The organism is Nitrospirillum amazonense, assembly GCF_007828045.1.
Classification (GTDB): domain Bacteria; phylum Pseudomonadota; class Alphaproteobacteria; order Azospirillales; family Azospirillaceae; genus Nitrospirillum; species Nitrospirillum amazonense_C.
Window position 1 is genome coordinate 1 of sequence record NZ_VITN01000004.1, and the last position, 110421, is coordinate 110421.

The 110421-nt window shown below is 68.1% G+C and carries 110 protein-coding genes and 1 pseudogene (1 of these 111 only partly in view); 72 read left to right on the forward strand and 39 right to left on the reverse strand.

Annotated elements, in window-relative coordinates; translation table 11 throughout:
* Positions 1–533: 533 nt before the first annotated feature.
* Positions 534–743 (reverse strand): cold-shock protein, encoded by a 210-nt coding sequence (locus FBZ89_RS07610; protein ID WP_145749419.1) that lies wholly within the window; start codon positions 741–743, stop codon positions 534–536.
* Positions 744–1080: 337 nt separating this feature from the next.
* On the opposite strand from FBZ89_RS07610, the gene FBZ89_RS07615 reads away from it, so the two are divergent.
* Both FBZ89_RS07615 and FBZ89_RS07620 read left to right on the forward strand, forming a co-directional pair.
* Positions 1081–2580, forward strand: a complete 1500-nt coding sequence (locus FBZ89_RS07615) for an ATPase domain-containing protein (protein WP_145749420.1) — start codon at positions 1081–1083, stop codon at positions 2578–2580.
* The gene (locus FBZ89_RS07620; RefSeq protein ID WP_145749421.1) at positions 2573–4666 is read left to right on the forward strand and encodes a PAS domain-containing sensor histidine kinase; all 2094 of its coding nucleotides are present in this window, start codon (positions 2573–2575) and stop codon (positions 4664–4666) included. The genes FBZ89_RS07615 and FBZ89_RS07620 overlap by 8 nt, the downstream gene beginning before the upstream one ends.
* Before the next feature lie 53 nt (positions 4667–4719).
* On the opposite strand, the gene FBZ89_RS07625 is transcribed toward FBZ89_RS07620, so the two are convergent.
* The 12 genes from FBZ89_RS07625 to FBZ89_RS07680 form a co-directional block, all read right to left on the reverse strand.
* Entirely contained in the window at positions 4720–5109 is a 390-nt protein-coding gene (locus tag FBZ89_RS07625) for a nuclear transport factor 2 family protein (protein WP_145749422.1), read from the reverse strand.
* Between the two features lie 140 nt (positions 5110–5249).
* Complete coding sequence (locus tag FBZ89_RS07630; protein WP_145749423.1) at positions 5250–6200, reverse strand: carbohydrate kinase family protein; 951 nt, start codon at positions 6198–6200, stop codon at positions 5250–5252.
* Positions 6197–7225 carry an SIS domain-containing protein gene (locus FBZ89_RS07635; protein ID WP_145749424.1) on the reverse strand — a complete coding sequence of 343 codons (1029 nt, stop codon included), beginning with the start codon at positions 7223–7225 and terminating at the stop codon, positions 6197–6199. Before FBZ89_RS07635 ends, FBZ89_RS07630 begins: the two co-directional genes overlap by 4 nt.
* Before the next feature lie 17 nt (positions 7226–7242).
* Positions 7243–8304 carry an ADP-ribosylglycohydrolase family protein gene (locus FBZ89_RS07640; RefSeq protein WP_145749425.1) on the reverse strand — a complete coding sequence of 354 codons (1062 nt, stop codon included), beginning with the start codon at positions 8302–8304 and terminating at the stop codon, positions 7243–7245.
* Positions 8305–8318: 14 nt separating this feature from the next.
* Entirely contained in the window at positions 8319–9320 is a 1002-nt protein-coding gene (locus FBZ89_RS07645; protein WP_145749426.1) for an ABC transporter permease, read from the reverse strand.
* Complete coding sequence (locus FBZ89_RS07650) at positions 9317–10423, reverse strand: ABC transporter permease (protein ID WP_145749427.1); 1107 nt, start codon at positions 10421–10423, stop codon at positions 9317–9319. Before FBZ89_RS07650 ends, FBZ89_RS07645 begins: the two co-directional genes overlap by 4 nt.
* On the reverse strand, positions 10407–12011 hold the full coding sequence (locus FBZ89_RS07655; protein ID WP_145749428.1) for an ABC transporter ATP-binding protein: 1605 nt from the start codon (positions 12009–12011) through the stop codon (positions 10407–10409). Before FBZ89_RS07655 ends, FBZ89_RS07650 begins: the two co-directional genes overlap by 17 nt.
* Positions 12008–13078, reverse strand: coding sequence for a BMP family ABC transporter substrate-binding protein (locus FBZ89_RS07660; protein ID WP_145749429.1), 1071 nt, complete (start codon positions 13076–13078; stop codon positions 12008–12010). Before FBZ89_RS07660 ends, FBZ89_RS07655 begins: the two co-directional genes overlap by 4 nt.
* Positions 13075–13986: a nucleoside hydrolase gene (locus FBZ89_RS07665; protein WP_145749430.1), complete on the reverse strand. Its 912-nt coding sequence runs from the start codon at positions 13984–13986 to the stop codon at positions 13075–13077. The genes FBZ89_RS07660 and FBZ89_RS07665 overlap by 4 nt, the downstream gene beginning before the upstream one ends.
* A gap of 34 nt (positions 13987–14020) precedes the next feature.
* On the reverse strand, positions 14021–15106 hold the full coding sequence (locus FBZ89_RS07670; protein ID WP_145749431.1) for an alkaline phosphatase D family protein: 1086 nt from the start codon (positions 15104–15106) through the stop codon (positions 14021–14023).
* A 67-nt stretch (positions 15107–15173) separates the two neighbouring features.
* Complete coding sequence (locus tag FBZ89_RS07675; RefSeq protein WP_145749432.1) at positions 15174–17687, reverse strand: TonB-dependent receptor domain-containing protein; 2514 nt, start codon at positions 17685–17687, stop codon at positions 15174–15176.
* A 194-nt stretch (positions 17688–17881) separates the two neighbouring features.
* Complete coding sequence (locus FBZ89_RS07680) at positions 17882–18889, reverse strand: LacI family DNA-binding transcriptional regulator (protein WP_145749433.1); 1008 nt, start codon at positions 18887–18889, stop codon at positions 17882–17884.
* A gap of 78 nt (positions 18890–18967) precedes the next feature.
* Between FBZ89_RS07680 and FBZ89_RS07685 the strand changes: the two genes are divergently transcribed.
* The 4 genes and pseudogenes from FBZ89_RS07685 to FBZ89_RS07700 all read left to right on the forward strand — a co-directional run bounded on the left by FBZ89_RS07685 (position 18968) and on the right by FBZ89_RS07700 (position 23797).
* Positions 18968–19213 carry a hypothetical protein gene (locus FBZ89_RS07685; protein WP_145749434.1) on the forward strand — a complete coding sequence of 82 codons (246 nt, stop codon included), beginning with the start codon at positions 18968–18970 and terminating at the stop codon, positions 19211–19213.
* 15 nt (positions 19214–19228) lie between these two features.
* Entirely contained in the window at positions 19229–21481 is a 2253-nt protein-coding gene (locus FBZ89_RS07690; RefSeq protein WP_145749435.1) for a TonB-dependent receptor, read from the forward strand.
* A 42-nt stretch (positions 21482–21523) separates the two neighbouring features.
* Positions 21524–22567: pseudogene (locus tag FBZ89_RS07695) on the forward strand (adenosine deaminase).
* Between the two features lie 411 nt (positions 22568–22978).
* A complete protein-coding gene (locus tag FBZ89_RS07700) occupies positions 22979–23797 on the forward strand; it encodes an alpha/beta fold hydrolase (protein ID WP_145749436.1) in 819 nt (272 codons plus the stop codon).
* Positions 23798–23896: 99 nt separating this feature from the next.
* On the opposite strand, the gene FBZ89_RS07705 is transcribed toward FBZ89_RS07700, so the two are convergent.
* The 3 genes from FBZ89_RS07705 to FBZ89_RS07715 are packed head-to-tail and all read right to left on the reverse strand — an operon-like array spanning position 23897 to position 25574.
* Positions 23897–24727 carry a xanthine dehydrogenase gene (locus FBZ89_RS07705; protein ID WP_145749437.1) on the reverse strand — a complete coding sequence of 277 codons (831 nt, stop codon included), beginning with the start codon at positions 24725–24727 and terminating at the stop codon, positions 23897–23899.
* Positions 24727–25152, reverse strand: coding sequence for a thioredoxin domain-containing protein (locus FBZ89_RS07710; protein ID WP_145749438.1), 426 nt, complete (start codon positions 25150–25152; stop codon positions 24727–24729). The genes FBZ89_RS07705 and FBZ89_RS07710 overlap by 1 nt, the downstream gene beginning before the upstream one ends.
* Entirely contained in the window at positions 25149–25574 is a 426-nt protein-coding gene (locus tag FBZ89_RS07715; protein WP_145749439.1) for a response regulator, read from the reverse strand. Before FBZ89_RS07715 ends, FBZ89_RS07710 begins: the two co-directional genes overlap by 4 nt.
* A 427-nt stretch (positions 25575–26001) precedes the next feature.
* Between FBZ89_RS07715 and nifH the strand changes: the two genes are divergently transcribed.
* From nifH to FBZ89_RS07770, 11 genes are all read left to right on the forward strand, one after another.
* Positions 26002–26886 carry a nitrogenase iron protein gene (nifH, locus tag FBZ89_RS07720; protein ID WP_145749440.1) on the forward strand — a complete coding sequence of 295 codons (885 nt, stop codon included), beginning with the start codon at positions 26002–26004 and terminating at the stop codon, positions 26884–26886.
* Between the two features lie 110 nt (positions 26887–26996).
* Positions 26997–28496 carry a nitrogenase molybdenum-iron protein alpha chain gene (nifD, locus tag FBZ89_RS07725; protein ID WP_145749441.1) on the forward strand — a complete coding sequence of 500 codons (1500 nt, stop codon included), beginning with the start codon at positions 26997–26999 and terminating at the stop codon, positions 28494–28496.
* Positions 28497–28534: 38 nt separating this feature from the next.
* Positions 28535–30094, forward strand: coding sequence for a nitrogenase molybdenum-iron protein subunit beta (gene nifK / locus FBZ89_RS07730; protein ID WP_145749442.1), 1560 nt, complete (start codon positions 28535–28537; stop codon positions 30092–30094).
* A gap of 135 nt (positions 30095–30229) precedes the next feature.
* Positions 30230–31876, forward strand: coding sequence for a nitrogenase iron-molybdenum cofactor biosynthesis protein NifE (gene nifE / locus FBZ89_RS07735; RefSeq protein ID WP_145749443.1), 1647 nt, complete (start codon positions 30230–30232; stop codon positions 31874–31876).
* Positions 31877–31881: 5 nt separating this feature from the next.
* Positions 31882–33264, forward strand: a complete 1383-nt coding sequence (nifN, locus tag FBZ89_RS07740; RefSeq protein ID WP_145749444.1) for a nitrogenase iron-molybdenum cofactor biosynthesis protein NifN — start codon at positions 31882–31884, stop codon at positions 33262–33264.
* Positions 33261–33656 (forward strand): nitrogen fixation protein NifX, encoded by a 396-nt coding sequence (gene nifX, locus FBZ89_RS07745; RefSeq protein ID WP_145749445.1) that lies wholly within the window; start codon positions 33261–33263, stop codon positions 33654–33656. Before nifN ends, nifX begins: the two co-directional genes overlap by 4 nt.
* Before the next feature lie 5 nt (positions 33657–33661).
* Positions 33662–34132, forward strand: coding sequence for a NifX-associated nitrogen fixation protein (locus FBZ89_RS07750; protein WP_088871192.1), 471 nt, complete (start codon positions 33662–33664; stop codon positions 34130–34132).
* 18 nt (positions 34133–34150) lie between these two features.
* Positions 34151–34384: a CCE_0567 family metalloprotein gene (locus FBZ89_RS07755; protein ID WP_088871193.1), complete on the forward strand. Its 234-nt coding sequence runs from the start codon at positions 34151–34153 to the stop codon at positions 34382–34384.
* Positions 34385–34400: 16 nt separating this feature from the next.
* Positions 34401–34703: a ferredoxin III, nif-specific gene (gene fdxB / locus FBZ89_RS07760; protein ID WP_145749446.1), complete on the forward strand. Its 303-nt coding sequence runs from the start codon at positions 34401–34403 to the stop codon at positions 34701–34703.
* 7 nt (positions 34704–34710) lie between these two features.
* Positions 34711–35388 (forward strand): nitrogen fixation protein NifQ, encoded by a 678-nt coding sequence (locus tag FBZ89_RS07765; protein WP_145749447.1) that lies wholly within the window; start codon positions 34711–34713, stop codon positions 35386–35388.
* Positions 35354–35731: a Rieske (2Fe-2S) protein gene (locus tag FBZ89_RS07770; RefSeq protein WP_145749448.1), complete on the forward strand. Its 378-nt coding sequence runs from the start codon at positions 35354–35356 to the stop codon at positions 35729–35731. The genes FBZ89_RS07765 and FBZ89_RS07770 overlap by 35 nt, the downstream gene beginning before the upstream one ends.
* Before the next feature lie 15 nt (positions 35732–35746).
* On the opposite strand, the gene FBZ89_RS07775 is transcribed toward FBZ89_RS07770, so the two are convergent.
* Entirely contained in the window at positions 35747–36349 is a 603-nt protein-coding gene (locus FBZ89_RS07775) for a hypothetical protein (protein WP_145749449.1), read from the reverse strand.
* A 285-nt stretch (positions 36350–36634) separates the two neighbouring features.
* Here FBZ89_RS07775 and FBZ89_RS07780 point away from each other — a divergent pair, with 285 nt between their 5' ends.
* The 13 genes from FBZ89_RS07780 to FBZ89_RS07840 all read left to right on the forward strand — a co-directional run bounded on the left by FBZ89_RS07780 (position 36635) and on the right by FBZ89_RS07840 (position 47630).
* Complete coding sequence (locus FBZ89_RS07780; protein WP_145749450.1) at positions 36635–36955, forward strand: HesB/IscA family protein; 321 nt, start codon at positions 36635–36637, stop codon at positions 36953–36955.
* A gap of 11 nt (positions 36956–36966) precedes the next feature.
* Positions 36967–37272 (forward strand): NifU family protein, encoded by a 306-nt coding sequence (locus FBZ89_RS07785; protein WP_145749451.1) that lies wholly within the window; start codon positions 36967–36969, stop codon positions 37270–37272.
* A gap of 22 nt (positions 37273–37294) precedes the next feature.
* Positions 37295–38476, forward strand: a complete 1182-nt coding sequence (gene nifS / locus FBZ89_RS07790; RefSeq protein ID WP_145749452.1) for a cysteine desulfurase NifS — start codon at positions 37295–37297, stop codon at positions 38474–38476.
* A gap of 23 nt (positions 38477–38499) precedes the next feature.
* A complete protein-coding gene (gene nifV / locus FBZ89_RS07795; protein ID WP_145749453.1) occupies positions 38500–39627 on the forward strand; it encodes a homocitrate synthase in 1128 nt (375 codons plus the stop codon).
* Positions 39628–39660: 33 nt separating this feature from the next.
* Positions 39661–40386 carry a serine O-acetyltransferase gene (cysE, locus tag FBZ89_RS07800; RefSeq protein ID WP_145749454.1) on the forward strand — a complete coding sequence of 242 codons (726 nt, stop codon included), beginning with the start codon at positions 39661–39663 and terminating at the stop codon, positions 40384–40386.
* Entirely contained in the window at positions 40370–40720 is a 351-nt protein-coding gene (nifW, locus tag FBZ89_RS07805; protein WP_145749455.1) for a nitrogenase stabilizing/protective protein NifW, read from the forward strand. The genes cysE and nifW overlap by 17 nt, the downstream gene beginning before the upstream one ends.
* 165 nt (positions 40721–40885) lie before the next feature.
* Positions 40886–41740, forward strand: coding sequence for an electron transfer flavoprotein subunit beta/FixA family protein (locus tag FBZ89_RS07810; RefSeq protein WP_145749456.1), 855 nt, complete (start codon positions 40886–40888; stop codon positions 41738–41740).
* 23 nt (positions 41741–41763) lie between these two features.
* Positions 41764–42867, forward strand: coding sequence for an electron transfer flavoprotein subunit alpha/FixB family protein (locus tag FBZ89_RS07815; RefSeq protein ID WP_145749457.1), 1104 nt, complete (start codon positions 41764–41766; stop codon positions 42865–42867).
* 14 nt (positions 42868–42881) lie between these two features.
* Complete coding sequence (locus FBZ89_RS07820; RefSeq protein WP_145749458.1) at positions 42882–44186, forward strand: FAD-dependent oxidoreductase; 1305 nt, start codon at positions 42882–42884, stop codon at positions 44184–44186.
* Positions 44183–44509 carry a ferredoxin family protein gene (locus tag FBZ89_RS07825; RefSeq protein ID WP_425465953.1) on the forward strand — a complete coding sequence of 109 codons (327 nt, stop codon included), beginning with the start codon at positions 44183–44185 and terminating at the stop codon, positions 44507–44509. The genes FBZ89_RS07820 and FBZ89_RS07825 overlap by 4 nt, the downstream gene beginning before the upstream one ends.
* Positions 44509–45384 carry a ModD protein gene (gene modD / locus FBZ89_RS07830; protein ID WP_145749459.1) on the forward strand — a complete coding sequence of 292 codons (876 nt, stop codon included), beginning with the start codon at positions 44509–44511 and terminating at the stop codon, positions 45382–45384. Before FBZ89_RS07825 ends, modD begins: the two co-directional genes overlap by 1 nt.
* Positions 45385–45570: 186 nt before the next feature.
* Positions 45571–47340 (forward strand): nif-specific transcriptional activator NifA, encoded by a 1770-nt coding sequence (gene nifA / locus FBZ89_RS07835; protein ID WP_145749460.1) that lies wholly within the window; start codon positions 45571–45573, stop codon positions 47338–47340.
* Between the two features lie 80 nt (positions 47341–47420).
* Complete coding sequence (locus FBZ89_RS07840; protein WP_040844951.1) at positions 47421–47630, forward strand: TOBE domain-containing protein; 210 nt, start codon at positions 47421–47423, stop codon at positions 47628–47630.
* A 99-nt stretch (positions 47631–47729) separates the two neighbouring features.
* On the opposite strand, the gene FBZ89_RS07845 is transcribed toward FBZ89_RS07840, so the two are convergent.
* Positions 47730–48290, reverse strand: a complete 561-nt coding sequence (locus FBZ89_RS07845) for a DUF2478 domain-containing protein (protein ID WP_145749461.1) — start codon at positions 48288–48290, stop codon at positions 47730–47732.
* Between the two features lie 259 nt (positions 48291–48549).
* Between FBZ89_RS07845 and nifT the strand changes: the two genes are divergently transcribed.
* The 14 genes from nifT to FBZ89_RS07915 all read left to right on the forward strand — a co-directional run bounded on the left by nifT (position 48550) and on the right by FBZ89_RS07915 (position 56458).
* Positions 48550–48765, forward strand: coding sequence for a putative nitrogen fixation protein NifT (nifT, locus tag FBZ89_RS07850; protein ID WP_145749462.1), 216 nt, complete (start codon positions 48550–48552; stop codon positions 48763–48765).
* Between the two features lies 1 nt (position 48766).
* Entirely contained in the window at positions 48767–49645 is an 879-nt protein-coding gene (locus FBZ89_RS07855) for an SIR2 family NAD-dependent protein deacylase (protein ID WP_145749463.1), read from the forward strand.
* A gap of 220 nt (positions 49646–49865) precedes the next feature.
* Entirely contained in the window at positions 49866–51440 is a 1575-nt protein-coding gene (gene nifB, locus FBZ89_RS07860) for a nitrogenase cofactor biosynthesis protein NifB (RefSeq protein WP_211115140.1), read from the forward strand.
* Between the two features lie 69 nt (positions 51441–51509).
* Positions 51510–51734, forward strand: a complete 225-nt coding sequence (locus FBZ89_RS07865; protein WP_145749464.1) for a 4Fe-4S dicluster domain-containing protein — start codon at positions 51510–51512, stop codon at positions 51732–51734.
* Between the two features lie 11 nt (positions 51735–51745).
* Positions 51746–52081 (forward strand): HesB/IscA family protein, encoded by a 336-nt coding sequence (locus FBZ89_RS07870; RefSeq protein ID WP_145749465.1) that lies wholly within the window; start codon positions 51746–51748, stop codon positions 52079–52081.
* 28 nt (positions 52082–52109) lie between these two features.
* The gene (locus FBZ89_RS07875) at positions 52110–52670 is read left to right on the forward strand and encodes a hypothetical protein (RefSeq protein WP_211115141.1); all 561 of its coding nucleotides are present in this window, start codon (positions 52110–52112) and stop codon (positions 52668–52670) included.
* On the forward strand, positions 52663–53466 hold the full coding sequence (locus FBZ89_RS07880) for a 4Fe4S-binding leucine-rich repeat protein (protein ID WP_211115142.1): 804 nt from the start codon (positions 52663–52665) through the stop codon (positions 53464–53466). The genes FBZ89_RS07875 and FBZ89_RS07880 overlap by 8 nt, the downstream gene beginning before the upstream one ends.
* Entirely contained in the window at positions 53463–53810 is a 348-nt protein-coding gene (locus FBZ89_RS07885; RefSeq protein ID WP_145749466.1) for a nitrogen fixation protein NifZ, read from the forward strand. Before FBZ89_RS07880 ends, FBZ89_RS07885 begins: the two co-directional genes overlap by 4 nt.
* Entirely contained in the window at positions 53807–54046 is a 240-nt protein-coding gene (locus FBZ89_RS07890) for a nitrogen fixation protein NifZ (protein ID WP_145749467.1), read from the forward strand. The genes FBZ89_RS07885 and FBZ89_RS07890 overlap by 4 nt, the downstream gene beginning before the upstream one ends.
* A 54-nt stretch (positions 54047–54100) precedes the next feature.
* Positions 54101–54445 carry a DUF3024 domain-containing protein gene (locus FBZ89_RS07895; RefSeq protein ID WP_211115143.1) on the forward strand — a complete coding sequence of 115 codons (345 nt, stop codon included), beginning with the start codon at positions 54101–54103 and terminating at the stop codon, positions 54443–54445.
* Positions 54442–54717: a hypothetical protein gene (locus FBZ89_RS07900; RefSeq protein ID WP_211115144.1), complete on the forward strand. Its 276-nt coding sequence runs from the start codon at positions 54442–54444 to the stop codon at positions 54715–54717. Before FBZ89_RS07895 ends, FBZ89_RS07900 begins: the two co-directional genes overlap by 4 nt.
* Complete coding sequence (locus tag FBZ89_RS07905) at positions 54714–55886, forward strand: DegT/DnrJ/EryC1/StrS family aminotransferase (protein WP_145749469.1); 1173 nt, start codon at positions 54714–54716, stop codon at positions 55884–55886. Before FBZ89_RS07900 ends, FBZ89_RS07905 begins: the two co-directional genes overlap by 4 nt.
* 33 nt (positions 55887–55919) lie before the next feature.
* On the forward strand, positions 55920–56228 hold the full coding sequence (locus FBZ89_RS07910; protein WP_145749470.1) for a 2Fe-2S iron-sulfur cluster-binding protein: 309 nt from the start codon (positions 55920–55922) through the stop codon (positions 56226–56228).
* 14 nt (positions 56229–56242) lie between these two features.
* Complete coding sequence (locus FBZ89_RS07915; RefSeq protein WP_145749471.1) at positions 56243–56458, forward strand: hypothetical protein; 216 nt, start codon at positions 56243–56245, stop codon at positions 56456–56458.
* 203 nt (positions 56459–56661) lie between these two features.
* Here FBZ89_RS07915 and FBZ89_RS07920 read toward each other — a convergent pair whose 3' ends face one another.
* Entirely contained in the window at positions 56662–57066 is a 405-nt protein-coding gene (locus FBZ89_RS07920) for a group II truncated hemoglobin (RefSeq protein WP_145749472.1), read from the reverse strand.
* On the opposite strand from FBZ89_RS07920, the gene FBZ89_RS07925 reads away from it, so the two are divergent.
* The 7 genes from FBZ89_RS07925 to FBZ89_RS07955 all read left to right on the forward strand — a co-directional run bounded on the left by FBZ89_RS07925 (position 57059) and on the right by FBZ89_RS07955 (position 63006).
* Positions 57059–57250: a hypothetical protein gene (locus FBZ89_RS07925; protein ID WP_145749473.1), complete on the forward strand. Its 192-nt coding sequence runs from the start codon at positions 57059–57061 to the stop codon at positions 57248–57250. The genes FBZ89_RS07920 and FBZ89_RS07925 overlap by 8 nt on opposite strands.
* Before the next feature lie 66 nt (positions 57251–57316).
* Positions 57317–58801, forward strand: coding sequence for a Fe-S cluster assembly protein SufB (gene sufB / locus FBZ89_RS07930; RefSeq protein ID WP_145749474.1), 1485 nt, complete (start codon positions 57317–57319; stop codon positions 58799–58801).
* Between the two features lie 17 nt (positions 58802–58818).
* On the forward strand, positions 58819–59577 hold the full coding sequence (gene sufC / locus FBZ89_RS07935) for a Fe-S cluster assembly ATPase SufC (RefSeq protein ID WP_145749475.1): 759 nt from the start codon (positions 58819–58821) through the stop codon (positions 59575–59577).
* A gap of 14 nt (positions 59578–59591) precedes the next feature.
* Positions 59592–60878: a Fe-S cluster assembly protein SufD gene (sufD, locus tag FBZ89_RS07940; RefSeq protein ID WP_145749476.1), complete on the forward strand. Its 1287-nt coding sequence runs from the start codon at positions 59592–59594 to the stop codon at positions 60876–60878.
* Entirely contained in the window at positions 60875–62143 is a 1269-nt protein-coding gene (locus tag FBZ89_RS07945) for an aminotransferase class V-fold PLP-dependent enzyme (protein ID WP_145749477.1), read from the forward strand. Before sufD ends, FBZ89_RS07945 begins: the two co-directional genes overlap by 4 nt.
* Before the next feature lie 14 nt (positions 62144–62157).
* Positions 62158–62634, forward strand: a complete 477-nt coding sequence (sufU, locus tag FBZ89_RS07950; RefSeq protein ID WP_145749478.1) for a Fe-S cluster assembly sulfur transfer protein SufU — start codon at positions 62158–62160, stop codon at positions 62632–62634.
* 12 nt (positions 62635–62646) lie between these two features.
* Positions 62647–63006 carry an iron-sulfur cluster assembly protein gene (locus FBZ89_RS07955; RefSeq protein ID WP_145749479.1) on the forward strand — a complete coding sequence of 120 codons (360 nt, stop codon included), beginning with the start codon at positions 62647–62649 and terminating at the stop codon, positions 63004–63006.
* Between the two features lie 180 nt (positions 63007–63186).
* Here FBZ89_RS07955 and FBZ89_RS07960 read toward each other — a convergent pair whose 3' ends face one another.
* Complete coding sequence (locus FBZ89_RS07960; protein WP_145749480.1) at positions 63187–63597, reverse strand: nuclear transport factor 2 family protein; 411 nt, start codon at positions 63595–63597, stop codon at positions 63187–63189.
* 274 nt (positions 63598–63871) lie between these two features.
* Positions 63872–64252, reverse strand: coding sequence for a winged helix-turn-helix transcriptional regulator (locus FBZ89_RS07965; RefSeq protein ID WP_145749481.1), 381 nt, complete (start codon positions 64250–64252; stop codon positions 63872–63874).
* Between the two features lie 74 nt (positions 64253–64326).
* Between FBZ89_RS07965 and FBZ89_RS07970 the strand changes: the two genes are divergently transcribed.
* Positions 64327–65307, forward strand: coding sequence for an NAD-dependent epimerase/dehydratase family protein (locus FBZ89_RS07970; RefSeq protein ID WP_145749482.1), 981 nt, complete (start codon positions 64327–64329; stop codon positions 65305–65307).
* 85 nt (positions 65308–65392) lie between these two features.
* Here FBZ89_RS07970 and FBZ89_RS07975 read toward each other — a convergent pair whose 3' ends face one another.
* From FBZ89_RS07975 to FBZ89_RS30760, 3 genes are read right to left on the reverse strand one after another with little or no spacing between them, the layout of a single operon-like run.
* On the reverse strand, positions 65393–66061 hold the full coding sequence (locus FBZ89_RS07975) for a peroxiredoxin-like family protein (protein WP_145749483.1): 669 nt from the start codon (positions 66059–66061) through the stop codon (positions 65393–65395).
* 51 nt (positions 66062–66112) lie between these two features.
* Positions 66113–66733 carry a glutathione S-transferase family protein gene (locus FBZ89_RS07980; RefSeq protein ID WP_145749484.1) on the reverse strand — a complete coding sequence of 207 codons (621 nt, stop codon included), beginning with the start codon at positions 66731–66733 and terminating at the stop codon, positions 66113–66115.
* Positions 66726–66881, reverse strand: coding sequence for a hypothetical protein (locus FBZ89_RS30760; RefSeq protein ID WP_186457249.1), 156 nt, complete (start codon positions 66879–66881; stop codon positions 66726–66728). The genes FBZ89_RS07980 and FBZ89_RS30760 overlap by 8 nt, the downstream gene beginning before the upstream one ends.
* A 116-nt stretch (positions 66882–66997) precedes the next feature.
* Between FBZ89_RS30760 and FBZ89_RS07985 the strand changes: the two genes are divergently transcribed.
* Positions 66998–67894, forward strand: a complete 897-nt coding sequence (locus tag FBZ89_RS07985; RefSeq protein WP_145749485.1) for a LysR family transcriptional regulator — start codon at positions 66998–67000, stop codon at positions 67892–67894.
* A 99-nt stretch (positions 67895–67993) separates the two neighbouring features.
* Entirely contained in the window at positions 67994–68764 is a 771-nt protein-coding gene (locus tag FBZ89_RS07990) for an enoyl-CoA hydratase/isomerase family protein (RefSeq protein WP_145749486.1), read from the forward strand.
* Between the two features lie 47 nt (positions 68765–68811).
* Here FBZ89_RS07990 and FBZ89_RS07995 read toward each other — a convergent pair whose 3' ends face one another.
* The 3 genes from FBZ89_RS07995 to FBZ89_RS08005 are packed head-to-tail and all read right to left on the reverse strand — an operon-like array spanning position 68812 to position 73584.
* Positions 68812–70890: a beta-galactosidase gene (locus tag FBZ89_RS07995; protein ID WP_145749487.1), complete on the reverse strand. Its 2079-nt coding sequence runs from the start codon at positions 70888–70890 to the stop codon at positions 68812–68814.
* Positions 70891–70938: 48 nt separating this feature from the next.
* Positions 70939–72552 carry an alpha-L-fucosidase gene (locus FBZ89_RS08000; protein WP_186457250.1) on the reverse strand — a complete coding sequence of 538 codons (1614 nt, stop codon included), beginning with the start codon at positions 72550–72552 and terminating at the stop codon, positions 70939–70941.
* A gap of 6 nt (positions 72553–72558) precedes the next feature.
* Positions 72559–73584 carry a LacI family DNA-binding transcriptional regulator gene (locus tag FBZ89_RS08005; RefSeq protein ID WP_145749488.1) on the reverse strand — a complete coding sequence of 342 codons (1026 nt, stop codon included), beginning with the start codon at positions 73582–73584 and terminating at the stop codon, positions 72559–72561.
* Between the two features lie 189 nt (positions 73585–73773).
* On the opposite strand from FBZ89_RS08005, the gene FBZ89_RS08010 reads away from it, so the two are divergent.
* A complete protein-coding gene (locus FBZ89_RS08010) occupies positions 73774–74118 on the forward strand; it encodes an L-rhamnose mutarotase (protein ID WP_145749489.1) in 345 nt (114 codons plus the stop codon).
* Positions 74119–74178: 60 nt separating this feature from the next.
* On the opposite strand, the gene FBZ89_RS08015 is transcribed toward FBZ89_RS08010, so the two are convergent.
* On the reverse strand, positions 74179–74985 hold the full coding sequence (locus FBZ89_RS08015; RefSeq protein WP_145749490.1) for an IclR family transcriptional regulator: 807 nt from the start codon (positions 74983–74985) through the stop codon (positions 74179–74181).
* Positions 74986–75198: 213 nt separating this feature from the next.
* Between FBZ89_RS08015 and FBZ89_RS08020 the strand changes: the two genes are divergently transcribed.
* Positions 75199–78009, forward strand: a complete 2811-nt coding sequence (locus tag FBZ89_RS08020) for a TonB-dependent receptor (protein ID WP_145749491.1) — start codon at positions 75199–75201, stop codon at positions 78007–78009.
* A 79-nt stretch (positions 78010–78088) separates the two neighbouring features.
* Here the strand turns inward: FBZ89_RS08020 and FBZ89_RS08025 are convergent, their stop codons facing one another.
* Positions 78089–78391: a putative quinol monooxygenase gene (locus FBZ89_RS08025; RefSeq protein WP_145749492.1), complete on the reverse strand. Its 303-nt coding sequence runs from the start codon at positions 78389–78391 to the stop codon at positions 78089–78091.
* A 28-nt stretch (positions 78392–78419) separates the two neighbouring features.
* Positions 78420–79436, reverse strand: coding sequence for an NADP-dependent oxidoreductase (locus FBZ89_RS08030; RefSeq protein WP_186457251.1), 1017 nt, complete (start codon positions 79434–79436; stop codon positions 78420–78422).
* A gap of 91 nt (positions 79437–79527) precedes the next feature.
* On the opposite strand from FBZ89_RS08030, the gene FBZ89_RS08035 reads away from it, so the two are divergent.
* The 6 genes from FBZ89_RS08035 to FBZ89_RS08060 all read left to right on the forward strand — a co-directional run bounded on the left by FBZ89_RS08035 (position 79528) and on the right by FBZ89_RS08060 (position 84119).
* Entirely contained in the window at positions 79528–80469 is a 942-nt protein-coding gene (locus FBZ89_RS08035) for a LysR family transcriptional regulator (protein ID WP_145749493.1), read from the forward strand.
* Positions 80470–80529: 60 nt separating this feature from the next.
* Positions 80530–80661, forward strand: coding sequence for a hypothetical protein (locus tag FBZ89_RS31880; protein ID WP_281292009.1), 132 nt, complete (start codon positions 80530–80532; stop codon positions 80659–80661).
* A 53-nt stretch (positions 80662–80714) separates the two neighbouring features.
* Positions 80715–81308 (forward strand): TetR/AcrR family transcriptional regulator, encoded by a 594-nt coding sequence (locus tag FBZ89_RS08045; RefSeq protein ID WP_145749494.1) that lies wholly within the window; start codon positions 80715–80717, stop codon positions 81306–81308.
* Positions 81309–81320: 12 nt separating this feature from the next.
* Entirely contained in the window at positions 81321–81908 is a 588-nt protein-coding gene (locus FBZ89_RS08050; RefSeq protein WP_211115145.1) for a hypothetical protein, read from the forward strand.
* 154 nt (positions 81909–82062) lie between these two features.
* Positions 82063–82986 (forward strand): alpha/beta fold hydrolase, encoded by a 924-nt coding sequence (locus FBZ89_RS08055; RefSeq protein ID WP_145749495.1) that lies wholly within the window; start codon positions 82063–82065, stop codon positions 82984–82986.
* A gap of 254 nt (positions 82987–83240) precedes the next feature.
* A complete protein-coding gene (locus tag FBZ89_RS08060) occupies positions 83241–84119 on the forward strand; it encodes an oxidoreductase (RefSeq protein ID WP_145749496.1) in 879 nt (292 codons plus the stop codon).
* A gap of 9 nt (positions 84120–84128) precedes the next feature.
* On the opposite strand, the gene FBZ89_RS08065 is transcribed toward FBZ89_RS08060, so the two are convergent.
* Positions 84129–85823, reverse strand: coding sequence for a carboxylesterase/lipase family protein (locus FBZ89_RS08065; RefSeq protein WP_186457252.1), 1695 nt, complete (start codon positions 85821–85823; stop codon positions 84129–84131).
* 190 nt (positions 85824–86013) lie between these two features.
* On the opposite strand from FBZ89_RS08065, the gene FBZ89_RS08070 reads away from it, so the two are divergent.
* The 5 genes from FBZ89_RS08070 to FBZ89_RS08090 all read left to right on the forward strand — a co-directional run bounded on the left by FBZ89_RS08070 (position 86014) and on the right by FBZ89_RS08090 (position 92565).
* Entirely contained in the window at positions 86014–87273 is a 1260-nt protein-coding gene (locus FBZ89_RS08070; RefSeq protein ID WP_211115146.1) for a Gfo/Idh/MocA family protein, read from the forward strand.
* 95 nt (positions 87274–87368) lie between these two features.
* The gene (locus tag FBZ89_RS08075; protein ID WP_145749500.1) at positions 87369–90002 is read left to right on the forward strand and encodes a glycoside hydrolase family 3 C-terminal domain-containing protein; all 2634 of its coding nucleotides are present in this window, start codon (positions 87369–87371) and stop codon (positions 90000–90002) included.
* Between the two features lie 93 nt (positions 90003–90095).
* Positions 90096–91025: a VOC family protein gene (locus tag FBZ89_RS08080; RefSeq protein ID WP_211115147.1), complete on the forward strand. Its 930-nt coding sequence runs from the start codon at positions 90096–90098 to the stop codon at positions 91023–91025.
* A 29-nt stretch (positions 91026–91054) separates the two neighbouring features.
* The gene (locus FBZ89_RS08085; protein WP_211115148.1) at positions 91055–91984 is read left to right on the forward strand and encodes a hypothetical protein; all 930 of its coding nucleotides are present in this window, start codon (positions 91055–91057) and stop codon (positions 91982–91984) included.
* The gene (locus FBZ89_RS08090; protein ID WP_145749502.1) at positions 91981–92565 is read left to right on the forward strand and encodes a hypothetical protein; all 585 of its coding nucleotides are present in this window, start codon (positions 91981–91983) and stop codon (positions 92563–92565) included. The genes FBZ89_RS08085 and FBZ89_RS08090 overlap by 4 nt, the downstream gene beginning before the upstream one ends.
* Before the next feature lie 38 nt (positions 92566–92603).
* Here the strand turns inward: FBZ89_RS08090 and FBZ89_RS08095 are convergent, their stop codons facing one another.
* Positions 92604–95699 carry a ligand-binding sensor domain-containing diguanylate cyclase gene (locus FBZ89_RS08095; protein WP_145749503.1) on the reverse strand — a complete coding sequence of 1032 codons (3096 nt, stop codon included), beginning with the start codon at positions 95697–95699 and terminating at the stop codon, positions 92604–92606.
* A gap of 353 nt (positions 95700–96052) precedes the next feature.
* Here FBZ89_RS08095 and FBZ89_RS08100 point away from each other — a divergent pair, with 353 nt between their 5' ends.
* Complete coding sequence (locus tag FBZ89_RS08100; RefSeq protein ID WP_145749504.1) at positions 96053–98404, forward strand: zinc-dependent metalloprotease; 2352 nt, start codon at positions 96053–96055, stop codon at positions 98402–98404.
* A gap of 91 nt (positions 98405–98495) precedes the next feature.
* Positions 98496–99203 carry a cupin domain-containing protein gene (locus FBZ89_RS08105; protein WP_246172087.1) on the forward strand — a complete coding sequence of 236 codons (708 nt, stop codon included), beginning with the start codon at positions 98496–98498 and terminating at the stop codon, positions 99201–99203.
* Here FBZ89_RS08105 and FBZ89_RS08110 read toward each other — a convergent pair whose 3' ends face one another.
* The 4 genes from FBZ89_RS08110 to FBZ89_RS08125 all read right to left on the reverse strand — a co-directional run bounded on the left by FBZ89_RS08110 (position 99204) and on the right by FBZ89_RS08125 (position 102439).
* Complete coding sequence (locus tag FBZ89_RS08110) at positions 99204–99752, reverse strand: DUF4199 domain-containing protein (protein WP_145749506.1); 549 nt, start codon at positions 99750–99752, stop codon at positions 99204–99206. It abuts the gene before it with no gap.
* A gap of 105 nt (positions 99753–99857) precedes the next feature.
* Complete coding sequence (locus FBZ89_RS31885; RefSeq protein ID WP_211115149.1) at positions 99858–100337, reverse strand: helix-turn-helix transcriptional regulator; 480 nt, start codon at positions 100335–100337, stop codon at positions 99858–99860.
* Between the two features lie 72 nt (positions 100338–100409).
* The gene (locus FBZ89_RS08120) at positions 100410–101324 is read right to left on the reverse strand and encodes a pseudouridine-5'-phosphate glycosidase (RefSeq protein ID WP_145749508.1); all 915 of its coding nucleotides are present in this window, start codon (positions 101322–101324) and stop codon (positions 100410–100412) included.
* 8 nt (positions 101325–101332) lie between these two features.
* The gene (locus tag FBZ89_RS08125; protein ID WP_145749511.1) at positions 101333–102439 is read right to left on the reverse strand and encodes a carbohydrate kinase; all 1107 of its coding nucleotides are present in this window, start codon (positions 102437–102439) and stop codon (positions 101333–101335) included.
* Between the two features lie 332 nt (positions 102440–102771).
* Here FBZ89_RS08125 and FBZ89_RS08130 point away from each other — a divergent pair, with 332 nt between their 5' ends.
* The 3 genes from FBZ89_RS08130 (at position 102772) to FBZ89_RS08140 (ending at position 107639) form a co-directional block, all read left to right on the forward strand.
* Complete coding sequence (locus FBZ89_RS08130) at positions 102772–105408, forward strand: tyrosinase family protein (protein WP_145749513.1); 2637 nt, start codon at positions 102772–102774, stop codon at positions 105406–105408.
* Between the two features lie 75 nt (positions 105409–105483).
* On the forward strand, positions 105484–105894 hold the full coding sequence (locus FBZ89_RS08135) for a hypothetical protein (RefSeq protein WP_145749514.1): 411 nt from the start codon (positions 105484–105486) through the stop codon (positions 105892–105894).
* Between the two features lie 239 nt (positions 105895–106133).
* Entirely contained in the window at positions 106134–107639 is a 1506-nt protein-coding gene (locus FBZ89_RS08140) for a S10 family peptidase (protein WP_145749515.1), read from the forward strand.
* Positions 107640–107726: 87 nt separating this feature from the next.
* On the opposite strand, the gene FBZ89_RS08145 is transcribed toward FBZ89_RS08140, so the two are convergent.
* The 3 genes in view from FBZ89_RS08145 to FBZ89_RS08155 are tightly spaced (at most 9 nt apart) and all read right to left on the reverse strand, a layout consistent with a single transcriptional unit that may run on beyond the window.
* On the reverse strand, positions 107727–108791 hold the full coding sequence (locus FBZ89_RS08145) for an ABC transporter ATP-binding protein (RefSeq protein WP_145749517.1): 1065 nt from the start codon (positions 108789–108791) through the stop codon (positions 107727–107729).
* Between the two features lie 9 nt (positions 108792–108800).
* Complete coding sequence (locus tag FBZ89_RS08150; RefSeq protein WP_145749518.1) at positions 108801–109628, reverse strand: carbohydrate ABC transporter permease; 828 nt, start codon at positions 109626–109628, stop codon at positions 108801–108803.
* Positions 109625–110421 carry the 3' portion of a carbohydrate ABC transporter permease gene (locus tag FBZ89_RS08155; RefSeq protein WP_186457253.1) on the reverse strand. It continues 91 nt past the right edge of the window, so 797 of the gene's 888 nt are visible here — the last part of the coding sequence; its start codon lies beyond the right edge, outside the window — the gene reads right to left on this strand; its stop codon occupies positions 109625–109627. The genes FBZ89_RS08150 and FBZ89_RS08155 overlap by 4 nt, the downstream gene beginning before the upstream one ends.

Here is a 110421-nt window from a genome sequence, read left to right on the forward strand (position 1 = left end):
GAACTGCTGCCCTGGCGCTGGGCACCCAAGGCCCCGGCAACGCCCGCCGCGGCGGCCTGATCGCCGCCAAACTGCGGCCTACGCCGCATGCTTACTCATCGTGTGTATTTCCAATCGGTTAGAACGCAACGGCGGTGCCCGTCAGGGTGGCGGCGGTGCTCATCGCTCGCTCCTCTCCGGTCAGGGCCCGTGTCACGGTGCTTGAAGTTGGGTTTCGCGCGCCATCCGTTCCTGTCCGCTGCTGGTGCTGCGGATCCGGTACAGAAACTCCCGCCCCTCCAATGGCATGAGGCAAACCACCTCGTAATGGCCCTCGGCGGGCATCTCTCCCAACCGGTGAGGAATGAAGTCTAGGGTCTGGCCAACCGTGAATTTGTGACGACGCAAAGCGTTTGTTTCCCTCTGTCCATTTCCGGCGCGCCATGTGTGACACGGTGCGGCTCTTACGCATCCGGTTCGCGGTGCGGGCGATGATCGAACGGCTTCCTTCGCCAGGGCGCCCCCGGCGGAGCGAAATCAGGGCGCCAGAAGGGTCAGGTCGCGCGCAGGTTCTCGGCCGAGGATTTGCCCCGGCGCGGATCGTGGACGGTATCGAAGCTGATCTTCTGGCCTTCCGCCAAGTTGCCGATGCCGGAGCGCTCGACCGCGGAGATATGGACGAACACGTCACCGGACCCGTCGTCCGCCTGAATGAAACCGAAGCCCTTGGTGCTGTTGAACCACTTAACGACACCGGTGGCCATGGCAGACTCCTGGGGTTTTCGCGGTCGGAATTGCCCTGCGCGAGCGCAGCGGGGCATCAAACATCACGACGGGGAAAAGGGCCGGCTGTGCCGGTCGATAGCCCAGAAGCAAGATCGACTTGCCGACAGTGGGCGCCTTGCGCTGACATTGCAAGCACCGCCTTCCATAACCGTGATGCCCGCGACACGGAACCTTCGGCCGGTCGGACTAGTTCACCGCTCGGGCGGGGATACGCATGACCTAACCCAATCGGCCAAGCCCATTGAGAAGCTTGGCTTAAGAAAACGAGCCACCACCTCATGTTACGGTGGAAAGGTGATCGAAAAGAGGTTTCCCATGCCTGATGTGACGGAAAGAATCTCGACCGGCAATACTGGGCTGGATGAAATTTTACGCGGCGGCCTGCCGCCCCGGCGGCTTTATTTGATCGAGGGGGCGCCCGGTTCGGGCAAGACCACGTTGGCGCTGGAATTTCTTCGCGCGGGCGCGCGAGCAGGCGAGAGGGCCCTGTACATCACCCTGTCGGAAACGCGGGAGGAGTTGGCGGTGGTGGCCGCCTCCCACGGCTGGAGCATCGAGGACTTCGATGTCTTTGAACTGAGCGCCGTCGATGCGGTGATGGGCGAGGGGCGCCAGCAATCCATTCTTCACCCCTGGGAGATGGAACTGGGCGAGACCGTCCGGTTGATCCAGCAGGAGGTCGAGCGTGTACAACCCCATCGTGTGGTGTTCGACAGCCTGTCTGAGATGCGCCTGCTGGCTCAGGATCCGTTGCGCTACCGTCGGCAGGTGTTGGCGCTCAAGCAGTTCTTTGCCGGCCGCAATTCGACCGTCATCCTTGTGGACGACATGACCGGTATCGCCGATGGGCAGGATTCCCATCTGCACAGCATCTGCCACGGTGTCGTGACGCTGGAGCGGCTGACTCTGGAGTTTGGTCCCGCCCGGCGGCGCTTGCAGGTGCAGAAGCTGCGCGGCGTGGATTTCGTCGCCGGCTTCCACGACTTCACCATCCGCGCCGGCGGGCTGGAAATCTATCCCCGGCTGATCGCCGCGCAGCACCATGCGCCGCATGACGGCGAGCCGGTGGAAAGCGGTGTGGCAGAGCTTGATTCCCTCCTCAACGGGGGGCCCTTGCGGGGGACCAGCACCCTTATCACCGGTCCGGCCGGCACCGGGAAAACGACAATCACCCTGCAATACCTCCACGCCGCCTGCGAGCGCGGGGAGCCCGCCACGCTTTACGAGTTCGACGAACGGATCGGCACGTTGCAGACCAGGGCCGCGGCCTTCAACCTGGACATCCAACGGCATGTTGAAAGCGGGCGCTTGCTCATCGAACAGGTGGATCCGGCCGCGCTGTCCCCCGGGGAGTTCACCGCCCGCGTCCGGCATGAGGTCGAGGCGCGCGGCATCAGGATGCTGGTGATCGACAGCCTGAACGGCTACATGGCGGCGATGCCGCAGGAGAAGCAACTGATCCTGCAGATGCATGAGCTGCTGTCCTATCTCAGCCAGAAGGGGGTCGTCACCTTCCTGGTCAATCCCCAGCAGGGACTGCTGGGGACGATGGTGACGAACCTGAACATTTCCTATATCGCCGATGTGGTTTTGCTGCTCCGGTTCTTCGAGGCGGAAGGCCGCATGCGCAAGGCCATCTCGGTATTGAAGAACCGGGCGGGGCACCACGAGGACGCGATACGGGAATTCAAGATCGACGCGTCCGGCCTCCGTGTGGGTCAGTCGTTGACGGACTTCCGTGGCGTCATGACGGGCACGCCCGAATACACGGGCGATCCCGGTCCGCTGATGGAAGACCGTGGCGTCAATGCATAGGACCGCCGCCGAAGGCCACCGCGTGCTCATCTGTGCGCCGTACGGGCGTGACGCTGAAAGCGTCGCGGGCCTATTGGCCGGGGGCGGGTATCATGCCGTCGTCCATGCGGATATCGATGCCTTGGCATCGGGGATCGACGATGAAACCGGCGTCGTCCTGCTGACGGAAGAGGCGTTGGGCCGCAGCATCGCGACGCTGCGCGCGGCGCTCACCGTCCAGCCGGATTGGTCCGACATTCCCGTCGTCCTGCTGGCGGCGCAACGCACGGCGCAGACGCGGGCTCTGGAGGCGGCGCGGGCCCAACTGTGGACCTTGTTCGGCAATGCGCTGGTCCTGGAGCGTCCGCTGAGCGTGCAATCCCTGCTGAGCGCCGTGGACACCGCGATGCGGTCGCGGCAAAAGCAATTCGAAATGCGCGACCGGCTGCAGGAGCGCGACCGGGCTCGCCGCGCTCTGGCGGAAAACGAGGCGCAGCTCCGCTTGGCCACCGATGCCGCCGAGATCGGCTTCTGGGATGTCGATCCCGTGAACGGCACGTTGTTCTGGCCGCCGCGGGTCAAGGCCATGTTCGGGATATCGCCGGAGGCCGAGGTGTCGATGGCGGATTTTTATGCCGGCCTCCACCCGGAAGACGCGCAGGCCACATCCCAGGCGTTCGCGGCGGCATGCGATCCCCAGCGGCGATCCCTGTATGACGTGGAGTACCGGACCATCGGCAAGGAGGATGGAGTGGTCCGCTGGATCGCCGCCAAAGGAAGGGCCATCTTCGATGACGACGATCGTTGCGTCCGGGTAATCGGCACCGCGATCGACGTGACGCGCCGGAAGGTCGCGGAGCTGGAGTTGAAATCGCTCAACGAGACCCTGGAAGAACGGGTGACGGAGCGTACCGGCCGGCTCATGCGGGCGGAGGCCGCCCTCCGGCAAAGTCAGAAGATGGAGGCGGTCGGCCAGCTCACGGGCGGCATCGCGCATGACTTCAATAACATGCTGACCGGGATCATCGGCTCGCTGGACATCATGCGCCGCCGCATCGCCGTCGGCCAAATCGACAAGCTGGATCGCTACATGGACGCGGCGACCACCTCCGCCCAGCGCGCCGCGACGCTGACGGCACGGTTGCTGGCGTTTTCGCGCCGGCAGTCGTTGGATGCCAAGCCGCTCGACATATGCCGGCTCGTGCGGTCGCTGGAGGAGCTTCTGCGCCGGACGATCCTGGAGACCATAGAGTTGCGGATCATCGACGGGACGGATCTGCCCCATGCGGTGGCCGACGCGAACCAGTTGGAAAACGCCATCCTCAACCTGGTGATCAATGCGCGCGACGCCATGCCCGATGGCGGCCAACTGACGGTGGAGACCAAGGTGGTCGATCTCGACGCCGCCTATGTCGCGACACGCCCTGAGATCACCGTCGGCAAATATGTGGTGGTCACCGTTTCCGACACGGGGGTGGGCATGTCGGCGGATGTGATCGAAAAGGCGTTCGAGCCATTCTTCACGACCAAGCCTGTGGGGCAGGGCACCGGTCTCGGCCTGTCCATGGTCTACGGCTTCGCGCGGCAGTCGGGGGGCCAAGTTCGCATCCACAGCCAGCCGGGCGTGGGGACGACGGTATCGATTTACCTGCATGCGGCCGATGCGCCGCAGCAGCAGGAGGCTGCGGCCCAGGCCCCAGCCCCATCCGAGGGGAAAGGCCAGCGCGTGCTGGTCGTCGAGGACGACACGTCCGTCCGCCTGCTGATCCGGGATGTCCTGGAGGAACTTTCCTATGAGGTGGAAGAGGCGGGCGAGGCCAACGCCGCCATCACGGTGCTGAAGTCGGACCGGCCGATCAGCCTGATGGTCTCCGACGTCGGCTTGCCCGGAATCAATGGTCGGCAATTGGCCGAGATCGCGCGCGAGCACCGCCCCGACCTGCCCGTCATCTTCGTCACCGGCTATGCCGAAAACGCGGCGATCCGTGCGGGCTTCCTTGGAACCAACATGACCATGATCACCAAGCCCTTCACCCTGGAGGTGCTCGCGGCCAAGGTGTCGGAAATGATGGAGGGCGGCAAAGATGCCGCGCCCCACGCGAACTAGAGGCACAGTGCTTGCGCTGTGGGTTGTGCAAGCTCAAGCGGGCTGATCCTGGCTCAGGACGGTGCGTCCTGTGGGTCGAGAAGAACCCAAAGCCGGGCTATTCTGGTGCCCTCGAATTCGGCGGCATCAGCGCCCGTGACGATCACCGGTCCTCCGATCGGGCCAGCGTGCCAGCCCAAGACGGCCAAGCCGTGATGTCCCACGGCTTTCCTGTCGGGAACGAAGGAAAAGGTCGGCCCGAACTGCTCGAGCAACCGGCCTGCGGTGGCGCTGATCGCAGCGCGGCCCCGTACCACGCCGTCCGGCTCGAACATGACTGGATCATCCACATAGAGGTCAGCCATTGCGAGCGCACGCCGGTCCGGGTCGCGTTCATTGAACACCCGCTCGAGATTGGCGCGGAGCAGGGCGTCGTAGTCATGGGGCGTTTCTGCGTCTGACATCGATAGTCCTTTCGTGGCGAACTGGTGCCCGTGCTGGAAGACCATGCGGTGGAGCGAACTGCGGTGGCCGCGCTTTGGCCGGAAAGCCGGCGAGGCAGCCCCAATGTCAGGGCGTTCCTTTTCTTCCTCGCCGAAGTCTATCATCGACCAGAGGACGAGGGCGGCAGCCCCTGATCCGCGGCGCCCAATACCGAGGCCACCGCGTCATAGTAGGGAAAGCCCGCGCGGGCGCCGATGGCGGTGATGGCCAGGCTGGCGGCGGCGGCGGCGAAGCGCAGGGCGTCGGCCAGGTGGTCGCCGCTCAGCAGGCGGGCCAGCACGGCGGCGTTGAAGCAATCGCCGGCCCCGGTCGCGTCGACCATACGGGCGGGGAATGCGCGCTGAGTCACGCTTTCGTCGCCCCGCACGGCGATGGCTCCCCGGGCGCCCAAGGTCACCACCACCAGCCCCGGCCCCTGTTTCAGCAGCGGCCGTGCATGGTCCGGGGCGGGGGGCAGGCCGGTCGCGGCGCGGAATCCGCCCTCATTGAAGAACACGATGTCGGCCAAGGGCAGCAGTGCCGCCAGCCGCTCCGGGCCGGGAGCCACCGCCGCCTCCACGTCGATGGCGACCAGGGTGCCGGCGGCGCGGGCCAGGCGGCTCACGGCCTCGAACTCCGCCAGATCGTATGGCATGGCGTAGACGACGCGGGACTGTTCCAGGGCCGGGGCCAGGGTGGCCGTATCCAACGGCCAGCCGGGCAGCGGCGCGTAGACCAGCGCTTTCTCCCCATTCCCCTGCACCAGGATCAGGGCTGTGGCGCAGGGCCCGGCCACCGGCCGCACCCACTTTGGGTCGACACCGAAGCGTTGGAACTCCGCCACCAGGAAATTGCCGTCGTCGCGGCCGACCCGGCCGTACGCCGCGCTTGGCAGGCCCAGGCGGGCGGCGGCGCAGGCCACGTTGGCCGCCGTGCCGCCGGCGTGTCGGCCCATGTGCCGGCCCAGCACCTTTTCATCCGCCGCCGGCGCGCGGTCGACGGCGAAGACCAGATCGACATTGGGGTCGCCATAGGCCAGCAGGCCAAAGCGGCGGGGCACGGGCGGGATCATGGGGCCGCTCCCGTGCCGGCGATCGTCCGGAAGCGGCCGGCCCGGGCGGCGGCGTCGCCGGCGGCCAGCGCCAGGGTTTGACCCTGCGTCAGCAACGGCAGGGGCGTCATGGGCTCAGCCAGGTCAGGCACGGGGAAGTCCGTCCCACCCAGCACCGCCACCGCCGCACCGCGCGCGCGGGCGGCGGTGGCGGTATCGGCCAGGTGGTCCGCGGCGCGCGCGCCGGGGGGCGCCAGGACCAGCACCAGGTCGGCGGGTGTCAGGGCCTGCAGGCGCAGGGCGTGGTGGAACTCCTCCACCGCATGGGACAGGGCCGCCAGTCCCGCCGCCGCCGTCAGCAGGTCGGCGATGCAGCGCGCGGCACCGGTGTTGGGGCCGGCACCGACGATGTGCAGATGGCGCCGGGTGGCCAGCGTGGCGCCCAGGGCGTGGATTGCGGCGTCCGATCGCAGGATGCTCTCCAGGACGGCCGGCATGGCGGCCATTTGGCGGCGAACCTCCGTCGCGATGGGGCGTCGCCGCGCTTCACCCCATTCCAGCGCCAGCAGGATGAGAACGGCCAGGGCGGCGGTGGTCGATTGCGTGGGCATGCCGTCCTTGCTGGCGCCGGGGCACAGGCCCCACACCGGCGGGGCCAGGAAGGGTGTGCACGCCCGATCGCAGATGCCGATGACCAAGGCGCCGCTGTCCTGGGCGCGGGCCAGGGCGTCATGGGCGGGCGACGGCCGCCCGCTGGAACTGATCACCGCCACGGCGGTGCGGGCTCCCAGGTCGGGGTGGCCGTACCGCGCCAGTTCGAAGGCCTGAACCGCCTGGCAGGGAATGCCGGCATAGGCGGCGAAGGCCGGCGTGGCCATCAGCCCGACGGATAGGCTGTCGCCGGACCCGGCCAGCAGCAGGCGGCCGATCCCCCGGGCAGTCAGCACCGCCGCCAAGTCCCGCACCGGCGCCGCCAGGTGGCTTAGCGCCCGGCTCACGGCGGCGGGGGTGTCTGCCCATTCCCGCGCCGTGGCGGGCAGGGGCATCAGAGTATCAGCCTCCGTCATGCCGCCAGCCGCCGCTGGGCGATGGCGGCCAGGTCGACCGCCAGGGCATCCAGACCGTAGTCCGCCGCGTTCACCGCCCTGAATTCGGCGGTGAGGCCGGCGGGCAGGGCGGAGACGCCGCACAGGGCGCCAGCCAGCGCCCCGGCCATGGTGGCGATGGAATCGGTGTCGTTGCCGATGGTGGCCGACAGGGCGATGGTGCGCAGCGGGTCGCCCTTGGCATAGGCCAGGATGGCGATGGCAGCCGGTACGGATTCCGCCGCCAGGACGGAGGCGCCGACCCGCGCGTCCAGGGCGTCGAGGAAGGCCAGATCGTCCGTCGCCCGCGCGGCGATCTCCAACGCCAGGTCCAGGCGCGCCTGGAAGCGGGGGCCGGGGCCCACGCGGGCATGCCGGGCGGCCAGGGTGGCGCCCTGGCGTCCGCCCTCGATGCAGGCGGTGATGACGGCGGCGATGTCGTCCGTCACCAGGGCCCGGGCCGTGCCGGCGGCGATGGCGCAGGCGGCAGCGATGGCGACATCGGTGTCGTGCGAGGGCAGGCAGGTCACCAGCGCCTGGGCGCAGGCGGCGTCGAGGTCGCCAGGGTGGACCAAGCCGGCGGGCGCCACCCGCATGGCGGCGCCGTTGGTGGTGCCGATGGTCGTCATCTTGCGCCGAGACTGACCGATCACCCCCACCAGGGCCGGGTCGGTGCCGGCACGCAGGGCCGCCACGATGCCCACCGTGCTGGGCCCCATGAAGCCGGCCTTGGGCGAGGTGTCGGCCCAGTCCAGCAGGCAGGCGACCCAGCCGGCCGCGTCCAGGCTGCCGCCGCCGCGCACCAGGGCGCGAGCCAGGTAGTACATCTGGCTGGCGTCGTCCGTCACCTCCGCCCTCTTGCCGGCGTTGGCGCCGGCGAAGGTGTCGACCGTTGGCGTCACGAAGCCGGTAACCAGGCCGCCGTGGGCGGCCAGTATCTCGGCCATGGACCATTGCTCGGTGGGGGCGCCCAGCGCGTCGCCCATGCCGGCCAGCAACAGCGAACCGGCGATCCGGTCATGCAGGGAGGATGTGGTCATGGATGTCATGTCCGTCAGGAGGAAAGAAGGGTGGCGCGACCGGCCGCGGCGCGGCGCCGGGCGGCCAGGCGTTGGTGCTGCTTGACCAGGACCAGGGCGGCGATGGTGACCAGGGGCGGGATCATGAAAACCACCTCGGCCGGCACCGCCAGCAGGCCCAGGCGGGCGGCTATGACGGTGGCGCCGCCGAACACCAGCGCCGCCACCACCGTACCCAAGGGCCGGCGGCCCCCCAGGAACACGGCGGCCAGCGCCAGATATCCCCGTCCCGCCGCCATGTCGGCTTGAAACAGCGTCAGGTAGCCCATGCCGAGAAAGACGCCGCCGCCGCTGGCCAGCAGGCCGCTCAGCAGCAGGCCGGCATAGCGCAGCCGCTTCACCGCCAGTCCGGCGGCCAGGGCTGCCTCCGCGTTTTCCCCCGCCGCCCTGAGGCGCAGGCCGAAGACGGTGTGGCGCAACGTCCACGCGATCAGGCCGGTGGCGGCCAGGGCGCCGTAGACCAGCACGTTGTGCCCGGCGCCCCCGTCGCCGTTCAGCAGGGCGCCCAGCACCGGCACGTCGCCCAGTTCCGGCCAGCGCAGGTTGGGCAGGGCGAAGCTGGTCAGGCTGGCGGTCGAACCCTTGTCACCCGTCAGGTGGGCCATCAGCAGCACCGTCAATCCCTGGGCCAGGATGTTCAGCCCGATGCCGGCGACGATCAGGTCGGCCCCCAGTTCCAGATGGAACACGGCCAGCAGGCCCGCCAGCGCCGTGCCGGCCAGCAAGCCGGCGGCACAGCCCAGCCAGGGGTGCAGCCACAGGGGGGCGTCCGGGAACCACAGGCCGGAATAGGCGGAGGTGATGACGCCGGCGAAGGCGGCCACCAGCATCACGCCCTCCAGTGCCACGTTGATGCAGCCGGCCAGTTCAGAGATCAGGCCGCCCAGGCTGGCGAAGACGATGGGGGTGGCGGCGCGCAGGGTGGCGACCGCCACCATGGCGGCGACGGTGCCGGCCGCGACAAGGTCCAGGCTCATGCCGCCCTCCCCCCGATGCGCGCCCGGACGCGTGCGCCCGTCCGGCGGGCCAAGCCCAGGGCCAGGGGCGCCAGGCGGTCCGACACCACGAACAGGATGATCAGCGCCTGGATGACCAGAACCACCTCGCGGGGGACATCGGTGGCGCGCTCCATCGCCTGGGCGCCCACGCGCAGGTAGGCGTAGCCCAGCGCCGCCAGGGGCAGGGCGCCTACCCGTCCGCGCGCCAGCAGCGCCACCACGATGCCCTCCAGCCCGATGCCGGGGGTGAGGTCGATGGGCAGACGCTTCAGCAGGGCGTTCGACACGTGGAAACCCGCCAGCCCGGCGAACGCGCCGCCCAGCGCGAACGCCAATACCGTGGCCCGGGCCACCGGCACCCCGGCCCGGACCGCGAACCAGGGGTTGGCGCCGGCGAGGTCGATCTCATACCCCAGGGTTGTCCGGCGCAGCAGGAACAGAGCCGCCGCCACGGCCGCCGGCGCCACCAGCACCATGGCCGTCACGGTGGTGCGCGCGATCAGCGGCGCCAGGGTCGCCGCGTCGGGCAGCGGCGGCGTGGTGATGAAGCCGGCGGTGGGGTCGTTCAGCACCCGGCCCACCACCAGACGGTAAACCTGCACCGCCACCACGTTCAGCATCAGGGTGGTCACGATCTCATTGGCCTCGAACCGGGTTTTCAGCAACCCCGCCACCAGGCCCCAGGCGGCGCCGGCCGCCGCCGCCGCCAGGAAGGCGAGCGGCAGCGCGATGGCCGCAGGCACGTCCCCCACGCCCAGGCTGACGACCGCCGCCGCCAGCGCGCCCATGAACAGCTGGCCGTCCGCCCCCAAGGAGAACTGCCGCGCGCGGAAGGGAATGGCGATGGCCAGCCCCACCAGGGTCAGGGTGGTGGCGTCCTGCAGCCAGGCGCCGAAGCGCACCAGCCGATGCACGACCACGCGGCCGTCCACGGCGCGCTCGATCGAGGGCAGGGGACCGGTCAGCAGCGCGCGGAGGGCGGCCCAGGGCTGGTCGCTGACACAGGCCATGATAGCGAAGCCCAAGGCCAGGGCAGCACCCACGGCCAGGGCGATGCGGGCCCCTTCACGCGACGGCGTCATGGTCACCCCTTTCACGGCGGGGACCCAGCCCCGTCATGTGCAGGCCCAGGGTCTGGGCATCGACCGCCCCAGCCTCGAACCGGGCGACAATCCGCCCCCGGTACAGCACGCCGATGCGGTCCGATAGGGCCAGCAGTTCATCGAGGTCAGCCGAAATCAGCAGGATGGCGGCGCCCTGGTCGCGCAACGCGGCCAGGCGGGTGTGCAGGGCGGCGGCAGCCGCGATGTCCACGCCCCGGGTCGGCTGGCTGGCGACCAGGAAGGCGGGGGCGTCGGCGATCTCACGCGCCAGGATCAGCTTCTGCATATTGCCGCCGGACAGGGCGCCCATGGGCTGGTACGGTCCGGCCGCGCGGACGCCGAACCCGTCGATCACCGCCTGCGCCCAGCGCCGCGCGGTCCGGCGATCAATCAGGCCCCGGCGCGACAGGGGCGGGTGGGCGTAGCGGGTGGCCAGCAGGTTGTCGAGAATGCTGAGCGTCGGGGCGGCGCCGTCGTGCAGCCGGTCCTCCGTCACCACCGCCACGCCCAGGGCGCGGGCGGCGCGGGGGGACAGGCCGGTGAAGACCCGGCCATCCAGGCGGGCGTCGCCGGCGCTGGGGATGGCGGCGCCTGACAGCAGGCGCGCCAGCACGTCCTGGCCGTTACCTTCCACCCCGGCGATGCCCAGGATCTCGCCGGGCGCCACGTCGAAGCCGACATCGCGCAGCCGGATGGCCCCGTCATCATCGACATAACCCAGGCCGCGGGCGACGATACGCGGCGCCGGGCGGGCGCCTGCAACCCGGCGGGGGGCCGGGGGCGACAGTTCCCGGCCCACCATCAGGTGGGACAGCGCCCCCTCGTCCAACTCCGCCATGCGGGCGCTGCCGGTGACCCGGCCCTGGCACAGGACGGTCACGCCGCCGGCCAGGGCCTTCACCTCATCCAGCTTGTGGGTGATGACCAGGACGGTGCGGCCGGCGGCGGCCAGTTGGCGCAGGGTGGCGAACAGGGTTGCCGTCTCCGGCGGGGTCAGGACGGCCGTGGGCTCATCCAGCAACAGGATGCGGGCGCCCCGGTGCAGTACCTTCAGGATTTCCACCCGCTGGCGTACTCCCACCGGCAGGCTGGCCACCGTTGCCGTCGGGTCCACGGCCAGCCCGGATTGCTCCACCAACTCCCGGACCCGGGCCGCCGCCGCTACCCGGTCCAGCCGGCCGCCGGGCCGGCGCGGCTCATGTCCCAGCACCACGTTTTCCGCCACCGTCAGCGACGCCACCAGGTTCAGGTGCTGCGCGACCAAGCCGATCCCGGCGGCGATGGCGTCGCCGGGGTGGCGAAAGTCCACCGGCCGGCCATGGACGCGCAGGATGCCGGCCGTCGGCCGCTCCAGCCCGTACAGCATCTTCATCACCGTGGACTTGCCGGCGCCGTTCTCGCCCACCAGGGCGTGGGTCTCTCCGGCCGCCACGGCGAAGCTGACACCGCTGTTGGCCAAGGTGCCGTCGGGGTAGCGCTTCTCCACCTTTTCCAGGGCTATAGCCGAGGATGGGGCCAAGGGCGGGGCGGCGGGCGGGGCGGCGGGCGGGGCGGCGGCGGGGGTCATGGCCGCCCCCCTGGGAAGGCGGTGGGTACGGTCAGGGTGCCGTCGATGATACCCTGGCGCGCGGCCGCCACTGCGGCGCGGACGGCGGGCGGCACGGTCAGGGCGGCGGCCGGGTTGTCCGCCAGGCCGATGGCGCCTTCTTTCAGGCCCAGGGACTCCGTCCGGCCCAGCGGCAGGCGGCCTTGTTGCCACAGCCGCAGGGCGCGCAGGATGGCGGCGTCCACATTCTTCATGACGGAGGTCAGGATGCGGGCGGCGCGGCGGGGGCTGGACGCGCGGTAGAGGGCCGCCTGATCGGAATCGACACCAATGACGTAGCGGCCGGTTTCCTCGGCCGCCTCGATGACACCCTGGCCGGTGGCCCCTGCCACCTGGAAGATGACGCTGGCCCCCTGGCCATACTGGGCCTTGGCGATCTCCTTGCCCGTCGCGGGGTCGGAGAAGGAATTGGCGAACTGGCGCAGGACGGTGATGCCGGGTGCCGCATCCTGCGCCCCGGCCCCGTAGCCGGCGGCGAAATCGTTGATGACGGGGATGGGCATGGCGCCCACCAGTCCCACCACCCCCGGCCCCCCGCTTGGTGCGGTTCCGGGTATCGCACCGGCCCGCACCAGGCCGGCCGCCAGCACGCCGGCCAGATAGCCGCCCTCGTTCTGGCGAAAGCGCATGGAATAGACATTGCCGCAGGCGCAGTGGGCGTAATCGACCACGCCGTCGAACAGGATGAAGGTGACGTCCGGATAGTCGGGGGCCACCTTCTGCACCAGCGGCCCCATGGTGTAGGTGCCGGTGACGATGATGGGGAAGTCGCCGCTGTCGGCCAGGTCCACCAGGCCGCTTTCCCACCGGGTGGGGTCATAGCCGCCCTCGATGGTGCGGGTGGCCAGGTGCAGGTCGGCCTCCGCCTGGCGCAGGCCCCGGGCCGCGGAATCGAAAAAGGACTTGTCGCCCAGCGCCCCGTTGACGAAGAAGGCCACGCGCGCGGGCTGGCCGTCGGCCGCACGCGCACCGGCTAGCGCCAGCATCGCCATCACCATCAGCATCAGGGCGCGCGCCGCTCCCCTCATGGCAGACGGGCCAGGCGCTCGGCCATCAGGGACAGCAGGCCATCCGTGTCCAGGCCGGTGTACAGCGCGGCGTTGACCTCGCCATCCTGGTGCAGGCGGCAGCACCCCTCATCGGGACCCGGTCGCCAGTCCACCTCCAACCGGCCGGTTCGCCCGCTGAACAGTTGGGGCCGCAGCAGGGCCGCCACCGGGCAGGCATCGTGCAGCAGGGGATCCTGTTCGCCATACACCGCCAGCATGGCGGCCAGGGCCTGGGCGGATCGCGTGGGTTGGGCTGCCAGAGCCGCCAGCCAGGCGGGCGTCATGGCCGCCTGGCTGGTTACGTCCAGCGGGAAGACCTCCAGCTTGGCGCCTGCGGTCAGGACCACATGGGCGGCGGCCGGGTCCGCCCAGAAATTGAACTCCGCCGCCGGGGTGACATTGCCGGGGCAATGGGCCGCCCCGCCCATGATGTGGAGGGAGCGGGCCCGTGCCAGCAGGCCGGGGTGCCGTATCTCCGCCAAGGCCAGGTTGGTCAGCGGCCCCATGGCCACGACCGTCAGATCCGTCCCCAGCGGCGACAGCAACAGATGGGCCAGGGCGTCGGCGGCATGGGCAGCCAATCCCGGGGTCGCCACCGGCCGCGCATCCCCGCCCAGGCTCACCCCGCCCAGCCCGTCCTCGCCATGCACCAGATTGGTCCGGGCCTGGGGATACAGCAGCGGCCGGGCGGCGCCGGCATGAACGGGAATGTCCGGCCGGCCGAACAGGTCCAGCAGGCGCCGGGCGTTGGCGGCGGTGATGGCCACCGGCCGGTTGCCGGCCACGCAGGTCACCGCGCGCACGTCCAGTTCGGGGGAGGCTACCGCCAAGGCCAGGGCCAGGGCGTCGTCGATGCCGGGATCACAGTCAATCAGAACCGCAGTCATGAACGTCTTTCTTGGGAAATAGCAAAAGCGTGTTTCAGGTGTGCAGGCTGTCCAGGGCCACCGTGTGCTGGATGCCAAGGCTGCCATCGGCCGTCCGCACCTCCATCACCACCTGGGGTTCCTGCGCCTCCCACAGGATGTGGATCATGCCGAAGTTGCGCTGGGTCACGGTGCCGATGGGCAGGCGGTTTAGATTGGGGCCGGGTAGGGGCCAGAAGTGGGTCAGGCCGCTGCTGGTGACGTCATAGAGGGGATAGGGTGTGCCCCGCGTCAGGACGCTGATCTCGCCGTAATGAACTTCGCCGCTGAGGAACAGGACGCCGCCGGCGCCCGTGCGGGCGATCAGGTCGGCCAGGCGCTGGCGCTCCAGGGGGAAGTTGGTCCAGGCCTCATAGCCCCGGTGGCCGGCGGCATAGGGGATGCTGGATCCGATCAGGCGGACGCGGGCCGGTCGCCGCAATTGCGTCTCCAGCCAGCGCCACTGCGCGGCCCCCAGCATGGTGGCCGCCGGGTCCAGGTTGGGCAGATAGGGGCCGAAGCCGCTCTTGGCCGTGCGTTCCGGCTCGTCATGGCGCAGCAAGGGGCTGCGGTTGTAGCGCAGGTCCAGCAACAGGATCTGGACACGCCGCTCCGGCGGGCCCAGCTCCAGCGCGTGGTAGACGCCATCGGGGCGCGTTCGGCGGGGATCGTTCGCGGGCACCTGGAAGAAATCCAGGAACAGGGCGCGTGCGGCCTCCTTCCCGGGAAAATCGGCGCCGCCATCATGGACGCCATAATCATGGTCGTCCCAGGTGGCCTCGATGGGCACCTGGGCGCGGAAGGCCCGGAATTCGGGGGAGGCGTCCAGCCGCTGGTACATCTCGGCCAGCGCCGGGATGATCCCCACCTTGGCCGTCACGGCGTCGTCGGCGTAGACGGTGTCGCCCAGGAACAGGAACAGATCGGGGTCGGTCGCGGCGATGGCCGGCCAGATGTCCTGCGCCATTTCCGGATGGTCGCAGCAGCCGAAGGCGATGCGCGTCAGGCGTTCCCCAGCGACACGCGGCACCGGGGCCGCCCGCCCCAGGCGGGTCAGCAGCGTGGCGCCTGTGGCGGCCAGCAGGGAACGGCGGTTGAACATCGGGCACCCTCGGGCTGGAGGGCCCCGCCGGTGGCGGCGGGGCCCGGTCAGGCTTTACGTGTCGGGCTCAGTATTTGGTGCGCAGGGTCACGACGAAGGTGCGCGGGCTGCCCAGGAAATAGCGGCCGGATGTCAGCGGATTGCTGGTGGTCAGTTCCATGCCGATGCCGGCCAGGTAGTGCTGGTCGAACAGGTTATCGACGTTCACCGCGATCTCGGTGTCGTGCAGGGGGCCCGTCCACCCGTCCTCCAGGCGATAGGTCGCCGACAGGCCCATCAGGGTATAGGCCGGCATGTATTCCCGCGGGTAATAGGCCGGGCCCCCGGCCACCACCGTGTTCTGCACCGCGCCATAGGTTCCGGCCTGGCGGCCGACATAGCGGGCGTTGACCATCAGGCGCAGCGGGTCGATGGGACGCCAGCCCACCTCGCCATACAGGCTGTGGCGCGGCTGGCCCAGCACCGGGTCGCCCTTGGCGATGCCCTCCGCCGGGGTCGCGACTTTGTAGAAGGCGTCGTTGAAGGCGTAGTTGCCGTAGAGGTCGATGGCGCCGAACTGGGCGGTGGCGGTCAGTTCCACACCGCGTGAGGTGATGCCGCCCTGGTTCAGGAAGGTGGTGGTGGCGTCGCGGCTGAAGATGTCCCCGTCCGGGTTGCCGTTCTGGATGGAGATGCGGTTGTCGTAATCGATCCAGTACCCCTGGACGGAGAAGCCGAAATTGCCCAGGGCCCAGCGGGCGCCCACGTCGTAGTTGGTGGAGGTCTCGGGCTGGATGCCCTTCTTGCTGTCGATGGCGGCCGTGCCCTCGAACACGCTGTCGGGCAGGGCGCTGAAGTTTTGCGAGCCGCTGGCGAACAGTTCCAGGCTGTCGGTCAGGTGGTACAGCAGGCCCACCTTGGGCAGCACGTCGGAATGAACGCTCAGTTCGCGGGTGCCGGCGAATTCCACGGGCGACCGGTAGGTCTCATCGAAGTCCTGGTAGGTCAGGCCGGCCGACACCTCCACCTTGCTGTCCAGGAAGCGCAGCTTGTACTGCCCGTAATACATGTGCGTGTCGGACGCGTAGTGGCGATCCTGGGTGATGGAGTACAGGCCACTGTCGCTGTAATCGTCGCTGAGCTTGGGATCGGTGACCTTGTACCAATTGCGGGTCTTGGCGCGGTCGATATGCTCGACCCAGATGCCGGCGCGCAGTTCCTGGTTGTCGCCGATGGTGCCCTTCAGCTCGCTCAGGCCGCCCTCGCGGTCCATCTCATAGCCGCCCTTGCGGCGGGAGGCTTCGCGGGCGCCCCACTGGCTGGTGGGGTTCATCTGATATTTGGCGGCGGCCGGGCAGCCGGCGGCCTTCAAGGCCGCGGCGCTGGTGCCGCCGGGGTAGGTGACGGCCGCCACCGGGATCAGGGCGCCGCTGGCGGTGTGGGCGTACTGGTTGCCGTAGCATTCCTGCACCGTGCCGGTGGCCTTGCCGCCCGGCGCCACCGCGCTGTACAGCTGGCCGTTGGCCGGCAGTTGGACGTAAGGTACGTAGAACCAGCCCGCCCCCTCCTCATGATGGTAGTAGGGCTTGACGGAGAAGGAGATGTTGTCCGTCAGGGGTGTCGAAATATCGATGTGGCTGAAGTATTCACGGCTGTCGATGCCGCGTGTCTTGCGGTTGTTCTGGTCGATGTTGGGATCGCCGGTCCAGGCGTCGGTCAGGCCATCGGTATTGGGATTGGTCTCGAAATTGGCCTTGTAGAAGGGCGCGCTGACGGCGCGCAGGGCCACGGCGTCGTAATCGTTATCCGACAGGTCGTTGTAGCTGAAGCTGGCCTTCACCCTGGCGCCGTTGTCGAATTCCTTCACCATTTTGAAATCGACATGATCGCGCTTGCTCTCGCCCGACTGGGCGCCCGGCCAGGTGTTCAGTTGCTCATGCGAATAGCTGACATAGGCCGTCAGGCCGCGCGCGATCTCACCCGTGTCCAGCCGGGCGAAGGCGCGGCGGTAACCGACATCGCCGCCCGACAGCTCCGCCGCGCCGCCGGCGGTGGCGGCGGGGTCGCGGCTCTGGAAATCGATGTAGCCGCCCAGGGCCTGGTTCGACGGCGTGCCGATCTCACCCGCCGATTGGGAGACGGAGATGCGCTCCAGATTGCCGCCGTCGATCAGGCGCGACGGCATGGTGCCGCCGTTGGACAGGGTGGAGCCATTGGGGATGCCATCGACGGAAACCCCGATCTGCTCCTTGTTCAGCCCGCGCATGCTGAGGCGCATGGAAAAGCTGCCGGTCATGGCGTCGCTGGACCCCACCAGCACGCCGGGTACCCGGTTGATCATCTTCAGGGGATCCAGGCCGGGCGGCAGTTCCTTTATGGCTTCCGCGTCCACGACGCTGTTGGCCCGCGTCTCGCCGATGCCCAGCTTATGGGCGGTGATGACGATCTCATCCAATTGGGCGTCATCGGTCCCTGTCCCCTCCGCCGCCTTGGCCGTTCCCGCGACCAGCCCGGCCAATATCCACAGCGAGGCCCCAGCCAAGGCCGCCCCCGTCAATCCGTTCCCCCGCTCCGCCATCCGGCGCCCCATCATCCGCTTCATGCCCCAATACCCCTTCTTGGTTTCGGCCCGCGCTTGATCCCCGCGGCGCCCGCCGAGGTGTCATGATCTGTCGCGGGCCCTTGATGAAACGTTTCATATTTAAGGGGCGACTGTTCCGCAATGTCAACTTATACGTTTCACTTAAATGTCACGAAAAGCGGCGTCCTTCCTGATCCGTCGCCGAAGGGGTGGTGTCAGGGGGCGGGTGGGGGTGCCACGGTCCCGCGTTCGACGTAGGTCACGTCGAACACCAGGCGGCGCCGGGATTCGGCTGGCTTGGCGATGCGGCGCAGCAGGGTGTTCACCGCCTCGATCCCCATCTCCTCCACCGGGATATTGATGGTGGACAGGCCGGGGAAGGCCAGCGCGCCGTAGGGGATATTGTCGAATCCGATGATGGAAACATCCTCCGGCACGCGCAGGCCCCGCTGGCGCAGGGTGTTGATGGCGCCCAGCGCGATCAGGTCGGCACCCACGCACAGTGCTGTGGCCGAGCCCTCCGCAACGGCGGCGGCCACCGCCGGCTCCAAGTCGAAGGAATAGGCGTTGTGCAGGTGCCAGGCCAGGGCGTCGTGCCGGCGCAGCACCTCGACGCTGCTTTCCGATCGCTGGCGGGAGCTGCGCACGTCTGTCGGTCCGGAAATGACCCCGATACGGCGATGCCCCGCCCGGATCAGCCGTTCCGCCGCCATGCGCCCGCCGGAATCCACGTCGATCTGGATCAGGTCGTGGCGAGGGTTGTCGCGGTCCAGCACCAGCACGGGCAGGCCGCCGGTAAGGTCGGCCAGCGTGTCCTCGTCATTGATGGGGAACCAGATCAGGCCGTCCACGCCGCGCTGGATCAGGGCCTGCGCGGCGGCGCGCTCCGCCTCGTGCGATCCTTGCGTGTCGGTGACGAAGACGCTGTAGGCGCTTTCCCGCGCCGCGTGGACGACGTTCTGCGCCAGGGCTGGGAAGAAGGGGTTGGTCAGGTCGGGCAGGATCAGGCCGATGGCGCTGGTCTTGCCCGTGCGCATGGCCTTGGCGCTCAGGTTGGGGCGATAGCCCAGGCGCGCCGCGACCTCCAGCACGTGGCGGCGTGTATCCCCGCCCACGGAGCCGACGTCGTTCAGCGCGTATGACGCCGTGGCCACCGACACCCCCGCCGCCAGCGCCACGTCCTTCAGGGTGGGCCGTTTGCCGCCGCTTTCATCCTTAGTCATCAGGGGGCTCTAGCTTAAGGGCCTTGGTTAAACGTTTGTGATCATTTCAGCCGCATCCCGCCGGAAATGGGAAGGGCCATGGTCGCACTTCAGTTGACTGGGCTGATGGTGGCCCGTCAAGCACAGTCGCTGGATGAATCGTTTAAAATAAACCAATCTCGCCTTGACGGCCGAAAAATGCCAAGCAAGCATAGGAAACACAGGGAAATAGAGCGGTGGACTTGGGCTGCCGAGCATGCCCTTTTGCGCCTAAAAAATGAAACGTTTAATCAAAATGGACTGCCCCGCCGTGGCAACGGCGGGGCGGCAACGGACAGGGCATGAACGATGGGAGTTACCATGATGAGACTCATGCGGGTGACGACGGCGGCGGCACTGGTGGCGCTGGTGGCGGGGGAAGGGGCGGTGGTTGCCGGGGCGGCGGAAACGGCGGACGGCCCGCCCGCCTTGGAGGAGATCGTGGTCACGGCGCAGAAACGGACGGAAGATCTGCAGCAGGTGCCGCTATCCGTCAGCGTCATGAACGGCGACGACATGCGCGGTCTGGCGGTGTCGGGGGACGACATCCGGGTGCTGTCTGGCCGCGTGGCCAACCTGAATGCCGAGTCCACCTTTGGCCGCGTCTATCCGCGCTTCTACATCCGGGGCCTGGGCAACGAGGACTTCACCCTGAACGCCTCGCAGCCGGTGGCGCTGTACTATGACGACGTCGTGCTGGAGAACCCGGTGCTGAAGGGCATGCCCGCTTTCGACCTGGAACGGGTCGAGGTGCTGCGCGGCCCCCAAGGCACGCTGTGGGGCAAGAACACCACGGCGGGCGCCGTCCATCTGGTGTCCCGCAAGCCCACGGACGCGACCGAGGGATACGCCGATGTCACCTATGGCAATTTCAGCAGCTACACTGCGGAATCGGCGGTGGGTGGCAGCCTGGGCGACGGCCTCGCCGCCCGCGCATCCGTCCTGTACCAGCACCGCGACCCCTGGGTGCGCAACGAGGTGACGGGGAACAAGCTGGACGGCTATGACGACGTGGCGGCGCGGGTGCAGGTGCAGTGGAAACCCGGCGAGCGCTTCACCGCCCTGGTCCAGGCCTTCGGCCGCTCATTGGACGGCACCTCCACGCTGTTCCACGGCGCCGGCAGCGATGCGACCGTCGGCGTCCTGCCCTTCGACAAGTACGACATCGCGGAGGAGAGCGATAACAACAACCGGCAGAAGGTGACCACGCGCGGTGTCACCCTGAACGCCGCCTATGAATTCGACGACGTCACCCTGACCTCCATCACCGCCTGGCTGACCGGCAGCATGTTCAGCGTCGGCGACGTTGATGGCTCCCCCCGGCCGGCTTTGGTCAACGCCTCCGATGTCGATGGGCTGACCCAGGTGACGCAGGAACTGCGTCTCGCCTCCAACCCCGGCGGGCCCTTTGGTTGGCAGGGCGGCCTCTATTATTTCTCCGAGGACTTGGACTACTGGAACACCACCGCCAACAATACCTTCCAGACGGCGGATGGCATGCCCGGCTTCGGCGCCTATCAGCGGGCGCGGCAGCGCAGCCACAGCGGTGCGGCCTTTGGCCAGGCCAACTATGCCCTCACCGAGCGCCTGACCCTGGCGGCCGGCCTGCGCTACACCGTCGATGCGGTGGACTTCTGGCAGGACTCCTCCTCCTTCACGCCCAAGCCCACTGACCTCGCCGCCTTCCCCAACTTCGCCACCGATCCGTTTTACAAGGTGGCGGGCCGGGGGCCCGGCCCCTGGTTTCTGCCCCGGTTTTCCAGCACCGACGGCCGCTGGGGCAAATTCACCTACGATGGCAGCGTGGCCTACCGCCTGGATGAACAGGTCAACCTCTACGCCCGCGTAGCGGAGGGGTACCACGCCGGCGTGATCACGGGGCAGGCCATGTTCGACCCGCTGCAGAAGGCCGATCCCGAGACGGTGACGTCGTACGAGGCCGGGGTGAAAGGCGACTTTTTCGGTCGGCGATTGCGCACCGACCTGTCGGTCTTCCACTACGTCTACCGTAACCAGCAGCTGGTGGCGTACAGCACCCTGGCGGCGGGGCAGGAGATCATCCGCCTGATCAATGCCAAGGGCGGCATCGGCACCGGCTTAGAGCTGGAGACCAAGCTGCAGGTGACCGACGGCCTGTTGCTGGGCGCCAATCTCGGCTTTGTGAAGACCGAGATCCAGGGCCCGACGGAGGTGGACGACCCCCGCAACCCCGGCCACCCCCTGGACATCGCCGGCCAGCCCTTTCCTTTCGCCCCGCGATGGACCGCCTCGCTGACGGCCAACTACACCTATCCGCTGGGTGGTGGGCGGGAGCTGTTTCTGGGTACCGACTGGACCTATCGCGGCGACGAGAATTTCCAGCTGACCAGCTTCGTCCAGCCGCAATTCCAGGGGCAGGGATATTGGGAAGGCGGGGCCCGGGCGGGCTATCGCTTCGGCCGCACCCAGGTCGCGGCCTGGGTGCGCAACATCACCGACGCCTCCGTCCTGACCAGCGCCGTGAACGTCAACGGCTATGCCGGCGTGTTCACCAACCCGCGCACCTATGGCGTGGAACTGTCCACCCATTTCTGAAGACCAGCGATCCCCGGGGCAGCCCGGGGACCAGGAGCGACCATGACCGATACCCTTGCCCCGCCCTTGGCCCCATCCTTGGCCGATTTCATCCGTGGCCTGCCCAAGGCGGAGCTGCACCTGCACATCGAAGGCAGCCTGGAACCGGAGCAGATGTTCGCGTTCGCCCGCCGCAACCGCGTGGCGCTGCCCTTCCGCACGGTGGAGGAGGTGAGGGCGGCCTACGCCTTCACCAACCTTCAGGACTTCCTGGACATCTATTACTAGGGCGCCCAGGTGCTGCGCACGGAGGAGGATTTCCACGACCTGGCGCTGGCCTATTTCCGCCGGCTGGCGGCCGACGGCGGCGTGCATGCCGAGATCTTCTTCGACCCCCAGACCCATACCGACCGTGGCATCCCCTTCCGGGTCGTGGCCGATGGCCTGCTGGCCGGCATGGCGGCGGCGGAACGGGAGCTGGGCGTCACCTCCCACCTCATCCTTTGCTATCTGCGCCATCTGGATGAAGAGGCGGCCTTCGCCACCCTGAAGGCGGCGGAGCCTTATCTGGACCGCATCAAGGGCGTCGGCCTGGATTCATCCGAGGTGGGCAACCCCCCGTCGAAGTTCGCCCGGGTGTTCCAGGCGTCGCGGGAGCGGGGGCTGAAGCTGGTGGCCCACGCGGGGGAGGAGGGGCCGCCCGACTATGTCTGGCAGGCGCTGGACATTCTGGGCGTGGATCGCCTGGACCATGGCAACCGCGCGCTGGAGGATGCGGACCTCACCCGCCGCCTGGTGGACCAGGGCACGACGCTGACGGTGTGCCCGCTGTCCAACCTCAAGCTCTGCGTCGTGCCCAGTCTGGAGGCGCATCCCCTGCGGCGCATGCTGGAGCTGGGCCTGAGGGCGACGGTCAACGCCGACGACCCGGCGTATTTCGGCGGCTATCTGCTGGACAACTACGTCCGCGTGGCGGCGGCCTTGGGACTGGACCGGGCGCAACTGGCGCGGTTGGCCCGCAACAGCATCACCGGCTCCTTCCTAGACGTAACCGCCCAGGCGCCGCATCTGGCGAGGTTGCGGCAGATTGAACCGGATCGGGATTGATGGAGGCAACTGGCTTTGAGTCCGGCGGCCGCCCAATGTCTCCTTGCTGGCCCCGAGGTCGATTTTAAAGAGGCGGGCCATGTCTGGAATGTCCCGCCGTGATTTTTGCGGCACCCAATCCTCCAGAGCGGCCATGACGGCATCGGCGGAGCCATCGCGCAGCGCTTCGAAGGGCCGTGTCGGCGAGCGGCCCTTCGCCCTCCACCTTCCTATACTTTCAAAGTATAGGTTAGGCGTAAAAGGTATTTGTCTTTTTCGGACGGGAAAATTACCGTCGCGTTGATCTAAACAAGAGATACAAGGTGTCATGCGCCATATTGGCTATTTATAATACTATATTAATTTTGATTATTGTTCCATTTTATTCACGCTATGTTTAAGTAATTTTATAAACGCAGACGGAGGCACTTGATGACCACCATCACTACCGCAGACGGCGTAAACATCTTCTACAAGGATTGGGGTTCAGGCCAGCCGATCGTCTTCAGCCACGGCTGGCCGCTTACGGCGGACGACTGGGACGCCCAGATGACCTTCTTCCTTCGTCACGGCTACCGGGTGGTCGCCCACGACCGGCGCGGCCACGGCCGGTCTGACCAGCCGAGCACCGGCAACGACATGGACCACTGGGTTGCCGACCTCGCGGCCCTGACCGAGCACCTCGACCTGCGCGATGCGATCCATGTCGGGCACTCCACAGGTGGCGGTGAGGTGGCTCGCTATGTCGCCCGCTACCCGGAGCGTGTCGCGAAGGCGGTACTGGTCGCGTCCCTGACTCCGAACATGTACCGGAGCGAGAACAACCCGTCCGGTCAGCCGCCGGAGTGGTTCGAAGCGATCCGCGCGGGCGTGCTGGGCAACCGGTCGCAGTTCTACCGGTTCGTCCCTGAGAATCCCTTCTACGGCTACAACCTCGACGGGGCCGAGCCCTCGGAGGCGGTCATTGCGAACTGGTGGCGTCAGGGCATGGCCGGTGGTGCCCTGGCTCACTATGCGACTGTCGAAACTTGGCTGGAAGACTATACCGAAGACCTCAAGAAGATCACCGTGCCGGTGCTGGTGATGCATGGCGAGGCTGATCAAGTCGTCCCCTTCGCGAGTTCCGTGCCGCGCGCGGTCAATCTGCTCAAGAACGGGTCGCTGAAGACCTATCCGGGCTATCCCCATGGCATGCTGACCACACATGCGGATGTCCTCAACCCCGACCTGCTCTCGTTCATCAGGTCTTGACGGCATCGACCGGACCGCGAGCGTCACCCCAACACCGGACGGACGATCAGTGTCGGCCTTACGCGGGAAGGGGACTGGCGGAGGAATCGGGATGAGGCCTCAGCGAACCGGCACCGGACGGAACGGCTGCCTGGCCTTGTGCATGGTCAGCGCCGTTCCGACGGCCTGGGCTATGGCGTGCGCGCGGTCGTCGACGCCGGCCCAGACGGCGCCCCGGACACGGGGATCAACCTCCAGCAGCTTGACGCCGGCGGCCACTTCCGTTCCGTCCCGCACCACGCCGCGCAGGATGCCGTCGAAAGGGGCCTGGACGGCGGCGGCGCCCAGATAGCCGATGACATAGTCTTTGAAGACGCGGGAACCGATCTCCATCGCCGTATGCCAGCGGCCGGGGAAGGCGGAATAGGCGAAGCGTTCCGCCCCGCGGTTGCCCAGGGGGCGGACGATGCCGTCCGCGGGTTCCGTTGCACCCTCCCGCACCAGGGCGCCCTGCTTGCCGGGCTTGGTCTCGATGGCGAAGTCGCAATTCTCCCCGGCGGTGAAGCCGGGGCCGAGGCCGACGGTGATCTTGGCCAGGCGGCGCAGGTCGGGGGTGGTGCTGTATTTCTGCAGCCGGGCGTCAACCAGCAGATCCAGCGTCCGGATGACGATCAGGTCCAGCAAGCCCAATTCGGTGATGACCACGCCCTGGCGGCGGGCCAGGGCCGCCGCCGCGGCCATGCCACCGTCCACCCGTTCGGCGGCGATGCCCGCCAGGGTCACCGGATCGTCGAACAACGCGTCGTGGAAGGCCATCTTGCGGCGGATGACGGGGGGCGACGGGTCATGGGACATGACCACGCCGTAACCCTGCTGGTGAAGCCGGATCGCCACGGCGGAGGCGATCTCATTGGTGCCCAGGATGATGGCGTAGGGCGCACGATCGGTCATCACGGCGTTCCAGTGCTCTTGGGGGTGGGGCAGGGGCTGTGCGGGTGGGAGCAGCCGGTGGGGACGGTGTCCAGATCGACCGCCAGGCCCAAGTGATCGCGCAAGCTCTCGAACCCGGCATGACGCTGACCGTCCACCTCCGCCAGCGGCCGGCGGATCAGCAGCGGATCGACCAACATGAGGCTCAGGGCGGCGGCCGGGTCCAGGGCGGCCGGATCGATGGTTCCCGCCTTCACGGCGGGTGCCGCCGGGTTGAACCAGGTGGCGACGGGCGCCTGGCCGAAGAAGCCGCGCAGCCGTTCCGCCGTCCAGGGCTCCGCCAGCAGGTCGCGGACCAGCACCGTATGCCCCGCCGCCTCCAGCGCGCGCCGCTGGCGGGCGTTGGTGCGGCAGCCGGGCTTTTCATAGAAGACAATGGCACTCATGCCAGTCGCACCAGGGCGGCGCCGCCGGCACGGCCCAGCACGGTGTCCACCTTGCGGCGCACGTCGGCCAGGGCCAGCGGCTTGACCAGCGCGCCGTGGGCGCCGGCCGTCAGGGCCTGCAGCGCCAGCGACTCCTCCGCCTTGGCGCAGACGATCAGCACCCGCACGCCGGGGAAGGCGCGGAGCAGGTCGCCCACCAGGCCCACGCCCCGGTCCGCCAGGAAGGCGGCGCCCAGCAGCACCACGTCGGGTTTCAGCCAGTCCACGCCCTTGGCGTAGGCCTCCTCCGGCGTCGCCAGCTCATGCGCCTCGATCTCGTCATGCAGCATGAACTGCAAGGCGGCGCGGGTGATCTCATCCTGGTCCACGACGAAGACCCGCCGTTGGTCCACGGCCTTGGCGGTCTCGACACCAATCTGCATGGCGCGCCCTTTCCAATAATGGGCTGCCCCGTCCCGGGCATCGGGGTGTCCACAGCAATTTCCGTTCCGCTGGCGCTTGTATCCCGGGAGGCCTTGGGGGGCCGGGCTTTTCCCGGGCGGGCGGGCGGCGGCGGCCTTGTTCCGTTTGCGACAGCCGCACACCGCCTGTCGGGTTCGGCACATCTTTGTCGGGAGCGGGGTAACTGATTAAACTATAATCATATCAATAGCTTATTGAAAATCCCCCACTTGGCACAGCGGTTGCTGAAATACCGGTCGGCTAGTGAGGGCTGAGTGCACGCCTACGCGTTGTCGAGCGATGTGCTCCTTCCCGAAATCCGCGGGCCAGCTTCTGCGAACGAGGATCGCCCCGGCCTCAACCGGGGCATTGGCAATCGGCTCAACAATCGGTTCAAGGAGACCTTGAATGTCGGCACTGCGACAGATCGCGTTTTACGGTAAGGGTGGCATCGGCAAGTCCACCACCTCCCAGAACACCCTGGCGGCCCTGGCTGAAATGGGCCACCGCATCCTGATCGTCGGCTGCGATCCCAAGGCGGATTCCACCCGCCTGATCCTGCACGCCAAGGCCCAGGACACCATCCTCAGCCTGGCCGCCGCCGCCGGCAGCGTGGAGGACCTGGAGATCGAGGATGTCATGAAGGTCGGCTACCAGGACATCCGCTGCGTGGAATCCGGCGGTCCGGAGCCGGGCGTGGGCTGCGCCGGCCGCGGTGTCATCACCTCCATCAATTTCCTGGAGGAGAACGGCGCCTATGAGGACATCGACTACGTTTCCTACGACGTGCTGGGCGACGTGGTGTGCGGCGGCTTCGCCATGCCCATCCGCGAGAACAAGGCGCAGGAAATCTACATCGTCATGTCCGGTGAGATGATGGCCATGTACGCGGCCAACAACATCTCCAAGGGCATCCTGAAGTACGCGGTGTCCGGCGGCGTGCGCCTGGGCGGCCTGGTCTGCAACGAACGCCAGACCGACAAGGAACTGGAACTGGCGGAGGCCCTGGCCAAGAAGCTGGGCACGGAGCTGATCTATTTCGTGCCGCGCGACAACATCGTGCAGCACGCGGAGCTGCGCCGCATGACGGTGCTGGAATACGCGCCGGACAGCGCCCAGGCCAACCACTACCGCAACCTGGCCAACCGCATCCACAACAACGCCGGCAAGGGCATCATCCCCACCCCCATCACCATGGACGAGCTTGAGGACATGCTGATGGAGCACGGGATCATGAAGGCCGTGGACGAAAGCATGGTCGGCCGGACCGCCGCCCAGCTGGAACTGGCCTGAGCCGGAACCGGCCTGATCGGCGACGGCCGCCGGTGCCGCCCGGTTCCTCCGCATGGGGGCCGGGCGCGCGCCAGCGGGCTTTCTTCACCGGGGAACATGAGGACAGCGAAATGAGTATGTCGGAGACGCAGAGCGTTGCGGAGATCAAGGAACGCAACAAGGAACTGATTGCCGAGGTCTTGCAGGTTTACCCGGAGAAGACCGCGAAACGGCGCGCCAAGCACCTGAACGTGCATGAGGCCGGCAAATCCGATTGCGGCGTGAAATCCAACCTGAAGTCCATTCCGGGCGTCATGACCATCCGCGGCTGCGCCTACGCCGGATCCAAGGGTGTGGTGTGGGGCCCGATCAAGGACATGATCCACATCAGCCACGGCCCCGTGGGCTGCGGCCAGTATTCCTGGGCGGCGCGGCGCAACTACTACATCGGCACGACGGGCATCGACACCTTCGTAACCATGCAGTTCACCTCCGACTTCCAGGAGAAGGACATCGTTTTCGGCGGCGACAAGAAGCTGGCCAAGATCATCGATGAAATCCAGGAACTGTTTCCGCTGAACAACGGCATCAGCATCCAGTCGGAATGCCCCATCGGCCTGATCGGTGACGACATCGAGGCGGTGTCGAAGGCCAAGTCCAAGGAATACGAGGGCAAGACCATCGTGCCCGTGCGCTGCGAAGGCTTCCGCGGCGTGTCGCAGTCCCTGGGTCACCATGTCGCCAACGACGCCATCCGCGACTGGGTTTTCGACAAGAGCGCGGCCAAGCCGGCGGCGTTCGAGCCCAGCCCCTACGACGTGGCCATCATCGGCGACTACAACATCGGCGGCGACGCCTGGTCATCCCGCATCCTGCTGGAGGAGATGGGCCTGCGCGTCATCGCCCAATGGTCGGGTGACGGTACCCTGGCGGAGCTGGAGAACACGCCCAAGGCCAAGCTGAACGTCCTGCACTGCTACCGTTCGATGAACTACATCTCGCGCCACATGGAAGAGAAGTACGGCATTCCCTGGTGCGAGTACAATTTCTTCGGCCCCAGCAAGATCGCCGAATCCCTGCGCAAGATCGCCAGTTACTTCGACGACAAGATCAAGGACGGGGCCGAGCGCGTCATCGCCAAGTACCAGGCGCTGACGGACGCCGTCATCGCCAAGTACCGCCCGCGTCTGGAAGGCAAGACGGTGATGCTGTTCGTGGGCGGCCTGCGGCCCCGCCACGTCATCGGCGCCTATGAGGACCTGGGCATGGAGGTGGTGGGCACGGGCTATGAGTTCGGCCACAACGATGACTATCAGCGCACGGCCCAGCACTACGTCAAGGACGGCACGCTGATCTACGACGATGTGACCGGCTACGAGTTCGAGAAGTTCGTGGAACGCATCCAGCCGGATCTGGTCGGGTCGGGCATCAAGGAAAAGTACGTCTTCCAGAAGATGGGCGTGCCCTTCCGCCAGATGCATTCCTGGGACTATTCCGGCCCGTATCACGGCTATGACGGCTTCGCCATCTTCGCGCGGGACATGGACATGGCCATCAACGCCCCCGTCTGGAAGATGGCCAAGGCCCCCTGGAAGGGCGCGGCGCAGCCCCGCCTGCTGGCAGCCGAATAAGGCGCCCTCGTACGACGTTCTTCGGAAAGGTTTCCATCATGACGCAGAGTGCCGAAAACGTGCTCGACCATTTCGAGCTGTTCCGTGGCCCGGAATACCAGGAGATGCTGGTCAACAAGCGCCAGCAGTTCGAGAACCGCCGCGATCCGGCGGAGGTGGAGCGGGTGCGGGAATGGGCCAAGACGCCCGAGTACCAGGAAAAGAACTTCGCCCGCGAGGCGCTGACCATCAATCCGGCCAAGGCCTGCCAGCCGCTGGGCGCCGTCTTCGCCGCCGTCGGCTTTGAAAGCACGCTGCCCTTCGTGCACGGCTCCCAGGGCTGCGTCGCCTATTACCGCAGCCATTTCTCCCGCCATTTCAAGGAGCCGTCCTCCTGCGTGTCGTCGTCGATGACCGAGGACGCGGCGGTGTTCGGCGGGCTGAACAACATGATCGACGGGCTGGCCAACGCCTATGCCATGTACAAGCCCAAGATGATCGCCGTCTCCACCACCTGCATGGCGGAGGTGATCGGCGACGACCTGAACGCCTTCATCAAGACGGCGAAGGAGAAGGGCTCCGTCCCCGCCGAATATGACGTGCCCTTCGCCCACACCCCCGCCTTCGTCGGCAGCCACGTCACCGGCTACGACAACGTCATGAAGGGCATCCTGGACCATTTCTGGGACGGCAAGGCCGGCACCGCGCCCAAGCTGGAGCGCCAGCCCAACGGCAAGATCAACTTCATCGGCGGTTTCGACGGCTACACCGTCGGCAACCTGCGGGAGATCAAGCGCATCTTCGGCCTGATGGGGATAGACTACACCATCCTGGGCGACAGCAGCGACGTCTGGGACACCCCCACGGACGGCGAATTCCGCATGTACGACGGCGGCACCACCCTGGAGGAGGCGGCCAACGCCATCCATGCCAAGGCCACCGTTTCCATGCAGGAATACTGCACGGAAAAGACCCTGCCGTTCATCGCGGCGCATGGGCAGGAGGTCGCGGCCTTCAACCACCCGGTGGGTGTCGCCGGCACCGACCGCTTCCTGATGGCATTGGCCCGCCTGACGGGCACGGAGATCCCGGTGGAGCTGGAGCGGGAACGCGGCCGGCTGGTCGACGCCATCGCGGACTCCAGTGCCCACATCCACGGCAAGAAGTTCGCCATCTACGGCGATCCCGACCTGTGCCTGGGCCTGGCCGGATTCCTGCTGGAACTGGGGGCGGAGCCAACGCACGTGCTGGCCACCAACGGTGGCAAGGCCTGGGCGGCAAAGGTGCAGGCGCTGTTCGACAGCTCCCCCTTCGGGAAGAACTGCCACGTCCATCCCGGCCGCGACCTGTGGCACCTGCGCTCCTTGCTGTTCACGGAGCCGGTGGATTTCCTGATCGGCAACACCTACGGCAAGTACCTGGAGCGTGACACGGGCACGCCGCTGATCCGCATCGGCTTCCCCATCTTCGACCGGCACCACCATCACCGCTTCCCGTTGTGGGGCTATCAGGGTGGGCTGAACGTGCTGGTGACCATCCTGGACAAGATCTTCGACACGATCGACCTCAACACCAACGTCCCATCCAAGACGGACTACAGCTTCGACATCATCCGCTGACGGCGGGCTTGGCCTCTCCGTGGCGCCTTCCCCAAAGGCGCTCGCGTCCTGGCCGCGCCGCTTGGTTTCCCTGGATGTTTCCCTTGGAACCGGCGGCGCGGCGCTTCTTGACCCGTTCAGGTGAGGAACCCGGAAATGAGTTCGCTGTCGGCCACCATCCAGGATGTCTTCAACGAGCCCGCCTGCGGCAAGAACGCGACCAAGTCGGCGTCAGAGCGCAAGAAGGGCTGCACCAAGCAGCTGCAGCCGGGCGGGGCGGCCGGCGGCTGCGCCTTCGACGGCGCCAAGATCGCCTTGCAGCCGCTGACCGACGTGGCCCACCTGGTGCACGGCCCCATCGCCTGCGAGGGCAATTCCTGGGACAACCGGGGCGCCAAATCCTCCGGACCCACGCTGTGGCGCACCGGCTTTACCACCGACATCAATGAGACGGACATTGTCTTCGGCGGGGAGAAGCGGCTGTTCAAGGCCATCCGCGAGATCATCGAAAAGTACGACCCGCCGGCGGTCTTCGTCTATCAGACCTGTATCCCGGCCATGACCGGCGACGACATCAACGCCGTGTGCAAGGCGGCGCGGGAGAAGTTCGGCAAGCCGGTCATTCCCATCAATTCCCCGGGCTTCGTCGGGCCCAAGAACCTGGGCAACAAGCTGGCGGGCGAGGCCTTGCTGGACCACGTCATCGGCACCGAGGAACCGGACGAGACGACGCCCTACGACATCAACATCATCGGTGAATACAATCTGTCGGGCGAGCTGTGGCAGGTGAAGCCCCTGCTGGATGAACTGGGCATCCGCATCCTGTCCTGCATCTCCGGCGATGGGCGCTATCGCGAGGTGGCCTATTCCCACCGGGCGCGGGCGGCGATGATGGTGTGCTCCAAGGCCATGATCAACGTGGCCCGCAAGATGGAGGAACGCTACGGCATCCCCTTCTTCGAGGGGTCGTTCTACGGCATCGGCGATACCAGCGACAGCCTGCGCCAAATCGCCCGGCTGCTGGTCGACCGGGGCGCGCCGTCCGAGCTGCTGGACCGGACGGAGGCACTGATCGTGCGGGAGGAGGCACGGGCCTGGGCCGCCATCGCGCCGCTCAAGCCGCGCTTCGCCGGCAAGAAGGTGCTGCTGATCACCGGCGGCGTGAAGTCCTGGTCCGTGGTGGCGGCCCTGCAGGAGGCGGGGCTGGAACTGGTGGGCACCAGCGTCAAGAAATCCACCAAGGAGGACAAGGAGCGCATCAAGGAACTGCTGGGCCAGGATGCCCACATGATCGAGGACATGACCCCACGCGAGATGTACCGCCTGCTGAAGGATGCCAGGGCGGACATCATGCTGTCGGGCGGCCGGTCGCAGTTCGTGGCGCTGAAGGCCGCCATGCCCTGGCTGGACATCAACCAGGAACGCCACCACGCCTACATGGGCTATGTCGGCATGGTGACGCTGATGGAGCAGATCGCGCGCACCCTGTTCAACCCGGTGTGGGAGCAGGTGCGGCGCCCGGCCCCCTGGGACGACCCGGCCAACACCTGGCAGGCCCGCGCCGACGCCCAGCTGGCGGCGGAGGCCGCCGATCCGGAGACGGTTGAACAGGCCCGGCGGGCTGGCGCCGTCTGCACCTGCAAGGGGGTGGATCTCGGCACCATCGAGGACGCGGTCCGCGCCCATGGGCTGACATCGCTTGACGACGTGCGCCGGCACACCGCGGCGGGCACCGGCTGTGGCGCCTGCGCCAGCCGGGTGGAAGACGTGCTGGCTGCCCTGCCGGCCCTGGCGGCGGAGTAGGGGCCATGGCGACGGTCACCCACGTCAAGAAGGCCTGCACGGTCAACCCGCTGAAGATGAGCCAGCCCATCGGCGCCGCCCTGGCCTTCATGGGCCTGCGCGGCGCCATGCCCCTGCTGCACGGGTCGCAGGGCTGCACCTCCTTCGGGCTGGTGCTGTTCGTCCGCCACTTCAAGGAGGCCATCCCCTTGCAGACGACGGCGATGAGCGAGGTCGCCACCGTACTGGGCGGTTACGACAATGTCGAACAGGCCATCCTGAACATTCACAAGCGCACCAAGCCGGAGATCATCGGCATCTGTTCCACTGGCGTCACCGAGATCAAGGGCGACGATGTGGAGGGTTATATCCGCCTGGTGCGGGAACGCCACGCCGAGGTGGCGGACCTGCCGCTGGTCCACGTCTCCACCCCCGACTTCAAGGACGCGTTCCAGGATGGGTGGGGCAAGGCCGTGACCCGCATGGTCCAGGAACTGGTGGCAGCACCTTCGGCCGATGCTGCGCGCGACCCGGCCAGGGTCACCATCCTGCCCGGCTGCCACATGACGCCGGGCGACCTGGACGAGCTACGCACCATCCTCGAGGATTTCGGGCTGCAGCCCAGCTTCCTGCCCGACCTGGCGGGATCGCTGGATGGCCACATTCCAGAAGACTTCACTCCCACCACCATCGGCGGCATCGGCGTGGATGAGGTGGCGGGCCTGGGCGTCTCATCCTGGGCCATCGCCATTGGTGAGCAGATGCGTCCGGCGGCGGAAGCCTTGCGGGACAGGACGGGTGTGCCCTTCCGCCTGTTCCCCCGCCTGTGCGGGCTGGAGGCGACCGACGCCTTCATCATGTTTCTATCGGAGATCAGCGGCCGGCCGGTGCCCCTCAAATACCGGCGGCAGCGCGGACAGCTGGTGGACGCCATGCTGGACGGCCACTTCCACATCGGCGGCCGCAAGGTCGCCATCGGGGCGGAGCCCGACCTGCTGGTCCATGTCGGCGGCATGCTGCACGCCATGGGCGCCCACATCACCGCCGCCGTCACCACCACCCATTCGTCCGTGCTGGCCGGGGTGGAGACGGACGAGGTGCTGATCGGCGATCTGGAGGATCTGGAGCGGCGGGCGCGGGAGCGGGAGTGCGACCTGCTGATCACTCATTCCCATGGGCGCCAGGCGGCGGCCCGCCTGGGCATCCCGTTCTTCCGCATGGGCCTGCCCCTGTTCGACCGGCTGGGGGCCGGACACCTGGTTTCCGTCGGCTACCGCGGGGCGCGGGATCTGATTTTCTCCCTCAGCAACCTGGTGATGGCCGACACCGAACAGCATCACGAGGCCACCCCCGACACCTGGCGGGTGGTGGATGGGGACGGCGCTCAATCGAAAGGGGAAGCCGCATGAAGGTCGCTTTCGCCACGCAGGACATGAAGCGGGTCGACGCCCATTTCGGCTGGGCCCGCAACATCGCCATCTACGAACTGGATCCCGACGGCTATCGCCTGCTGCAAGCGGTGGAGTTCGCCGGTGATTTGCAGGAGGACGGCAACGAGGACAAGCTGGCGCCCAAGATCGAGGCGATCAAGGACTGCGCCATCCTTTATGTCGCCGCCATCGGCGGGTCAGGCGCCGCCCGCGTCGTCGCCAGCAACATCCACCCCATGAAGGTCACCCAGCCGGAACCCATCGAGGACCTGCTGGAGCGCCTGCGCGCCGTGCTGAACGGCACGCCCCCGCCCTGGCTGCGCAAGGCCATGGTCAAGGGGGCCGCCCGCACCCTGGATTTCGAGGATTGAAACCCATGTCCGACGTTCTGGATCTTCCGCCCGAAACGGTGGCGGCGCAAAGCCCCTTCATCCGCCAGCTGATCGTGATCTGGCGCGCCCAGGACACCCACGGCACCTGGGAGGGCAAGGCCGACCTGGATTTGCTGGAGCCCTACATCGTCGACAAGGAGAAGCGGCGGCAGCTGCCCATCCTGGGCGATCCGGATCCGGAAACCATCTGGCGGCTGGAGCTGTTCTTCAACGCCGTGGCGCTCAGCATCGAGCAGGCGACGGGCGTGATGGTGTCGCCCATGCTGAAGATGAGCCATGAGGGCTTCGGCCGCATGGTGCTGATCGGCGGCCGGCTGGTGGTGGTGAACAAGCAGTTGCGCGATGTCCACCGCTTCGGCTTCGACACCCTGGCCAAGCTGGCGGAGGAGGGGGGCAAGTACGTCCAGGCGGGCGTGGACATGATCGGGCGCTTTCCCGACGTCGCCCGTTATTGAGCGGATGGGGGAATTGCCATGAGCGATGTCGAGGCTCTGAAGAACGAGATCAAGAAGCAGTCGGCCCGGGCGATGCAGGCCAAAATGGACCTGCACGACCTGTCGGAGGAACTGCCCGTCAACTGGACCTCCATCCTGGAGGTGGCCCAGCGCGCCCACGACGCCTTCGCGGCGCTGGAGCGCAAGCGGGCCGACCTGAAGACGCTGGAAACCGCCGGGGCCACCGCCGCCCAGCTGTCCGTCGCGCCCTAGAAGGAGCCCGCCCCCCATGTCCTCGCTCACCCGCGACGGCCGGTCCTGGCAGCCGGATTTCCTGATCGCCATCGATGCCAAGCGCTGCATCGGCTGTGGCCGCTGCTTCAAGGTCTGCGGCCGTGGGGTCATGATCCTGAAGGGCCTGACCGAGGAGGGCGACCTGGTCGATCTCGGCAATGACGATGACGATGATGAGATCGAGAAGAAGGTGATGGTCATGGATGACGCGGGCGCCTGCGTCGGCTGCCGCGCTTGCGCCCGCGTCTGCCCCGCCAACTGCCAGACCCATGCGCCCCTGGCGGCGGACGCGGCGTGAGGGAGTGATGCGTGTCGCCGATGCGTATGGCTGGCTGATGGAGCGGGCCGGGGGGGAGGCCGATCCCTTCGACCTGCACGTCGTGGCCAGCATCCTGGCGCTGGCCTGGGCCGAGGCGGTGGCGGGGCGGGGATCGCTGCCCTTCTGTACCGGGCTGGACGGGGTGACGCTGGGGGCGCTGGCCCTGCGGCTGTTCCCCGACGCCTGGCCGGGCATAGCCGCCCTGGCCGACGGCCCCGCCAGTTTGGGGGATGATGAGTTGGCGGTGCGCGACCTGTTGTGGATGTACGCGGATGGCGGCACGGATCTGCAGCGCGACCTGACGGCGATGATCGCCCGCCGCTGCAGCCGCCCGAACCACCTGTGGCAGGATCTGGGCCTGCGCAACCGGGGTGAGCTGTCGTCGCTGATGCGGCGCCACTTCAGCGGCCTCGCCCGCCGCAACAGCCAGGACATGAAATGGAAGAAGTTCCTGTTCCGCATGATCTGCCGGTCGGAGGGCTTCACCCTGTGCACCGCGCCGGTCTGTACCGAGTGCGATGACTTCGACGCCTGCTTTGGCGCGGAGGATGGCGAGGCCATGCTGGCCCACATCCGCTCCGGCCGCCCACCGCTCGCCCCCCACCGCTTGCCCACTGAAGACGCCGCCCATGTCCGAGACGTATGTCCTGTGCCGCGTGGATGAGATCCCCAGCCGCAAGGCCAGGGGATTTCAGCTGTTGCGCGTTGATGGCGATGGGGCGCACCGGCCCTGGGCCATCATCGTCGTGCGCTGGGGGCGGCAGGTGGTGGGCTACGTCAACCGCTGCCCGCACAACGGCGTGCACCTGGACTGGGAACGCAACCAGTTCCTGGATCCGGACGGCACGCGGCTGATGTGCGGCAAGCACGGCGCCCTGTTCGACCTGGGCACGGGCCTGTGCGTGGACGGCCCCTGCCGGGGCGTCGGGCTTGAGCCGGTGTCGCTGGCCGTAGAGGACGGCGACATCTGCATCACCGGCGTCACCCTGGTGGAAGAGGCGCCGTAGCGCCCCCGCCCTATATCAGACCGGCCGGTTCTCGTTGCGGTTTTTCACCGGCAGCATCTGCGCCACGCCATCCTCATAGCTTATGGCCGGATAGCTCTGATCGAAGCGTCGGGCGACATCCAGCAGCACGTCCAGCTTGCCGGCGGTGTCCAGCTTCTTGATGTCGTTCTTGTCGACGCCCATCAGGTCCATCATCTCCTTCCACACGGTCGATTCATCGCAGGGCAGGACGATAAAGGTGATGCCGTCAAGGGTGACCTGGTAACCGGCCAACAGGTCGATGTTGTTGCAGAAGATGAAGTACTTGCCGCCGGACCGCAGCAGACCGGACAGCACCTCCGACACGTCCTTGAGATAGGCGAAGGAATGGACGTAGCCCGCCAGCACGGGGATCGTCGCCTCCCCCTCCTGCGCGTAGGTCAGCACCTGTTCCAGCTTGTACTCCGGCGGGCGCTTCTCATCCGCGATGTGCGGCTGGAACTTCAGGGCGATGTCGCCGCGAAAGCCGAAGCGGCCGGGCTTGGTCGTGGCCGCCTTCAGCACGGCGTTCATCAGCCGGTCTTCCTGGGCCAGGCGGGCCAGGGCGGTTTTCTCGATCGTCGTCGCGGTGGTCGTCATCGGGATGCGGCTCCTGTTCGTGGGAGGGCCCGCGGGGGGCGGGGCCTCGAGCGCCCCCCTTTGCAAAGGCTTTGCCGGTTGGGGCAACCAGCCCGCCGACCTTGGATTTGCGGGATTTTTCGCGCATCGCGCCCGGCCGATTGCAGCAAACACCCCTGTCGCAAACCCGACATCCGGGGTGTGAACGCAACAGGGTTCGGCGGGAAAACCCATATTTTCCAATGAACTCTGCCGTGGCACGCCCCTTGCGGAGGATCGCGGGTCACCAACCCTGGCAGGTGCCCCATGATCAACTTGACCCCCAGCGCCTTGAACGCCGTCCGCAGCGCCATCGCCGGCGCCGCCAACCCCGCGGGCGGATTGCGCATCAGCGTCGATGCCGGCGGATGCGCCGGCTACAAATACATGATGGGTCTGGCCGGTGCCGCGGAACCGGAAGACACCGTCATCGACCACGACGGCGTGAAGGTCTTCGTCGATACCAAGAGCCATGAGCTGCTGGACGGCACCACCATCGACTTCGTCGTGGCGCTGGAAGGCTCGGGCTTCACCTTCGACAACCCCAACGCCAAGTCCGCCTGCGGCTGCGGCAAGTCCTTCGGTTAAGGGGGCCGACCATGCTGATCCCCACGCTTGAGGAACAGACGGTTGACCGGGCGGTGCCGGATGGCACGGAAGACCGCCGCGTCCAGGTTATCCGCGCCGCCATCGCCGAAATACGCCCCGGCCTGCAACGGGACGGCGGGGATTGTGAACTGCTGGAGGTGGATGGCGACATCGTGCGCGTCCGGCTGACCGGGGCCTGCGTGATGTGCCGCCTCAGCAGCGCCACGCTGGAGGGCATCCAGGCCCGGGTGGTGGAGCGCCTGGGAACCTTCGTCCGCCTAGTACCCGTCCTGGGCCGGGCGCCGGGACCGCACTGATCCGGCAGGGGGAAACCATCTCATGCGCCCCGTCTACCTCGACAACAACGCGACGACCGCCGCCGACGCCAGCGTGGTGGCCGCCATGTTGCCCTGGTTCACGGAGCGCTTCGGCAACCCGTCGTCGGCCCATGCCGTCGGCGCGACGGCGGCGGACGGCGTCCGGCTGGCGCGGCGCCAGGTGCAGGCCCTGCTGGGCGCCGCCCAGGACCATGAGATCGTCTTCACCTCCGGCGGGACGGAGGCCAACAACACGGCCATCCTGTCGGCCCTGGACAGCCAGCCCGGCCGGGATGAGATCGTGACCACGGCGGTGGAGCACCCCGCCATCCTGGCGCTGGCGGCGCACCTGGAAAAGACGCGCGGCATCAAGGTGCATACGGTCGGGGTGGACGGCGACGGCCGTTTGGACATGGAGGATTTCGAACGGGCGCTGGGGCCGCGCACGGCCCTGGTCTCCGTCATGTGGGCAAATAATGAGACGGGCACCCTGTTCCCGGTGGCGGCGCTGGCGCGCCAGGCCCATGCCGCCGGGGCCTTGTTCCACACCGACGCCGTCCAGGCCGTGGGCCGGCTGCCCCTGCGCCTGCGGGAAACGGACATCGACATGCTGTCGCTGTCGGGCCACAAGTTGCACGGTCCCAAGGGTATCGGCGCGCTGTACCTGCGCAAGGGCACCGCCTTCCGTCCGCTGCTGCGCGGTGGCCGGCAGGAACGGGGCCGGCGCGGCGGAACGGAAAACGTACCCGGCATTGTTGGCCTGGGTGCCGCGGCTGACCTGGCGGCGCGCTATCTGGAAACGGAACGCGGCTGGATCGGCCGTCTGCGCGACCGGCTTGAGCAAGGCGTGCTGGCGCGGATCGGCCAGGCCCACGTTCTGGGCGACCTGGACAACCGCCTGGCCAACACCGCCTGCATCGCCTTTGATTATGTCGATGCCGACGCCCTGCTGCTGATGCTGGACCGGGCGGGCATTGCGGTGTCTTCCGGTTCGGCCTGCGCTTCCGGCGGGATGGAGCCGTCGCACGTGCTGCGTGCCATGCGCGTGCCGGCCGGCGCCATCCGGGGCGCCCTGCGCTTCTCGCTTTCCCGCGACACGGCTGCCCCCGACATCGACCGGGTGCTTGAGGTCCTGCCTGACATCGTCGGTCGCCTGCGGTCCAGTTCGCCGCTGTGGCGCGACCGCGCCCCCACCTTCGCCTGACCCTTCGCTCAAGGAGACGCAGCATGCTCAAGGCACCGCCCATCGTCATCAATGACAGCACGTTGCGCGACGGTGAACAGGCGCCCGGCGTCGCCTTCACCACCGCGGAAAAGGTGGCCATCGCCCGCAAGCTGGAGGCCGCCGGCGTGGATGAGATCGAGGCCGGCATTCCCGCCATGGGAGCCGAGGAGATCGAGGCCATGGCCGCGGTGGGGGCGTCCCTGGGACGGGCCGAGGCCATCGCCTGGTGCCGCCTGACTGAGGCCGATGTGGACGCCGCCCTGCGCACCGGCCTGACACGGGTGAACCTGTCCGTGCCGGTGTCCGACCGACAGATCCGGGTGAAGCTGCAGATCAGCCGGCAGGACATCATCCCCCGCATCCGCCGCGTGGTGTCCTACGCGCGGGACCGGGGCCTGGCCGTGGCGGTCGGCGGCGAGGATTCCAGCCGGGCGGAGATGGACTTCCTGCTGCGTGTCGTGGCGGCGGCGGAGGAGGCGGGCGCCCATCGTTTCCGCTTCGCCGACACGGTGGGCATCCTGGATCCCTTCCGCACCCATGAGATCTTCCGGCAGTTGTGTGCGGAAACCGATCTGGAACTGGAATTCCACGGCCATGACGATCTGGGCCTGGCCACCGCCAACACCCTGGCGGCGGTGCGCGGTGGCGCCACCCATGCCAGCGTCTGCGTCCTGGGCCTGGGTGAACGGGCGGGCAACGCGGCGCTGGAGGAGGTGGTGGCCGCCTTGGGCCCCATCGCCCAACGACGGACGGGCGTGGACCTGACTCAACTGACGGGCCTGGCCGAACTGGTGGCGGCAGCCGCCGGCCGGCCCATCCCGGTGGCCAAGTCCATCGTCGGTTCGGCCGTCTTCGCCCATGAGTCCGGCATCCACGTGTCCGGCCTGCTGCGCGACCCGGAAACCTATGAGGCCATCGACCCCGCATGGTTCGGCCGCGTGCGCTCCATCGTGTTGGGCAAGCATTCGGGCATGGCGGCGATCAACAACGCCCTGGCGGCATTGGGTCTGTCCCCCGATGAAGGCCGCGCCCGCCGGGTGCTGGATGAGGTGCGCAACTGCGCCGTCGCCTGGAAGCGCCCCATCAATGAGGGCGAACTGCTGAAGTTCTACCAGGCGGCGGGCGACTGACCCCTGGGGACCGACAAGGCGATGGGGGCGGCCATGGCACGGGAACGCAGACTATGGGGGCTGGTGGGTGAGGACATCGCCTGCGTGAAGGCGCGCGACCCGGCGGCCCGGCATACGGTGGAGATCGCGTTGACCTATCCGGGGCTGCACGCTGTCATCCACCACCGCATCGCCCACCGGCTGTGGCGGCGCGGCCTGCGTTTCCCCGCCCGGCTGCTGTCCTGGTTCGCGCGGCTGGTGACCAACGTCGACATCCACCCCGGTGCCCGCATCGGCCGGCGCTTCTTCATCGATCATGGTGCCGGCGTGGTCATCGGGGAAACGGCGGAGATCGGGGACGACGTGACCCTGTATCACGGCGTCACCCTGGGCGGGACCAGCTGGTCCCCCGGCAAGCGCCATCCCACCGTCGGGTCTGGCGTGCTGATCGGCGCCGGGGCCAAGGTGCTGGGGCCCATCAGTGTGGGTGCCGGCGCCCGCATCGGCGCCAATTCCGTGGTGGTGGAGGATGTGCCGCCGGGGATGACCGTGGTGGGCATTCCCGGCCGGGTGGTGCGCGATCCCCGCGCCCGGCGGGGCACGGCCGGCCGTATCGATCTGGACCACCACCTGATCCCCGATCCGGTGGGGGATGCGCTGACCCTGATGTTGGATCGCATCGCCTTTCTTGAGGCGCGCCTGGCTCACACGCAGGGCCGGCTGGCGGCGCTTTTGTACGAACCCGAAGCGAAGGGCAGGGATCATGGGCGTGTTGGATGAGCTGTCGCGGCTGTCGTCGGCCGAGGACTTCTTCGTGTTCCTGGAGGTGCCGTTCGATGCGGCGGTGGTCCGCGTCGCGCGGCTGCATATCTTGCGCCGCATGGGTCAATACCTGCGCGGCAGTGAGGGGGAGGGCGCGTTCGCCGGCCTGGATGAGGGCGAAATCCGGACGCTCTGCCGTGGCCACCTGGAACAGGCCTATCAGGATTTCGTCGCTTCCACCCCCATCGCGGAACGGCTGTTCAAGGTGCACCGCGACGCGGTGGCACCCAAGCAGCCGGCGCCCAAGCCCTTCGTGCCGCTGGCGGCGTTGGACGGCGCCAAGGGGCCGTGAGGCTGAGAGCCGACAGGGCCTGTCGCCTATCCGACAAAGCATCGCTTATGGGCGGAAGGCGAGATGAAGGCAATTCAATAACTTAGCGGGGCGTCCTCAGTTGGCATGGCCCTTGCCAATCATGGGCTGCGACCGCCGGATCGGGTGAGGGAAAGGAATAGGGAAATGCACATCGTCGTTTGCATGAAGCAGGTCCCTGACAGCGCGCAGATCCGGGTCCATCCCGTGACCAACACCATCATGCGCCAGGGCGTGCCCACCATCATCAACCCCTATGATTTGTTCGCGCTGGAGGAGGCCTTGCGCCTGCGCGACCGGTTGGGGGGCGAGGTGACGGTGCTGACCATGGGACCGCCCATGGCGGAGGAGTCGCTGCGCAAGGCGCTGACCTTCGGCGCCGACCGTGCCGTGCTGCTGACCGACCGGGCCTTCGCGGGCTCGGACACCCTGGCCACCAGCTTCGCCCTGGCCGCCGCCCTGAACAAGATCAGCCAGGAGTTCGGGGAGCCGCCCATCGTCTTCACCGGCAAGCAGACCATCGACGGCGACACGGCCCAGGTGGGGCCCGGCATCGCCAAGCGCCTGGGCCTGAACCAGCTGACCTACGTCGCCCGCATCGCCGACCTGGATCCCGCCGCCGGCACCATCACGGTGGAGCGGCGGGCGGAGGGGGGGCTGCAGGTGCTGCAAACCCGCCTGCCCGTGCTGATCACCATGCTGGAAGGCGTGAACGAGATCCGCCGGGGCAGCCTGGATGACGCCTACCGCGCGGCCCGGGCCCAGGTCGTGCGGTGGAGTGCGGCCGATGCCGGCATCACCGAACTGGCGCGCTGCGGCCTGAAGGGATCGCCCACCATCGTGAAGAAGGTGTTCGCGCCCCAGGGTCGGGCGGAAAAGGTTCGCCAGGTGCCGACCGCCGACCGATCCGCCGACGAACTGGCGATCGACGTCATCGCCGCGATTTTCCGGACCCAGCCGCCGCTGGAAGACGATCTGCTGCGGTTCGCCGCCGGCCAGTGACACCCCCGAGGGAGTACAAGACGATGAGCGACGCCCCCCCCAACGCCCCCAAGCCTCCCGCTGCCGGCCGTGCCGGCACCAAGCGCGAACTGCCGGAGCGGTTCAAGGCTTACCGCCACGTCTGGGTGGCGATCGAGTGCGAACACGGCGTCGTCCACCCGGTGTCGCTGGAACTGTTGGGGGAGGGGCGCAAGCTGGCGGACAAGCGCGGCGTCGACCTGGCGGGCGTGGTGCTGGCGGGCGACAGCCTGACGGCGGCCCAGACGGCGGCGGCCGCGTTCGAGCATGGCGCGGACCTGGTCTACACCGTGACGGCACCCATCCTGGCGCACTATCGCAATGAGACCTACACCCGGGCCATGACCGACCTGGTGAACGCCCACCAGCCGGAAATCCTGCTGCTGGGCGCCACCAACCTGGGGCGCGACCTGGCGGGATCGGTGGCGACCACGCTGCAAACCGGCCTGACGGCCGACTGCACCGAACTGGCCATCGATGACGAGGGTTCGTTGGCGGCGACGCGGCCGACCTTCGGCGGGTCTCTGCTGTGCACCATCCTGACCCTGAACTACCGGCCGCAGATGGCCACCGTGCGCCCGCGCGTCATGGCCATGCCGGCGCGGGAACCGGGGCGCTGGGGCCGTATCGTCGAACACCCGCTGGACCTCTCGGAGGAGGACGTGGTCACCAAGGTGCTGCGCTTCATCGCCGACCGTGAAAGCGACAAGGCGCAGCTGGCCTATGCCGACATCGTGGTGGCCGGCGGCCTGGGCCTGCGCTCGGCGGAGAATTTCCAGCTGGTCCGCGCGCTGGCGGAGGTGCTGGGCGGCGACTACGGCGGGTCGCGCCCCCTGGTGCAGAAGGGCTGGATCACCGCCGACCGCCAGATCGGCCAGACGGGCAAGACCATCCGGCCCAAGCTGTACATCGCCGCCGGCATTTCCGGCGCCATCCAGCACCGCGTGGGGGTGGAGGGGGCGGACACCATCGTCGCCATCAACACCGACCCCAACGCCCCCATCTTCGACTTCGCCCACCTGGGCGTGGTCGCCGACGCGATAGAGCTGCTGCCGGCCCTGACCCGGGCTTTCCAGGCGCACCTGTCCGTCAACCGCCTTGCCGGCTGAAGGAGGCCCCCGTCATGATCAGGGACAAGTTCGACGCCATCGTCGTGGGGGCCGGTCCCTCGGGCAACGCCGCCGCCTACACCATGGCCAAGCAAGGGCTGAAGGTCCTGCAACTGGAACGCGGGGAATACCCGGGCTCCAAGAACGTGCAGGGCGCCATCCTCTACGCCGATGCGTTGGAAAAGATCATCCCGGATTTCCGCGAGGACGCGCCGCTGGAACGCCATGTGATCGAGCAGCGGCTGTGGACCATGGACGACACGTCCTATGTGGGCATGCATTACCGTTCCGACGACTTCAATGAGGAAAAGCCCAACCGCTACACCATCATCCGTGCCCAGTTCGACAGGTGGTTCAGCGGCAAGGTGCGGGAGGCTGGCGCCGTCCTGCTGTGCGAGACGACGGTGACGGAACTGCTGCGCGACCCGCAGGGCCGGGTGATCGGCGTGCGTACCGACCGCGACGGCGGCACCGCCTTCGCCGACGTCGTCATCCTGGGTGAAGGGGTGAACGGCCTGGTGGGCCAGCGTTCCGGCCTGCGGCCCGAACTGAAGCCGGACACGGTGGCGCTGGCGGTGAAGGAAATGCATTTCCTGCCACGCGAGGTGATCGAAAGCCGCTTCAACCTTGCGGGCAACGAGGGCGTGGTGATCGAGGCCATGGGCACCATCACCGACGGGATGACGGGCACCGGCTTCATCTATACCAACCAGGAATCCATCTCGATCGGCATCGGCTGCATCGTCTCGGACTTCGCGGAAAGCGGCCGCACGCCCTATGGCCTGCTGGAGGCGTTCAAGCGCCACCCCAGCGTCCGCCCCCTGCTGGAAGGCTCGGAATGCAAGGAGTACGCGGCCCATCTGATCCCAGAGGGCGGCTACAATGCCATGCCGGAGCTGTTCGGGGACGGCTGGATCGTGGTGGGCGACGCCGGGCAGTTCGTGAACGCCGTTCATCGCGAAGGCTCCAACCTGGCCATGACCACCGGTCGCGTCGCCGGCGAGACGGTGGTGTGGCTGAAGCGGCGGCGGGAGATGGCGACCAAGGCCAACCTGGCCGAATACCAGCGCCGGCTGGAGGAAACCTTCGTCATGAAGGATTTGAGGAAATACCGGCGCATCCCGGATTTCCTGCACCGCAACAAGCACATCTTCGGCGTCTATCCCAAGCTGCTGACCGCCGCGGCCCAGACCTGGTTCCGGGTGGACGGCGTCGATAAGCGCGCCAAGGAAAAGCAGATCTTCCAATCGTTCCGCAGCGGCCGGACCTTGCCCGGCCTGATCGGGGACGCCCTCAAACTGGCGAGGTCATGGCGATGATGAACACGACTGAGGTGGGGACGGGCGCCCCCGGCGCACCGCTGGTGAAGGTGGAGGAGCGGCTGTTCCAGAACCGCTACCTGGTGGATGCCGGGCGCCCGCACATCAAGATCAAGCCCCACACCGAACCCTCCAAGGCGCTGATGGCGCTGACCCACCTGTGCCCCGCCGGCTGTTACAGCCAGAACGACAAGGGGCAGGTGGAGGCGGTGGTGGACGGCTGCGTGGAATGCGGCACCTGCCGCGTGCTGACCGCCAAGACCGGGGAGGTGGAATGGAACTATCCCCGCGGCGGCTTCGGCGTTCTGTTCAAGTTCGGCTGATGGCCATCGACGCGGGCGCCGGTGACCCGCTTCACCTCTCCGAGGAGGCCGTCGAACGGCTGCTGGAAGAGGATGTGCGCTTTGGCGACCTGACCACCCGGGCCCTGGGCATCGGTGGCCGGCCGGGCCGCATGCGCTTCCAGGCCCGCACGGACATGGTGCTGTCCGGCGTGGACGAGGCCGCCCGCCTGCTGGTCCGGCTGGGCGCCGCCGTGACCGCCATGGCACCCGCCGGATGCCGTTATGGCGGGGATGCCGTGCTGCTGGAGGCCACGGGCTCCGCCGCGGCCCTGCACGCTGGCTGGAAGGTGGCGCAGACCTTGATGGAATGGGCGTCGGGCGTGGCCAGCGAGACCCGCGCCATCGTCGATGCCGCGCGGGTGGTCAACCCCGACATCGCGGTGCTGTGCACCCGCAAATCCGTTCCCTATACGCGCCGGCTGGCGTGCAAGGCGGTGCTGGCGGGGGGTGGGGACATTCACCGCCTGGGACTTTCCGACACCATCCTGCTGTTCCCGGAACATCGGGTCTTTTTCGATCCGCCGCATGACTTGGCGACGGCGATCGCCCGGCTGAAGCGGACGGCGCCGGAGCGCGCGGTCATGGTGGAGGTGACCAGCGAGGAGGATGCCCTGGCCGCCGCCGCCGCGCACGTCGATGTCATCCAATTGGAAAAGTTTCCGCCCGAGGCGGTGCACCGGCTGGTGCGCCGGCTGCCCCGGCGCGTGGACGGCCGGCCAGTCGTTGCCGCGGCCGGTGGCGTCACCGCACAGAACGCGGGTGCATATGCGAAGGCGGGTGCCGACACGCTGGTTACCTCGGCCCTCTTCTTTGCCAAGCCGCGCGATATACAGGTGACTATAACGGCCTTATGAATCAAATGGATCTGAAAGAATAGTTTGCTGAATGAACATGATATTTTGCTGATTGAATATTGTGAATTCACTTGCGGTCTCGTGTTGCGCCTGCGAAGCTTACCCGTAGGTACTTGACTGGACTGGCAGTTGGCAGGGGCTGCGCCGCCGCATCGGTAGGCCTCGGGACACGAAAGGATTCGTGCGATGCCTATGACTGGTTCCGCCTCTCATGCGTCCGCGACATCCAGCCCGCCCTCGGCGGCGGATCGGTCGCGCGCCGGTGAATTCTCCTCCCGCGCGGAAATAGCGCTGCACGGGGTGTATGAGATTTCCAAGATCCTGGCGGTGCCCACCCGCCTGGAAACGACGCTGTCCAATGTCCTGGCGCTGCTCTCCAGCTTCCTGGAGATGCATCACGGCATCATCGCCCTGTTGGGCGATGATGGTTCGCCCCAGGTGGTGGTGGGCCTGGGCTGGACGGAGAAGAACGCCAAGAGCCATTTCGACCGGCTGCCCGAACGGGCCATCGGCCAGATCGTCACGACACAGATGCCGGTCGTGGTGGAGAACGTGGCCGATAATCCCCTGTTCGACGATTGGTCGGCCGTGGAATGGGGTGCCGGCTCGCGCGTGTCCTTCATCGGCGTCCCCATCAAGGAAAGGGACCGGGTCATCGGGACCTTGACGCTGGACCGCACATGGGAGGGCAAGGCGACCTTCCGCCTGGATGAGGATGTGCGCTTCCTGGTCATGATCGCCAACCTGGTGGGCCAGACAGTGCGCTTGCACGACCTGATCGGCCGGGATCGTGAACGGCTGATGAGCGCGCAGCGCCGCCTGGAAAAGGAACTGATCGAAACCGCGCGGCCGGAACGCGAGGTCAGGCCCCAGGGCATCGTCGGCGACAGTCCGGCCATCCGCGCGGTCATCGACAAGATCAAGATCGTGGCGCGCAGCCATTCCACCGTGTTGCTGCGCGGGGAGTCCGGCACCGGCAAGGAATTGTTCGCCCGGGCGACGCACGACCTGTCGCCGCGCAGCGGCGGCCCGTTCGTGAAGCTGAACTGCGCCGCCCTGCCCGAGAGCATGCTGGAGTCGGAGCTGTTCGGGCATGAGAAGGGGGCCTTCACCGGCGCCCTGTCGCTGCGCAAGGGCCGGTTCGAACTGGCCCACGGCGGCACCCTGTTCCTGGATGAGATCGGGGAAATCTCGGCCGCCTTCCAGGCCAAGCTGCTGCGCGTCCTGCAGGAAGGGGAGTTCGAGCGGGTGGGCGGCTCGCGCACGCTGAAGGTGGACGTCAGGCTGGTGGCCGCGACCAACAAGAACCTGGAGGAAGCGGTGGCGCGGGGGCAGTTCCGGGCCGACCTCTATTACCGCATCAACGTCGTCTCCATCTTCCTGCCGGCGGTGCGCGACCGCCGGGAAGACATCACCCTGTTGGCCCGCGAATTCCTGAAGCGTTTCAATGAGGAACACGGCACGCGCAAGAGCCTGACCGGCTCCGCCTACGCCGTCCTGGAAAGCTGCTACTTCCCCGGCAACGTGCGGGAGCTTGAGAATTGCGTGCGCCGGACGGCCACCCTGTCGCGGGACGCCGGCATCATCGCGGACGACTTCGCCTGCCGGCATGACGAGTGCCTGTCTTCCACCCTGTGGAAGGGGGCCATCGGTCCGGGCAGCGCCTTCAAGATCATGTCACGCCCATCGGCGCCCACGCCCCTGCCGCTCCGCCAGCCGGTGCCGGTCGAGCCGGCTGCGGCGTTGGGGGATGGGGATGGTCCTCCGGCCACCTGCCCGCAGGCGGGAACCTGTGCCGCGGCGCAGGGTGATGGCTTGTCGGAACGGGACCGCCTGATCCAGGCGATGGAGATGGCGGGATGGGTGCAGGCCAAGGCCGCAAGGCTGCTGAACCTGACACCGCGCCAGGTGGGCTATGCCTTGATCAAGCACAACATCCCGGTGAAGAAGTTCTGAATTCCCGCCAAGGCCAGGAGCGGGTGCCCGTGGTCCCCGTGGACGTTCCCATGGACCGCTGACTTGAGGATAAGACAGGAATGAAGCTGAGTGCCCGCAACGTCATCGCCGGTAAGGTCGTGGCCGTCACCAAGGGGGTGACCACCGCCCATGTGAAGATCGAGATCGCCGCCGGCAGCATCATCACCTCATCGATCACCAATGAGTCGGTCGACGATCTGGGCCTGAAGGTGGGTGACACCGTCTCCGCCATCATCAAGTCATCCGATGTGATCATCGGCAAGGAATAGGCGCTGCGGGGGCCGGTGCCGGCGGTGCCGGCACCGGCCCCTCCGCCATCACTGCTGCGCGGCGCGCCCGGTACTCTCCCGCCGTCAGTTGGCCCGCCGTCAGTTGGCCCGCCGCCAATCGGCCCGGCGCGCCCAGTCCTCCCACCAGGCGGTGATCACGCCCGTGTTGCACGCCATGGTGGTGCCGTAGCCACCGGTGAAGGCCGTCCACGCGTCGTGGAAGCGCCAGGGCACGGCGGTCAGCACGGGCAGGCCGGCGCCGATGGCGGCCGCGATCTCCCCCCGCAGGCCGCGACCCTCGGCCTCTGTCTTGCCGAACTTGTTGACCAGGACCAGCTCGACCCGGTCGGCGACGGCCTGGGCCACCGCCAGGGCCGCGTCCGCCAGCCCGCCCGTGTCCAGGCGGCAGGCCACCGAGCCGGGCCCCAGGTTCTGGCAGATGGGGATGGCACGGCCGCTGCGCAGGTCCACCACCTCCATCAGCTTCACCGGCCCGCAGTCGCCCTTGCGGTTGCGCTGGACGATGCCGCCCACCCGGCGGCCCCGGTCGCGCAGGCCCAGCGCGAAGTCGGCCAGCAGCGTGTCCACGTCGTCTTCCGGCTGATAGATCACGGCGGCCAGGTTCAGCAGGTTGTCCGTATAGGCGACGCTGTCGGGCATGGGGGATCTCCTGTCCAGGGAAGCGGTCGCGGCGCATGGCCGGATCAAGGGCGGGACTTGCACCCGGCATGCCACCGTCCGGCCGGTGCCGTGCCGCCATTTTCCAGGGGAAAGCGTCCATCGGCGGTAGGGGATACGACAGGCCTTGTCGGGTTCCCAACGCGACGGTGCGTGGGAAAGCGCCGGTTTCAGCGCCTTTCCGCATGGCATGGCCCTTGCTGAATTGGGGAACAGTTTCCAATGGCAAGGACCGGTCCCGATGAAAGTGATGATCCGCCGCTCACCCGAGATCGGCCTTTCCGTTTATGTGCCGAAGAAGGACCTGGAAGAACCGGTGGTGGAATCCGAGCGCGAGGACCTGTGGGGCGGCTGGATCCGCATCGCCAACGGCTGGGTCCTGGACCTGCCGGAGATGGCGGCCGACACGCGCCTGCCGGTGACGGTCAACGCCCGCAAGCGGGGGGAGGAGGAGTGAGATGACAGCCTTGGCGCCCCCCGCTTCCGTCATGCCCGATGGCCTTGAGGCTGAACGCCTGCTGGCCGACCTGGCCGGGCGACTGCGCGCCGGTGTCCTGGTTCCCTACCTGGGGCCGGCGCTGGCCCGCCTGTCCCCGGCGGCGGCACCCACGACCCATGAGGCGCTGGCCGATTTCTTCGCCGCCAAGGTGGCGCTGCCCCGCCGCGCCAAGGGCAACGCCTGGGCGGCGGCCCAGCACATCGAAAGCACCCGCCACCGCTCCACCGTCTCCGCCCTGATGGCGGAGGCGTTCCGGCCGCCGGTGGCGCCCACGGCCCTGCATCACCATCTGGCGACCCTGGGCGCGCCGCTGATCATCGACACCTGGTACGACGGCGCCATGCGTGCCGCCCTGGCCGCCACCACCGCCAACTGGGGGGAGGTGCAGGGCATCACCCGCGCCGGCATCGGCGAGGACCGCTGGTACCGCTTCTATGACGCCCAGGGGACGGAGACGACACGCGACGCCGCGACGGCGTGGCAAACCGTGCTGTACAAACCGCACGGCGCCATCGACCCGGTACGCAATTTCCTGATCACCGACGCCGATTACGTCGAGGTGCTGACGGAAATCGACATCCAGACGCCCATCCCCGACATCGTGAAGGAACGGCGGCATGGCCGGGGCTTCCTGTTCGTGGGCTGCCGCTTCCATGACCAGCTGCTGCGCACCTACGCCCGCCAGGTTTCCAAGCGATCGGGTGATCGGCACTACGTCGTGGTGGAACCGGCGGAGCTGACCCGCAATGAGGTCAAGTTCTTCGCCGCGCAGGGCCTGACGCCCGTTGCCGTGCCGCTGTCGCGGGCGGTCGAAATCCTGTGCGGGGCTGTCGCGTAACGGACGCCGGTGTCCGGCTTCGTCGCGGTTTGTCGATAACCGCACAGCCAGGGATGACGGCATGAAATCCAAGGTTTCCGCCGTTCTCCGCGCCTCAGGGAGGTGGCACGGCCTTTGCTGAGTGAGGTGGGTTCAAGCGGGCCCGGCCATAAGGTGTCAAGCACGCTTTCCTATTGAGATCGCCGCGCCCGGGTGCCGGCCGCAACATTAAGGAACGGACATGCACGCATCCACAACTCAGGACGGGGTGTCGCAGGGCGGGACCGGCGGCCATCTGGTCACCATCGACGCCGTGATGCAGCAGGTGGCCGAACACAAAGGGTGTGGCACCCAGGGGGGCAGCGGCAAGGCCAGCTGCGGTTCCGCCGCCGGCCAGGGCGACCTGCCCACCGAGATTTGGGAGAAGGTGAAGAACCATCCCTGCTATAGCGAGGAGGCGCATCACCATTACGCCCGCATGCATGTGGCCGTGGCGCCCGCCTGCAACATCCAGTGCAACTACTGCAATCGCAAGTACGACTGCGCCAACGAATCCCGCCCCGGCGTGGTGAGCGAGCGGCTGGCGCCGGAGCAGGCGGCCAGGAAGGTGCTGGCCGTCGCCTCCACCATCCCGCAGATGACGGTGCTGGGCATTGCCGGGCCGGGCGACCCGCTGGCCAATCCGGCCAAGACGTTCAAGACCTTCGAGCTGATCTCCCAGACGGCGCCGGACATCAAGCTGTGCCTGTCGACCAACGGCCTGGCGCTGCCCGATCATGTCGACACCATCGCCCGATACAACGTCGATCACGTCACCATCACCATCAACATGGTGGATCCGGAAATCGGGGCGAAGATCTATCCCTGGGTCTATTGGAACCACAAGCGCTACACGGGCGTGGAGGCGGCGCGGCTGCTGACCGAGCGCCAGCTGCGCGGGCTGGAGATGCTGACCGAGCGCGGGATCCTGTGCAAGGTCAACTCCGTCATGATCCCGGGCGTCAACGACCGGCACCTGGTGGAGGTGAACCGCGCGGTGAAGTCGCGCGGCGCCTTCCTGCACAACATCATGCCCCTGATCTCGGCGCCCGAGCACGGCACAGTCTTCGGCCTGACGGGCCAGCGCGGTCCCACCGCCCAGGAACTGAAGGCCCTGCAGGATGACTGCGAGGGCGAGATGAACATGATGCGGCACTGCCGCCAGTGCCGGGCCGACGCCGTCGGCCTGTTGGGCGAGGACCGCAGCGCCGAATTCACCACCGAAAAGATCATGGAGATGGAGGTCGATTACGACCTGGAGGGCCGCCAGGCCTATCAGGCGCGGGTGGAGGAGGAACGGGTGGCCAAGGTGGCCGCCAAGCAGGAGGAACTGGCCACGCTGGCCGGGGCGCGAAGCGACATCACCCTGCTGGTGGCGGTGGCGACCAAGGGCTCGGGCCTGATCAACGAGCATTTCGGCCACGCCAAGGAATTCCAGGTGTACGAGCTGTCCACCGCCGGGGCCAAGTTCGTGGGTCACCGGCGCGTAGACCTCTATTGCCAGGGTGGCTTTGGCGATGAGGACGGCCTGCAGACCGTCATCCGCGCCATCAACGACTGTCACGCCGTCTTCGTCGCCAAGATCGGCGGCTGTCCCAAGGCGGACCTGCTGGGGGCGGGCATCGAGCCCGTGGACCAATACGCCCATGAGTTCATCGAGAAATCCGCCATCGCCTGGTTCAAGGGCTACCTGGGGAAGGTGGCGGCCGGTGAGCTGGTCCACACCCCGCGCGGCGATGCCGCCATCCGCCAGGGCGCCCTGATCGTCGCCGCCTGACGCGAACCGTTCGGACCAGGGACGGCCGCATCCGGCCCCGGTCTCATTTGCCCAAGGAGTACAGAAGCCATGACCTACAAGATCGTCGCCTCGCAATGCACCAGCTGCTCCGCCTGCGAGGCGGAGTGCCCGAACGTGGCGATTTCGGAAAAGGGCGGCACCTTCGTCATCAATCCGAAGAAGTGCACAGAATGCATTGGCTATTTCGATGTGCCGCAGTGTGTCGCCGTCTGCCCGGTGGACAACACCTGCGTCATCGACACCGCCTATCCCCGCTATCAGGTGGCCGGCTGAGGGGGATGGCGATGACCTTCACGATCACCCCGGCGGCCGAACGCTTCATCCGCTTCATGCTGCGGGCCGATGGCGGGCCGGCGGCCGGGTTCCGCCTGGTGCTGAGCCCTGGCGGCTGTTCCGGCCTGTCGGCCGACATGAGCGTCCGCGCGGCGCCTGAGCCTGGCGACGCGGTGGTGGAGCGCGACGGCCTGCGTCTGTTCCTGCCCACGGAAAGCCGGCTGCTGCTGGCCGGCGTCACCATCGACTTCGCGGACGGCACCGCGCAGAGCGGCCTGGTGTTCCGCGACCCCAAGGCCGTCCCTTCCTGCGCCACGGCGCCCACGCCCATCGTGCGGCTGCAATAGGCGGAAGCCAGAGGGGAGGGAATGGGCCATGCGGGCAGGGCAAACGGCAGCTGCGACATCATCCGGGGAAGGCGGGCTGCCGCCCATCCCCGATGAAGAATGGCTGTCCGCCGCCGTGTTGGGCGGCGGCCTGCCGCCGGATGTGCATTACCACCTGTCGGCCGCCGCCCAGGCCTATCATCTGGAGGAGGTGGCGGAACGCCACCTGCGGCAGGCGCGCCTGCTGGCGCCCTGGCACGCCGCCACCCTGATCGCCCTGTACCGCTTCTATTTCTACAAGGGCCGCCTGAAGGACGCGCTGGACATCTGCCGTCTTTGCCTGGCCAAGGCGGCGCGGGACAACAAGCTGTCGGCCGATTGGCGCCAGGTGGTGGCCACGGACGCGGACTTCGGCCGCTTCGACGCGCCGCTGCCCCGCTTCTTTCTGTTCACCCTCAAGGGCTACGCCTACCTGCACATGCGCATGGGCGGCCTGGATGAAGGCTTGGCGGCCGTCCTGAAGCTGCTGGAACTGGACCCCACCGACAAGGTGGGGGCCCAGGTGCTGCTGAATGTCATCCAGCGCATGGGGCAGGATGATCATGACTGACATCGATGAGGCCGTGGACTGGCGGGGCCAGGTGATTTCCTGCGGGACGTGCGCCCACGCCGCGCTTCAAGCCGCCGGCCGGTGCCGGCTGAGGCACGCCTGCGTCAACGACCGCTACGCCCGCCGCATCGACCGGTTCTTCACCTGGAACCCCGAACTGGCCAACGCCCATGTGCGGCATCCGCATTTCGAGGTGCGGGCCATCGCCGCCAAGCACGCCGACATCTTTCTGCTGCCGCCCATGCTGGAGGACCCGGAGGAGGCGGTGCGCTGGAACGCCGTGCGGCGCCTGCCCCGGCGCTACGCCGTGCGCTTGCGCGACGATCCCCATCGTGAGGTGCGCATCCGCGTTGCCGCCCTGCTTGACGAAGCGGACCTGATCCCCATGGTCCGCGACCCCGATTACTACGTGCGTCTGATGGTGGCGCGCCGCGTCGGTCCCGGCCTGCTGGCCCGCATGATAGAGGACAAGGAGCCGGAGGTGCGCCGCATGGTTGCCGTCCGGGCGCCTGTCGAGTGGCTGATCCGCATGGCCGCCGATGCCGACGCCGACGTGCGGTACGAGGTGTCCAAGCGCCTGCCGGGCGATCTGCTGGCCCGCCTGAAACGTGATCCCGACTGGCGGGTGCGGTTCGAGGTCGCCAGCCGCCTGCCCGTGGCGCAGATCGCCGACCTGGCCGGGGATGAGGACATCCTGGTGCGGGAAATGGTGGCGTCGCGCCTGTCGCCGTCAACGATCCCCTTGATGCTGGAGCCCCCCATATTGGAGCCCCCCATATTGGAGGTTGTGTCATGAGCAACATCGTCCGCGACAGCGATGTGGTGGAGATCGTCGATCCCCCCACCTTCACCTATGGGGAAAAGGTGCGCTCCCGGCGCACCGTCCGCAACGACGGCACCTACGCCGGCAAGGAGATCGGCGACATCCTCGCCAAGAAGGGGGAGGAAGGCTACGTCGTCAGCATCGGCACCTTCCTGCAGCAATTCTACATCTACGGCGTCGAATTCCTGGGCAGCGGCAACCGCGTGGGCATGAAGCGCAAGGAGCTGGAGGCCGTGCTGGCCGTGGCGGAGGAGGACGATATCCTCCTGCCCACCGCCCTGCCGGTGCCGGGCCGGGCCGCCGGGGGCCGGCCATGATCGAACCCCGCCAGCCCTTGTACCAGTGGGGACAGCGCATGCGCGCCGTCATCGACCTGATCAACGACGGCAGCTATCCCGACATGCCGGCAGACGCCCTGCTGGCAGCGTCCGGAACGGTGGGGGAGATCGTGCAGGTCGGGACCCATGTGGACAGCGGCACGCCGATCTACCTGGTCGAATTCGCCGACCATCGGGTGATCGGCTGCCTGGAGGAAGAGATCGCTCCCGCCTGACCGGCGGGGTCATCGGGTTACGGGGGGCGGGGCCCAGGGGAAGGGGTGATGTGCATGATGGCGGCATCGCAATGTCTCACTGCGGCGGGGCATCCCAACGATGTGGACCGCAAGCGTATCGAGCGCGCGTTGCAGGCGCGCCAGCGCTACCTCTACGTCCGGCCCAGCGTCGTGCCGGCCCAGGGCGGCTATCGCATCGAAAGCCCCTGCTGCTCACGCAACGTGGATCGCGAGGGCGGGGTCATCGACGTGGCGCTGATCCAGTTCAGCCAGGGGTATTGGCGGCTTTATCGCAAGGACCACGCCCAGGGGACCTGGGAACCGCACGGCGCCTTTGGCCGGCTGGGCGATCTGCTGGACCTGCTGAACGTGGATGCCGACCGGCAGTTCTGGCAATGACGGGGGACGACATGGCGTTGAGCGTGGAAGACCTGGGGACGTTGGATGCGGTTCTGTCCGCCGCATCCGAGGATGCCTTCGCCACCCTGCGCCGCCAACTGCCCCACCTGGCCTGGACGCGCTGCGACGCGTCGGACGTGGCGGAGGATCCCTTCCGCCGCTACGGCGGTTTCGACGTGCATCTGCTGGACGGCAGCGGGCATTGCGTGCGCCTGACGGCGGAGCCCGCTGATGCCACCGGCGTGCTGTTGGCCCGGCGGGTGGGACCATGACTGCGCTGGCCGAGGTGCCGGCGGCGGCGGACCTGATCCGTCTCAGTGACCCGGACATCACGCCGGCGGAACTGGCGGCGGTGGAGCGGGTGCTGCGCACCCCCAACCTGGCCGCCGGCGCCGTGACGGAGGCGTTCGAGGAGGCATTCGCCGCCTATCTCGGCCGGCGCCACGCGGTGGCGGTGGCCAGCGGCACGCTGGGCCTGCTGATGGCGCTGCGCGCCCACGGCATCGGCGCGGGGCAGGAGGTCATCCTTTCCCCCTATGGCTTCCGCGAAACCCAGCATGCCGTCAGCCTGTCCGGCGCCCGCCCGATCTTCGCCGACATCGACTATTGGGCGGGGACGCTGGCGCCGGAAAAGGTGGCCGTTCGCGTCACGCCCGACACGCGCGCCATCGTGGCCGCCAACACCAATGGCCACCCGGCCGCATGGGCGGGGTTGCGGGACCTGGCCAACCGGCACGGCCTGGTGCTGATCGAGGACAGCACGGAGGCCATCGGCTCCCGCTACCAGGGCGGCCTGGTCGGGACCTTCGGCGACACCGCCGTGTTCGATTTCTCCCAGCCCGGCGCGCTGTGCTGTGGCGAGGGCGGCATGGTGGTGACCGATGACGTGGACATCGCCATGGCCCTGCGCCGGCAATGCCGCCACCGCCTGGCCGAGCGCACCTCCGTGGTGGTGGGGGCGACGGCGCCCTACCAGGCCGCCTTGAGCGACCTGGCGTCCGCCCTGGGCCTGGCGCAACTGCGCCGCCTGGATGAGATCCTGGAGAAGCGCCGGGGCGTGCAGCACCTGTATTTCAAGTACCTCCAGTCGTTCGAAGGCATCAAGGACCCCTATGTCGGGCCCGATGTCACCGAGGTGAACTGGTTCCTTTACCAGGTACACCTGGGCACGCGCTTCTCCCGCTCCAGTCGCGACGCCATCGTGGATGATTTGCGGCTGGCCGAGGTCGAGGCCGCCGCCTTCGGCCAGCCCCTGCATCTGCAGCGGCATTACTTCGACCTGGGTTACCGCCGGGGCGACTACTTCGTCACGGAGAAGGTGGCGGACCGCGCCATCGCCCTGCCGTTCCACACGCACCTCAGCGAGGACCAGATCGCCCACATCGTCGAGACGATGAAGGACGCGTCGGTCAACGTCGGCGCCGGGGCGGCGATTTACTGACCACTGATCCAGACCTTGAGGGAGCTTTTGGAAATGTCGCTGCTTACCATCCTGCCGTCCGGCAAGACCATAGATGCCGCCGAGGGCATGACCCTGCTGGCCGCCATCCTGGCGGCGGACGAGACCCTGACCCACAAATGCGACGGCAAGGCCTCGTGCGGGACCTGCCACGTCTTCGTCCAGGAAGGGCGCAAGGGCCTGTCCCGCATCGCGCCGGAGGAGAATGAGCGGCTGGATGCCATGGTCGGCGTGGGGTCGAAATCGCGCCTGGCCTGCCAGGCCAAGGTGCTAGGGACCGAACCCATCAAGGTTGAACTGCTGGGCTTCGGTTCCGGCTTCTGACAAGGGGAAAAGGGATGCACGTCGAGACGGTGATGATCCACGTCCGCTTCGCGCCGGACGGCACGGTGACGGAGATAGGGGAGCGGCCGGCCGCCATTCCGGCCCAGGCCTGGTTCAACCTGCTGAGCCTGAAAGCCACCGGCCCCTACCAGGCCCTCGCCGGCGGGCGGGGCGTGTTCCGCCTGCCGCGATCGGAGATCGAGAGCCTGAAGGGGGAGGTCGCCGCCTAGGCCGCCCCTTTGGCCTCCCCTTTCCGGGCCCCCCATTCCGGAGACGCCGCGGCCGCCGCCATGCCGGCCGTGGTGCTCGCCTTATATGTTCGCTCAGGCGCCGGCGGGGCATCCGCCCCTTGGCTGTCCTCGATTTCCAGTCCGCCTTCGGCTCCCCAGAAATCTCCGGCGGACGCCGTCGCATCCTGCAGTGGCTGACGGCATTATTGCCCCGGCTGGTTGCGCATCCAGTCGGCCAAGGGGGTCAGCGCCTGCAGGATGGCCCCGCGCAAATCCGCGTCGGGCACGGTGGCCATCAGCGCCCCGCTCATGCACAGCAGCCAGGCGTCGCGCTCCGCCACCCCCACCGTGAAGCCCAGATGCCGCGCCCGCAGGCGCGGATGCCCGCGCTCCGCCGAATAGTCGGCGGGGCCGCCCATCCATTGGGCCAGATAGAGCTTCAGCACGCGCTTGGTTTCCGTCAGGTCGGGCGCGTGCATCGCGCGCAGGTCGCGCACCTCCGGCAGGGTGTCCATGTGGTGGTAGAACGCCTCCACCAGCCGGTCGATGGCCGATTGGCCGCCGATGGCCTCAAAGATCGTCCGCTGGGAAACCGTTTCCGTGATCATGGCGCAGCCTCTGTTCCTGGTCCTGTCGAAGGCCGGTTTTGCAGGAAACGTGCCGGTGGGCTTGGCGGCGGAAAGCACGGGCGGCGGCGGCGTTCGTTCCAAACCCCCCTGTCGGGATTGCAACAAACGTCCGGTTGCCGACGCGGCCAATCCTTTGGAAATGACCGGGAATCCTGACTTTTAGCGGCTGGCACGGCGGTTGCTGATCATCCTGCTCAGCCAAGACCCAGCCACGATCGGATGGACCGCCATGTCGGACAGCGCGACCGCGAACCGCCCCGCCAGCAACGCCCCACCCGCCGGCCTGCTGGAGGGCATCGTCCAGGCGGAGGGTTACAAATACGGCTTCATCACCGATGTGGAGACGGAAGACGCGCCGCCCGGCCTGAACGAGGACACCGTCCGCTTCATCTCCGCCAAGAAGGGGGAGCCGGCATGGCTGCTGGAATGGCGGCTGAAGGCCTTCCGCCGCTGGCAGACGATGGCGCCGCCGGACTGGGCCAAGCTGAACATCGCCCCCATCGACTACCAGGGCGCCAGCTATTATTCGGCGCCCAAGGCCGCGTCCGGCCCCAAGAGCCTGGACGAGGTCGATCCCGAACTGCTGAAAACCTACGAGAAGCTGGGCATCCCCCTGGGGGAACGCGCGGCCTTGGCCGGGGTGGCGGTGGACGCCGTGTTCGACAGCGTGTCGGTCGCCACCACCTTCAAGGACAAGCTGGCCGACCTGGGCATCATCTTCTGCTCCTTCGGTGAGGCGGTGCGGGAGCATCCGGAGCTGGTGCGGCGCTACCTGGGTTCCGTGGTCCCGCAGGGCGACAACTTCTTCGCCGCCCTGAACTCCGCCGTGTTCAGCGACGGGTCCTTCGTCTATGTGCCGGCGGGCGTGCGATGCCCCATGGAACTGTCCACCTACTTCCGCATCAACGCCGCCAAGACGGGGCAGTTCGAGCGCACGCTGCTGGTCGCCGACCGGGGCGCCTACGTCAGCTACCTGGAGGGTTGCACGGCGCCGCAACGGGACGAAAACCAGCTGCACGCCGCCGTGGTGGAACTGGTGGCGCTGGAGGATGCAGAGATCAAGTACGCCACCGTCCAGAACTGGTATCCCGGGGATGAGAACGGCAAGGGCGGCATCTACAACTTCGTCACCAAGCGTGGTGCCTGCCGGGGCGCCCGGTCCAAGATCAGCTGGGCGCAGGTGGAGACAGGGTCGGCCATCACCTGGAAATACCCCAGCTGCCTGCTGGAAGGGGAAGGATCGACCGGCGCCTTCTATTCCGTGGCCATCACCAACAACCGCCAGCAGGCCGACACCGGCACCAAGATGATCCACATCGGGCGCGACACCAGCTCGACCGTCATTTCCAAGGGCATCTCGGCCGGCCGGGCGCAGAACACCTATCGCGGCCAGGTCAAGGTGCTGTCCAACGCCGACGGCGCCCGCAACTACACCCAGTGCGACAGCCTGCTGATCGGCAAGCGCTGCGGCGCCCACACCGTGCCCTACATCGACGTGCGCCACCCGGGCGCCAAGGTGGAGCATGAGGCGACCACCTCGAAGATCAGCGAAGACCAGATGTTCTATTGCCAGCAGCGCGGCCTGACGGCGGAGGACGCCCTGTCGCTGATCGTGAACGGCTTCTGCAAGGAAGTGTTGAACGAACTGCCTATGGAGTTCGCGGTCGAGGCGCAAAAGCTGCTGGCCGTCAGCCTCGAAGGCAGCGTCGGCTGAGCGGGAAAGGAACCATCATGAGCAAGCTTCTGGAAATCCGTGGATTGCGGGCCCGCATCGCCAATGGGCGGGAGGTGCTGAAGGGTATCGACCTGGACGTGGCGGCGGGGGAGGTGCACGCCATCATGGGTCCCAACGGGGCCGGCAAGAGCACCCTGTCCAGCGTGTTGGCCGGCAAGCCGGGGTATGAGGTGACGGAAGGCACGGTGCGCTACCTGGGCCGGGACCTGCTGGCCATGCCGGCGGACGAGCGGGCGCGGGAGGGGGTATTCCTGGCCTTCCAATACCCCGTCGAGATACCGGGCGTGAACAACATGTACTTCCTGCGCGCGGCCTTGAATGCCGGCCGCCGCCAGCGCGGCCAGGCGGAACTGGACGCGCAGCAGTTCCTGAAGGCCGTGCGCGACAGGCTGAAGTTGCTGGACATCGGCGACGACCTGCTACGGCGCGCGGTCAATGTCGGCTTCTCCGGCGGGGAGAAGAAGCGGAACGAGATTTTCCAGATGGCCATGCTGGAGCCGAAGCTGGCCATCCTGGATGAAACCGACAGCGGCTTGGACATCGACGCCCTGCGCGCCGTGTCGGACGGTGTCAACCGCCTGCGCGATCCGGCCCGCGCCATCGTCATGATCACCCATTACCAGCGGCTGCTGGACTATATCGTGCCTGACCGGGTGCATGTGCTGGCCGATGGACGCATCGTCGCGTCTGGTGACAAGACCTTCGCCGCCGAATTGGAGCGCACCGGCTACGCCTATCTGGGCGACGCGGCTTGAGCGGGGGCGATGCCATGCTGATGACAGACGACAGCGCGCCGTTCCGCGACGCCTTCGACCAGTTGCTGGCCACGGTGGCGGAACCCGCCTGGCTCACCACCCGCCGGCGGGTGGAGATGGACCGCTTCGCCCTGCTGGGCTTTCCCACCCGGCGTCAGGAAGCCTGGCGGTTCACCGACCTGGAACCGCTCACCGCGGCGCCCCCCCTGCCGGCGGCGGGCGGCGGCGATGGGCCGGCACCGGCGTCGCTGGCGCCCTGGTTGCTGCCTGTTCCCACCCATCGGCTGGTGCTGGTGGACGGCCGGTTCGCGCCCGCGCTGTCGGCCGGTGGGGCCCTGCCGGCCGGTGTGTGGCTGGCCTCGGTGGCGGAGACGCTGCGGCGCCGCCCGGATATGTTGGAACGCGCCTTCGGGGATGGTGAGGAGGCATTTGCCGCCCTGAACGCCGCCCTGTTCACCGACGGGGTGGTCCTGGCGCTGGAACCGGGTGTGGTGCTGGAAACGCCGGTGGAGATCGTCCACCACACCACGTCCGCCGCCCACGCCCGTCTGCACATTGCCCTCGGGGCCGGCGCTCATGCCACGGTGGTGGAAACGGCGATGGGCACGGGGGCCGGCTGGGGCAATACCGTCGGCGTCATCACCCTGGGCGCCGGTGCCATGCTGACCCACCTGCATGTCCAGGCGGAGGACCCGGCCGCCTGCCACACGGCGGCGGTGCGGGCCGTGCTGGCGGACCAGGCCCGGTATGAGGCCTGCGCGCTGATCACCGGCGGGCGCCTGTCCCGGCGGGACGTGGCGGTCACCCTGGCCGGCGACGGCGCCGAATTCCGCCTGCACGGCGCCTATCTGCTGGACGGCGGGCAGGAGGCGACGCTGTCTGTCCGGGCTGATCATCTGGGCCAGGGCTGCCGCACGGAAGAGGTGGTGAAAGGCGTGCTGGCGGGAGCCTCCCACGGCGTGTTCCTGGGCACCGTGGCCGTGGCGCCGGGCGCCGACGGCACCGACGCGCGCCAGCTGAACCGCAACCTGCTGCTCAGCCCCCAGGCGCGGGTGGACACCAAGCCGGAACTGGAAATCCTGGCCGACGATGTGAAGTGCAGCCACGGCGCTACGGTCGGCAGCCTGGACGATGCGTCGTTGTTCTATCTCCAGTCGCGCGGGATCGATCCGGACGCCGCCCGCCGCATGCTGGTGGAGGCGTTCGCGGCGGAGGCCATCGACGCCGCCGGTTTGCCGGATGCCCTGGCGGAACTGGCCCATCGGCACCTGCGGCGCTGGCTGGACGGGGGGGCATCATGACCCTGCTGCTGCAAGACCGGGCCGTGACCCGGCCCGATGGCGCCGCGTTCGATCCGGTGGCCATCCGCCGTCAGTTCCCCATCTTCGGGCGCAATCCCGGTCTGACCTTCCTGGACACGGCCGCCAGCGCGCAGAAGCCGCGCGCCGTGATCGACGGCATGGCCGAGTTCTATCGCACCGACTACGCCAACGTGCATCGCGGCGTCTATGGCCTCAGCGCCCGCTCCACCGCCCGGTTCGAGGCGGCGCGGGAAACGGTGGCGCGCTTCCTGAACGCCGCCGATCCATCGGAGATCGTCTTCGTGCGCGGCGCCACGGAGGGCATCAACCTGGTGGCGCAAAGCTGGGGGCCGGCTTTTCTGCGCCCCGGTGACCAGGTGGTGGTGTCGGAGCTGGAGCACCACTCTAACATCGTGCCGTGGCAGATGCTGCGCCAGCGCCTGGGGATAGAGCTGGTGGTGGCGCCCCTGGGTGCCGATGGCGCGCTGGATCTGGTGGCGTTCCAGGGCCTGCTGGGGCCGCGTACCCGGCTGGTGGCCATGACCCACCTGGCCAATGTCACCGGCCATGTCGTGGCGGTGGAGGCTGTGGTGCGCCTGGCCCACGCCCAGGGTGCCCTGGTCCTGCTGGACGGATGCCAGGCGGTGCCGCGCCTGCCGGTGGACGTGCGGGCGCTGGATTGCGACTTCTACGTCTTCTCTGGCCACAAGTGCTATGGCCCTACCGGCATCGGCGCGCTGTACGCCAAGCGCGCGCTGCTGGACGCCATGCCCCCCTGGCAGGGTGGCGGCGACATGATCCGCACCGTCAGCTTCGCTGAGACCACCTACCAGGACGCCCCCCAGCGGTTCGAGGCCGGGACGCCCGACATCGCCGGCGCCATCGGCCTGGCCCTGGCGCTGGACTTCATGGATGGGCTGGGCCGCGCCGCCATCCGCGACCATGAGGCCGCCCTGACCCGTTATGCCGAGGCGCGGCTGACGGCAATCCCGGGGGTCGGCCTGGTGGCGGCGGGCGGCAGCCGGCTGGGTGCCCTGTCCTTCCTGGTCGATGGCATCCACCCGCACGATCTGGCCACCATTTTCGACCAGCACGACGTTGCGGTGCGCGCCGGCCACCATTGCGCCCAACCCTTGATGGACCGGCTGGACCTGCCGGCGACGGCCCGCGCCTCGTTTGGGGTCTACAGCACGGAGGCTGATGTGGAGCGCCTGGCCGAGGCCATCCGTGCGGCGCAAAGGCTGTTCGGCGTCGCGGCGCGATAGGAAGGGGCACCCCCATGGATTTGCGCGATCTCTACCAGGACATCATCCTGGACCACGGCCGTTCCCCCCGCAATTTCCGGACGTTGGCCGCGCCCAGCCACTTCGCCCACGGCCACAACCCGCTGTGCGGCGACAAGGTCACCATTTTCCTGCGCCTGGACGGCGACCGCATCGTGGAAGTCAGTTTCGAGGGCAAGGGCTGCGCCATCTCCACCGCCTCCGCCTCCCTGATGACGGAGGTGGTCTTGAACAAGACGCTGGCGGAGGCTGAGGCCCTGTTCGGCCACTTCCACGGCACCGTGACAGGGGGCGCGGCATCGGGCACGGCCGGCGGCCTGCCCGATGCCCTGGCGGAGGAGGGGGAGCGGCTGCAGCCCCTGACCGGGGTCAAGGCCTACCCCACGCGGGTGAAGTGCGCGACTTTGGCCTGGCACACGCTGGAGGCGGCGGTGAAAGGCGGCGGCCTGCCCGTGCCGGTGAAGACGGAATAGGGGGCGGCAGCCATGCGCGTCATCCGGGAAGAACCACTGCTGGCCGATGTGACGGCGGACGACGGCGACCCCGCCTTGATGGCGGCGGTGTTCGAGGCGCTGCGCACCGTCCGCGATCCGGAGATACCGGTCAACTTGGTGGACCTTGGCCTGATCTATCGGGTGCTGGTCCGCCGTGACGGCCTGGTCCATATCGACATGACCCTGACCACACCGGCCTGTCCCGTGGCCACGACGCTGCCGGGTCAGGTCCAGAACCTGGTCTCGCTGGTGCCGGGGGTCAGCGTGGTGCTGGTCGATATGGTCTGGGACCCGCCCTGGACCCGGGAACGCATGAGCGAAAGCGCGCGCCTGGAACTGGGATTGGTGTAGGAGACATCCATCCGGGCCGCGCGGCGCAGGGGCGGGGTCCGGGAGAGGCGTCCAGGGAGAGGGAATCGCCACCAGACCGGGCCGCCATGGCCTCATCGGCCTGCCAGAACCCGTCGCTGCCCTGTATGGCGCTGACGGCCCCTGCGATGCCGCGGTGCGCCTGCTGCAGGAGGCTAAAATCTAGGGTGCGCCGGCGGACCGCCGAAACTCTTCGGATGTTTCGTCGAGGAAGACGTACAGCGCCGCGATTTGGCCATCGCGGACCGTGATGACATCCCAGCCGGTATATTCGGGTGCTTCGCCGCGCGGCCCTGAGCCCCAGGCTAGCCGCCCGGCATCGTGCAGCACCTGCGCCTTGCCCTGTGGCGTGTAGACATAGTGCGGATGCGTCGCCCGTAGATCGCCGGCGAATTTGTTGATCGCCTGGCGCCCGACGATCACACCCGGCGGCACGTAAAGCACCCCATCCTGTGCCCAGAGCTCGTCGATTGCCGCGCGGCGGCGCGTGTCGTCGCCTTCGCCGAAGACCTCCTCGAGGTTCCGGTGGAGCAACTCGCGGATGCGCTCCTTGGATTCACCGGATTGCATCATGGCATGTTTCCTTGAGGGGGCGACCGAACCTCGGCCAGGACACCCTCCGCAATGGTATCGAGCGTGCGTCGGTGCCGGTAATAGATATCAATGGAACGATATGGCCTGTAGCGCCATAATTTAGCACCCGCTGTTTCATGAATGGAACAATAGCGCGTGGAACCTGCGCCAGTCGTGCCGCAGGCCTGATCGAGGAAGGGACAAGGGGCGCATTTTCCACGCGACCATCTGCGCGACCATCTGCGGACAGGCTTGAGCCCAGGCCCCTGTCGGTCTAGTCCGCCAATCGGTCCTGGTAGCGCAAGGCCCAGTCGTGCAACGCGCCGAAGGTCGGCATGAGGTCGATGCCGGCTTGCGACAGCGCATACTCCACACGTGGAGGCACCTCGGGGTAGGCGGTGCGAATAACGATGCCGTTGCGCGCCAGGTCACGAAGCTGCTCGGTCAGCATATGCTGTGTGATGCCCGGCAGTGCGCGGCGCAGTTCGCCGAAACGCATCGGGCCGGCGACCAGGCTGCATACGATCTCGATTTTCCATTTGCCGGTAATGGCCCTGATCGCCCGTTGGAAGCGCATAACCTCGATACGCTCCGGCCCCGTGCACCCATCGCATTCGTCACCGTAGGTGCGCGGCTCGATAGTCTGCTTTTCCATATTACCTCTCAAAATCCATCCTACTTGTTCTCTTTCATCTGTCTGGCCGACTGTGAGGGCAAGGAGAAGGCGAAATGAGCAAGATTCTTGTCACGGGTGGTTCGGGATTCCTCGCCGGCCACTGCATAGCGGCGGCGCTGGCGGCGGGGCACGAGGTTCGCACGACGTTGCGCAACCTCGACAAGGCCCCGCAGGTCCGCGCCATGATGGCGGTGGCGGGTGCCGATACCGGTCATCGGCTTACGTTTCACGCCGCCGATCTGGGGCATGACGATGGTTGGGGTGCCGCCGCCGCAGGCTGCGACTATGTCCTGCACACGGCGTCGCCCTTTCCGCCCGTTCAGCCGGAAGATCCTAATGATCTGATCATTCCGGCACGCGACGGAACGTTGCGCGTGCTGCGCGCGGCCGGCCGCGCCGCTGTGAGGCGCGTTGTCCTCACGTCCTCTTTTGCCGCGGTGGGGTACGGCCCGGCACTGGCAAGCCATGTCTATACGGAGGACGACTGGACCCCTGTCGATGCGCCAAACCAACCGTACATCCTGTCCAAGACCATCGCGGAGCGCGCGGCATGGGACTTTGTGGGGAAGGGCGGAGCCCCGGAGCTGAGCGTCGTCAACCCGACCGGGATATTCGGGCCCGCTCTCGGGCCTCAGCTTTCCACATCGATGACGATCATCAAGGGATTGCTGGATGGCGCGTTTCCGCCCGAACTGCCGGATATGTGGTTTGGCGTGGTGGACGTGCGGGACGCGGCCGACCTGCACCTGCGGGCCATGACCCAGCCAGCCGCGGCCGGTGAGCGCTTCATCGCGGTAAGCGGCGAACCGGTGTCCCTGCTGGAGGTCGCCACCATTTTGCGGGAACGCCTCGGCGGTTTGGCCGCGCGGGTGCCCAACCGCGGCGCGCCCCTCTTTCCCAACGCGAACCGACGGCGGTCCAGTAGCGCCAAGGCGAGACAAACGCTCGGCTGGTCGCCGCGCCCGGGCGGGGAAGCGATTATCGCCGGCGCGGAAAGCCTGCTTCGGCTCAAATTGCTGCAAACCCTCGACTAGGACCGCGTTGGGGGCCACGGGGCCATTCGGGGGTGTTCTTCTGGCGGGAAGCGGAGCCGGCCGCCGACGCGGCCGGCGTGTACGCTCAGGCGGTCGCGGCGCGGCGCAGGGCCGGCAGCATGTCCTCGGGCTCGGGCCGACGGGTGTAGTCAGGATTGACCTCGGCATAGAGGATGGTCCCATCCGGCCCGATGACGTAGCGGGCCGGCATCGGCAGGGTCCAGCTCTGGTCACCGTTGAAGGCCGGGAGGTCGTTCTTCAGGCTCTTGTAGAGATCGACAAGGTAGCTGGGCAGGTCGAAGCGAAGACCGAAGGTGGCCGCCACGTCGTTGTGCGTGTCGGACAAGATGGGGAAGCGGAGCGCGTTCTGGCGGACGGACTTGCGGCTGTTCACCGGCAACTGGGGAGAGATAGCGACCAGGCTGGCGCCCAGCGCCTCGAACGCCGGCAAGGCGGCCTGAAGCGCTTGCAGTTCCATATTGCAGTAGGGGCACCACACGCCGCGATAGAAGCTCACCACCAGCGGTCCGTTAGCCAGCAAGGCCGTCGATGAGACGGGCTTGCCCTCGGGATCGTTCAGCGTGAAGCGGGGCGCCTGGTCGCCGGCCTTCAGGGCGCGCGCGGCAGCACCACTGGCGATGAGTTCGGCGGTGGCGCGGTGCATGGTCTCGATCACCGATGGCGGCACGCTGTAGGGCGGCTTGCCGGCTTCGAAGTCCACCTTGAAGGCGTCGAGCTTGGACTGAAGGGACATGGAACATCTCCGTAAAAGGGGGCAGGGCTTGTTCCCGGCGGGAATTGCGGGTCAGGCGGAAGGCAGCAAGGCGTTGACGCGGGAAAGGGCCCGCTGGACGGCGGGGCGCGCCGCGATGTCGGCGTACCAGCGCGCGACATGGGGTGTGTCCTCCAGCCCGACGCCGGCGAACTCGCGCCGCCATAGCCAGCCGAAATGGGCGATGTCGGCGATGGTGAAGGCGTCGCCGGCGGCATAGCGATGCCGTGACAGCACTCCGTCCAGGACGGACACGGTGCGTTTGGCCTCGCCCAGGAAGCGCTCGATCGCGATCGGCTGCGGCTCGGCCGCGAAGCGTTGGAAGAAGCCCGACTGGCCGAAGGCGGGACTTAGGCCCGAGGCATGGAAGAAGAGCTGCTCGAACACCCGTGCCCGGCCGTCGCCGGAGGCCGGCAGCAGACGACCGGCCTTCTCGGCCAGATGGACCAGGATGGCGGCGGACTCGGTCAGGACGAGATCGCCATCGACCAGCACCGGCACCTTGGCGTTCGGGTTCAGCGCTACGAAATCGGGCGCCTTCTGTTCGCCCTGGCGGACGTTGACGCCGTGCAGCGCATAATCGAGCCCCAGTTCCTCCAGCGCGATCGGCACCTTGATGCTGTTGGGCGTGGCGAAGGCATAAACCTCAAGCATGGTGGGCTTCCTTGTGACGCAGCCCGGCGCGCAGAATCGGCAAGGCCAGCGCGAGAAGCGCTGGGACCGGGCTGCCGGTGATTTGAAAGGCGAGGATCCCGTCCAGCAGGGACGGCGCGGCGGCGGTTGCCATCAGCCAACGGACCATGATCTCGATCTCCTCGCCCCCTTCGGCCCATCCGAAGGCATGCTGATAGGTGCCTCTTCCAGGCTCGACGGGGCAGCCGGCTCTGGGCGATAATGTTCATTCCAAGGAGGAATGACGTGGACCGATATCAAGCGATGGCGGCGTTTGTGCGCGTGGTGGAGACTGGTTCCTTCTCGGCGGCGGCACGGCAGCTGAATGTCGGCCAGCCCGCCGTCTCGAAGACGATCGCCCAATTGGAAGACCGGCTTCAGGTCAACCTGCTGATCCGCTCGACCCATGGGCTGAGCCCGACCGAGGCGGGTCACCGCTTCTATGAGCGGGCCAGGGCCGCCATCCGGGAGGCCGATGAGGCGGACCTGGCCGCGCGCGGCGCGGGGGCGGGGCTGTCCGGCTGCCTGCGCGTTTCGGCCGCGACCACCTTCGCCCGCCTGCATGTCGTGCCGCAGCTGCCACGCTTCCTGGAACAGCATCCCGAGCTTGAAATCGACGTGATCCTCGACGACCGCGTCATCGACCTGATCGCCGAGGGCGTCGACGTGTCGTTGCGGATGGGCGCGCTGCCCGATTCATCCGCGGTCGCGCGCAAGCTGGCGACGGGCCCGCGCTCCGTGTTGGCCACCCCGGCCTATTTGGCGCGCCGGGGGGAGCCGCGAAGCCCCGCCGACCTCGCCGGGCACGAGGCCGTGATCCACAGCCACTTGCCCACCGTCTGGTGCTTCACCCGCGACGGCACCGAGGCGTCGGTTTCCGTGCGCGGGCGCGTCAAGGTGAGCGCCGCCGAGGGGCAGCGGGCGGCGGTGCTGGCCGGCATGGGGCTGACGATCGCCTCGGACTGGATGTTCGCGCCGGAGCTGGCCAGTGGTGCGGTGCGCCGGGTGCTGGGGGACTGGACTCTGCCTTCCCTGGACCTGTGGGCGATCTTTCCCGGCGGGCGCTTGGCCAGTGCCAAGGCGCGCGAATTCGCCCGCTTCGTGGAAGCGGTAATGGCCGCGCCCTATTCCCCGCTGGAATAAGCCATATCGCCCCGCGCCCTCGTCCGTCCCGCCGTGGACTGGCCTAACTAATCCGTCACGCCGCCACTTCCGGACGGCTTGAGATCAAGGATCAGTACCATGGCCAAGTTCGACGTCTATCGCGACGCTTTCCCCAACGCCCGCCTGACCCGCAAGGACAATGGCGTCCTGGAAGTCGCCCTGCACACCGACGGCGGCAAGCTCGTCTTCAACGGGCATACGCATGAGCAGTTCGTGGAGCTGTTCCACCAGATCGGTGAGGACCGGGACAACCGCGCGGTGATCCTGACCGGCACGGGCGACGCCTTCATGGACATGATCAACCCCGAGGGCTTCGACTTCTTCACGCCCCAGGGCTACGACAAGATCCTGCGCGAGGGCCGCAAGGTGCTGTCCAACATCCTCGATATCGAGGTACCCATGATCACGGCGCTGAACGGCCCGGTCCTGCTGCACAGTGAATACGCGCTGCTGACCGACATCATCCTGGCGACGCCGGACACCGTGTTCCAGGACAAGCCGCACTTCGAGTTCGGCATCGTGCCCGGCGACGGCATGCACCTGCTGTGGCCGCATGTCATCGGCTCGGTCCGGGGCCGCTACTTCCTGCTCACCCGCCAGGTGCTGGACGCGCAGACGGCGCAGGACTGGGGCGTCGTCAACGAGATCGTGCCGGCCGACCGCCTGCTCGCCCGCGCCCATGAGATCGCCGACGGCATCGCCGCGCTGCCGCCGCTGACCGGCCGCTACACCCGCATCGCGCTGACCCAGCAGCTCCGCCGCCTGATCGATGAGGGCACCGCCTTCGGCCTGGCGCTTGAGGGCATCAGCGCCGCCGACGTGGCCCGCCGCATGGCCACCCAGGGCTGAGACCACGGCCACCGCCCGGCAGGCGCCGGGCGGTGGGCCCGTCACGGTCAGGGCAACAGTTCGGATTCCCAAGGGCCCAACACCAGGGTGCCTTCATAGCGGCGATTGCTGACCAGCCCGGTCTTGGCGCCCGTGATGGCCACGTGCTGGGTCTCCCGCGTCGTATTCACATACAGCGTCCGCCCGTCCACCAGCCGGGCGTAAACCCCTTCCGGGGTTTGCGGCCCCTGGTGCACGCCCGCCAGGCCATAGGCGTAGCCCAGCACCGGCGCCATGGCGGCGGGGGCGGGCTCCGTCGCCAGGTACAGGGCGGTGCCCTTGCCGAACTTGTTGACGGTGACGGCCGGCGTATGGTCGGGCGTGTTGTCGAAGGTCGCCAGCACGGTCGCCGTCGTCGGCGCCAGCACCTCATAATAATGCGCGGTGGTTGCCGTCGATGATGAGCCCAGGCTGTAGCTCAGCGGCGCCTCCAACCGGTAGAACGCGTTGGTCTTCAGGCCAAACACGTCGGACAGGCGGCCCGGCAGGGGGGTGTCGAACCACTGCGCATGCTCGTCCACCTTGGCCGAATAGCCGGTCATCAGCACCGTGCCGCCGTTCTGGACATAATCCCGTACGGCCTTCGCGCTGGCCGGGTCCATCACATAGTCGGCGGGGATGACCACCAGCTTGTAGGGTGTGAGCGTGTCGTGCCCGATGTTGATGATGGCGGTATCGATATTGGCCTTGAACAGCGGCTCGAACGCGGCCTGCACCATGTCGCCATAGGCGCCCTGGAAATACTGCCGGGTGGTGCTGGACGGCCCGTTGGGGTGGGAGGCGATGGCGGACTCGAAGGAATAGGCGATGGCCACCTCGGGATGGGTGTGGCGCGGGAAGCCGTAGCGGGAGAGCCGCTTGAACTCCCCGGCGATGCGACCGAACTCATCCACCTTCCAGGACGGCGTGCCGTCGTGGTCGACCAGGCCGAACAGCGCCTGCTCCTCCCCGCCCAGGTGGCTGTTGAAGGTCCAGGCCAGGATGCCCTGCGCGCCCAGCAGCAGCCCCAGATAGGCGTACATGCGGCTGCGGCCAGGCGTGCCGTAGTCGCCGCCCCCGCCGGCGGTGAACTCGTTGAACCAGATGGGGGTGGGCAGGTCGCCCTTGGTCATCAGCGCGTTGAACGCCCCGCCTATGGGGTCGGCGGGATAGAACCCCTCCGCGCCGTAGGAGACGTAGGATTTGTAGGTCGCCAGATAATCGAAGCCACGCCGTGGCGCATAGTCCCAGAGGTTGGAGAGGGTGGGCAGGTCCGGCATGGCGCGGCGGCGGATCGCGTCCAGTTCCTTCAGCCGGTCCACGGTGACATCGGACCAATAGCGGTGCAGGTCCAGGAAGCGCTCCGCCGGGCCGGGCCCGTCGGCCAGGGGCAGGTCCACGTCCGCGAAATCGTTGAGGCGGCGGGACCAGCGCTGCGTCGCCCAGGCCTTGTTCAGGGCATCGACGGTGCCGTACTTGGCGCGCAGCCAGGTGATGAAGCGCTGCCGGTCGGCCTCGGAATAGGACATGAAGCCGTTGCCGATCTCATTGTCGTATCCCACGGCGATCACCGCCGGGTGGTGGGCATAGCGCTTGGTCAGGGCCTCGGCCAGGATGCCGGCCTCGCGCACGTAGTCCGGATCGCTGATGTTGTCCATGTAGCGTTCCGCCGGCGGCAGCCGCGCGCCCGCCTGGTTGATGACATCGACGCCCGGATAGGCGCGGTGCAGCCAGATGGGGGCGGGCGTGCCCGGGATATCCAGGATCACCCGGATGCCGGCGGCGTGCATCTTGTCCAGCACGGCGTCGAACCAGTCGAAGGTGAACTTGCCCTGCGCCGGCTCGAACGAATCCCAGGACAGGTCGCCCATGCGCACCACGGTGAAGCCCGCGTGCTTCATGATGGCGATGTCCTGGTCGATCTGCGCCGGCGTGCGGTCGATTGGCTGGTAGCAGGCGCCGACGAACAGTTGGTCCGGGCCCGGCCAGCTGGCGGGCACTTGCGCCTCCCGCGCGTCGGCCGCGCCCATGGATACGGTGCACAACAAGGTGGCCAGCAGCGCGCGCAGCGCCTGGCGCCGGAAACCGGCTGGAAAACGCGATGCCATATCTGTCTCACATGATCTGTTCTGGCGCCCGTGCCGTCGGGCCGGCGCTTATCGGATGCGGAAGGCGGGGGTGAAGGTCGGCCGTTGGTCCGGCAGGGTCACGGTGACGCCGTCATCGCCCTGCTTGAACTCCAGGGCGCCGCCGCCCAGCAGGTCGATGCGCTGGATGGGGCGGGCCGCCGGCGTCAGGGTCCGGATGGTCAGGGACTTCCCGGCCGGCCATTCCTGGGCATAGGCGTAGAGGGTGTCGCCCTTCACCGTGAAGCGGATGTCCTCCGCCGTGAAGGGGCGCAGCTTCGCCTCGTTGAACTTGCCCGCCGCGACTTCCGTCGGTCCTTCACCATAGGTTTTCCAAGGGCGGGAGTCGAAAATCCCCTCGCTGTTCGCCGCCATCCAGCCCACCAGTTCCTGCAGGATGCCGCGTTCCAGCTCATCGATGGTGCCGTCGCTGCGGACCGGGACGTTCAGCAGCAGGCAGCCGTTCTTGCTGACCACGTCCACCAGGCGCTGCACCACTTGCAGGGCGGTGAGGTAGCCCTTGCGCTCATAGAGGGGGCGGCTGTAGTGCCAGTCGCCCAGGCAGGTATCGGTCTGCCAGGGCTCCGGCACGATGTGGTCGCTGAATCCCCGCTCGATGTCGGCCACCACGGCGCGGCGCTGCAGGTCCGTCAGTTCCTTGCAGTTCACGACCACGTCCACAGCACCCTTCCGGGCCACGCTCTGATTGTAATAATGGGCGGTGGCGCGCAGGCCGTAGTCGCCCAGGGGCAGGCCGGTGTCGTCGAAATAGACCAGGTCCGGCTGATAACGGTCCATCAGGTCCCGGCACCGCTTCAGCCAGGTTTCGGCGAAGGCCCGGTTGGGCGGCACGGACTCGTCCCAGACGCCATCGTGGGCCTGATGCCAGGCGGTCATGGCGGCCTGATCGGTGATGCCGTCCGGAATCACGATACTGCGCCCGGTATACAGCTCCCGGGGGTCCAGGCCCTGCCACCACGTTCCCGCACCGTCGGCCTTGGTCAGGCGGAAGGCGTCGTAGCGCTGGCCCGCCCGGGGACCGGTGGCGTCATAGCCATAGGCCGTCTGGTACCAGTGCCAGGCATGGCTGGCGTGGTTGCTGACGCCGAAGCGCAGGCCGTGCTTGCGCGCGGCGGCCGCCCAGCCGCCCACGATATCCTTGCCCGGGCCCACCCGCGTGGCGTTCCAGGCATGGTGGCGGGAGTCGAAATTGTCGAAGTTGTCATGATGGCAGGCCATCGACACCAGGTACTTGGCGCCCGCCGCCTTGTAGAGCTTGGTCAACTCCTCCGGGTCCCACCGCTCCGCCTTCCAGCGGTTGATCAGCTCCATGAAGCCGAATTGCGTGGGATGGCCGTAAGTTTTGACATGGTGTTCGTAGCTGGGGTCCCCCTGCATGTACATGCGGCGGGCGTACCAGTCGCCGAACTCCGGCGCGCATTGCGGCCCCCAATGGGCCCAGATGCCGAACTTGGCATCGCGGAACCAGGCCGGCGCCTGGTACCCGGCGGCCAGGGAATCCCAGGTGGGCTGGAAAGGCCCGGCCTCGGCCTGCGTCTTGGCGGCGGCCGGTCCAGCGGACAGGGTGAGGGCTGAGACCGCGCCGGCATAGCGGACGAGGTCCCGACGCGTCGGGCTTACCATAAGCTGTTATCCCTTCGGGAACCGGATGGTGGAGGCGCGCGCCACCAGGCGCGGCGGCACGAGATCGACATGGGGCGGCGCCGCCGCGTTCCTGGTGCCGGCCAGGCTGGTGGCCAACTGGGCCACGCGCCGGCCGATGGCTTCGGCGCCCTGGTCGATGGAGGAAAGGGGGATGCGCAGGAAGTCGGCGTAGGAAAGGTTGCCGCAGCCGATGATGGCGATGTCGTCCGGGACGCGCAGTCCCGCCTCCAGCACGGCGCGCATGGCGCCCAGGGCGGAGGGGTCGTTGTAGCAAAACAGGCCGTCCGGGCGGGGGGACAGCGCCAGCAGCCGCCGGGTCGCGGCATAGCCGGCTTCCGCGCCCCGGTGGTCGCCCGATGGTCCCAGGTCCATCACCAGTTCCGGCGCCGCCAGTCCTTGCTGGGCCAGCGCCTGCCGGTAACCGGACAGGCGCCCGGCCGCCGTGCTCACCTCCGGCCCGCGCAGATGGGCGATGCGCCGGCATCCTTGCGCGATGAGATGCGCGGTGGCCAGCGCGCCCACCGCCTCATCGTCGTTGCCGACGAAATGGGCCTCCGCGCCCGCGAACCGCCTATCCAGCAAAATGCAGGGCGTGCCCCGCCGCTCGATCTCCCGCAGGCCGTCCACGGTCGTCTGGGTGGAGGCCAGCACGATCACATCCACCTGCCGGGCCAGCAGATTCCGGATTTGCTGCCGCTCCGCATCCGGCTCCTCATCGGAGGAGGAGATCAGCAGCCCGTACCCGTGGGCCCGGATATCATTGGAGATGGCCTTGGCGATGCCCGCGAAGAACGGGTGGAGAAGGTCGGGGACGATCAGACCCACGGTCCATGTCTGGCCGGTGACCAGCGACCGCGCCATCAGGTTGGGCTGATACCCCAGCTCCGCCACCCGCTCCAGCACGCGGCGGCGTGTCGCTTCCCCGATATCCGGATGGGCGCGCAGGGCCTTGGACACCGTGACGACCGACAGCCCCAGTTCCAGCGCGATGTCTTTCATGCGGGCGGTCAAGATGCGCGCCTCTCCCCAAGGTGCGCCGGCGCGGCCCTTGGCCTGTTTCGCGCGGCAGTTAGCGTTAACTTTATCGATTAAGCATATTTATAACAAGTCCGTTTTCTGAAAAGCTGTTGTCTGCGGCGATGGGAAGCGCCGATCACCCTGCGCACCTTCCGGCGCGGGGCTTAGGAGGAAAGGACGTCCATGACCCGTCATGTCCTGATGCTGGATTTGAAATCCGATCCCGCCTTGATCGAGCGTTACCGCCAGTGGCACGCGCCCGGCCAGGTGCCGCCGGCGGTGCTGGGCGCCATCCGCCAGGCCGGGATCCGGGAGATGGAAATCCATCTCTGCGGCGACCGGCTGGTGATGATCATGGAGGTGACGGAGGACTACGACCCGGCGGCCCAGGCCGCGGCGGACGCCGCCGACCCGGATGTCCAGGCCTGGGAAGCGCTGATGGACACGTTCCAGCGCCGCTTGCCCTGGGCCAAGCCGGGTCAGAAGTGGGTGCCGGCGGATCGCATTTTCAGCTTGGCCGAACAGTGACCCGGCCCGGCGCCAGCCCCCCGGGGGCGGGGACCTCCGTTGCCGGCGCTGTTCCCGCTGTCAACGCGAGGGGGCGGGGGCCAGATTGGCGGGCATGTAGCCAAGCGTGGCCGAGATGTTTCCGGCGGCGCCGCGCAGCAGCCCCTGGGCCGTTTCGAAATCGACCTTCTGCGACCCGTCGATCAGCGCCAGGAAGGGAATGGTCAGCGCGCCGACGATATCCCGGTCGAATCCGAACACGGGGTAACTGATGTCGGTCACGCCGTGGGTGATCGGGCTCTTGCGGTGGTCGAAGCCATCCCGCCGGATGGTGTCCAGCCGTTGGCCCAACCCGTCGCGGTCGGCCGAAACGCCCTGCATCGCCTCGGCCTCGGCGATGATGCTGTCGGCCCGGTCCGGCTTGGAAAAGGCCAGGATCACCTGGCCCGAGCAGCTCTTGAGCATGTCGATCGCGGCACCCAGCCGTAGGGAGAATCCCCGCGTGCCGGGATTTTCCTCCCGCGCGATGACCAGCCCTTCGCCGCCGTTGGGAACGACGAAATGGCATGACTGTCCCGTCTCGATCGCCAACCGCCGCATCTCGGGAAGCGCCGCATTCAAAAGATTCTGCGTGGGCGTCGCGCGGTAGGCGAGGTCGAGCAGCTTATAGGCCGCCGTATAGCGATCCGACTTGGTGGACTTCTGAAGATAGCCCAGCTGTTCCATCACGATGACGACGCGGAACAGCTCCCCGACCGAACGATTGAGGTGCGCCGCCATCTCGCTGACCAATGCCCCGTCGCGATGCTCCGCCAGCATCTCAAGGATTTCAAACGCCTTTTCTATGGCCGGCGCGGCATAGGTGCCCTTAGGGCCCGCTCGGGTCATGTGGTTCCCCCCTGATCATCAACGCGGTCGCGTCCCATCGATACCCCACATTCCGGCGGCTCGGAAAGCCTCGGGGGGCCCCGGCGCCATGGCGCGAGTCCGGCGGCTCGATCCACGAGCGAACTGTTCTCAAAATTTGTATTGCATATATGATAATTGAATTGTACTGGTGAAAATCATTCCGATCATAAAAATCATCAGGGGAGAACGCACATGTCGCGTGGGCGCCATTCATCGAGACTCATGCCGCTGCTGGCCGGCCTGCCGTTGCCGCTGGCGTTGATCTGGTCCGCACCGGCCATCGCGCAGACGGCCGCCACTGCGCCGACCACTGCGCCGACCACTGCGGCCACCGCCGCGGTTCCGGCCCAGACGCCGGCCGCGGCCGCCGGCACGGCCTCGGCGAACGATCAGGGGGACCTGAACGAGATCGTCGTCACGGGGGTCCGCGCGAGCTTGAAATCGGCGGAGGCGATCAAGCGCGACGCGCCGGAGATCGTCGATTCCATCGTCGCCGAAGACATCGGCAAGCTTCCCGACCGCAACGTCGCCGAGGCGTTGCAGCGGGTGGCCGGCATCCAGATCCAGCGCAATTACGGCGAGGGCAGCTCGGTCGCCATCCGGGGGTTGACCCAGGTGCGCACCGAATTGAACGGCCGGGATATTTTCACCGCCGGTGGTGTCGACATCCTCAACCTTGAAGACGTGCCGGCCGAATTGCTGGCGGGCATAGACGTCTACAAGAATCCGTCCGCCGAACAGATCGAAGGGCAACTCAGCGGCGTCATCAACTTCCGCACGCGCAAGCCCTTCGACTTCGACGGCTTCAAGTTCGCCGGCGGGATCACCGGCAATTATTACGACTTGGCCGACAAGACCGGGCCATCCGGCTCGGTGCTGATGAGTGATCGCTGGCACACCGGCATCGGCGAGATCGGCGTGCTGGCCGACATCGCCTATCAGAAGGACTACTTCCGTGACGACCAGATCACGACGGAGCCCTTCTACACCCTGAACCAGGGCCGCAATCCCGACGGCAGCTTCGTGAATCCCTCCGACGCGGCGACGGCGGCGGCCATGGGCCGCTCGGGCCAGCTCACCACCATTCCGCACGGCGGCGGCCTGAACAAGAATTACGGCGACCGGCAGCGCTTTGGCACGGATGTCGCCCTTCAATGGAAACCGACGGACACCCTGGATTTCACGGGCGAGGTGTTGCGCAACAATTACAAGTTCAACATCCGGGGCAACGCCTTCTTCGCCACCACGGGGGACGGGCCCATCACGCCGCTACCGGGCGCCGACTTCAAATTCGCCGGCAATGGTGATTTCATCAGCGGCACGTGGGAAGACGTACCCTTGGGGTCCTACGCCAGCCAGACGACGCGCGATTCGACCACGACCGACTATTCCCTGAAGGCGCATTGGACGCCGACGCCGAACCTGGAGATCACGGCGGATGGCCAATACATCCGCTCGGACACCAGCCAGAGCAATTTCATCGTCCTCACCAACGGTCCGAATACCGTTTTCCACCAAAACATATCGGGGGACGTGGCGTCGTTCGCCACCATCCCGGTCAGCCAGACGACCAATGCCGCGCTTTATTCCAACAACGGTTTCCTCGACGACTTCTCCAATTCCATCGGTGAGGAGAAAAGCGGCCGGCTGGACGTCAAGTACAGCTTCGACAACAGCGTCCTGAAATCCCTGCGCGCCGGTTTCCGGTACACGGACCGGACGAATTCGACCCGGGACACCGGCTATCGCTATTCCAGCGTCAACGGCCGGGGCGGGCTTGTGAACTACGACCTGAGCGACATCTTCCGCGGCGACGCGAATGTGTTCGGCAGCGTGGTCACCTTCCCGCTGGAGACCATCGGCGACTACGCCAACACCCTGTCGGCCTTCGGGCTCAGCGGCGCGCCGCCCTTCCTTCCCAGCGGCTCCAACGCGCAGAGCCAGCAGACCTACGCGGAATACGCCGCCGCCTATTTCGACGCCAGCCCCCTGTCCATTCCACTGGACGGCAATATCGGGGTGCGCATCGTCACCACCAATCTGGGCGTGTCCGGGTACTACCAGCAGGTGCCGCAGATCGCGCAGCCGGACGGATCGACGGCAACCGGCAACCCCCAATACGCCGCCATCGCGTTCCAGGATACCTACACCAAGGCCTTGCCCAGCCTGAACCTGCGCTATCACCTGACGGATGCCCTGCAGCTCCGCCTGGCGGCATCGACCAACTTGGCCGCGCCCACCTTCTCGCAGCTGAACCCCAGCCTCACGCTGACCGAGCCTGGGCCGTCGCAACATGCCGAGATCCATACCGCGACCGGCGGCAACCCGCTGCTCAAGCCAATGACGTCACGCAACCTTGACGCCTCGCTGGAATGGTATTTCTCGGACCAGGAGTACGTGTCGGTCGCGGGCTTCTATAAGAAGATCAACGGCTACATCCAGACCGCGATCACGCCGCGCGACATCACCTTCCCGGACGGCAAGACGTACACCTATCAGGTCACGTCCTACACCAACGCGGCCGATGCGGAGGTGAAGGGCGCCGAATTCTCGTTCCAGCAGTTCTTCGATTTCCTGCCCGACCCGCTGGACGGCCTCGGCATCCAGGCGAACTTCACCTATGTCGACTCCCAGGCGCCCAGCCCGGCGACCTCGGGCCCCGTCACCAGCGTGCCGCTCGAGCTGTTGTCGAGGTACAGTTACAACCTGATCGGCATTTACGAGAAGGGTCCGCTGTCGCTTCGGCTTGCCTACAACTGGCGCAGCAAGTTTGTCGAGACGACGGCGGGGGTGGGCACCGGCAACCTTCCCATCTTTGACCAGCCGTATGGTCAGCTCGATGGCTCGCTGACTTACCAGGTGACCCAGAATTTCTCGCTGGGCGTTGACGCGCGCAACATCAATAACGCGCTCAAGCTGTCGTATTTCGGCATTGCGACGCGCCCCCGCACCGCGACGATCTCGGACCGGCGCCTGAGTTTCACCGCGCGCGTCACCTACTGATAAATCGTGCATGGACAACGGCCCAGGTCGGTCCCTCGGGACTGATCTGGGCCGTTCCATGGCGGGACACTTTCGTGCCTCACCCGTCCATCAAGGACCGCTCGTTCGCGGCATCGTATTTCCGGATGTCGCCTGCCATCCGGCCCTGCCACTTGCCCACGAACGCCCGCGTGTCGGGGGCGTCGAGGTGGGCGGAAAGGGAGGCTTGGTCGCGCCAGCGCTCCGCGACCAGCAACCGGCCGGCGCTCGGGTCCTCCACCGCCACCGCGTAGGACAGGTTGCCCTCGCGCCGCCGGACGGACTGCGCGAGCGCCTGGATGTCGGCGGCGAACTCCTCCGTCGCGGAGGGGGCGACCTGAACATGGCCCATCACGATAAGCATGGCTGCGGACTCCTGGGTCTCTCTCCGGTCAAGCGACGGTGAGGGCGATCTTGCCCTGGATGTTGCCGCGCGCGGCGCGTTCGTGCGCCTGGGCCGCCTGGGCCAGCGGGAAGGTGCTGTCGATCACGACCCGCACGGTGCCGTTGTCGAGCAGGCGTGCGGCCTGATCCAGCTGCGCGCCGCTGGAGCGGACCTGCGTCGTCGAAACCGTGATACCCAGCGTCTCCGCCTCCCCATGGCCGGTGAAGCCCAGGGGATAGACGGGGAAAAGCGCGCCACCCCGTTTCAGGGTGCGCAGGAAACGGCCGGTATCGGGACCGCCGACGGTGTCGAGCACCAGGTCCGCATCGCGCACCACCTCCTCGGCGGCCGTCCGGGTATAGTCTATGAACTGGTCGACGCCCAGGTCGCGCATCAGGCCTTCATTCTTGCCGGAGGCCACGGCGATGACGCGCGCGCCCTGCCATTTCGCCAGTTGCACGGCCAGATGTCCGACACCGCCGCCGGCCCCGTTGACCAGCACCGTCCGGCCGCGCAGCGGCACCGGCTCATGCTTGTGGGGTTGGAACGGGTTCGGCTCGTCGTGCCCCAGCTCGGTCAGGAACTGCCAGGCGGTGAGCAGGGACATGGGCGCGCCGGCCGCGTGGATGTGGTCGATGCCGGCCGGCTTGCGGGCCAAATCCGATACCGGGACACTGACATACTCGGCATAGGCCTTGCTGCCCTCCATGACATGGTGGGGGAAGCGCACCATGGCATAAACCTCATCGCCCACGCGGAAATCCCCGACGTCGCCGGCCACGGCCGCGATGACGCCCGATATGTCCGACCCCAGGATCAAGGGGAAGGTCGGGTGCGGTTGCCATTCGGGGGGAAGCGAACGGTAGCCGTCCCGCAGGTACCAGTCGGGCGGGTTGAGGCCGATGGCATGGACCCTGACCAGCGCCTCGCCGGGCGCGGGCGTGGGGCGGGGGGCATCCTCATAGCGCAGCACCTCGGGGCCGCCGAATTGGTGCAGCCGAACCGCTTTCATCGTGTCGCTCATGATGCGTTCCTTTCGTGCTTTCAACGCTGGGGCATAGTTTGGCTCCCTCCCCTGAATTGACAATCAGGTTGGGAACCGCTTCAGTATTTCCATGAAGGAACAAATCGGACTTGAAAGGCTGACCGGCCTCATCGCCTTCGCCCGCGTCGGGTCGCTGGGCAGCTTCACCGCGGCCGCCCGCTCGCTGTCGATTTCGCCCTCGGCGGTGAGCAAGAGCATCCAGCGGCTGGAGCAAAACCTGGGCGTCTCCCTCATCACGCGTACGACACGCTCGCTGACCCTGACGCCGGAGGGCCGTGACCTGCACGAACGCGCCCTGCGGCTGCTGCGCGAGGCGGAGGAGATCGAGCAGGCGGCGAAGTCCGCGCGGTCGGAGCCATCGGGGACCCTGCGCATCGCCGCGTCCCTGCCCATCGGCATCCATCTGATCGCGCCGGCCCTGCCGGCGTTCCGCGCGTGCCATCCCCAGGTGGCGGTGGACCTGCGCCTGAGCGACCAGTTCGTCGACCTGATCGAGCAGGGGATCGATCTGGCCGTGCGGATCGGCGACTTGCCGGATACGCGGCTGCTGTCGCGGCGGCTCGCGCCCCATCGGTTCTGCTGCTACGCGTCGCCGGCCTATTTGGCCGCCCGGGGAACGCCGTCGCATCCGGACGACTTGGCGCGGCATGACACCGCGACCCTCCGCTATCAAAGCTCCGGACAGATGCTGCGCTGGCCCTTCCTCATCGGGGACCGCGAAATCGAGATCGTGCCCCCGTCCGGCATCGTCATGGACGCCAGCGAGGCGTTGATCGCGGCCCTGGTCGCCGGCGGCGGCATCGGCATCAGCGCCGACTTTGTCGCCGCCCCCTATGTGGCGCGCGGCGAGCTTGTGCCGGTGCTGTCCGACTATGCGGTCGAGCGGCACAACATCACCGCTGTCTGGCCGGAAAGCCGCCGTGCCAACCCGGCGGTGCGTGCCTTCCTGGCCCATCTGCAGGATGCCCTGCCGGTGGCCGGCAGGGGCCGGCCATCATCGCCGGCGGCGTAAAGCGCGGAAGAAAGAAGGGGAAGGTGGTGTCGGCTTGCGTGCGCGCCGTTCGTCGTTCCGGTGACAGCGTCTGGCATCCTGGATGAGTATCCTAACCTCGCCGCTTACGTCGCCCGGGGTGAGGCGCGTCCGGCCTACCAGCGTGCCTTCGCCGCCCAGTGGGCGGTCTTCACCACCGCCTCGGGCGGCTGACGGGGCCACCACAAGGCTTGACAGATAAACCTACTAGAAGGTAGGTATTATGCATGAGCACTTTATCTACCGTCCCGTCCTCCACCGCCGATGAGATTTTGGCCTGCGCGCGGTCGCTGGTCATGGCGGGCGGCTATAACGGCTTCAGCTACGCTGATATCGCCGCGGTCGTCGGCATCCGCAAGGCCAGCATCCACCACCATTTCCCCAACAAGGTGGATCTGGTCCGGACACTGGTCGCCCGCTATCGCGAGGAGGCGCGCACCGGAATCGCGGAGCTGGAGCGCCATGTCTCCGACCCGCTGGGGCAACTCCGCGCCTATACGGGGTATTGGGAGGGGTGCATCACCGACGCCAGCGCGTCCTTCTGCATTTGCGCCCTGCTGGCCTGCGAGTTGCCCATCCTGCCGGAAGAGGTGGCGCTGGAGGTCAGGGCCCATTTCCGCTTCCTGTCGGCTTGGCTGACCTCGGTGTTCGAGCGGGGGACGCAGCAGGGGCTGCTCCGCCTCGGCGGCACCCCACGGGCGGAGGCGGAGGCGTTCATGGCCGCCGTCCATGGGGCCATGCTCGCCGCACGGGCCTATGGCGATCCCAAGATGTTCGGGTTCATCACGACACCCCTGCTTGACCGGCTTTCCACCCGATAGAGATGCCACCCTATGCCGGGCGTCATCGTCGCGCGCCTGAAATGCCTACCTACTAGTCGGATGTTTTATGGCATCCGCAGTTTCCCTTTTCCGAACCTTATGGAGATCGACATGTTTGGAATTTCGCCCCTCGGCTGGGTGCACACGCTTGGCAGCCTGCCCGCCATTCCGCTGGCCCTGCATATGTTCATCCGCCATGGGCGGATCGTGCCGCGGTCGGGACCTGGCGCCGTCTATTTCGTGTCGATGCTGATCGGGGGCGTCACGGTGTTCCTGGTCGCCCACCAGCCTGTCAGCTACGGCATCGCGGTGGTGACCATCCTGCTGCTGCTTGCCGGATATGGGGTGGGCCGCGTTCCTGGCCTGGGGCGCGCCGGCAGGTATCTGGAGACGATTTTCCTCAGCCTGACGGCCTTCCTGCTGATGGTGCCGACGGTCAGCGAAACCCTGCGCCGCGTCCCGGATGGCCATCCCCTGGTCACCGACCTGAAGTCGCCGCTTTTGCTCGGCGCCCAGGCCGGCCTTCTCGCCCTGCTGGTCATCGGCGTGGCCGCCCAGATCCTTTTCCTGCGCCGGCAGGGAAAGGCCGCCGTCTCATGATGCCGTGATCCGGGCCGCCGGTCCCGCTGACAAAACCCCCGGCATCGTCCAAACGGGACATGCATCGACAATCAAAGGTGCCCCAAGACGGTATAGGGATGGCGAAACAACCAGGCGAGGGGTCGGGCCCCTCGGTTTCGCGAGGACCGTCCCCATGCTGAGACTGCTTGCCGCGAGTGTGGCCGCCCTATGGTGCCTGGGCCTCGGGATCGCCGGCGCCAAGGTCATGCCGTTCCCCTCCACCTGCCACGCGCGGGAGGTTCCGACCAACGGCACCACCCTCCACGTCCGCGTTTGCGGCAGTGGCCCCGCCGTCGTCCTGGTGCATGGCTACGGCGAGACCGGCGACATGTGGGCGCCGCTGGCGGCCGACCTGACGCGCGATCACACGGTGATCGTGCCCGACCTGCGCGGCATGGGCCTGTCCGCGCGGGCCACTGGCGGCTTCGACAAGAAGACGCAAGGCCGGGACATCGCGGGCGTGCTGGACGCACTGGGTATCGGCAAGACCGACCTGGTCACCCACGACATCGGCAACATGGTGGGCTACGCCTTCGCGGCGGAGAGCCGGGACCGCGTCACGCGTTTCGTGTTGATGGACGCGCCCATCCCCGGCGTCGGCCCTTGGGATGAGATCCTGAAAAGCCCCTTACTCTGGCATTTCCGCTTCGGCGGGCCGGATATGGAGCGGCTGGTGGCGGGGCGGGAGCGCATCTATCTCGACCGCTTCTGGAATGAGTTCTCCGCCGATCCGCGCCGGTTCGACGAGGCATCGCGCCAGCACTACGCCACCCTCTATGCCCGTCCCGGCGCCATGCACGCCGGGTTCGAGCAGTTCAAGGCCTTCGACCAGGACGTGAAGGACAACCAGGCCTTCCTGGCCCAGGGGCCGCTCACCATGCCGGTCCTGGCCATCGGCGGCGACCACTCCTTCGGGCCCACCATGGCCGTGGTGGCGCGCGCCGCCGCCAGCACCGTCCAGGAACTGGTCATCCCCCAGTCCGGCCATTGGCTGATGGAGGAACAGCCGGCGGCGACCGTGGCCGCCGTTCGCGCCTTCCTGGACGCCAAGGTGTGATCCCGGCCGTCACTCGCCCGATTGCAAATGAATGCGCCGCCTTGACGGCTGCCCCAAGCCCGGCGTGGCATGTGGAAGCAATCCTAGCCTATCCACCCACGATTTTGTCGTCGGCCGGATAGGGTAAGTCCAGGGCGTGGCCCCGAAGGCAACGACATGCCACAGGCCTATGCCGCCTTGCCGGTTGGACGGGAACGGGGGCGCTGCCGTAGGGTGTAGCCTTCTGGTAGCGATCCCATTCCGGAGCGACGTTCATGGCCGACACCCGCACCCCCGCCTTGGAAACCCCCGCAGTGGAAACTCCCGTCTGGCTCATCACCGGCTGTTCCACCGGCTTCGGCCGCATCCTGGCCCAGCGGGTGCTGGAGCGGGGATGGCGGGTGGTGGTCACGGCGCGCGACGCCGCCCAGGTGATCGACATCGTGGCGACGGCGGATGACCGGGCCATGCCGGCGGCGCTGGACGTCACCCGGTATGACCAGATCGACGCCGTGGTGGCGGCGGCGCAAGAGCGGTTCGGCCGCATCGACGTGCTGGTGAACAACGCGGGCTACGGTTACCAAAGCGCGATCGAAGAGGGGGTGGAGGCTGAAATCCGCGCCCAGTTCGACACCAACGTCTTCGGCCTGTTCGCCATGACGCGCGCGGTGCTGCCCCTGATGCGGGCGCAGGGCAGCGGGCACATCCTCAACATTACCTCGGTCGCCGGCCTGGTGGGCTACCCCGGTTCCGGCTACTACGCCGCGTCCAAGCACGCGGTGGAGGGCTGGTCCGACAGCCTGCGGGCGGAGGTTGAGCCGCTGGGCATCGGCGTCACCTGTGTCGAGCCGGGCCCCTTCCGCACCGACTGGGCCGGCCGTTCCCTGCGCCAGACGGCCAGCCGCATCCCGGATTACGCCGACACGGCGGCCAAACGCCTGGCCGCCACCAAGGACATCAGCGGCAACCAGGCCGGCGACCCCGTGCGGGCCAGCGACATCATGATCGAGATCACGCAGCAACCGATCCCGCCGCGCCATGTGGTGCTGGGCGCCTGGGGCCAGGACGCGGTGGTGACGCGGCTGCGCCAGCGGCTGGCGGAAATCGAGGGCCAGCGCGAGCGGGCGCTGTCCGCCGATTTCCCCAATCCCTGAGGCCGGCGCTCACACCCCCAGCGCCTGCCACATCTCCCGCTCCTGCCCATCCGGATCCAGGGCCACTTGGCACTGGCTGTTCAGCAGCATGACGGCACGGTCCTTGGTGTCATAGCGGGGCCAGGCCGGCTGACCGGCCGCCGTGGGCAGGCCGGTGCGGGCGAAGCTGGTGAAATAACCGCTGACGGCCTTGGCGGTTTCCACCAGGCCGGGGCCGTCCCCCTGCAGGTCCGGCATCTCCGTGTTCAGGAAGGTGATGGAGATGTCGATGGCGTGGCCGGCCCGCAGGGTCCAGTCCGTGCCCTTGATGGGGATGTTGGACTGGAAATCGTTGCGGTAGCGATAGACGGGTGCGCTTTGCGCCGCCTTGCGGTCGGCCAGGGTGGCGGTGCCGGCGCCCATGGACAGGGCGGTCTCGATGGCGATGCCCTGTTCCACCGGGGTAGCGTCGGGGCGGGTTTGGCGGTAGGTGGCCAGGATGCGCTCCGCGTCCTGGCCGAAGGCCTGCTGGACCCGGGCCGTCAGGGCGGCCGCGTCCATGTGGAAGAATTCCGGATGGTCGCGCTCGAAGAAGGCGGCCTCATCCCGCATGTTGCCGATCAGCAGCGGCACGTTGGCCACCATGGCGGGGGCCCCGGGGTCGAAGGGATGGGCGGGCAGGACGGTGCCGTCCACCACGGGGCCCCAGTTGCCGGGCTTGGGCGCGCGGTTGGCCGCCACGCTGGGCTTGGGCGTGGGGTGGCCGGCCTGCCATTCCATCGTGGCCACGGTCAGGGGGCCCTGGCCCTTTTCCGCCGCCTGCTGCAGGTCGATGAACTTTTGCGCCGGCACGTCGTGCAGCTTGGCGAAATCCTTGGGATGAATGTCGAAGGCGGCCAGCACGCGGCGCGCCGTCTCCGTCGCCACGTCCTTAGGCAGGCCGCGCAGCATGGGGCCGCTCTGCATCCCGGCCTTGTGGAACAGGCCCTGGGCGGCGGGCATGCCCATGACGGCGCAGGTCTTGGCGCTGCCGCCGGACTCGCCGAACACCATGACGTTGCCGGGGGCGCCGCCGAAGGTGGCGATGTTCTCCTTCACCCAGCCCAGGGCGGCGATGATGTCCAGGATGCCCTGGTTGCCGGAGGTGGCGTAGTCCGCCCCGCCCAGTTCGCCCAGGTAGAGATAGCCCAGCAGGCCCAGGCGGTGGTTGGTCGCCACCACCACCACATCGTAGGTGGCGGCCAGGCGGGCGCCGTCCTGGATGCGCTGGCCGCCGCTGCCGGTGGTGAAGCCGCCGCCGTGGCAATAGACCATGACCGGCCGCTTGGCCCCATCGTTCACCGCTGGCGTCCAGACGTTCAGCACCAGGCAGTCTTCGCTGTAGGCCGGTTCATGCTCGCCATAGGTGGTGCCGGGACCCTGCATGGCGGGCGGACCCAGGCGGGTGGCATCGCGCACGCCCGTCCAGGGCGTCACCTGGGGCGGGGCCTTGAAACGGTTCCTGCCCGAGACCGGGCCGGCGTAGGGGATGCCCTTGAAGGCCAGGGCGCCGCGGTCGTGCCCACCCCGGATTCGGCCCGCCGATGTCTCCACTTCCACGAAGGGGCCCACGGTTTGCGTGAACCAGGCGCCATCGTCGGCGCGGGCGGGAACCCAGAAATAGGGTGCGGAGACGGCCGCGGCACCCGCCTGCAACAGGGCGCGGCGATTCAGGGATAGGGTCATGATTTTCCTCCCGGTTTTATTCTTGGGCGACTTGGGCGCGAGCGCCGCGTCGAAGGGGTTGGAGCTGGCCGGGCGAGGGGATGCCACCAGCCGGTCCCTTTTCAACGCGGGGTAAACGGCGTATGAGTCTCTGATAACGGTAACATAAAAACCGGGAGGAACAATGAGCGTCCGGAGGACAGGGCCGGGGATGCCCGCGCGCATTCCAGCGGCCGAGACCGATCCCATTTCCCTCGATGACGGTGCGGGCGACCGCGATCCTGACACCGGTGGCAACGGCATTTCCCGCCGTCTTCTCATGGGTTTGGGCGCCGCCGGCGCCGGGACGCTGTTGATGCGCCCGGCCGTCGCGTCCCCCGCCGCCGGTCCGGCTGAAGGGGAGGGGGTGGGCTTCGCCGTCGTCGGCCTGGGCCGCTTGTCGCAGGGGCAGATCCTGCCCGGCTTCCGCAGCGCCAAGCGGGCGAAACTGACCGCCCTGGTCAGCGGCCACCCTGACAAGGCCGCGCGACTCGCCGCCAAACACGGCGTGGCCAGGGATGCGATCTACACCTACGAAACCTACGACCGCATCGTGGACGACCCGCGCATCCAGGTCGTCTACGTCGTCCTGCCCAATGCCATGCATGCGGAGTTCACCATCCGCGCGCTGAAGGCCGGCAAGCATGTGCTGTGCGAGAAGCCCATGGCGACCAGCGTGGATGACGCGGAGGCGATGATCGCCGCCGCCAAGGCCGCCGACCGCGCGCTGATGATCGCCTACCGCTGCCATTATGAGCCGCTGAACCTGGCCGCCATGCGCCTGATCCGCTCGGGCAAGCTGGGCAAGCCCCGCATGGTGGTTACGCAGATGGGGCGGCAGGCTTCGCTCAGCGATCCGGCGGACGTGTGGCGGCTGGACATGAAGATGTCCGGCGGCGGCGCCCTGGCCGACATGGGCATCTACGGCATCAACGGCGCCCGCTACCTGTTGAACGAGGAGCCGGTGGAGGTGCGCGCCTGGGCCCAGACCGACCGCAAGGACCCACGTTTCCGCGAGGTGGAGGACCTGATCGCCTGGCAGTTCCGCTTCCCCAGCGGCGCCGTCGCCAACGGGTCCACCAGTTTCGACTACGCCCCCACCATGTCCTACCAGGTGGAGTGCGCGCAGGGGCGGCTGGTGGCGGACCCCGGCGCCTTCTACAACGGCAACCGCCTGACGGTGCAGAGCGGCTATCAGTCCCAGGTGCAGGCGATCCACGAGATCGACCAGTTCGCGCGCGAGATGGACTGGATGGCCGACGTGGTGCGGGGCAAGGCGCCGCTGGTCTCCACCGGCGAGGAAGGGCTGCAGGACATGCGGCTGATGAAGGCCATCCTGGACTCTGTCGCCCAGGGGGGCGCCACCGTGTCCACCGCCTTCGGCTACACCCGCGCGGTCGACCCGGCCAAGGCCGTCGATGTGCCGGCCTGACCGGCGATTGTAAAGCACAGTGGTCTTTATGGAGCGGTCCCATCCCCCGGACCGTTCCGGATTTGAAATGATAACGCTAACAACGGGAGGGGCGGATGGGTCGTGCCGTGTTCGGGGCCGCCATGCTGGTGGCCCAGCTTGTGGTGGCGGGCGTGGGGAGCGTTCATGCGCAGGAGGCGGCCAAGCCGCCCTACCTTGACCCCAGCCTGCCGGTGGAACGCCGGGTGGATGACCTGGTCGGCCGCCTGACGCCGGAGGAGAAGGCGGCGCAGCTGACCAACCAGGCCCGGGCCATCCCGCGCCTGAACATCCCCGCCTACAATTGGTGGAGCGAGGCGCTGCACGGCGTCGCCCGCAATGGCGAGGCCACGGTGTTCCCCGAGCCCATCGGCCTGGCCGCCACCTTCGATCCCGACGCCATCCACCAGATGGGGGTGGCCATCGGCACCGAGGCGCGGGTGAAGTTCAACCGGGTGGAAAAGGCGGGGGCGGAGCACCGCATCTACCAGGGCCTGGATTTCTGGTCCCCCAACATCAATATCTTCCGCGACCCGCGCTGGGGCCGGGGGCAGGAGACCTATGGCGAGGATCCCTACCTGACCGGCAAGCTGGGAACCGCCTTCGTCCAGGGCATGCAGGGCGACGATCCCAAGTATTACCGGGTGATCGCCACCGCCAAGCACTACGCCGTGCACAGCGGGCCGGAGCCGACGCGCCACGAGGTGGACGTGGCCGCCAGCCGGCATGACATGGAGGATACCTACCTGCCGGCCTTCCGCGAGCTGGTGACGGCGGGCAAGGTGGCCTCGGTCATGTGCGCCTACAACCGTGTGAACGGACAGCCGGCCTGCGCCAGCGACTTCCTGCTGAACGACCAGTTGCGCCGGCGTTGGGGTTTCAAGGGCTATGTCGTGTCCGACTGCGACGCCATCGCCGACATCCAGCGCGGCCACCATTACACCAAGACCCTGGCGGAGGCGGCGGCCGTGTCGCTGAAGCTGGGCGTGGACAATGATTGCACGGAGTACAACCGTCCGCCGGACGAGCCGGACGATTTCGACCTCTACCGCGACGCCATCGCCCAGGGGCTGGTGTCGCAGGACGTGGTGGACACCAGCCTGCGCCGCCTGTTCACCGCTCGCATGCGCCTGGGCCTGTTCGACCCGCCGGCCAGCGTGCCCTATGCCCAGGTCGCCGACACGGAGCTGAACTCGCCGGCGCATGTGGCGTTGGCCCTGCGCCTGGCCAATGAGTCCATGGTGCTGCTGAAGAACAACGGCGTACTGCCGGTGAAGCCCACGGTGAAGAGGATCGCCGTGGTGGGTCCGCTGGCCGACCAGGTCGACGTGTTGCTGGGCAACTACAACGGCCAGCCCATCCACCCGGTGACGGCGCTGGACGGCATCCGCGCCGCCTTCCCCAACGCCCAGATCGTCTATGAACCGGGCAGCAACTTCCTGCGCGGGGCCTCCACCATCCCGGCCAGCGCGCTCAGCGGGCCGGACGGCACGCCCGGCCTGAAGGGTGAATATTGGGGCAACCCTGACTTCAGCGGGGCGCCGGCCGTGACCCGCGCCGACGGCACCCTGAACCTGGACCGCGACATGACTCCGGTGGTGGAGGGCCCCGCCATCTCCGCCCGCTGGACCGGCTTCGTCACCGTGCCGGCGACGGGCGAGTACAACATCGGCCTCAGCGGCGCCAACGCCACCCTGTGGGTGGAGGGGGCCGAGGCGGTGAAGAACGGCGACCGCCAGCGCACGCCGCGGATGAAGGCCCTGCATTTCGAGGCCGGGCGCCGCTACGCCATCCGCATCGACCAGACACCGGCCAAGGGCCCCGTCATCCGCCTGGTGTGGAACCCGGTGGTCAGCGATCCGCTGAACCGCGCCGTCGCCGCCGCCAAGGCGGCCGACCTGGTGGTGGCCGTGGCCGGTATCAGCTCCGCCCTGGAGGGGGAGGAGATGACGGTGACCGTGCCCGGCTTCAAAGGCGGCGACCGCACCAGCCTGGACATGCCGGCGGAGGAGGAAAATCTGCTGAAGGCGGTGAAGGCCACGGGCAAGCCCATGGCACTGGTGCTGATGAACGGCTCCGCCCTGTCGGTGAACTGGGCCGCGGCCCATGTCGACGCCATCATCGACGCATGGTACCCCGGTGAACAGGGCGGCACCGCCATCGGGCAGACCCTGTCGGGGGTCAACAACCCCTCCGGCCGCCTGCCGGTGACCTTCTACACGGGCGTGGACGGCCTGCCGCCGTTCGAGGATTACGGCATGAAGGGGCGGACCTACCGCTACTTCACCGGCAAGCCGCTGTACGCCTTCGGCCACGGCCTGAGCTACACCACCTTCGCCTATGCCCCTCTGGCGCTGTCGGCCGCCACGCTGAAGGCGGGCGATACGCTGGGCGTGGATGCCCAGGTGCGCAACGCCGGCGCGGTGGCGGGGGATGAGGTGGTGCAGCTGTACCTGGGCTTCCCGCAGGTTCCGGGCGCCCCCATCCGGGCCCTGCGCGCCTTCACCCGCGTCCACCTGGCGCCGGGTGAGAGCAAGAAGGTCCACTTCGACCTCGACCCCCGCGACCTGTCCAGCGTGACGGAGGCGGGCGACCGGGTGGTGGCGGGAGGCCGCTACACCCTGACCGTGGGCGGCGGCCAGCCCGGCACCGGCGTTGCCGGCGCCACGGCGGGCTTCACCGTGGCCGGCACCACCCCTGTGGCGGAGTGAGGCGACCATGGAAGCCAACCGCCGTGAGTTCGCCCCGATGACCGGGGCGGCGCTGGAGGTCTGATCCATCGAAGCAAAACAAAACAGGGAGGAATGATGAAGAAGACTTTGATCGGCACGCTGGCCCTCGCGGGCCTGTGCGCCACGGCGCAGGCCGCCGCTCCGGCGCGCCCGCCCATCGTCGCCGTCTCGCACCTGGCGATCTACACTGCGGACATGGCGAAGTCGGAGGCGTTCTACGTCCATGACCTGGGCGCCACCAAGCTGCCGGATCCGGAGGACCCGGCCGGCGTGCGCTATTATTTCAGCCCCACGCAATTCGTGGAGGTGCTGCCCCTGCCGGCGGGGTACACGGGCATCAACCGCCTGGCCCACGGCGCCTTCAATACCCCGGATGTCGCCGCCATGCGCGACTATCTGATCGCCAAGAAGATCGCCGTGCCGGGCAAGGTGCGGCAGGGGGCGGACGGCAGCCGCTGGTTCGACGTGACCGATCCCGAGGGCACGGTGATGCAGTTCGTGCAGGCGCCGGCCACGCCGCCCGCCATCCCGGCCAACGCCCTGTCCAGCCACATGATGCACTTCGGCTTCATCGTCCATAACCGGGCGCTGGAGGACGGCTTCTACCAGCAGGTGCTGGGCTTCCATCCCTATTGGGCGGGCGGGATGGAGGATGACAAGCCCACCTGGATTTCCCTGCAACTGCCCGATGGCCGCGACTGGATCGAATACATGGTGGTGGGCACGCCGGACACGAAGGGCATCCCGCCCGACCTGTCGCAGGCCACCCTGGGCGTCTTCAACCATTTCGCCCTGGCCATCCCCAACGCGGAGGCCGCCTACACCTTGTTGTGGAACGGCGACCGGCTGAAGGGCCAGGACAACCTGCCCAAGATCGGCCGCGACGCGAAATGGCAGATGAACCTCATCGACCCCGATGGCACCCGGGCGGAGCTGATGGAACTGCACGCCATCGGCAAGCCCTGCTGCACCCCCTTCGGCGCGCCGGATCCGGAGAAGTGAGCGGCGCCTTGAGGAACAGGAAGCATGACATGACCCATCGCATGATCGCGCTGGCCGCCTGCCTCATGGTTGCCTTTCCGGCGGTGGCGCAAGAGGTGCCCGGCACGTCGCCCGCCAACAGCGCCCCAGGCACCCCCACGGCGCCGGACTGGGCCTATCCCGACTATCCCGGCCATCGCCAGGTGGCCCCGCCGGCGGACTTCCACCGCCCGTCGCGGGTGGAGGACAAGGCCATCGGCCTGTTCGATGGCCAGGCCGACGTGGGCGGCGCCCTGGTGCCGGGGCAGGGGACGCTTCAGGACGGCCGCTACACCATCACCTCGGCCGGCTATAACATGTGGTACGGCCGGGACGAGTTCCGTTTCCTGTGGAAGAAGATGTCCGGCGACGTGTCGCTGGCGGCGGATGTCGCGTTCCCCAACCCCGTGGGCTACGGCGACCGCAAGGCCCTGCTGGTCATCCGCCAGAGCCTGGACGACGATGCGCCGGAGATGGTGGTGGGCCTGCACGGCACCGGCATGTTCCACATCGCCTGGCGCCCGGCCAAGGGGGCCGAGATGGTTGACATGGAATACAAGGTGGGCAGCCGGGGCGCCCTGAAGGGCGAGGCCGTCGGCGGCCTGGTCACCCTGCATCCGCAGCGCATCGGCATCGAGAAGACGGGCGACGCCTTCACCCTGTGGGTCAGTGAACAGGGGGAGCCCATGCACCCCTACGGCGCCCCCATCGCCCTGAAACTGACCGGGTCCTTCCTTCTAAGCCGGCATCGGCTTCGTCTCCCATCTGCCGACCACGGCGGACACCGCGGTGCTGTCCAAGGTGACGCTGGAGAACGCGGCCGGGAAGGTGAAATAAGCGGGTACGCTGGCCCGGATTATCTCGTTAAGGGAGATTCCGGGCCAGGGTGGCCTGTGCCAGGCTGGACCCAGATGCGACCATCCCCGAAGGACCGCCCATGACCGCCCTGCTTCCCGCCGAGCTTGCCTGGTATGCCACCGGCCGCTTCTACGGCACCAAGGACGGGGAACTGGCCGACTATGGCTATTTCCTGCACCTGCCGTTCGACGGGGTGCCGCTGTTCGATGGCGCCCGGTCGGAGAGTACGGCGCACTTCACCTTCGCCGCCCGGCCCTTCAAGGCGGCGCGGGTGGACAATGACGCCCTGACCCTGGGGCTGGATCCAGTGGGCGAGTTCTCGCTGTACTTGCAACGCCGGCCGGCGGCCACCTTCGACAACCCCGCCTCGTTCATGGAGGGTGAGCGCATCGCCACGTTCCGCCGCGCCAGCCTGGCGGTGGGCACCACGGTAGCGGTCACCGTCGGCGCCACGCCCGCGCCGGTGGTCGGCACCAACGTGTTCTCCGCGCGCCTGGTGGCCAGCATCCCGTTCGACTTTGCTGGGGCCCGCCACGACCTGGCGCACCACATCGGCCGGGGCATCACCCAGTTCGGCACCGCAGCCGCCACGCCGGTCACCCCGCCGCCGCCCGGCTATGACGTTGTCCTGCCTTTCACCGGTTCGGCCATCGCTTTGGGCTGAGCCAGGCGGTTAGCTGGACTTAGCCCTCAGGCTCACCCTCACTCCGCCGAGCGCGTCATCTCCACCCGGTTGCGGCCGGATTGCTTGGCGCGGTAGAGGGCGGCGTCGGCGTGGGCGTAGAGGGCGTCCAGATCCTCGCCGTTGCGCCGTTCGGCCAGGCCCAGGCTGGCGGTGACGCGAATTTGGACGCCGTCGATCGCCACGCATTCGTCGCTGATGGCCTGCCGCAGGCGGTCGGCCAGCAGGCGGGCGCCGTGGGCGGCGGTGTGGGGCATCAGCAGCGCGAACTCCTCCCCGCCGATGCGGCCCACCAGGTCGGTGGAGCGCACATGGCTGGCCAGGACGCGCCCGGTGAGGGCCAGCACGGCGTCGCCGCCGGGGTGGCCGTGGGTGTCGTTCACGCGCTTGAACTCGTCTAGATCCAGGATGGCCAGGGCCAGGGGGGTGCCGTGACGGCTGGCCAGCGCGATCATGTCGCGCGCCCGCTCCATGAAATGATGGCGGTTGGCGCAGCCGGTCAGCGGGTCGGTGGTGGCCAGGTGGGTCAGGCGATCATTGGCGGCGCGCAGGTCGGCGGTACGGTCGGCGATCTGGTTTTCCAGTTCCGCCTGCCGCCGCCGCAGATAGCTGGTGCGCCAGCGCACCAGCAGCGTCACCGCCACCACCGCCAGCGCCCCAGCCAGCAGATGCAGCCACAGGCGCTGGTACCAGGCCGGCATCACGCGCAGGGGCAGGGTCAGGTCCCGCTCCGTCCACATGCCGTCGCGGTTGCTGCCCCGCAGGCGCAAGGTGTAATCGCCCGGCGGCAGGTTGGTATAGACGGCCAGGCGCCGGTTCACATCCGCCTCGATCCAATCGGCGTCGTACCCCTCCAGCCGGTAGGCGTAGCGGTTGCGGCCGGGGGCGGTGTAGTCCAAGGCGGCGAATTCCACCGCCAGGCTGTTGGTCTCGGGCGTCAGCACCAGGGGGCCGGACGCGCGCACCCGGGCCACGGGCACGGGATGGCCGCCCACCCGCAGGTCGGTGATGACCACCGGGGCGGGAAAGCGCCAGGCGGGTAGGGTGCCCGGGCGCACCACGGTCATGCCGCCCTTGGACCCGAACAGCGCCTCCCCCGCCGGGGTGGCGGCGCTGGCACCCACGAAATAGTCGACCAGGGCGGAACCGTCGGCGCGGCGCACCGCCCGCACCTCCAGCGTGTCGGGATCGATGCGGGCCAGCCCGTCGTCGGTGCCGGCCCAGATGACGCCGTCGCCGTCCATCGCCAGGCTGCAGACATTGGCGTGGGGCATGCCCTGGGCCAGGCCGAAGTGGCGGAAGCGTGGCTTGCCACCAGCGTCGCGGCCGGTCATCAGCGCCAGGCCGCCGCCGAAGGTGCCGACCCAGAGGCGCCCCTGTCGGTCCACCAGCAGACTGCTGACATAGGGGTCCGGCAGGCCCTGGGGATCGCCGTGGGCCGGGGGGATGCGTTCCACGGCGCCGGTGGCGATGTCGATGTGGTTCAGGCCATTGCGCGTGCCGACCCACAGCTCATGCCCGGCGCCGGCCAGCAGGGCGCGGATGGTGCGGTCGGACAGCTGGGCCTGGTCGGCCGGGGTGGCGCCGAACACCAGCCGGCCGGGCGTGCCGCCGGGACCGTCCAGCGTGTAGCCGCGCAGACCGTCCTCTTCCCCGCCCACCCACAACATGCCGTCGCGGACGATGAGCGACATGGTGGGGGCGGCCGGGTCGCGGCCGCCGGGCAGGGTGACGCGACGCACGGCGCTGGCGGCGGGGTCGGCGCGGTACAGGCCCCGCCGCGTGGCGATGTAGACGCGACCCGCCTCATCCTGCGCCAGGGAGAAGACGATGTCCGGCGGCAGGGCATCTTCCGGCCGGTTGGGATCGGGGCGCAGCGCCGCCACCCGGCCCCCCATTGGATCGACGACATCGATACCGCCGTCGAAATAGCCCAGCCAGGCCCGGCCATCCCGCGCGGACAGGAGGGCAAACACGTCGCTGGCGCTCAAGCCTTCCCGCCGGCTGCCGCCGAAGACGGTGGCGACCAGGCCGGCATCGTGGGGGTGATAGCTGAGGCCGCCGGTACCCCCCACCCAGATCGAACCGGCGCTGTCGCGCAGCAGGGCCCAGATGTCGTCGTGGGCCAGGCTGGCGGGCTGGGCCCGGTCATGACGTATGGGGCGCATGGCGCCGGACCGGGTGTCGACGGCGATGATGCTGCGGTTGCGCAAGCCCACCCAGATTTCATGCGGGCCCGAGGCGCAAATGGCGGAGATCCAGCCCGTCAGGTCGGTGGCGCCGGGATTGACCGCCCGGGGGGCGGCGCCAGGCCGGTCCACGACGTACAGGCCATACCGGATGGTGCCGACCCAGATGCGGCCCTCGCCGTCCTGGAACAGGACCGAGACGTTGGTTTGCGCGGTCTCGCCCAGCGGCACGGCCGTGAAGCCGGTGTCGCCGGGCTTGCGGTAGGCCAGGCCCTGCGCCGTGCCCACCCACAGGCCGCCGGCGCCGTCGTGCAGGACCGCCTGCACCCGGCCGCCGGGCAGACCGCTCGCCTCGGGCGTGCCGGCGCGCAGCACGGTCACGGCACGGCTGTCGATGTCCAGGTGGCGCAGGCCGTCGTCGGTGCCGATCCACAATCCGCCGGCGCCGTCGTCGGTGATGGTTCCGATGTCCGGCCGCCCGTTGATGGTGCCCAGGGGTATGGTCTCGAACCGGTCGGCGGTGGCGTCATAGAGTGCCAGGCTGTTGGCGCCCACCCACAGCCGTCCCTTGGGGTCGATGAACAGGCTTTTGATGAAGTCGCTGGGCAGGCTGCCCGGCACGTCCTGGCTGGCCATGTAGCTTTTGAAGCGGTACCCGTCCCAGCGGGCGAGGCCGCCCTGGGTTCCCACCCAGAGGAAGCCGTCATGGTCCTGCGCCAGGGCGGTCGGCACGGGATGGGGCAGGCCCTGGTCCCGGCCGTAATTCTGAAACACCGTTTCCGCCAGGCCGGACCAGCGGTCCGCCGGCGCGGCGCGAACCAGCGAGGGCAGGGCGACAAGTCCCAGCAGGAAGGCGACACGGCACAGCCGCAATCCGCCAAGGACCAACCCGCTTACCCGCTTCACGCTCAAGATGCTGCCGCCCATCGCCCGTTCGACATAGGAACCATAACAGGTATGACGTGTCTTAGCACCGGTGTGTCGCTACCAACACGCTATCTTCTGGTCAGGGATAATGGATGTCAGTCGGGTATTGAAAGGTTTTTCAAGGGACTAATTCAGCGGGCCTTGTGTGCCGGCGGCATTTCGGCACATCGTGCGTCCAAACAGGGCACCATGGGGGATATCCGTTGCGCACGTCATCGTTGGCCGTGTGGGCCGCCGCGTTGGTCTTTTCCACGGCACCCGTCGCCTTGGCGGCGGCGCCCGCCGGTGCGCCCGCCGGTGCGCCCCCGGGGCCGGCCGCGGCCCTGCAGGGACTTCCCCTCCAGGATGGCCTCATGCCGGTCCGGGTCGACAAGGCCCAGGGTAAGATTTTCCTGACCCTGCCCGCGCCGGGCGCCGATGGTGTCCTGGCCCGCTATCTCTACACGCCGGCATTGCGCACCGGCCTGGGCTCCGCCCCGACCTTCCTGGATCGGGGGCGCATCGGGCAGACGCAGGTGCTGGCCTTCCGCCTGCTGGGCGCCAAGGTCGCTATCCAGTTCGAAAACCCTCGCTTTCGCAACCCCACGGCGTCCGGCCCCAGCGCCGACTTCGCTACCTCCATCGTCTGGATGGGCGACGCCATGCCTTTGCCCGACGGGCGGGTGGCGGTGGACATCGCCAAGTTCCTGACCGCCGACATGCTGGGCATCGCCAAGTCGCTGGGGCAGGAGGGTGACGCCATCGGCACCGGTGGCGCGCCGCAGGGGGCGGGCAAGGGCTTCAGGCTGGACGGGGGCCTCAGCGCCGCCGATCCCACCTCGCTCAAGCTGTTTCCCGACAACCTGGAGGTCGACGCCGTCCAGACCTACACCTCCGACCATCCGGGGGCGGAGGTGGAGAACATCGCGCCGGACGCCCGCCAGGTCAGCTTCACCGTCCATCACAGCTTCGTGCGCCTGCCGGGCCCCGGCTTCACCCCGCGCGCCTTCGACCCGCGCATGGGCGGCTTCTCGACCCAGGCGGTGGATTACGGCCGGCCCCTGGGCCAGGACGTGGTGCACGACGTGGCCAACCGCTTCCGCCTGGAAAAGGTGGACCCGGCCGCCGCTCGCTCCCGCGTCAAGAAACCCATCGTCTTCTACCTGGACCGCACGGTGCCGGAGCCGATGCGCACCGCCCTGCTGGAGGGCATCAACTGGTGGGCCCAGGCCTTTGAGGCCGCCGGCTATATCGACGCCTTCCGGGCGGAGCCGCTGCCCGAGGGGGTGGACCCCATGGACGTGCGCTACAACATCGTCAACTGGGTGGACCGCGCCACCCGCGGCTGGTCCTACGGGCAGGAGATCGTGGACCCGCGCACGGGTGAGATCGTGAAGGGCATGGTGGTCTTAGGTTCCGAACGGGTGCGGCAGGACATCCTGATCTTCGAAGGCCTGGTGGGGGCGGACAAGGTGGGGACCGGCGGGCCCAACGATCCGGTCCAGGTGGCGCTGGCCCGCCTGCGCCAGCTGGGCGCGCACGAGGTGGGCCACGCCCTGGGCTTCGCCCACAATTTCGCCGCCAGCACGCAGGGCCGCGCCTCCGTCATGGATTATCCCGCCCCGCGCATCGGCTTGGCCGATGGCCATCCTGACCTGTCGGACGCCTATGGCACCGGCGTGGGCGCCTGGGATAGGGCGACGGTGGACTGGCTGTACGGTGCCGCGCCCTCCAGCCAGGACGACCAGGCGGCGGCTGACGCCAAGGCCTCGGCGGCGGTGGCCGCCGGCCTGCGCTATGTTCAGGACGACAACGCCCGCCGGCCGGATACAGCCCAGCCTTGGGGCGGCCTGTGGGATGACGGTGCCGATCCGGTGGCGGAGCTGACCCGCCTGATGGCCGTACGTCGCGCCGCCATCGAACAGTTCGGCCTGAGGGCCCTGGCGCCGGGTGAGGCGGTGGCCGAACTGCGCCGCCGCTTCGTGCCCATCTGGCTGCTGCACCGTTACCAGGTGAACGCCGCCGCCAAGTCGGTGGGCGGCGTCACCTTCGCCTATGCGGTGAAGGGCGACGGACGGGAGGCGTCGGTGCCCATGGCGGCCGACACCCAGCGCGCCGCCCTGTCGGCCTTGCTCTCCACCCTGTCGGCCGACCAGCTGCGCGTGCCGGCCGGCCTGTTGCCCCTGCTGTCCGCCGCGCGCAACGGCAGCGACAACCGCCAGTTCGATATCGAGCTGTTCGCCACCGCCGGCGGACCGGTGTTCGACCCGCTGGTGGCGGCGGATGTCGCGGCCTCCATCACCCTCAACACCCTGCTGGCGCCCACGCGTCTCGCCCGGCTGGCGGCACAGCGCGCCGCCGACCCGCAGGCCCTGGGGGTGAATGAGGTGCTGGAGCGGCTGGTGTCCACCGTCCTGCCGGACAAGAGCGACGCCGTCAGCCGCCGCGTCGCCTATCGCGCCATCGTCACCATGGCCCAGGTGGCCCGCCGGCCTGGCACCACGCCGGAGGTGGCGGCCCTGCTGGACCAGCGGGTGCATGAGGTGGCGGAGGGCCTGGCCAAGGGCCGGGGCGATGCGGAGGAGCGCGCCTGGGCCCTCAGCCTGTCGCGCCAGCTGCTGGACCCGCAGCAGGCGGACAAGCTGCTGGCCGACCGTCCGCGCTCGGTGGAGGTGCCGCCGGGCGACCCCATCGGCGGGGAGAGCGATTGGATGGACCTGCCCTGAGGTTTCCGGACCAGGCTTTGTCGGGAGGCTCCGCCCACCCATATGACGGGTGGGCCTGTGTGGCCCGGCTTTTTCGGGAGAGCGAAACGCCATGATGCGGCTGAACGACGATCTGACCGTGCGCACGGCGGTGCATGCCGGCGGCATGGTTTGGGTGCCCAGCCCGTCGCCGGGTGTGGACCGCCGCATGCTGTCGCGCATCGGGGATGAGAAGGCGCGCGCCACCTCCATCGTCCGCTATGCCGCCGGCAGCCGCTTCCCCACCCACGGCCATCCGGGCGGGGAGGAGTTCCTGGTGCTGGACGGCGTGTTCCAGGATGAGACGGGTGATTTCCCCGCCGGCACCTATGTCCGCAATCCGCCTGGCAGCGGCCACGCCCCGGGCTCCGCGCCCGGCTGCGTCATCTTCGTGAAGCTGTGGCAGTTCCGGGCCGATGACCAGGCCCGCGTCGTCCTCCAACCCGGCGAGGGGGAGGCGCGGCCCACCCGCCCCGGCGTTGAGCGCGCCCTGAGTCTGTTCGCCGATGGGTATGAGGCTGGGGGGCGTGAGGCCGGGGGGCGTGAGGAGGTGCGGTTGGAAGACTGGCGGCCGGATGCCGAGGTGCGTGTGGCCAATCCGCAGGGGCTGGAACTGCTGGTCGTGGCCGGCGGCTTTATCGAAAAGGGCGAGGCGTTCCACCCCCAGTCCTGGCTGCGCCTGCCCGCCGGCCGGGACCTGGTGGTCCATACCGGCGGGCAGGGCGCTCGCGTCTGGCTGAAGGCCGGGCCGCTGCTGCACCCGGATGTCTGCGCCTTCTGATCAGGCTAGGACGGGCGCGCGCCGGGCGGGCCAGAAGCGGCTGTTGCGCAGCAGGCCGGCGGAGACCAGCGACACTAGCACGCCCACGGGGAAGATCTCATTGAAGGTCAAGGACAGGCGGTAGAAGGGGTTGGCGTACTTCGCCCTCATCTTGTCCATCTCCGCCGTCAGGGCGGCCAGGGCCTCGTCCGAGGCGCCCTTGGCCTTCTCCTGGCTGATCATGGCCTGGGCGTAGTCGTTGACATAGTCCATGTGGTTCAGGGCCTGCGTCACCTCCCACGCCAGGGCGTAGATCACCCCGCCGACGATGCTGATGCCCAGGCCCAGGAACAAGGCGGGCCAGAAACGGATGACGCCGCCCAAGGCGGTGTCGCGATGGCGCTTCACCGCCAGGAAGATGGTGCTGAGCGCCACCAGCATGGTGGCGTAGCCGAGGGCCATCTCCACGGCCATGGGCAGGTGGCCGTGCGGCACCGTGGTCAGCACCCCCATGGCCAGGCCGGAGATGAGGCCGGCGGCCAGGCCGTAGGTCAGGATTTTGCGCAGCATGCGAACGCCCCTTTGGTTCCCGTGTGATCCGTGCCCCTCACTGGCCCGCAAATCAGGTCGCGGGCAATCGCCCGAACGGGTGATTTCGGCGGAATCACCCATAATTCAGGGCACCAGACCCAATTCCCGGGCGCGGTTGACGGCATCGGCGCGACGCTGGGCGCCCAGCTTCTCGAACAGCCGGGCCAGGTGCGTCTTGACCGTGTTGGGGGAGATATCCAGCACCAGGGCGATCTCCTTGTTGGAGCGTCCGGCCGCCAGTTCGCGCAGCACTGTCAGTTCGCGGGCGCTGATGCCCAGGCCGGCTTGGGCCTGGACATTGCCCTCGGCCGGCAGCGGCGGGGCGGGGCGCATGAGCCGAACACCCACCGCCACACCCAGGGCCAGGAAGCCCGCCGCGATCAGAAAGATATAGATGTCGTCGGAATGGGCGCGGGCCAGGCGCTGATAATCCAGCCATTGCAGCGCCATCGTGCCCACGGCCAGCATCAGGCCGTAGAGCGCCACGCGCCGCACGGCCGGCAGCCAGTCCCCCCGGCGCTGGAGCGCCGCCCGCAATCGCTGCGGCAACACCGGACGGCGCATGGCTTTCCTTCAGGCTGGACGGACCGTTCGCCATAAAGGTCCGCCGGGGGCCAGCCGTCTGTCAAGGTGGCCTCAGCCGGCGGCGTAGGCCACCGCGATGCGGGCGGCCAGGGCGGCGTTGTTTTTCACCAGGGCGATGTTGGCCGTCAGGCTGCGGCCGCCCGACAGCTCGTTGATGCGGGCCAGCAGGAAGGGTGTCAGGTCCTTGCGGCTGATGCCCCGGGATTCCGCCTCCGCCACCGCGTCCGTGATGGTGCCGTCGATAAAGGCGGGATCCAGGGCGTCGGCCTCGGGGATGGGGTTGGCGATCATGATGCCGGTGCCGCAGCCCAGATCGCGGTGCAGCCGTATGGCGGCGGCGATCTCCTCGGCACTGTCCAGGCGATGGTCGGCCTTGTGGCCGCTGCTGCGGGTGAAGAAGGCGGGGAAGTCGTCGCTGCCGTGGGCGATGACGGGCACGCGCTGGGTCTCCAGGAACTCCAGCGTCTTGGGGATGTCCAGGATGGACTTCACCCCGGCGCAGACCACGGTGGTGGGGGTGCGGCCCAGCTCCGTCAGGTCGGCGGAGATGTCGAAGGTCGCCTCCGCCCCCCGGTGCACGCCGCCCACGCCGCCGGTGGCGAACAGGGGGATGCCGGCCAGGTCGGCGATGCGCATGGTGGCGGACACGGTGGTGCCGGCACTGCCCTTACGTACCATGACGGCCGCCAGGTCGCGGCTGGATGCCTTCACCACGCCCTTGGCCTGGGCCAGGTCCTCAAGCTCCGCCCCCGTCAGGCCCGCGCGCGCCACGCCCCGCACCACCGCGATGGTGGCGGGCACGGCGCCGTTGGCCCGCACCACATCTTCCACCGCCAGCGCTGTGCCCAGGTTGGCCGGGTAGGGCATGCCGTGGGTGATGATGGTGGATTCCAGCGCCACCACCGGCCGGCCGGTGGCGAGCGCGTCGGCAACCTCGGGGCCGAGGACGGGCTTCAGAAGAGACATCGGGGACCTCAAATCGTCAGACGGTGCAGGTTGGCGGCCAGCAATTGCGGAGACAGGCCGGGATGGACGCTGGCCTTGCTTTCGGTGGTCAGCGCCCCCACCAAGGCGCCCGCCCTGGCGGCGGCCAGCAGGCCGTCGCCGGCCACCAGGCGGTGCAGGGTGCCGGCGATCATGGCGTCGCCGGCACCGGTGGTGTCCACGGGCTGGGCGGGTATGGCCGCGAAGGTGGCGGCGGTGCCGTCGCCGGCGATGGCCGTGCCCTGGGCGCCCAGGGTGACGACGGCGCCGGCCGCCCCGCGGGCCCGCAGGCCTTGGGCGGCCGCCTGGGCGCCCTCCAGCCCGGCATGGCGGGTGCCCAGCAGGGCGTTGGCCTCATCCAAATTCATGAACAGCAGGTCGATGCCGGCCAGATCCGGGGGCAGGCGCGCCAGCTTGGGGATGGAGACGGCGTCGATTGCCAGGTGGAAGCGGGCGCTCCGCCGCCGCGTGACCAGGGCCGCCACCGTTTCCGCCGGCAGGTTGCAATCGGCGAAGACCCAACTGGCCGCCGCCAGGTGCGGCCAGGCGCGGTCCAGCAGGGCGGGGGTGAACAGGTCGAAGATGCGCATGTCGGCGGCCGCCACCGCCAGGTCGCCATCCGGGCCCAGGATGGCGGCGTATTCGGCGGTGGGTGCCGCCGCCGTGGTCGCTGCCTGGCTGATGTCCACGCCCAGGGTCCGCAGGTGGTTCAGGATTTCGCGGCCGGCCTCATCCTCCCCCACCAGGGAGATCAGGGCGGTGGGCACCGCCAGGCGCGCCAGGTTCTCCGCCACGTTGCGGGCGACGCCACCGGGGCTGCGCATGCCGGTCACGGGGTTGGAGGTGGCCGGGACCAGGGGGGCCAGCGCCTGGTACTTGCGGTCCAGCACCGCGCCGCCCAGGCAGACCACGCGGCGCCCCGCCGGCAGAATGTAGCCCCGGCCCAGCAGCCGGCCCTTCTGCGTCAGGCTGACCACGTGGGCGGCGACCGTGGAACGGGCCAGGCCCAGGGCGTCGGCCATGTCCTGCTGGCTGACGAAGGGGTTGGCCTCGATGGCGGCCAATACCGCGCGTTCCTGGTCGCTGAGGTCGGTCATGGGCTGCCTGGCTACGGAGTCTGGAAACGTTATAAACATATGTTCTAGAAAGGAACATATGTTTGTCGGGGCCGATTGTCACATTCCGCTGCGCCCGTTGGTCCTGTTTGCAGGATGACCGCGATGGGATTCAGGGCCTCGGCGCCGGTGCGTACGCACGTCGGTTGTATGACCATCTAATCACTACCCGTGCCCGAATAGGCTCTTGGCGTGCCCACCCCGTTACGCCCATACTCCAGGTTGTCATGTCAGTAATTAATGCGTTCATGGCGGGTGTTCAGCCAGAATGCCGATGGGGGATGGGCATGGGGATGCGGAGAGCGGTGAGGGTGATGGCCCGGCGGGTGAGCATGTGCGCCGCCGTGGCGCTGGCCGTGGGGTTGGGCGTGGGGTTGGCGGCGGGGGCCCATGCCCAGACGGCGGCCGATGCCGCCGGCGCGCAGGTGGAAATCCTGGTCCATGGCGATGCCCGGACGGGCACGCACTTCGACTATGTCACCTGGGCGCCCAGCCCGACGCTGGTGCGCGTCCGCCCCGGCACCCTGCCGCCGGGCGCCACCGTCACCGTGGTGCTGACCAACGGCGCCGCCCCCGTCGAAGGCAAGGGCCATGTCAATTTCGCCCTGACGGCGGACGACTATAAGAAGGCCGTGGAGGGCGGCGGCGCCAAGGACCAGATCACCCTGACGCTGAAGGCCGACGGCACGCCCCAGCCCATCATCGTGGCCGGCGACTTTCCGCACTTCAGCCGCGATGACAAGGATACACCCATCGTCGCCCACCAGGGCGCGGCCACCGGGCCGGAGGTGGGCCGTACCCAGATCATGGTCCGCGTGCGCCGCGATGAGGAGACGCTGAGCGCCGAGGAGCGCAGCCGTTTCCTCTGGGCCCTGGCGGCGCTGCGCTTCCAGAAGTCGCCCGATCCGCGCTGGCGCGACACCTACACTTTCCTGGTCGACATGCATGACATCGGCGCCCGTGGCTTCGCGGAGCCGACGGACATCGGGTACCCGGACCAGGAGCATAAGGCGGCGGCCTTCGTCGCCTGGCACCGCGCCTTCCTGCTGGAGCTGGAGCGGGCGCTGCAGAAGGTCGATCCCTCGGTCACGCTGCCCTACTGGCCCATGTACTACTCGCCAGGCAAGGATGGGGCGACGGTGTTCCACGCCGATTTCACCGGCGCCAACACGGTGGCCGGCGACCCCGACTTCATGGCGACGGAGCTGATCCGTTTCGACGCCGGCAACCCGCTGTACGGCTGGAACATGCCAGGGCGCGGGCCGCTGATGCGCTGGCGGCAGGATCGCAACAACATCAAGCTGTTCAACACGCCCGGCATGCTGCTGGACACATCCAAGGCGGGGCTGAAGTCCAACTATGCCTTCATAGCCGGCTCGGTGGAGGCCAATCCGCACAACATCGGCCACGGCTGGTCCGGCGTGTGGATGTCCAACTGCATGATCTCGCCCAGCGATCCCATGTTCTGGCCCTTCCACACCTATTTCGACTGGCTGTGGGCGGCTTGGCAGCAGCATTACGACCGCTTCCGCTCCGACGGCGCCGACCCCGCGCAGTACTGGCCCAACGACGCCTATGCCGACGGCAAGCCCAGCAACAAGACCAACCCGCTGGGCCATCATCTGCGTGACACCATGTGGCCGTGGAATGAGGAGATCCAGCCCAAGCCGGTGGAAACCTTCAGCGCCCGCCGGCCGCCGCAGACGGTGGGCGGCCCCTTCGCGCCCTCCGGCGTTCCGGGCCTGTGGCCACAGGCGCCGGCCAGGCCCACGCCGGGTGAGCTGATCGACTATGCCGGCTATGTCACGCCCGACACCGACGCCGGCGTCGGCTATGACAACCTGCCGTGGTCGCCCAAGCAGCAGAGCCTGCCTTTCCAGGGCGACGCGCCCTCGACCGCCACGGCCCTGGCCGCCTTCCTGGCCAAGGACCGCCCGGTGGCCGACCGGGTGGACCAGGCGGCGCAGGTGGATCTGGCGGCGGCGTCCGACGCCACCGCCAAGTCCGCCATCCAGGCGGTGGCGCTGACGACGGGGGAGGATGCGGAGGTGCGCGCCGCCGCCCTGGACATCCTGGCCCGCGTCGACACGGCCACCGCGGTGGAGACGGCCTACAAGGTTGAGGGCGACGCCAAGCATCCGACGCTGGCCCACGCGGTGGAACGGGTGCGCGCCATGGAGATGTTCGCCAACCGACCGGTGGACACGCCGACGGAAACGGCAGCGGCGCCCGCGCCGAAAGCGGTGTCCGTGCTGGACAAGGGCCTGTACGCCGCCGCCCGCAACGGCGTGCCCGACAACAACTCGTGCGTCGTGGGTGGCCTGACGGTGGAGCTGCGGCGCTTCCTGGCGAAGCCGACCGACACGGTGCGCATCTTCCCGCAGGACGCGACGGCCTTCGTCGCCTCCACCAACCTGTTCGAGGCGGTGCCGGCGGCCAACAGCCGCCATGTGCATGGCCGGGCCGCCGCCAGCTGCGCCACACCCTTCAACAAGGCCGTGACGCTGGACACCATGCGCCGCCTTCTGAAGGCGAGTGCCACCACCCCCACCAGCGTGGGCATCGATTGGTGGAAGACCAAGGCGCTGGCCGCCACCGTGCTGGCCCACAGCGGCGACGGGAAAGACATCAACCTGGTCAAGGGTCTGGCGGCGGACGCCAAGGCCACGGTCGACGCTCGCGCGGCGGCCGTGAACAGCCTGCGCCACATGGACGAGGCGGCCTTTGAGGGCGTGGTGGGCGGCCTGGACCGGGACCGGACCGCCCCGGCGGAACTGAAGGCCCAAGCCATCGCCGCCGTGGGCGCCTATGTCCAGGACCATGGCCGCGACCTGCCGCCGGACCAGCGCGCCCGCCTGGCCCATCTGCTGGACACCCTGTCGGCCGCGTCGCCGGCGGAACAGGCGGCGCTGAAGACCGCGCGGCGCATGCTGGCGCTGGCCGCCGGCTGATCCCCATCATCCCATTCCCCCGGACGGCGCGCGGCCCGCAGGCGCCGCCGTCCGGTCCAGACAAGGAAAGACCCCATGGCCACTCCACCGACCTTCGACGACGTGCAGACCATCCTGTTCACCATCACCGCCTCGCAGGACGACATCCAGGCGCGCTATGAGATCTACGGCCGTCACGACGCCCAGGGCCGCTACAGCTGGGAAAGTGAGCGGGAACTGCTGACCTCCATCGCCAACCCCTATGGCGGCGGGCAGGCCAGCAGCGACACGCCGCTGATCCCCGATCTGCCCTATGCCACCATGAGCGACGCCGACATCACCCAGAAGTGCGCGCTGGTGCGCATGCTGTCGCCCAGTGCCGATGGCAAGACGCCGGCCCGCATGCCGGTGCTGAGCCCCGCCACGGCGCGGCGCCATGCCACCGCCGATGAATTGGCGACCATCCGCGACTGGCTGCGCACCGTGCCCTATCCGCGCGGTTTCTGACGCCGGGCGACCGCGACTCACGGGACCGGTTTGTGGATACGGTATCCCGATTGCCGGCGGGATGGGGCCCCGCTGGTTGCGCTGCGGGGGCCCTTGGGGCCATTCATCAACCCCAGGTCCGGCCCAAATGGTCCCCTGATGCCGCAGCAGGGCGCCCGGGCTTGCGGCGGCGGCGGCGGCCATGATCTAAGAATGCCATCAGGCACAAAGATGCCGACCGATCAGGGGGACCATCCTTCATGCGCATCACCACTTTCGTCTCGTGCTTCGCCCTGTTGATGGCCATGGGCGCGCCCACCTATGCCGCTGACAAGCCCGCCGACAAGCCGGGCAAGGAAGCGCCGAAGGATGACGGCGAGTTGGCGCCGTTCCCGGCCCCGAAGTCGGTCAAGCAGACGGCCACCATCGCCGGCAAGCGCGTCGAGTACACGGCCACCGTCGGCTCCCTGCCGGTGAAGGATGAGAAGGGCAAGACCATCGGCGAGGTGGTGTACACCGCCTACACCGTCGCCGGATCCAGCGCCGCCGCGCGGCCGGTGACCTTCGCCTTCAACGGCGGCCCTGGCGCGTCCTCCGTCTATCTGAACCTGGGCGCCATCGGGCCGAAGCAGGTGGCCTTCGGCAAGGCCGGCGACAGCCCGTCCGACCCGGCCGTCCTGAAGGACAACGCCAACAGCTGGCTGGACTTCACCGACCTGGTCTTCATCGACCCCATCGGCACCGGCTTCTCCCGCACCAAGGTGGATGAGGAACAGACCAAGAAGGCCTTCTATACGGCCGATTCCGACATCCATTACCTCAGCCGCATCATCTATGACTGGCTGCTGACCAACAACCGCCTGACCAGCAAGAAGTACCTGGTAGGTGAAAGCTACGGCGGCTACCGCCTGCCGCGCCTGGCCTATTACCTGCAAAGCCGCATCGGCGTGGGCGTGTCGGGCATGACCCTGGTGTCGCCCTACCTGGATCCGCCCGCCATCGGTGAGGCCGATGCCCTGTCGCCCCTGCCGTGGATGATCAACCTGACGGCCATGGCCGCCGGCAATTTCGAGCGCCAGGGCAAGCCCCTGAACGAGACCACCATGGGCCCGGTCGAGAAGTACGACCGCACCGAGTTCATGCAGGACCTGATGGCCGGCCCGCGCGACAAGGCCGCCACCGACCGCCTGTCCGCCAAGGTGGCGGACCTGACCGGCCTGGACCCCAAGCTGGTGCGCCGCATGAACGGCCGGGTGGACATCGGCACCTACCTGCGGGAAATCCACCGCGCCGACGGCAAGGTGGGCTCGGTCTACGACAGCAACGTCACCGCCTACGACCCGTTCCCTTCCAGCGCCGACGCCCGCTACAACGACCCGCTGCTGGACGGCCTGATCGCCCCCACCACCTCCGCCATGGCCGACTTCGTCACCAACCAGGTCGGCTGGAAGGTGGAGGCGCGCTACAACGCCCTGTCGTATGAGGTCAACAAGCTGTGGGACCGGGACGACACCGACAACCCCGTCACCGACCTGCGCAAGGCCATCGCCAACGACCCCAAGATGGCGGTGACCATCGTCCATGGCTGGAATGACCTGTCCTGCCCCTACTTCGGCTCGCGCATGCTGATCGACCAGATGCCGACCTATGGCGTGGCGGAGCGGGTGAAGCTGCGTATGTACCCCGGCGGCCACATGTTCTACGCCCGTCCGGACAGCGGTGCCGCCTTCCGCAAGGACGTGATGGCGATGTACGACGCCAAGTAAGGCGGGCCCGTTCGGGCGGACTGAGGTAAGTTGACGGCCGGCCGGGACACGCTCCCGGCCGGCTTTCTTTATATTACGCGTCTACTATTATGCGACGCGTGTGCCGCTTCCGGGATCGAACAGCAGCGGTGCGCCGGGCGGCACGCTTAGGCCCACGGTTTCACCCGGCGCCAGCGGCCGTGTGTCCATGGTGAACAGCTTCAGCCGCTGGGCACCCAAGGCCAGATGGACGACGCGGCCGGTGCCGGTGGGCTCCACCATATCGACGCGGGTGGGCACGCTGTTGGTGGGCGTGGTCAGGGCCAGACGTTCCGGCCGCAGGCCCAGGGTGACGGCGGCGTCGGAGGCCAGGCCGGCGGGTGGGGGTACGCGGGCCAGCGTCTGGCCTTCCACCACCAGGGCGCCGTCCTGCGCCAGTGTCGCGTCCAGGAAATTCATGGGCGGGGAACCCAGGAAGCCGGCCACGAACAGGTTGGCGGGGTTGTCGTAAAGGTCCTGGGGGCTGCCCACCTGCTGAATGGCGCCGTCGTTCAGGGCCACGATGCGGTCGGCCATGGTCATGGCCTCCACCTGGTCGTGGGTGACATAGACGCTGGTGGCGCCCAGCTCGCGGTGCAGCTTGCGGATTTCATAGCGCATCTGCTCGCGCAGGCGGGCGTCCAGGTTGGACAGGGGCTCATCGAACAGGAAGGCTTTGGGATTGCGCACGATGGCGCGGCCCATGGCCACGCGCTGCCGCTGGCCGCCCGACAGGGCCTTGGGCTTGCGCTCCAGCAAGGCGGTCAAGCCCAGCTTGGCGGCCGCGCCCTCCACCGCCCGGGTGATCTCAGCCTGCGGCAGGCGGCGCTGCTTCAGCGCGAAGCTCATGTTCTCCCGCACCGTCATGTGCGGGTAGAGGGCGTAGGACTGGAACACCATGGCCAGGTCCCGGTCCTTAGGCGCCACATCGTTCACCAGCCGGCCGTCGATGCGGATCTGGCCGCCACCCGGCTCCTCCAGCCCGGCGATCAGGCGCAGCAGGGTGGACTTGCCGCAGCCTGACGGCCCCATCAGGGCCACGAATTCCCCCTCGCGGATTTCCAGGTCGATGCCGCGCAGCACCGGGCCGCCGCCGTAATCCTTGCTGACGTTGGAAAGCGTGATGGTGGCCATGGGACGGGGTCAGCCTTTCACGGCGCCGGCCGTCAGGCCCTGCACCAGATAGCGTTGGATCAGCAGGAAGAAGGCGCCGACCGGCAGCAAGGCCAGCACGCCGGCCGCCATCATCTGCCCGAAATCGACCGAGAATTTGGAGACGAAGCCCAGCAGCCCGGCGGGGAAGGTGCTGACGGCGGCTGAGGAGTTCAGCATCAGGCTGAACAGCAGCTCGCTCCACGCCGCGGTGAAGACGAAGCCGCCGGTGGCCGCCAGCCCCGGCAGGGTCAGGGGCAGGATGACCCGCCGCAGGGCCTGGAAACGGGTGGCGCCATCCATCATCGCCGCCTCCTCCAAATCCTTGGGGATGGCCTCGAAAAAGGACTGCATGAGAAAGGCGGCGAAGGGCGTGTTGAAGGCGGTATAGACCACCACCAGGCCGGTCAGGCTGTTGGTCAGGCCCAGCGGCGACAACAGGCGGAAGATGGGCGCCACGATGATGACCAGGGGAAACATCTGGCTGATCAGCATCACCCCCACCACCCAGGCCTTGCCCCGGAAGCGGAAGCGCGAGAAGGCGTAGCCGGCGGCCGAGGCGGCGGCGGTGGCGAAGAGGCCGGTCGCGGCGGAGACGATCAGGCTGTTGCGGAAGAACAGCGGGAACTGGGTGTGGCGCAGGACGGCCCCGTAATGGTCCAGCGTGACGCGGGAGGGCCAGAGGCGCACGCCCTCGCCATACATCAGATCGTCCGGCGTCAGCGACACCTTCAGCAGCCAGAACAGGGGGAACAGGGCGAAGGCGACGAAGGCCGCCAACGCCAGGGCGTGCAGGGCGCGCGTGAAGGTCTTGCTCATGCCCGCTCCGTCATCACGTGGCGCAGCACCATGACGGCGGCGGCATAGGCCAGCAGCAACAGCAGCAGCACGGCCGCCACGGCGGAGGCGTAGCCGAAATCCAGGCGCTGGAAGGCCAGGGTGAAGATATAGCTGGACAGGATCTGGGTGGCGTCGGCCGGCCCGCCCTTGGTCATCACCACGATCAACTCGGCGAAATTGGCCACCCACACGGTGCGCAGCATGACGGTGATGGCGATGGTGGGGGCCAGCAGGGGCAGGGTGACGCGGCGGAAGCGCAGCAGCGGGCCGGCGCCGTCCATGGCCGCCGCCTCGTAAATGTCCTTGGGGATGGACTGCAAGGCTGCCAGCAGGGTGATGGCGAAGAAGGGGATGCCCCACCAGACGTTGGCGGCGATGGGCCCCCACAGCGCCAGGTGCGGGTCGGACAGGATGTTCTCCGGCGTGGCCAGCAGGCCCAGGCCGTGCAGCCAGTGTGGCAGGGGGCCGATCACCGGGTTGAACAGCCAGGCCCAGGTGAGGCCGGAGAGGAAGCCCGGCACCGCCCAGGGCAGGAAGACCAGGGCCTGCACCAGCCCCCGCCCGGGGAAAGGCCGGTCCAGCAGCAGCGCCAGGATGAGGCCGAAGCCGAACTGCAGCGCCACCGACACCGCCGTCCACACCACCGTGTTGCGCAGCGCCGTCCAGAAGCCGTCGTCGTTCAGCATCTCGCGGAAATGGTCCAGGCCGACGAAATCGCCGCTCAAGGGGTCCAGCAGGATCAGGTCATGGAAGGCGTAGGACAGGCCGGTGA

Coding starts and splice junctions, on each gene's coding strand:
- FBZ89_RS07610 (WP_145749419.1), bottom strand. CDS start 743: ATGGCCACCGGTGTCGTTAAGTGGTTCAACAGCACCAAGGGCTTCGGT.
- FBZ89_RS07615 (WP_145749420.1), top strand. CDS start 1,081: ATGCCTGATGTGACGGAAAGAATCTCGACCGGCAATACTGGGCTGGAT.
- FBZ89_RS07620 (WP_145749421.1), top strand. CDS start 2,573: ATGCATAGGACCGCCGCCGAAGGCCACCGCGTGCTCATCTGTGCGCCG.
- FBZ89_RS07625 (WP_145749422.1), bottom strand. CDS start 5,109: ATGTCAGACGCAGAAACGCCCCATGACTACGACGCCCTGCTCCGCGCC.
- FBZ89_RS07630 (WP_145749423.1), bottom strand. CDS start 6,200: ATGATCCCGCCCGTGCCCCGCCGCTTTGGCCTGCTGGCCTATGGCGAC.
- FBZ89_RS07635 (WP_145749424.1), bottom strand. CDS start 7,225: ATGCCCCTGCCCGCCACGGCGCGGGAATGGGCAGACACCCCCGCCGCC.
- FBZ89_RS07640 (WP_145749425.1), bottom strand. CDS start 8,304: ATGACCACATCCTCCCTGCATGACCGGATCGCCGGTTCGCTGTTGCTG.
- FBZ89_RS07645 (WP_145749426.1), bottom strand. CDS start 9,320: ATGAGCCTGGACCTTGTCGCGGCCGGCACCGTCGCCGCCATGGTGGCG.
- FBZ89_RS07650 (WP_145749427.1), bottom strand. CDS start 10,423: ATGACGCCGTCGCGTGAAGGGGCCCGCATCGCCCTGGCCGTGGGTGCT.
- FBZ89_RS07655 (WP_145749428.1), bottom strand. CDS start 12,011: ATGACCCCCGCCGCCGCCCCGCCCGCCGCCCCGCCCGCCGCCCCGCCC.
- FBZ89_RS07660 (WP_145749429.1), bottom strand. CDS start 13,078: ATGAGGGGAGCGGCGCGCGCCCTGATGCTGATGGTGATGGCGATGCTG.
- FBZ89_RS07665 (WP_145749430.1), bottom strand. CDS start 13,986: ATGACTGCGGTTCTGATTGACTGTGATCCCGGCATCGACGACGCCCTG.
- FBZ89_RS07670 (WP_145749431.1), bottom strand. CDS start 15,106: ATGTTCAACCGCCGTTCCCTGCTGGCCGCCACAGGCGCCACGCTGCTG.
- FBZ89_RS07675 (WP_145749432.1), bottom strand. CDS start 17,687: ATGAAGCGGATGATGGGGCGCCGGATGGCGGAGCGGGGGAACGGATTG.
- FBZ89_RS07680 (WP_145749433.1), bottom strand. CDS start 18,889: ATGACTAAGGATGAAAGCGGCGGCAAACGGCCCACCCTGAAGGACGTG.
- FBZ89_RS07685 (WP_145749434.1), top strand. CDS start 18,968: ATGGTCGCACTTCAGTTGACTGGGCTGATGGTGGCCCGTCAAGCACAG.
- FBZ89_RS07690 (WP_145749435.1), top strand. CDS start 19,229: ATGATGAGACTCATGCGGGTGACGACGGCGGCGGCACTGGTGGCGCTG.
- FBZ89_RS07700 (WP_145749436.1), top strand. CDS start 22,979: ATGACCACCATCACTACCGCAGACGGCGTAAACATCTTCTACAAGGAT.
- FBZ89_RS07705 (WP_145749437.1), bottom strand. CDS start 24,727: ATGACCGATCGTGCGCCCTACGCCATCATCCTGGGCACCAATGAGATC.
- FBZ89_RS07710 (WP_145749438.1), bottom strand. CDS start 25,152: ATGAGTGCCATTGTCTTCTATGAAAAGCCCGGCTGCCGCACCAACGCC.
- FBZ89_RS07715 (WP_145749439.1), bottom strand. CDS start 25,574: ATGCAGATTGGTGTCGAGACCGCCAAGGCCGTGGACCAACGGCGGGTC.
- nifH (WP_145749440.1), top strand. CDS start 26,002: ATGTCGGCACTGCGACAGATCGCGTTTTACGGTAAGGGTGGCATCGGC.
- nifD (WP_145749441.1), top strand. CDS start 26,997: ATGAGTATGTCGGAGACGCAGAGCGTTGCGGAGATCAAGGAACGCAAC.
- nifK (WP_145749442.1), top strand. CDS start 28,535: ATGACGCAGAGTGCCGAAAACGTGCTCGACCATTTCGAGCTGTTCCGT.
- nifE (WP_145749443.1), top strand. CDS start 30,230: ATGAGTTCGCTGTCGGCCACCATCCAGGATGTCTTCAACGAGCCCGCC.
- nifN (WP_145749444.1), top strand. CDS start 31,882: ATGGCGACGGTCACCCACGTCAAGAAGGCCTGCACGGTCAACCCGCTG.
- nifX (WP_145749445.1), top strand. CDS start 33,261: ATGAAGGTCGCTTTCGCCACGCAGGACATGAAGCGGGTCGACGCCCAT.
- FBZ89_RS07750 (WP_088871192.1), top strand. CDS start 33,662: ATGTCCGACGTTCTGGATCTTCCGCCCGAAACGGTGGCGGCGCAAAGC.
- FBZ89_RS07755 (WP_088871193.1), top strand. CDS start 34,151: ATGAGCGATGTCGAGGCTCTGAAGAACGAGATCAAGAAGCAGTCGGCC.
- fdxB (WP_145749446.1), top strand. CDS start 34,401: ATGTCCTCGCTCACCCGCGACGGCCGGTCCTGGCAGCCGGATTTCCTG.
- FBZ89_RS07765 (WP_145749447.1), top strand. CDS start 34,711: ATGCGTGTCGCCGATGCGTATGGCTGGCTGATGGAGCGGGCCGGGGGG.
- FBZ89_RS07770 (WP_145749448.1), top strand. CDS start 35,354: ATGTCCGAGACGTATGTCCTGTGCCGCGTGGATGAGATCCCCAGCCGC.
- FBZ89_RS07775 (WP_145749449.1), bottom strand. CDS start 36,349: ATGACGACCACCGCGACGACGATCGAGAAAACCGCCCTGGCCCGCCTG.
- FBZ89_RS07780 (WP_145749450.1), top strand. CDS start 36,635: ATGATCAACTTGACCCCCAGCGCCTTGAACGCCGTCCGCAGCGCCATC.
- FBZ89_RS07785 (WP_145749451.1), top strand. CDS start 36,967: ATGCTGATCCCCACGCTTGAGGAACAGACGGTTGACCGGGCGGTGCCG.
- nifS (WP_145749452.1), top strand. CDS start 37,295: ATGCGCCCCGTCTACCTCGACAACAACGCGACGACCGCCGCCGACGCC.
- nifV (WP_145749453.1), top strand. CDS start 38,500: ATGCTCAAGGCACCGCCCATCGTCATCAATGACAGCACGTTGCGCGAC.
- cysE (WP_145749454.1), top strand. CDS start 39,661: ATGGCACGGGAACGCAGACTATGGGGGCTGGTGGGTGAGGACATCGCC.
- nifW (WP_145749455.1), top strand. CDS start 40,370: ATGGGCGTGTTGGATGAGCTGTCGCGGCTGTCGTCGGCCGAGGACTTC.
- FBZ89_RS07810 (WP_145749456.1), top strand. CDS start 40,886: ATGCACATCGTCGTTTGCATGAAGCAGGTCCCTGACAGCGCGCAGATC.
- FBZ89_RS07815 (WP_145749457.1), top strand. CDS start 41,764: ATGAGCGACGCCCCCCCCAACGCCCCCAAGCCTCCCGCTGCCGGCCGT.
- FBZ89_RS07820 (WP_145749458.1), top strand. CDS start 42,882: ATGATCAGGGACAAGTTCGACGCCATCGTCGTGGGGGCCGGTCCCTCG.
- FBZ89_RS07825 (WP_425465953.1), top strand. CDS start 44,183: ATGATGAACACGACTGAGGTGGGGACGGGCGCCCCCGGCGCACCGCTG.
- modD (WP_145749459.1), top strand. CDS start 44,509: ATGGCCATCGACGCGGGCGCCGGTGACCCGCTTCACCTCTCCGAGGAG.
- nifA (WP_145749460.1), top strand. CDS start 45,571: ATGCCTATGACTGGTTCCGCCTCTCATGCGTCCGCGACATCCAGCCCG.
- FBZ89_RS07840 (WP_040844951.1), top strand. CDS start 47,421: ATGAAGCTGAGTGCCCGCAACGTCATCGCCGGTAAGGTCGTGGCCGTC.
- FBZ89_RS07845 (WP_145749461.1), bottom strand. CDS start 48,290: ATGCCCGACAGCGTCGCCTATACGGACAACCTGCTGAACCTGGCCGCC.
- nifT (WP_145749462.1), top strand. CDS start 48,550: ATGAAAGTGATGATCCGCCGCTCACCCGAGATCGGCCTTTCCGTTTAT.
- FBZ89_RS07855 (WP_145749463.1), top strand. CDS start 48,767: ATGACAGCCTTGGCGCCCCCCGCTTCCGTCATGCCCGATGGCCTTGAG.
- nifB (WP_211115140.1), top strand. CDS start 49,866: ATGCACGCATCCACAACTCAGGACGGGGTGTCGCAGGGCGGGACCGGC.
- FBZ89_RS07865 (WP_145749464.1), top strand. CDS start 51,510: ATGACCTACAAGATCGTCGCCTCGCAATGCACCAGCTGCTCCGCCTGC.
- FBZ89_RS07870 (WP_145749465.1), top strand. CDS start 51,746: ATGACCTTCACGATCACCCCGGCGGCCGAACGCTTCATCCGCTTCATG.
- FBZ89_RS07875 (WP_211115141.1), top strand. CDS start 52,110: ATGCGGGCAGGGCAAACGGCAGCTGCGACATCATCCGGGGAAGGCGGG.
- FBZ89_RS07880 (WP_211115142.1), top strand. CDS start 52,663: ATGACTGACATCGATGAGGCCGTGGACTGGCGGGGCCAGGTGATTTCC.
- FBZ89_RS07885 (WP_145749466.1), top strand. CDS start 53,463: ATGAGCAACATCGTCCGCGACAGCGATGTGGTGGAGATCGTCGATCCC.
- FBZ89_RS07890 (WP_145749467.1), top strand. CDS start 53,807: ATGATCGAACCCCGCCAGCCCTTGTACCAGTGGGGACAGCGCATGCGC.
- FBZ89_RS07895 (WP_211115143.1), top strand. CDS start 54,101: ATGATGGCGGCATCGCAATGTCTCACTGCGGCGGGGCATCCCAACGAT.
- FBZ89_RS07900 (WP_211115144.1), top strand. CDS start 54,442: ATGACGGGGGACGACATGGCGTTGAGCGTGGAAGACCTGGGGACGTTG.
- FBZ89_RS07905 (WP_145749469.1), top strand. CDS start 54,714: ATGACTGCGCTGGCCGAGGTGCCGGCGGCGGCGGACCTGATCCGTCTC.
- FBZ89_RS07910 (WP_145749470.1), top strand. CDS start 55,920: ATGTCGCTGCTTACCATCCTGCCGTCCGGCAAGACCATAGATGCCGCC.
- FBZ89_RS07915 (WP_145749471.1), top strand. CDS start 56,243: ATGCACGTCGAGACGGTGATGATCCACGTCCGCTTCGCGCCGGACGGC.
- FBZ89_RS07920 (WP_145749472.1), bottom strand. CDS start 57,066: ATGATCACGGAAACGGTTTCCCAGCGGACGATCTTTGAGGCCATCGGC.
- sufB (WP_145749474.1), top strand. CDS start 57,317: ATGTCGGACAGCGCGACCGCGAACCGCCCCGCCAGCAACGCCCCACCC.
- sufC (WP_145749475.1), top strand. CDS start 58,819: ATGAGCAAGCTTCTGGAAATCCGTGGATTGCGGGCCCGCATCGCCAAT.
- sufD (WP_145749476.1), top strand. CDS start 59,592: ATGCTGATGACAGACGACAGCGCGCCGTTCCGCGACGCCTTCGACCAG.
- FBZ89_RS07945 (WP_145749477.1), top strand. CDS start 60,875: ATGACCCTGCTGCTGCAAGACCGGGCCGTGACCCGGCCCGATGGCGCC.
- sufU (WP_145749478.1), top strand. CDS start 62,158: ATGGATTTGCGCGATCTCTACCAGGACATCATCCTGGACCACGGCCGT.
- FBZ89_RS07955 (WP_145749479.1), top strand. CDS start 62,647: ATGCGCGTCATCCGGGAAGAACCACTGCTGGCCGATGTGACGGCGGAC.
- FBZ89_RS07960 (WP_145749480.1), bottom strand. CDS start 63,597: ATGATGCAATCCGGTGAATCCAAGGAGCGCATCCGCGAGTTGCTCCAC.
- FBZ89_RS07965 (WP_145749481.1), bottom strand. CDS start 64,252: ATGGAAAAGCAGACTATCGAGCCGCGCACCTACGGTGACGAATGCGAT.
- FBZ89_RS07970 (WP_145749482.1), top strand. CDS start 64,327: ATGAGCAAGATTCTTGTCACGGGTGGTTCGGGATTCCTCGCCGGCCAC.
- FBZ89_RS07975 (WP_145749483.1), bottom strand. CDS start 66,061: ATGTCCCTTCAGTCCAAGCTCGACGCCTTCAAGGTGGACTTCGAAGCC.
- FBZ89_RS07980 (WP_145749484.1), bottom strand. CDS start 66,733: ATGCTTGAGGTTTATGCCTTCGCCACGCCCAACAGCATCAAGGTGCCG.
- FBZ89_RS30760 (WP_186457249.1), bottom strand. CDS start 66,881: ATGGTCCGTTGGCTGATGGCAACCGCCGCCGCGCCGTCCCTGCTGGAC.
- FBZ89_RS07990 (WP_145749486.1), top strand. CDS start 67,994: ATGGCCAAGTTCGACGTCTATCGCGACGCTTTCCCCAACGCCCGCCTG.
- FBZ89_RS07995 (WP_145749487.1), bottom strand. CDS start 70,890: ATGGCATCGCGTTTTCCAGCCGGTTTCCGGCGCCAGGCGCTGCGCGCG.
- FBZ89_RS08000 (WP_186457250.1), bottom strand. CDS start 72,552: ATGGTAAGCCCGACGCGTCGGGACCTCGTCCGCTATGCCGGCGCGGTC.
- FBZ89_RS08010 (WP_145749489.1), top strand. CDS start 73,774: ATGACCCGTCATGTCCTGATGCTGGATTTGAAATCCGATCCCGCCTTG.
- FBZ89_RS08015 (WP_145749490.1), bottom strand. CDS start 74,985: ATGACCCGAGCGGGCCCTAAGGGCACCTATGCCGCGCCGGCCATAGAA.
- FBZ89_RS08020 (WP_145749491.1), top strand. CDS start 75,199: ATGTCGCGTGGGCGCCATTCATCGAGACTCATGCCGCTGCTGGCCGGC.
- FBZ89_RS08025 (WP_145749492.1), bottom strand. CDS start 78,391: ATGCTTATCGTGATGGGCCATGTTCAGGTCGCCCCCTCCGCGACGGAG.
- FBZ89_RS08030 (WP_186457251.1), bottom strand. CDS start 79,436: ATGAGCGACACGATGAAAGCGGTTCGGCTGCACCAATTCGGCGGCCCC.
- FBZ89_RS08035 (WP_145749493.1), top strand. CDS start 79,528: ATGAAGGAACAAATCGGACTTGAAAGGCTGACCGGCCTCATCGCCTTC.
- FBZ89_RS08045 (WP_145749494.1), top strand. CDS start 80,715: ATGAGCACTTTATCTACCGTCCCGTCCTCCACCGCCGATGAGATTTTG.
- FBZ89_RS08050 (WP_211115145.1), top strand. CDS start 81,321: ATGCCGGGCGTCATCGTCGCGCGCCTGAAATGCCTACCTACTAGTCGG.
- FBZ89_RS08055 (WP_145749495.1), top strand. CDS start 82,063: ATGCTGAGACTGCTTGCCGCGAGTGTGGCCGCCCTATGGTGCCTGGGC.
- FBZ89_RS08060 (WP_145749496.1), top strand. CDS start 83,241: ATGGCCGACACCCGCACCCCCGCCTTGGAAACCCCCGCAGTGGAAACT.
- FBZ89_RS08065 (WP_186457252.1), bottom strand. CDS start 85,823: ATGACCCTATCCCTGAATCGCCGCGCCCTGTTGCAGGCGGGTGCCGCG.
- FBZ89_RS08070 (WP_211115146.1), top strand. CDS start 86,014: ATGCCCGCGCGCATTCCAGCGGCCGAGACCGATCCCATTTCCCTCGAT.
- FBZ89_RS08075 (WP_145749500.1), top strand. CDS start 87,369: ATGGGTCGTGCCGTGTTCGGGGCCGCCATGCTGGTGGCCCAGCTTGTG.
- FBZ89_RS08080 (WP_211115147.1), top strand. CDS start 90,096: ATGATGAAGAAGACTTTGATCGGCACGCTGGCCCTCGCGGGCCTGTGC.
- FBZ89_RS08085 (WP_211115148.1), top strand. CDS start 91,055: ATGACCCATCGCATGATCGCGCTGGCCGCCTGCCTCATGGTTGCCTTT.
- FBZ89_RS08090 (WP_145749502.1), top strand. CDS start 91,981: ATGACCGCCCTGCTTCCCGCCGAGCTTGCCTGGTATGCCACCGGCCGC.
- FBZ89_RS08095 (WP_145749503.1), bottom strand. CDS start 95,699: ATGGGCGGCAGCATCTTGAGCGTGAAGCGGGTAAGCGGGTTGGTCCTT.
- FBZ89_RS08100 (WP_145749504.1), top strand. CDS start 96,053: ATGCCGGTCCGGGTCGACAAGGCCCAGGGTAAGATTTTCCTGACCCTG.
- FBZ89_RS08105 (WP_246172087.1), top strand. CDS start 98,496: ATGATGCGGCTGAACGACGATCTGACCGTGCGCACGGCGGTGCATGCC.
- FBZ89_RS08110 (WP_145749506.1), bottom strand. CDS start 99,752: ATGCTGCGCAAAATCCTGACCTACGGCCTGGCCGCCGGCCTCATCTCC.
- FBZ89_RS31885 (WP_211115149.1), bottom strand. CDS start 100,337: ATGCGCCGTCCGGTGTTGCCGCAGCGATTGCGGGCGGCGCTCCAGCGC.
- FBZ89_RS08120 (WP_145749508.1), bottom strand. CDS start 101,324: ATGTCTCTTCTGAAGCCCGTCCTCGGCCCCGAGGTTGCCGACGCGCTC.
- FBZ89_RS08125 (WP_145749511.1), bottom strand. CDS start 102,439: ATGACCGACCTCAGCGACCAGGAACGCGCGGTATTGGCCGCCATCGAG.
- FBZ89_RS08130 (WP_145749513.1), top strand. CDS start 102,772: ATGGCCCGGCGGGTGAGCATGTGCGCCGCCGTGGCGCTGGCCGTGGGG.
- FBZ89_RS08135 (WP_145749514.1), top strand. CDS start 105,484: ATGGCCACTCCACCGACCTTCGACGACGTGCAGACCATCCTGTTCACC.
- FBZ89_RS08140 (WP_145749515.1), top strand. CDS start 106,134: ATGCGCATCACCACTTTCGTCTCGTGCTTCGCCCTGTTGATGGCCATG.
- FBZ89_RS08145 (WP_145749517.1), bottom strand. CDS start 108,791: ATGGCCACCATCACGCTTTCCAACGTCAGCAAGGATTACGGCGGCGGC.
- FBZ89_RS08150 (WP_145749518.1), bottom strand. CDS start 109,628: ATGAGCAAGACCTTCACGCGCGCCCTGCACGCCCTGGCGTTGGCGGCC.